This window comes from Sanguibacter sp. Leaf3 (assembly GCF_001425965.1).
GTDB lineage: Bacteria > Actinomycetota > Actinomycetes > Actinomycetales > Cellulomonadaceae > Sanguibacter > Sanguibacter inulinus.
Genome location: NZ_LMRH01000002.1, coordinates 224,012 through 339,354, shown reverse-complemented (window position 1 = coordinate 339,354; position 115,343 = coordinate 224,012). Strand labels below are relative to the sequence as shown.

95 protein-coding genes and 1 pseudogene (2 of these 96 running past the window's edge) are annotated in these 115,343 nt (G+C 71.0%); 37 read left to right on the top strand and 59 right to left on the bottom strand.

Going from position 1 to position 115,343, the window contains the following annotated elements; translation table 11 throughout:
• A protein-coding gene (locus ASG53_RS08945) for an NUDIX hydrolase (protein WP_082543933.1) crosses the window boundary here: on the top strand, positions 1-265 show its 3' end. 377 nt of this gene lie to the left of the window's left edge; the window shows 265 of its 642 coding nt (coding positions 378-642); its start codon lies beyond the left edge, outside the window; its stop codon occupies positions 263-265.
• A gap of 134 nt (positions 266-399) precedes the next feature.
• On the opposite strand, the gene ASG53_RS08940 is transcribed toward ASG53_RS08945, so the two are convergent.
• The 4 genes from ASG53_RS08940 to ASG53_RS20590 form a co-directional block, all read right to left on the bottom strand.
• Positions 400-1,692 (bottom strand): deoxyguanosinetriphosphate triphosphohydrolase, encoded by a 1,293-nt coding sequence (locus ASG53_RS08940; protein WP_056131707.1) that lies wholly within the window; start codon positions 1,690-1,692, stop codon positions 400-402.
• Positions 1,693-1,755: 63 nt separating this feature from the next.
• Positions 1,756-3,579 carry a glycoside hydrolase family 13 protein gene (locus tag ASG53_RS08935; RefSeq protein ID WP_056131703.1) on the bottom strand — a complete coding sequence of 608 codons (1,824 nt, stop codon included), beginning with the start codon at positions 3,577-3,579 and terminating at the stop codon, positions 1,756-1,758.
• Entirely contained in the window at positions 3,576-4,475 is a 900-nt protein-coding gene (locus ASG53_RS08930; protein ID WP_056131700.1) for a sugar ABC transporter permease, read from the bottom strand. The genes ASG53_RS08935 and ASG53_RS08930 overlap by 4 nt, the downstream gene beginning before the upstream one ends.
• Position 4,476: 1 nt before the next feature.
• Entirely contained in the window at positions 4,477-7,416 is a 2,940-nt protein-coding gene (locus ASG53_RS20590; protein ID WP_327286724.1) for an extracellular solute-binding protein, read from the bottom strand.
• Between the two features lie 316 nt (positions 7,417-7,732).
• Between ASG53_RS20590 and ASG53_RS08915 the strand changes: the two genes are divergently transcribed.
• The 3 genes from ASG53_RS08915 to ASG53_RS08905 all read left to right on the top strand — a co-directional run bounded on the left by ASG53_RS08915 (position 7,733) and on the right by ASG53_RS08905 (position 11,757).
• Positions 7,733-8,806, top strand: coding sequence for a LacI family DNA-binding transcriptional regulator (locus ASG53_RS08915; RefSeq protein ID WP_056131694.1), 1,074 nt, complete (start codon positions 7,733-7,735; stop codon positions 8,804-8,806).
• 55 nt (positions 8,807-8,861) lie between these two features.
• On the top strand, positions 8,862-10,685 hold the full coding sequence (locus ASG53_RS08910) for a glycoside hydrolase family 13 protein (RefSeq protein ID WP_156382726.1): 1,824 nt from the start codon (positions 8,862-8,864) through the stop codon (positions 10,683-10,685).
• A gap of 181 nt (positions 10,686-10,866) precedes the next feature.
• Positions 10,867-11,757 (top strand): carbohydrate kinase family protein, encoded by an 891-nt coding sequence (locus ASG53_RS08905; RefSeq protein ID WP_056131691.1) that lies wholly within the window; start codon positions 10,867-10,869, stop codon positions 11,755-11,757.
• A gap of 57 nt (positions 11,758-11,814) precedes the next feature.
• Here ASG53_RS08905 and dusB read toward each other — a convergent pair whose 3' ends face one another.
• From dusB to ASG53_RS08880, 5 genes are all read right to left on the bottom strand, one after another.
• Complete coding sequence (dusB, locus tag ASG53_RS08900) at positions 11,815-13,035, bottom strand: tRNA dihydrouridine synthase DusB (RefSeq protein WP_056131688.1); 1,221 nt, start codon at positions 13,033-13,035, stop codon at positions 11,815-11,817.
• The gene (locus ASG53_RS08895; RefSeq protein ID WP_056131685.1) at positions 13,032-13,991 is read right to left on the bottom strand and encodes a sucrase ferredoxin; all 960 of its coding nucleotides are present in this window, start codon (positions 13,989-13,991) and stop codon (positions 13,032-13,034) included. The genes dusB and ASG53_RS08895 overlap by 4 nt, the downstream gene beginning before the upstream one ends.
• Before the next feature lie 158 nt (positions 13,992-14,149).
• Positions 14,150-15,586, bottom strand: coding sequence for a glycosyltransferase family 2 protein (locus ASG53_RS08890; protein WP_056131682.1), 1,437 nt, complete (start codon positions 15,584-15,586; stop codon positions 14,150-14,152).
• The gene (locus tag ASG53_RS08885) at positions 15,583-16,569 is read right to left on the bottom strand and encodes a HEAT repeat domain-containing protein (RefSeq protein ID WP_162246143.1); all 987 of its coding nucleotides are present in this window, start codon (positions 16,567-16,569) and stop codon (positions 15,583-15,585) included. Before ASG53_RS08885 ends, ASG53_RS08890 begins: the two co-directional genes overlap by 4 nt.
• 4 nt (positions 16,570-16,573) lie before the next feature.
• Positions 16,574-16,954: a response regulator transcription factor gene (locus ASG53_RS08880; RefSeq protein WP_056131673.1), complete on the bottom strand. Its 381-nt coding sequence runs from the start codon at positions 16,952-16,954 to the stop codon at positions 16,574-16,576.
• 248 nt (positions 16,955-17,202) lie between these two features.
• Here ASG53_RS08880 and ASG53_RS08875 point away from each other — a divergent pair, with 248 nt between their 5' ends.
• On the top strand, positions 17,203-19,377 hold the full coding sequence (locus ASG53_RS08875; protein WP_056133955.1) for a glutamine synthetase III family protein: 2,175 nt from the start codon (positions 17,203-17,205) through the stop codon (positions 19,375-19,377).
• Positions 19,378-19,559: 182 nt separating this feature from the next.
• On the top strand, positions 19,560-20,816 hold the full coding sequence (locus ASG53_RS08870; RefSeq protein ID WP_082543932.1) for an MFS transporter: 1,257 nt from the start codon (positions 19,560-19,562) through the stop codon (positions 20,814-20,816).
• Positions 20,817-20,913: 97 nt separating this feature from the next.
• On the opposite strand, the gene ASG53_RS08865 is transcribed toward ASG53_RS08870, so the two are convergent.
• The gene (locus ASG53_RS08865) at positions 20,914-21,438 is read right to left on the bottom strand and encodes a hypothetical protein (RefSeq protein ID WP_056131670.1); all 525 of its coding nucleotides are present in this window, start codon (positions 21,436-21,438) and stop codon (positions 20,914-20,916) included.
• Positions 21,439-21,590: 152 nt separating this feature from the next.
• The gene (locus ASG53_RS08860; protein WP_056133952.1) at positions 21,591-22,979 is read right to left on the bottom strand and encodes a glycine--tRNA ligase; all 1,389 of its coding nucleotides are present in this window, start codon (positions 22,977-22,979) and stop codon (positions 21,591-21,593) included.
• 280 nt (positions 22,980-23,259) lie between these two features.
• On the opposite strand from ASG53_RS08860, the gene ASG53_RS08855 reads away from it, so the two are divergent.
• The 6 genes from ASG53_RS08855 (at position 23,260) to ASG53_RS08830 (ending at position 28,306) form a co-directional block, all read left to right on the top strand.
• The gene (locus ASG53_RS08855) at positions 23,260-24,549 is read left to right on the top strand and encodes an aminotransferase class I/II-fold pyridoxal phosphate-dependent enzyme (protein WP_056131667.1); all 1,290 of its coding nucleotides are present in this window, start codon (positions 23,260-23,262) and stop codon (positions 24,547-24,549) included.
• A 106-nt stretch (positions 24,550-24,655) separates the two neighbouring features.
• The gene (locus ASG53_RS08850; RefSeq protein WP_082543931.1) at positions 24,656-25,621 is read left to right on the top strand and encodes a metal ABC transporter substrate-binding protein; all 966 of its coding nucleotides are present in this window, start codon (positions 24,656-24,658) and stop codon (positions 25,619-25,621) included.
• Positions 25,618-26,445 (top strand): metal ABC transporter ATP-binding protein, encoded by an 828-nt coding sequence (locus tag ASG53_RS08845; RefSeq protein WP_056131665.1) that lies wholly within the window; start codon positions 25,618-25,620, stop codon positions 26,443-26,445. Before ASG53_RS08850 ends, ASG53_RS08845 begins: the two co-directional genes overlap by 4 nt.
• A complete protein-coding gene (locus tag ASG53_RS08840; protein ID WP_056131662.1) occupies positions 26,442-27,377 on the top strand; it encodes a metal ABC transporter permease in 936 nt (311 codons plus the stop codon). The genes ASG53_RS08845 and ASG53_RS08840 overlap by 4 nt, the downstream gene beginning before the upstream one ends.
• Entirely contained in the window at positions 27,365-27,763 is a 399-nt protein-coding gene (locus tag ASG53_RS08835) for a Fur family transcriptional regulator (protein WP_056131658.1), read from the top strand. Before ASG53_RS08840 ends, ASG53_RS08835 begins: the two co-directional genes overlap by 13 nt.
• Positions 27,764-27,781: 18 nt before the next feature.
• A complete protein-coding gene (locus ASG53_RS08830) occupies positions 27,782-28,306 on the top strand; it encodes a hypothetical protein (protein ID WP_056133945.1) in 525 nt (174 codons plus the stop codon).
• Between the two features lie 157 nt (positions 28,307-28,463).
• Here ASG53_RS08830 and ASG53_RS08825 read toward each other — a convergent pair whose 3' ends face one another.
• The 4 genes from ASG53_RS08825 to ASG53_RS08810 are packed head-to-tail and all read right to left on the bottom strand — an operon-like array spanning position 28,464 to position 32,378.
• Entirely contained in the window at positions 28,464-29,642 is a 1,179-nt protein-coding gene (locus ASG53_RS08825; RefSeq protein ID WP_056131655.1) for an ABC transporter permease, read from the bottom strand.
• The gene (locus tag ASG53_RS08820) at positions 29,639-30,409 is read right to left on the bottom strand and encodes an ABC transporter ATP-binding protein (RefSeq protein ID WP_056131652.1); all 771 of its coding nucleotides are present in this window, start codon (positions 30,407-30,409) and stop codon (positions 29,639-29,641) included. Before ASG53_RS08820 ends, ASG53_RS08825 begins: the two co-directional genes overlap by 4 nt.
• On the bottom strand, positions 30,406-31,707 hold the full coding sequence (locus tag ASG53_RS08815) for a hypothetical protein (RefSeq protein WP_156382725.1): 1,302 nt from the start codon (positions 31,705-31,707) through the stop codon (positions 30,406-30,408). The genes ASG53_RS08820 and ASG53_RS08815 overlap by 4 nt, the downstream gene beginning before the upstream one ends.
• Positions 31,704-32,378 carry a hypothetical protein gene (locus ASG53_RS08810; protein WP_056131646.1) on the bottom strand — a complete coding sequence of 225 codons (675 nt, stop codon included), beginning with the start codon at positions 32,376-32,378 and terminating at the stop codon, positions 31,704-31,706. Before ASG53_RS08810 ends, ASG53_RS08815 begins: the two co-directional genes overlap by 4 nt.
• A gap of 146 nt (positions 32,379-32,524) precedes the next feature.
• Between ASG53_RS08810 and ASG53_RS08805 the strand changes: the two genes are divergently transcribed.
• The 3 genes from ASG53_RS08805 to ASG53_RS08795 all read left to right on the top strand — a co-directional run bounded on the left by ASG53_RS08805 (position 32,525) and on the right by ASG53_RS08795 (position 37,526).
• Entirely contained in the window at positions 32,525-33,232 is a 708-nt protein-coding gene (locus tag ASG53_RS08805) for a response regulator transcription factor (protein ID WP_082543930.1), read from the top strand.
• A complete protein-coding gene (locus tag ASG53_RS08800; protein WP_056131642.1) occupies positions 33,222-35,063 on the top strand; it encodes a sensor histidine kinase in 1,842 nt (613 codons plus the stop codon). Before ASG53_RS08805 ends, ASG53_RS08800 begins: the two co-directional genes overlap by 11 nt.
• Before the next feature lie 87 nt (positions 35,064-35,150).
• Positions 35,151-37,526, top strand: coding sequence for a HelD family protein (locus tag ASG53_RS08795; RefSeq protein WP_056131639.1), 2,376 nt, complete (start codon positions 35,151-35,153; stop codon positions 37,524-37,526).
• Positions 37,527-37,671: 145 nt separating this feature from the next.
• On the opposite strand, the gene ASG53_RS08790 is transcribed toward ASG53_RS08795, so the two are convergent.
• The 13 genes and pseudogenes from ASG53_RS08790 to hrcA form a co-directional block, all read right to left on the bottom strand.
• Positions 37,672-38,496, bottom strand: coding sequence for an isoprenyl transferase (locus ASG53_RS08790; RefSeq protein ID WP_056131636.1), 825 nt, complete (start codon positions 38,494-38,496; stop codon positions 37,672-37,674).
• A 130-nt stretch (positions 38,497-38,626) separates the two neighbouring features.
• Positions 38,627-39,355, bottom strand: a pseudogene (gene recO / locus ASG53_RS08785) (DNA repair protein RecO); the annotation flags it as partial.
• 268 nt (positions 39,356-39,623) lie between these two features.
• Positions 39,624-41,420 (bottom strand): 2-isopropylmalate synthase, encoded by a 1,797-nt coding sequence (leuA, locus tag ASG53_RS08780; protein WP_056131629.1) that lies wholly within the window; start codon positions 41,418-41,420, stop codon positions 39,624-39,626.
• Positions 41,421-41,692: 272 nt separating this feature from the next.
• The gene (locus tag ASG53_RS08775; RefSeq protein WP_156382724.1) at positions 41,693-43,576 is read right to left on the bottom strand and encodes a variant leucine-rich repeat-containing protein; all 1,884 of its coding nucleotides are present in this window, start codon (positions 43,574-43,576) and stop codon (positions 41,693-41,695) included.
• Between the two features lie 136 nt (positions 43,577-43,712).
• The gene (locus ASG53_RS20110) at positions 43,713-45,938 is read right to left on the bottom strand and encodes a DUF7937 domain-containing protein (protein WP_200945482.1); all 2,226 of its coding nucleotides are present in this window, start codon (positions 45,936-45,938) and stop codon (positions 43,713-43,715) included.
• Between the two features lie 243 nt (positions 45,939-46,181).
• Entirely contained in the window at positions 46,182-47,126 is a 945-nt protein-coding gene (gene era, locus ASG53_RS08765; RefSeq protein WP_056131621.1) for a GTPase Era, read from the bottom strand.
• Positions 47,123-48,469, bottom strand: a complete 1,347-nt coding sequence (locus ASG53_RS08760) for a hemolysin family protein (protein ID WP_056131618.1) — start codon at positions 48,467-48,469, stop codon at positions 47,123-47,125. Before ASG53_RS08760 ends, era begins: the two co-directional genes overlap by 4 nt.
• Complete coding sequence (gene ybeY, locus ASG53_RS08755; RefSeq protein WP_056131615.1) at positions 48,466-48,927, bottom strand: rRNA maturation RNase YbeY; 462 nt, start codon at positions 48,925-48,927, stop codon at positions 48,466-48,468. The genes ASG53_RS08760 and ybeY overlap by 4 nt, the downstream gene beginning before the upstream one ends.
• The gene (locus tag ASG53_RS08750) at positions 48,924-49,985 is read right to left on the bottom strand and encodes a PhoH family protein (RefSeq protein WP_056131612.1); all 1,062 of its coding nucleotides are present in this window, start codon (positions 49,983-49,985) and stop codon (positions 48,924-48,926) included. The genes ybeY and ASG53_RS08750 overlap by 4 nt, the downstream gene beginning before the upstream one ends.
• A 94-nt stretch (positions 49,986-50,079) precedes the next feature.
• A complete protein-coding gene (locus ASG53_RS08745) occupies positions 50,080-50,436 on the bottom strand; it encodes an HIT domain-containing protein (protein ID WP_056131609.1) in 357 nt (118 codons plus the stop codon).
• Positions 50,437-50,497: 61 nt separating this feature from the next.
• Complete coding sequence (locus tag ASG53_RS08740; protein WP_056131606.1) at positions 50,498-51,331, bottom strand: 16S rRNA (uracil(1498)-N(3))-methyltransferase; 834 nt, start codon at positions 51,329-51,331, stop codon at positions 50,498-50,500.
• Positions 51,331-52,449, bottom strand: coding sequence for a molecular chaperone DnaJ (dnaJ, locus tag ASG53_RS08735; protein WP_056131602.1), 1,119 nt, complete (start codon positions 52,447-52,449; stop codon positions 51,331-51,333). The genes ASG53_RS08740 and dnaJ overlap by 1 nt, the downstream gene beginning before the upstream one ends.
• Positions 52,450-52,608: 159 nt before the next feature.
• Positions 52,609-53,634 carry a heat-inducible transcriptional repressor HrcA gene (hrcA, locus tag ASG53_RS08730; protein ID WP_056133941.1) on the bottom strand — a complete coding sequence of 342 codons (1,026 nt, stop codon included), beginning with the start codon at positions 53,632-53,634 and terminating at the stop codon, positions 52,609-52,611.
• A 263-nt stretch (positions 53,635-53,897) separates the two neighbouring features.
• Between hrcA and ASG53_RS08725 the strand changes: the two genes are divergently transcribed.
• The 4 genes from ASG53_RS08725 to ASG53_RS08710 all read left to right on the top strand — a co-directional run bounded on the left by ASG53_RS08725 (position 53,898) and on the right by ASG53_RS08710 (position 58,349).
• Complete coding sequence (locus tag ASG53_RS08725; protein ID WP_056131599.1) at positions 53,898-55,280, top strand: GAF domain-containing protein; 1,383 nt, start codon at positions 53,898-53,900, stop codon at positions 55,278-55,280.
• A gap of 152 nt (positions 55,281-55,432) precedes the next feature.
• Positions 55,433-56,956 carry an acetaldehyde dehydrogenase ExaC gene (exaC, locus tag ASG53_RS08720; RefSeq protein WP_056131597.1) on the top strand — a complete coding sequence of 508 codons (1,524 nt, stop codon included), beginning with the start codon at positions 55,433-55,435 and terminating at the stop codon, positions 56,954-56,956.
• Between the two features lie 41 nt (positions 56,957-56,997).
• Positions 56,998-57,414 carry a DUF779 domain-containing protein gene (locus ASG53_RS08715; protein ID WP_056131594.1) on the top strand — a complete coding sequence of 139 codons (417 nt, stop codon included), beginning with the start codon at positions 56,998-57,000 and terminating at the stop codon, positions 57,412-57,414.
• A gap of 74 nt (positions 57,415-57,488) precedes the next feature.
• Positions 57,489-58,349: a DUF3097 domain-containing protein gene (locus ASG53_RS08710; protein ID WP_056131591.1), complete on the top strand. Its 861-nt coding sequence runs from the start codon at positions 57,489-57,491 to the stop codon at positions 58,347-58,349.
• 181 nt (positions 58,350-58,530) lie between these two features.
• Here the strand turns inward: ASG53_RS08710 and ASG53_RS20515 are convergent, their stop codons facing one another.
• The 6 genes from ASG53_RS20515 to ASG53_RS08680 all read right to left on the bottom strand — a co-directional run bounded on the left by ASG53_RS20515 (position 58,531) and on the right by ASG53_RS08680 (position 67,253).
• Positions 58,531-59,538, bottom strand: coding sequence for a hypothetical protein (locus tag ASG53_RS20515; RefSeq protein ID WP_056131588.1), 1,008 nt, complete (start codon positions 59,536-59,538; stop codon positions 58,531-58,533).
• Between the two features lie 206 nt (positions 59,539-59,744).
• A complete protein-coding gene (locus tag ASG53_RS08700; RefSeq protein WP_056131585.1) occupies positions 59,745-61,862 on the bottom strand; it encodes an acyltransferase family protein in 2,118 nt (705 codons plus the stop codon).
• A gap of 2 nt (positions 61,863-61,864) precedes the next feature.
• Positions 61,865-63,121: a radical SAM family heme chaperone HemW gene (hemW, locus tag ASG53_RS08695; protein ID WP_056131582.1), complete on the bottom strand. Its 1,257-nt coding sequence runs from the start codon at positions 63,119-63,121 to the stop codon at positions 61,865-61,867.
• A 7-nt stretch (positions 63,122-63,128) separates the two neighbouring features.
• On the bottom strand, positions 63,129-65,012 hold the full coding sequence (gene lepA / locus ASG53_RS08690) for a translation elongation factor 4 (RefSeq protein ID WP_056131578.1): 1,884 nt from the start codon (positions 65,010-65,012) through the stop codon (positions 63,129-63,131).
• A 124-nt stretch (positions 65,013-65,136) separates the two neighbouring features.
• Positions 65,137-66,861 carry a solute symporter family protein gene (locus ASG53_RS08685; RefSeq protein WP_235533885.1) on the bottom strand — a complete coding sequence of 575 codons (1,725 nt, stop codon included), beginning with the start codon at positions 66,859-66,861 and terminating at the stop codon, positions 65,137-65,139.
• Entirely contained in the window at positions 66,858-67,253 is a 396-nt protein-coding gene (locus ASG53_RS08680) for a DUF485 domain-containing protein (RefSeq protein WP_200945481.1), read from the bottom strand. The genes ASG53_RS08685 and ASG53_RS08680 overlap by 4 nt, the downstream gene beginning before the upstream one ends.
• A gap of 129 nt (positions 67,254-67,382) precedes the next feature.
• Between ASG53_RS08680 and ASG53_RS08675 the strand changes: the two genes are divergently transcribed.
• From ASG53_RS08675 to ASG53_RS08665, 3 genes are all read left to right on the top strand, one after another.
• A complete protein-coding gene (locus ASG53_RS08675) occupies positions 67,383-68,003 on the top strand; it encodes a type II toxin-antitoxin system PemK/MazF family toxin (protein WP_056131575.1) in 621 nt (206 codons plus the stop codon).
• 246 nt (positions 68,004-68,249) lie between these two features.
• Positions 68,250-68,510, top strand: coding sequence for a 30S ribosomal protein S20 (gene rpsT, locus ASG53_RS08670; RefSeq protein ID WP_056131572.1), 261 nt, complete (start codon positions 68,250-68,252; stop codon positions 68,508-68,510).
• Positions 68,511-68,671: 161 nt separating this feature from the next.
• The gene (locus tag ASG53_RS08665; protein WP_056131568.1) at positions 68,672-70,201 is read left to right on the top strand and encodes a UDP-N-acetylglucosamine 1-carboxyvinyltransferase; all 1,530 of its coding nucleotides are present in this window, start codon (positions 68,672-68,674) and stop codon (positions 70,199-70,201) included.
• Between the two features lie 21 nt (positions 70,202-70,222).
• Here the strand turns inward: ASG53_RS08665 and holA are convergent, their stop codons facing one another.
• The 13 genes from holA to ASG53_RS08600 form a co-directional block, all read right to left on the bottom strand.
• Complete coding sequence (holA, locus tag ASG53_RS08660; RefSeq protein ID WP_056131564.1) at positions 70,223-71,227, bottom strand: DNA polymerase III subunit delta; 1,005 nt, start codon at positions 71,225-71,227, stop codon at positions 70,223-70,225.
• Positions 71,228-71,239: 12 nt separating this feature from the next.
• Positions 71,240-73,864: a ComEC/Rec2 family competence protein gene (locus ASG53_RS08655; RefSeq protein WP_056131562.1), complete on the bottom strand. Its 2,625-nt coding sequence runs from the start codon at positions 73,862-73,864 to the stop codon at positions 71,240-71,242.
• Positions 73,861-74,772, bottom strand: coding sequence for a ComEA family DNA-binding protein (locus ASG53_RS08650; protein WP_056131559.1), 912 nt, complete (start codon positions 74,770-74,772; stop codon positions 73,861-73,863). Before ASG53_RS08650 ends, ASG53_RS08655 begins: the two co-directional genes overlap by 4 nt.
• A 265-nt stretch (positions 74,773-75,037) precedes the next feature.
• Entirely contained in the window at positions 75,038-75,961 is a 924-nt protein-coding gene (locus ASG53_RS08645; protein WP_235533884.1) for a DegV family protein, read from the bottom strand.
• Between the two features lie 14 nt (positions 75,962-75,975).
• Positions 75,976-78,912: a leucine--tRNA ligase gene (gene leuS, locus ASG53_RS08640; protein WP_056131555.1), complete on the bottom strand. Its 2,937-nt coding sequence runs from the start codon at positions 78,910-78,912 to the stop codon at positions 75,976-75,978.
• 103 nt (positions 78,913-79,015) lie between these two features.
• Entirely contained in the window at positions 79,016-79,765 is a 750-nt protein-coding gene (locus tag ASG53_RS08635) for a vitamin K epoxide reductase family protein (protein ID WP_056131553.1), read from the bottom strand.
• A 131-nt stretch (positions 79,766-79,896) separates the two neighbouring features.
• Entirely contained in the window at positions 79,897-81,132 is a 1,236-nt protein-coding gene (locus ASG53_RS08630; RefSeq protein WP_156382794.1) for an MFS transporter, read from the bottom strand.
• Positions 81,133-81,155: 23 nt separating this feature from the next.
• The gene (locus ASG53_RS08625) at positions 81,156-81,848 is read right to left on the bottom strand and encodes a metal-dependent transcriptional regulator (protein WP_056131550.1); all 693 of its coding nucleotides are present in this window, start codon (positions 81,846-81,848) and stop codon (positions 81,156-81,158) included.
• A 212-nt stretch (positions 81,849-82,060) separates the two neighbouring features.
• Positions 82,061-82,891 (bottom strand): metal ABC transporter permease, encoded by an 831-nt coding sequence (locus ASG53_RS08620; RefSeq protein WP_056131549.1) that lies wholly within the window; start codon positions 82,889-82,891, stop codon positions 82,061-82,063.
• Complete coding sequence (locus tag ASG53_RS08615; protein ID WP_056131543.1) at positions 82,888-83,676, bottom strand: metal ABC transporter ATP-binding protein; 789 nt, start codon at positions 83,674-83,676, stop codon at positions 82,888-82,890. The genes ASG53_RS08620 and ASG53_RS08615 overlap by 4 nt, the downstream gene beginning before the upstream one ends.
• On the bottom strand, positions 83,673-84,740 hold the full coding sequence (locus tag ASG53_RS08610) for a metal ABC transporter solute-binding protein, Zn/Mn family (RefSeq protein ID WP_235533883.1): 1,068 nt from the start codon (positions 84,738-84,740) through the stop codon (positions 83,673-83,675). The genes ASG53_RS08615 and ASG53_RS08610 overlap by 4 nt, the downstream gene beginning before the upstream one ends.
• Positions 84,741-84,782: 42 nt before the next feature.
• Positions 84,783-86,747 (bottom strand): metallophosphoesterase family protein, encoded by a 1,965-nt coding sequence (locus ASG53_RS08605; protein ID WP_056131537.1) that lies wholly within the window; start codon positions 86,745-86,747, stop codon positions 84,783-84,785.
• On the bottom strand, positions 86,747-87,076 hold the full coding sequence (locus ASG53_RS08600; protein WP_056131534.1) for a histone-like nucleoid-structuring protein Lsr2: 330 nt from the start codon (positions 87,074-87,076) through the stop codon (positions 86,747-86,749). Before ASG53_RS08600 ends, ASG53_RS08605 begins: the two co-directional genes overlap by 1 nt.
• 151 nt (positions 87,077-87,227) lie before the next feature.
• Here ASG53_RS08600 and ASG53_RS08595 point away from each other — a divergent pair, with 151 nt between their 5' ends.
• The 3 genes from ASG53_RS08595 to ASG53_RS08585 all read left to right on the top strand — a co-directional run bounded on the left by ASG53_RS08595 (position 87,228) and on the right by ASG53_RS08585 (position 91,943).
• Positions 87,228-87,689: a PPOX class F420-dependent oxidoreductase gene (locus ASG53_RS08595; protein WP_056131531.1), complete on the top strand. Its 462-nt coding sequence runs from the start codon at positions 87,228-87,230 to the stop codon at positions 87,687-87,689.
• Positions 87,686-89,482, top strand: coding sequence for a glycoside hydrolase family 35 protein (locus ASG53_RS08590; RefSeq protein WP_235533882.1), 1,797 nt, complete (start codon positions 87,686-87,688; stop codon positions 89,480-89,482). Before ASG53_RS08595 ends, ASG53_RS08590 begins: the two co-directional genes overlap by 4 nt.
• A gap of 187 nt (positions 89,483-89,669) precedes the next feature.
• Positions 89,670-91,943, top strand: a complete 2,274-nt coding sequence (locus ASG53_RS08585) for a SpoIIE family protein phosphatase (RefSeq protein WP_056131528.1) — start codon at positions 89,670-89,672, stop codon at positions 91,941-91,943.
• A 49-nt stretch (positions 91,944-91,992) separates the two neighbouring features.
• Here ASG53_RS08585 and ASG53_RS08580 read toward each other — a convergent pair whose 3' ends face one another.
• Positions 91,993-92,358, bottom strand: coding sequence for an STAS domain-containing protein (locus ASG53_RS08580; RefSeq protein ID WP_056131525.1), 366 nt, complete (start codon positions 92,356-92,358; stop codon positions 91,993-91,995).
• 288 nt (positions 92,359-92,646) lie between these two features.
• Between ASG53_RS08580 and ASG53_RS08575 the strand changes: the two genes are divergently transcribed.
• Positions 92,647-93,126 carry an ATP-binding protein gene (locus ASG53_RS08575; RefSeq protein ID WP_056131524.1) on the top strand — a complete coding sequence of 160 codons (480 nt, stop codon included), beginning with the start codon at positions 92,647-92,649 and terminating at the stop codon, positions 93,124-93,126.
• Between the two features lie 83 nt (positions 93,127-93,209).
• Here ASG53_RS08575 and ASG53_RS08570 read toward each other — a convergent pair whose 3' ends face one another.
• Positions 93,210-93,491 carry a CDGSH iron-sulfur domain-containing protein gene (locus tag ASG53_RS08570; RefSeq protein WP_082543929.1) on the bottom strand — a complete coding sequence of 94 codons (282 nt, stop codon included), beginning with the start codon at positions 93,489-93,491 and terminating at the stop codon, positions 93,210-93,212.
• On the bottom strand, positions 93,488-94,582 hold the full coding sequence (locus ASG53_RS08565) for an iron-containing redox enzyme family protein (protein ID WP_056131521.1): 1,095 nt from the start codon (positions 94,580-94,582) through the stop codon (positions 93,488-93,490). The genes ASG53_RS08570 and ASG53_RS08565 overlap by 4 nt, the downstream gene beginning before the upstream one ends.
• Positions 94,583-94,751: 169 nt before the next feature.
• Between ASG53_RS08565 and ASG53_RS08560 the strand changes: the two genes are divergently transcribed.
• Positions 94,752-96,530 (top strand): PP2C family protein-serine/threonine phosphatase, encoded by a 1,779-nt coding sequence (locus ASG53_RS08560; RefSeq protein ID WP_156382723.1) that lies wholly within the window; start codon positions 94,752-94,754, stop codon positions 96,528-96,530.
• A gap of 129 nt (positions 96,531-96,659) precedes the next feature.
• Here the strand turns inward: ASG53_RS08560 and ku are convergent, their stop codons facing one another.
• On the bottom strand, positions 96,660-97,736 hold the full coding sequence (ku, locus tag ASG53_RS08555; RefSeq protein WP_056133919.1) for a non-homologous end joining protein Ku: 1,077 nt from the start codon (positions 97,734-97,736) through the stop codon (positions 96,660-96,662).
• A 150-nt stretch (positions 97,737-97,886) separates the two neighbouring features.
• Between ku and ASG53_RS08550 the strand changes: the two genes are divergently transcribed.
• A complete protein-coding gene (locus ASG53_RS08550) occupies positions 97,887-100,475 on the top strand; it encodes an ATP-dependent DNA ligase (protein ID WP_056131517.1) in 2,589 nt (862 codons plus the stop codon).
• 34 nt (positions 100,476-100,509) lie between these two features.
• Here the strand turns inward: ASG53_RS08550 and ASG53_RS08545 are convergent, their stop codons facing one another.
• Positions 100,510-101,391, bottom strand: coding sequence for a polyphosphate polymerase domain-containing protein (locus ASG53_RS08545; protein ID WP_235533881.1), 882 nt, complete (start codon positions 101,389-101,391; stop codon positions 100,510-100,512).
• Positions 101,388-102,137, bottom strand: a complete 750-nt coding sequence (locus ASG53_RS08540; RefSeq protein WP_082543928.1) for a DUF4956 domain-containing protein — start codon at positions 102,135-102,137, stop codon at positions 101,388-101,390. The genes ASG53_RS08545 and ASG53_RS08540 overlap by 4 nt, the downstream gene beginning before the upstream one ends.
• A gap of 331 nt (positions 102,138-102,468) precedes the next feature.
• Here ASG53_RS08540 and ASG53_RS08535 point away from each other — a divergent pair, with 331 nt between their 5' ends.
• The 4 genes from ASG53_RS08535 to ASG53_RS08520 all read left to right on the top strand — a co-directional run bounded on the left by ASG53_RS08535 (position 102,469) and on the right by ASG53_RS08520 (position 107,706).
• Positions 102,469-102,906 carry an Hsp20/alpha crystallin family protein gene (locus tag ASG53_RS08535; RefSeq protein ID WP_056131511.1) on the top strand — a complete coding sequence of 146 codons (438 nt, stop codon included), beginning with the start codon at positions 102,469-102,471 and terminating at the stop codon, positions 102,904-102,906.
• A 148-nt stretch (positions 102,907-103,054) separates the two neighbouring features.
• Entirely contained in the window at positions 103,055-104,491 is a 1,437-nt protein-coding gene (locus ASG53_RS08530) for a CotH kinase family protein (protein ID WP_056133918.1), read from the top strand.
• Between the two features lie 93 nt (positions 104,492-104,584).
• Positions 104,585-106,093, top strand: coding sequence for a malate:quinone oxidoreductase (locus tag ASG53_RS08525; RefSeq protein WP_268793428.1), 1,509 nt, complete (start codon positions 104,585-104,587; stop codon positions 106,091-106,093).
• A gap of 254 nt (positions 106,094-106,347) precedes the next feature.
• Entirely contained in the window at positions 106,348-107,706 is a 1,359-nt protein-coding gene (locus ASG53_RS08520) for an MFS transporter (protein ID WP_235533880.1), read from the top strand.
• 6 nt (positions 107,707-107,712) lie between these two features.
• Here the strand turns inward: ASG53_RS08520 and ASG53_RS08515 are convergent, their stop codons facing one another.
• Positions 107,713-108,132 (bottom strand): GNAT family N-acetyltransferase, encoded by a 420-nt coding sequence (locus tag ASG53_RS08515; protein WP_056131505.1) that lies wholly within the window; start codon positions 108,130-108,132, stop codon positions 107,713-107,715.
• Positions 108,133-108,278: 146 nt separating this feature from the next.
• Here ASG53_RS08515 and ASG53_RS08510 point away from each other — a divergent pair, with 146 nt between their 5' ends.
• From ASG53_RS08510 to ASG53_RS08495, 4 genes are all read left to right on the top strand, one after another.
• On the top strand, positions 108,279-108,710 hold the full coding sequence (locus ASG53_RS08510) for a PadR family transcriptional regulator (RefSeq protein ID WP_082543927.1): 432 nt from the start codon (positions 108,279-108,281) through the stop codon (positions 108,708-108,710).
• Entirely contained in the window at positions 108,707-109,744 is a 1,038-nt protein-coding gene (locus tag ASG53_RS08505) for a hypothetical protein (protein WP_056131502.1), read from the top strand. The genes ASG53_RS08510 and ASG53_RS08505 overlap by 4 nt, the downstream gene beginning before the upstream one ends.
• A 121-nt stretch (positions 109,745-109,865) precedes the next feature.
• On the top strand, positions 109,866-110,858 hold the full coding sequence (locus ASG53_RS08500) for an aldo/keto reductase (RefSeq protein WP_056131499.1): 993 nt from the start codon (positions 109,866-109,868) through the stop codon (positions 110,856-110,858).
• Positions 110,859-110,948: 90 nt separating this feature from the next.
• Positions 110,949-111,179: a hypothetical protein gene (locus ASG53_RS08495; RefSeq protein ID WP_056131496.1), complete on the top strand. Its 231-nt coding sequence runs from the start codon at positions 110,949-110,951 to the stop codon at positions 111,177-111,179.
• 41 nt (positions 111,180-111,220) lie between these two features.
• Here the strand turns inward: ASG53_RS08495 and ASG53_RS08490 are convergent, their stop codons facing one another.
• Entirely contained in the window at positions 111,221-111,568 is a 348-nt protein-coding gene (locus ASG53_RS08490) for a DUF2277 domain-containing protein (protein ID WP_056131493.1), read from the bottom strand.
• Positions 111,569-111,731: 163 nt separating this feature from the next.
• Positions 111,732-112,340, bottom strand: coding sequence for a thymidine kinase (locus ASG53_RS08485; protein ID WP_056131489.1), 609 nt, complete (start codon positions 112,338-112,340; stop codon positions 111,732-111,734).
• Positions 112,341-112,576: 236 nt separating this feature from the next.
• Here ASG53_RS08485 and ASG53_RS08480 point away from each other — a divergent pair, with 236 nt between their 5' ends.
• On the top strand, positions 112,577-112,897 hold the full coding sequence (locus tag ASG53_RS08480) for a hypothetical protein (protein WP_056131486.1): 321 nt from the start codon (positions 112,577-112,579) through the stop codon (positions 112,895-112,897).
• Between the two features lie 70 nt (positions 112,898-112,967).
• On the opposite strand, the gene ASG53_RS08475 is transcribed toward ASG53_RS08480, so the two are convergent.
• The 3 genes from ASG53_RS08475 to ASG53_RS08465 all read right to left on the bottom strand — a co-directional run.
• Complete coding sequence (locus ASG53_RS08475) at positions 112,968-113,825, bottom strand: M23 family metallopeptidase (RefSeq protein ID WP_235533879.1); 858 nt, start codon at positions 113,823-113,825, stop codon at positions 112,968-112,970.
• Positions 113,826-113,836: 11 nt separating this feature from the next.
• Positions 113,837-114,406 (bottom strand): ArsR/SmtB family transcription factor, encoded by a 570-nt coding sequence (locus tag ASG53_RS08470; protein ID WP_056131476.1) that lies wholly within the window; start codon positions 114,404-114,406, stop codon positions 113,837-113,839.
• Positions 114,407-114,483: 77 nt separating this feature from the next.
• Positions 114,484-115,343: the 3' portion of an ABC transporter ATP-binding protein gene (locus ASG53_RS08465; RefSeq protein ID WP_056131473.1), read on the bottom strand. It continues 181 nt past the right edge of the window; 860 of the gene's 1,041 nt are visible here — the last part of the coding sequence; its start codon lies off the right edge, out of view; its stop codon occupies positions 114,484-114,486.

Sequence of the window (115,343 nt, the reverse complement as noted above, 5' to 3'; positions counted from 1 at the left end):
GGAGAGCGGTCTGACAGGTCTCGAGCTCACGGGCCTCGTCCCGGTCGACCTGGACCGGCACAGTCTCGGCGACGGCTTCGGCCGCTGCGCCGTTCACTGGGACGTCGGCTACGTGGCGTTCGCGCCCGCGGACAGCGTCCCGGTGGTCAGCGACGAGAGCGACGACGTCGCCTGGTGGCCCGTCGACGCTCTGCCTGTCGAGGTGCCAGAACAGTTCGTCGGGCGTCTGACCCGCGTCCTCGCAGAGCTCAGCATCGGTCTCTGAGCCGTCAGTCGTCCGTCTCACGCCGCCAGCAGCGAGACTCCCGGCAGCTGCGGCCTGTGGTCGGTCACCCGTCAGTCGTCGGACGCCAGTCCACCGCGGTCCGCTGTCAGTCGTAAGTCCTCAGTCGTCAGTCGTCAGTCGTCGAGCTTCCCAGGCTGGACGAGGCGAGCGTGCCACTGGGCTGCCGAGACGTCGGTGAGCGACGCCACCTGGTCCACGACGACGCGCAACCGTGCGGCGTCGTCGTCGGCCTCTTTCCAGTCGATCGCGAAGGCCGGCTCGAGGGCGATGGGGGCCCGGTCGCTCAGCACCTCGACGAGATCGGCGATGAGCTCGCGCTGGTGGATGTACAGCGGCTCGCCCTCGCGCGGCGCCATGATGTACGCGACGGCCAGCCCCTTGAGCACGAGGATCTCGGCGAGGGTCTCCTCAGGCACGATCAGCATGGCCGCATAGCGGGTGAGCGGACCGTCGCCGTACTGCGCCCGGGTCGCACGCTCGGCAGCCTTCGCGAAGCGCCCGATGAGCTGGCTCGTGGTGTCCTTGAGCGTCGCGAGCGCCCGGCGCGACCCGTCGAAGCCCTGCACCAGCAGACCGGCAGCGTCGAGGCGGTCGATCGCGTCGCGCAGGCCCTCGGGCGAGACGAGGTGCCCGTACCAGGTCTGCACGGCGTCGATGACGCGAGCCCGCTCTTCGTCGCCCTCGAGGATCTTGAGGTCGAAGCGGCCGCCGACGATCCCGTCCTCGACGTCGTGCACGGAGTACGAGATGTCGTCGGCGAGGTCCATGACCTGCGCCTCGAGGCACTTGACGCCCTCAGGCGCCCCCTCGCGCAGCCACTCGAAGACCGGCATGTCGTCCGCATACACGCCGAACTTGTGGGTCGGTCGCCCGTCGAGGCGCAGGGGCCCCTGCTTGTAGGCCCACGGGTACTTGACCGAGGCGTCCAGGCTGGCGCGCGTGAGGTTGAGACCGACGGCCCGGCCGTCGTCGGCGAAGACCTTGCCCTCGAGCCGGGTGAGGAGCCGCAGGGTCTGGGCGTTGCCCTCGAAGCCACCGATGTCCTTGGCGATCTCGGCCAGGGCCCGCTCGCCGTTGTGCCCGAAGGGCGGGTGACCGAGGTCGTGCGCTAGGCATGCTGTGTCGACGACGTCAGGGTCGCACCCGAGGGCCTTGCCGAGCTCTCGCCCGACCTGCGCGACCTCGAGGGTGTGCGTCAGGCGGGTCCGGATGAAGTCGTCCGAGGCAGGGCCGAGCACCTGCGTCTTAGCACCGAGCCGTCGCAGCGCTGACGAGTGCACGAGCCGCGCACGGTCCCGCTCGAAGGGGGTCCGCGCCTTGCTCTTGGGCGCCTCGTCGACCCAGCGCAGACGGTCGGCCTGCGTGTAGCCGGACTCGGCAGTCTCACGTTCGGTGGTGTGGGGCACGAGACAAGCCTAACGACGCGAGGCGCGCACGGGCGACGCCCGCGCACGCCCCGTGATCGTCGGCTAGCGCAACCGCCACACGTGCACACCAGGACCGTCGCCGGGAAGCCTGTACCCGTCGCCATCCCCGACCAGCTGCACGTCACCGTAGACGGTCACGGGCAGTGCATCGGGAGCGACGGCCTCAGGCAGCACCGCCCCGCCCCACGGCGCACGGGCCACGAGCACGAGCACGGTCTCCTCAGGCGACTCGCGCAGGAACGCGACGGCGTCGTCCTCGACGAGGACCCAGCGCAGACCACCGGTCTGCAGCGCGACGCTGGACCTGCGCAGAGCGACGAGGCGGCGGTACACGTCGAGGGTGTCGCCGTCCCAGCGCTCGGGCTCGTCCCACGGCATGGTGACGCGCGCGTGCTCGCCGTTGACCCCTTCGGCCCCGATCTCGTCACCGGCGAAGACCACCGGCGTCCCCGGGTAGGTGAACAGCAGCCCTGCCGCGACCTCGACCATCTCGAGGCTCCCGACGAGGGAGCGAAGCCGCGGGGTGTCGTGCGAGCCGAGCATGTTCCACTGCGAGGCGACGACCTTCCACGGGACGACCGAGTCGAAGTCGCGCATGGCGGCCACCATGTCGTGGCCGGACCGGCGCGGCAGCGTGCTGGGGAGCCCGAGCGCGGGCACCTCGCTGTCCTCGGCGACCACCCAGGACCACACAGGTCGGGTGAAGGCCGAGTAGTTCATGTTGGCGTGCCAGCCGTCGCCCATCATGTCGAGGCCGGAGTCGTGGAAGTGCTCGGAGACGAGCACGGCGTCCGGGTTGATGGCCTGCATCGTGCGCCGCACGGTCCGGGCGACCTCGTGGGTCATGTCCTGGTCGGCGTAGCGGCCGGTCATGTTGGCCACGTCCACCCGCCAGCCGTCGAGGGCGAAGGGCTGGGCGACCCACCGACCGATGACGGAGTCGGGACCCTCGATCATCCGGCGCGCGAGCTCCTCCGAGGTGTAGTCGAGCTTGGGCAGCGAGGCGTGCTCGAGCCAGCCGACGTAGCCGGGCTCGGCGTCCTGCCAGTAGTAGAAGGACGCCTCGGGGCTGGACCTGTCGGCCTGCGCACGGACGAACCACTCGTGCCCGTCGCCCGTGTGGTTCGTGGTGATGTCGCCCATGATCCGCATGCCACGCTCGTGCACGGCTGCCGAGAGCGACACGAGCGCCTCGTCGCCGCCGAGCAGCGGGTCGACGTGGTCGAAGCTGCTCGCGTCGTACCGGTGGTTGGACCGCCCCGGGAACACGGGTGTGAGGTAGAGCGTGCCGACGCCGAGGTCGACGAGGTGGTCGAGGTGCTGCTCGATGCCGGGCAGGTCACCTCCGTACAGCTGGGTCCCGACGCCCGGGCCCGAGCCGATCGGCTCGTCGCCCCAGTCGGCGTCCTGCGCCCACGCAGGCGTCGGCTTCTCGGCGATGCCCCGTGCGAAGCGGTCCGGGAACACCTGGTAGACGAGCGACCCGGTCATCCACGACGGCGCCGGGTCGTAGACGGTCAGCCTGAAGTCCGAGACGTCGGGCACCTCGCGCGCGAAGAGCCCCTTGCCGTTGAGCCAGCGGTAACCACCGGGCTCGTCGACGAAGAACCTGTAGCTCGTCACGGGGTTGTGCACCAGCACCTGGGCCTCGTACCACCGGTCTGTCGCCGTGGTCTCCACGAGCGCGGCGGCCGACATGCGCGGCTCGCCGTCCCGCACGACACGCAGGTGGATGCCGCGCTCGGTGCAGGCGAGCGGGACACGCACCCGCACGGTGACCGTCTCCCCCAGGCTCGGCGTCTGGTTCGAGACGTAGAGCGCCGAGCCGTCGTGGTGCGGGTGGTCGAGGAGGTGCGGCACGGTCATCCCTTGACGGAGCCGGCCGTCAGGCCGGAGACGATGTACTTCTGCAGGAAGATGAAGAGAGCGACGACGGGGATCGCGCTGATCACGGCGCCAGCCGCGAACAGACCCCAGTTGGCCGAGAGCTGGTCCGAGACCCACTGGTACAGACCGACCGCGAGAGTCCAGTTCTTCTCGGACTGCAAGATCAGCTTGGCCAGCAGGAAGTCGGAGAAGGTCCCGACGAAGGACAGCAGCGCGACGACAGCGAGGATCGGTGCAACCAGGCGCAGGATGATCGTCCAGAAGATCTGGGCGTGGGTCGCACCGTCGATCTTCGCGGCCTCGTCGAGCTCACCCGGGATCGTGTTGAAGAACCCGTACATGAGGAAGGTGTTCACGCCGAGCGCCCCACCCAGGTACACCATGATGAGTGCGACCCGGGAGTTGAGGCCCAGCAGCGGGACGACCTCGCCGAGGCTGATGAGCAGCAGGAACACGGCCACGAAGGCCAGCACCTGCGGGAACATCTGGATGACCAGCAGGCTGGTCAGGCCCAGACGTCGGCCCTTGAAGCGGAAGCGCGAGAAGGAGTACGCGGCGGCCGCGCCCATGAGCACCGTCGCGATCGCCGTGACTGTGCCGATGACCAGGGTGTTGACGGCCCAGGTCCAGAACCGGGTGTCCCCGAGCGCGGTGAAGTTGTCGGTCGAGAAGGTGCTGAACAGCGTGGTCGAGCCTGTCAGCGTGCCACCGTCGGAGACGGAGGCCGAGATGATGTAGAGGATCGGGAAGCCGGCGTAGGCGATCGCGAGCACGCCCACGATGTAGCGCCACCCGACCTCGCGCCACCAGCGGCGGCGGGAGGAGCGGACGCGGTCCGGGGCGAGGGCAGTCTGAGACGCTGTGGTGGTCGACATGTCAGTTGATCTCCTCGAGGGTCCGCGACTTCTTGAAGCTGATCACCGAGATCGTCGCCACGATGACGAAGATGATGATCGAGAGGGCGCTGGCGAGGCCGTAGTTCTTCGGCGCTCCTCCGTCCAGCCCGGAGATGGAGTAGACCATCGTGATGAGGATGTCGGTCGAGCCGATCGGCACCGAGGCATCCGAGAACATCGGACCACCTGCTGTCAGCATCTCGATGATGTTGAAGTTGTTGAAGTTGAACGAGAACGACGCGATGAGCAGCGGTGTCACGGCGATGAGGAGCAGCGGCATCGTCACCGAGCGCCAGATGCGCAGCGCGCCGGCGCCGTCGATCTTGGCCGCCTCGATGGTCTCCCCCGGGATCGACTGCAGAGCGCCCGTCGCGATGAGGAACATGTAGGGGAAGCCGACCCACATCTGCACGCCGAGGACTGCCAGCCGCGCTAGCGTCGGGTCGCCGAGCCAGTTGATGTCCATACCGCCGAAGAACGTCTCGTTGATGAAGCCGTACTTCGTGTTGAGCATCCCTCGCCAGAGCAAGAAGGACATGAAGGCCGGGAAGGCGTACGGCAGGATCAGCAGCGAGCGCATGATGCGCCGGTACTTCAGGCGCGGGTCGTTGAGGACGATCGCGAAGAAGAGACCGATGAGGAAGGTCCCGACGACCGAGGTGATCGCGAAGACGAAGGTCCAGATCAGCACCTTGACGAAGGGCACGGAGTAGCGCTCGTCGCCGAAGGCCGTCTTGATGTTGTCGAGCCCTGTGAACACGCGCCAGCCGACGTTGAGAGTCTCGCCGTCGGGCGAGGCGAACTGGCCCGAGTCGTTCTCGGAGTAGACCACTCCGGTCTCGGTGTTCGTCATGGTGTCGGCGGCCTCGTCGTACTCGAGGATCGACTCGTAGATGTAGCCGTTACGGCCGTCCTGAGTGCGGATCGAGCCGTCGTTCGGGTCGTCGGAGAAGGCCACCCGCAGCGATGCGACGGCCTTCTGCTCGGCGAGCACACCCTGACGGTCGAGGATGTCGAAGCCGGAGATCGAGGTGATCGCACCGTCGGAGACCTCGGCATCGACCTCGGCGAGGGGCTCCTCGGCCGTGCCCGCGCGGACCTCGTCGCCGTCGATGATCGCGAAGCCGAGCTCGTCGCCGTCGCGCACCACGACGAGCGGGTAGGCGTCGGTGCCCTCGACCCGCTTCTCGTTCTGCGCGAGGAGAGCCTCGATGGCCTGCGGCTTGGTGCCGTTGTGGCCGTCACCGTAGTTGGTGAACGCGATGTAGCCCGTATAGGCGATCGTGAACACCTGGTAGACGAAGAGGAAGGCGAGCCCTGGCAGCAGATACTTCATCGGCAGCGCGCGCTTGGTGAAGTACACGACATTCGCCACGAGGAGGAGCACGATCATGCTCCAGGCGATGATCGTCGACCCGACCGTGAAGGCGGTGATGACGACGTAGACGCCGAGGGCGTCGATGACGGCCATGACCGCCAGCTTGACGAGGAATCCTGGACGGAAGTCTCGCGCGTGCGAGAGCAGGGACGAGGGCGTCCGCCGAGGGCCGTCCACCTGCGCCTCGGGCTTCTGCTGGGTCGAGCTCATAGGCCGTCGTTGGCGATGAGCGTCTTGCCGGACTGGAAGCGCTGCTTCGCGTCGCCGCTCTGGTCGGCGACGGTGAGGACCGGGGCGATGTGTGGCGTCGATCGCGCCCTGGATGTCGCTGACCATCTTGTCCCAGGCCTCGGCCGGGGCGGCCTTGCCGGAGATGATCGCAGCCTCCGTGTTGCCCCAGAAGGTCCAGACCGATGCCATCTCGGGGATGGACGGTGCCGGGACGGCGTCGGCGGCAGCGTCACGGAAGCCCGCGACGATCGGGTCCTTGGCGGCGACCTCGTCGGCAGCAGCGGTCAGCGCCGGGAGACGGTTGCCGGCTTCGTAGAGGGCGACCTGGGCCTCGGTGGTCGACATGTAGTCGACGAGGAACTCGTTGGCGAGCAGCTGGTTCTCGCTCTGCGCGTTGACGAAGAACCCGGGAGCACCCATGAACGGCTGCGACGGCTGGCCGCCGGCCGAGGGGATCGGGTCGATCGCGAGCTCGAGGCCCTCGAAGGAGTCGACCATCCACGGTCCACCGATGATGAACGGCGAGTTCCCGTTCTTGAACTCCTCGACGACGATGTCGTACGTGGTGTCGATGTCGAGGATCCCGGCAGCACCCTGCTCGGCGAGCCATGCGGCGTAGGCCTGGCCCTCTTCACCGGCGAGCGTGAGCTCGGAGGTGTAGCGACCGTCGGCGTCCTGGGCGAAGACCTTCGAGCCGAAGGACGTCTGGAGCGGGTAGTGCGTGTACGGGTCGCCGGCCTCGCCGTTGCTCTGGATGAGCACGGGGAACTTGGTCCCGGCGGCCTGGCCTGCGGCGACCATCTCGTCCCAGGTGGCGGGAGCCTCCGGGGCGAGCGCGGTGTTGCGGATCAGCGCGAGGTTCTCGACACCGTAGGGAAGGCCGTAGAGCTGGCCCTCGAGCGTGTAGACCTGGAGCGCGACCTCGTCGAACTCCGAGGCCTTCTCGCCGATCTCGATCGGGGCGACCACGCCGTTGTTGACGAACTCGCCGAGCCAGTCGTGCGCACCGACGGTGATGTCGGGGCCTTCGCCGGTCGGGACCTGGGCGAGGAAGTCGGGGCGGACGTCGTCGAAGTTCTTCTGGACGAGCTCGACGTCGACGCCGGTCTCCTCCGTGAAGGACGCAGCGGCAGCGGCGACCGCGTCCTCGCGGGTGTCGTCCACCCAGATCGTGAGCGAACCGGCGCCGCCGGCGGCAGCCGTCGTCGCGTCGCCCGAGGCCGTGTCGTCGTTGCTGTCGTCGCTCGACCCGCAGGCCGCGAGGGTGAGGCTGGTGACCAGCGCACCGGCGAGAAGGATGCTCCGTCGCATCGTTGTGCTCCCAAAGATGAGTGATGAACCCGGCCTCCTCCGGCGAGATCCACCGTCCTTGGCCCTGATGGACCAGACCGTAGCCCGTCCCGGCGTCCCCTTGCAAGCCGTTGCAGTAACTTTCAGGCAACGATGCGAGAGTCCTTGCAGGCCAGAGGGTGAGATCGCCCAGTTCTTCACTGATCACGCGGATCTGTCGTAGCATGAGGCGCCGGTCGTCGCTCTGCAACGTCTTGCAACATGCCTCGGGGGCCACCCTCCGTGGCCACGCCCATCAGCGCTACGACAGCCCTGACGCACGACAAGGAGGTCTGGTGTGTCTCTCATCCCGCCCGAAGGCTCAGGTGCCGGCAAGACCCGCCTGACCGACCTCGCCCAGCAGGCCGGGGTCAGCACCGCGACGGTCTCGCGCGTCCTCAACGGCAAGGTCGGCGTCGCGTCCGAGACGCGTCAGGCCGTGCTCGCGGCCCTCGACGTGCTCGGCTACGAGCGCCCCGAGAAGCTGCGCAACCGGTCCGCGGGTCTCGTCGGGCTGATCGTCCCGGAGCTCACCAACCCCGTGTTCCCGGCTTTCGCGCAGACGATCGAGAGCATGCTGTCCCAGCGCGGCTACACCCCGCTGCTGTGCACCCAGTCCCCCGGCGGTACGACCGAGGACGAGTACATCGAGATGCTGCTCGACCACTCGATCGACGGCATCATCTTCGTCTCCGGGCTGCACGCGGACACCCAGGCCAGCCGCGAGCGCTACGACAGGCTGCTGGCCCGGGGCATCCCGCTCGTCTTCATCAACGGCTTCGCCTCCGACATCGAGGCTCCGTTCGTCTCGGCCGACGACACCGCCGCCATGGAGCTGTCCGTGCGCCACCTCGTCTCGCTCGGGCACCAGAAGATCGGTCTGGCCACAGGCCCGGACCGCTTCATCACGGCCCGCCGCAAGCTCGAGGGCTTCCAGGACGCCGTGCAGCGCCACCTCGGCATCGAGGACGCGAGCCCGCACGTCGCGACGTCGCTGTTCACCGTCGAGGGCGGCCAGGCCGCCGGCGGCGACCTCATCGACTCCGGGCACACCGCGATCGTCTGCGGCTCCGACCTCATGGCCCTCGGCGTCGTGCGTGCCGCCCACCAGCGCCGGTTGACCGTCCCGCACGACCTGTCGGTCGTCGGCTACGACGACTCGCCGCTCATCGCCTTCACCGACCCGCCCCTGACCACGGTGCGCCAGCCCGTCTCGGCCATGTGCCACGCGGCCATCAGCGCTCTCGTCGCCCTCCTCAACGGGGGCAGCGCACCGAGGTCCGAGCTGCTGTTCCACCCCGAGCTCATCGTCCGCAACTCCACGGGCGCCTCGCCCGACATGCGGATCCACGCCGCCCAGCGCCCGAGCTGAGCCCCCACGCCACCCCCCCGATCCACCGTCTCCGACCACGAAGGACCTCTCCGCCGTGACCAACCTCGACTCGACCTCAGCTGCCGCCCCGGCCGCCGACGCCCTCGAGCTGACCAGCACCAGCCCCACAGTCTCCGTGATCCACGCGGCGAGCGACGCAGCCCGTGAGTGGTGGCGCACCGCCGTGATCTACCAGGTGTACCCGCGCTCCTTCGCCGACGCCGACGGCGACGGCATCGGTGACATCCCCGGCATCACCTCGAAGCTCGACCACTTCGTCGACCTCGGCGTCGACGCGATCTGGCTCTCGCCGTTCTACCGCTCCCCGCAGGCCGACGCCGGCTACGACGTCGCCGACTACCGCGAGGTCGACCCGCTGTTCGGCACGAACGACGACTTCGAGGCTCTCCTGGCCGGCGCGCACGAGCGTGGCCTCAAGGTGATCGCCGACCTCGTCCCGAACCACACCTCGGACGAGCACGCCTGGTTCCAGGCCGCTCTCGCCGCCGGCCCCGGCAGCCCCGAGCGTGCCCGCTACCTGTTCCGCGAGGGCCAGGGTGAGCACGGTGAGCTCCCGCCGAACAACTGGAGGTCGATCTTCGGCGGACCGGCCTGGACGCGCGTCAGCGAGCGCGCCGCAGCCGCGACCGACGGCATCACCGACGGCCAGTGGTACCTGCACATATTCGACACGCGCCAGCCCGACCTCGACTGGAACCACCCCGAGGTGCGCAGCGAGTTCGAGGACATCTTGCGGTTCTGGCTCGACCGCGGGGTCGACGGCTTCCGCATCGACGTCGCCCACGGCATGGTCAAGGCCCCGGGTCTGCCCGACTGGGACGGCGAGGTCGCGATGGTCGAGGGCTCCTCCGAGGCCCCCGGCCCCGAGGAAACCCACGAGGCCGCCGACGACGGCTCGACGGGTGCCGGCAACTCCGGCCCGATGTTCGACCAGGAGGGTGTCCACGACATCTACCGCGCCTGGCACAAGGTCCTCGCACCCTACGAGGGCGACCGTGCCCTCGTCGCCGAGGCGTGGGTCGAGCCGCTGAGCCGCCTCGCACGCTACGTGCGCAGCGACGAGATGCACCAGGCCTTCAACTTCTCGTACCTGACGACGGCCTGGGACGCCGCCGCGCTGCGCGGCGTCGTCACCGCGTCGCTCGAGGCCTCGGACGCCGTCGGCGCGCCGACCACCTGGGTGCTGTCGAACCACGACGTGGTCCGTCACGCCTCCCGCATGGGCCTCACCGGTGCTGCGGTGCGCCCGAACGGGATCGGCAAGACCGACCCGCAGCCCGACGCCGAGCTCGGTCTGCGCCGCGCCCGCGCCGCGACCCTCCAGATGCTCGGCCTCCCCGGCTCGGCGTACGTGTACCAGGGTGAAGAGCTCGGGCTGCCCGAGCACACCGACCTCGACGACGACCTCCGTCAGGACCCGGCCTGGTGGCGCTCCGGCTACACCGAGGCCGGCCGCGACGGCTGCCGCGTGCCGCTCCCCTGGGTCGCCGACGCGCCCGGCTACGGCTTCGGCCCGACCGGCAAGACCTGGCTGCCCCAGCCCGACACCTACAAGGAGTGCGCGGCCGACGTGCAGCGCACGACCGAGGGCTCGACGTACTCCATGTACAAGGCGGCTCTCGCCACGCGTCGTGCGAAGGACCTCGGTCTCGGGTCGCTCGGCTGGGTCGAGGACTTCGCAGGGTCGGCCTCGGTGCTCGCCTTCGTCAACAACGACGTGCTCGTGCTGACGAACTTCGGCGAGTCGCCGGTCGCCCTGCCCGCTGGCGCCCAGGTGCTCATCACGAGCGGTCCGCTGACCACGGTCGGCGAGCAGACTGCCGTGCCGCAGGACACCACGGTGTGGGTCCAGGCCTGACGGTCTCTCGGTCGCTCGACCTCTAGGACGCCCGCAGGGGGCGGTCCCGTCTGGGGCCGCCCCCTGCGGCGCGTCTGGCCGGTATCTCCTGCGGCGGGTCGGGCGGACCGCCTCCTGACCACGGGTGGTCACCGCACGGCGGCGTACCGGGCGTATGCCTCGGCGACCGTAGGCTCGAGCCATGAGCCACGTGTTCGTCAACGGTCCGGCGTCCTGGAACACCCTCGTCGAGGTGGAGTCGCTCCCGGGACCGGTCAGCCAGACCATCTTCGCCTCCGGGTACCGCGACGGTCTGGGTGGTACCTCGGCGGGGAAGGCCGTCTCGCTCGCCGCGCTGGGCGTCGACGTCGTCCTGCGGACGATCCTGGGAGACGACGAGCCGGGCGCCCTGGTCCGCGCCGCCCTCACGCACGAGCGCATCAGGCTCGAGACCGCTGAGGCTGACGGTGGGAGGTCTGAGCGCCACCTGAACCTCATGGCGGCCGACGGAGGTCGGCTCTCGATCTACCTCGAGCTGCCGCACGCTCTGGGCGCGCCCGACGCAGGTGCCTCCCTGCACGGAGCTGCCGTAGCCGTGCTGGACCTCGCCGTCAGCAGCATCCCGTTGATCGCGCAGGCCCGGGCCCTCGGGGTGCCGGTGTGGTGCGACGTGCACGACGACGACGGGCAGCAGGACTTCCAGCGCCCCTTCGCCGACGGGGCCGACGTCGTGGTCGTCAGCGAGTCGCGCTTGGACGACCCCAGCGCCTACCTGCGCGACCGCGTCTCGCGCGGAGCCAGGCTCGCGGTGTGCACTCGTGGCTCCCGCGGCGCGCTGGCCCTCGACGAGCACGGCTTCATCGAGGTCCAGGCCGCTCCTGTCGACGTCGTGGTCGACACCAACGGCGCTGGCGACGGCTTCGTCGCGGGCATGATCGCCGGGCACCTGGGCGGCGGGACAACCCTCGAGTTGCTCGCGCTCGGCTCGGCGACAGGCGCGATCGCCGTGACGACCACTGACCTCGGCGCGAGGACCGCGACACCCGAGGGCGCGGCAGCGCTGGCTCGCCGGGTCGAGGTCCGCCGGGTCTGACAAAAGCCTGCTGCGCGGAGACGGTCGACCCCACCGAGGCATGAGACGCCTGGCGGGTCAGCCGCCCGAGACGCTCAGCTCGGCCTCGAGGAGCTTGGCGCGGTGCTCGTCGCTCAGCTCGCGGGACGAGAGCCAGCCGTCGGGGACGTGCGGCTTCTTCGGGCTGCCCTGGCGTCCGCGCTGACCCTCCGCGTCCTTGCCGGGGTACGGCTGGTCGTGGTCGAGGGTGTCGAGGTGCGTGCGCAGCTCGGCGAGGGTCGAGACCATCGCAAGGGCGCGGCGCGCGTCGCCGCCGACGGCGTAGCCCTTGAGGTACCAGGCCATGTGCTTGCGGAGGTCGCGGGTGCCCTTGTCCTCGTCCTGGAAGAACTCGGCCATGAGCTCGCCGTGCCTGTAGATCGTCTCGGCGACGTACCCGAGCCCGGGCGTGACCCGCTCGTCGGAGCCGTTGAAGGCGGCCATGAGGTCGGCGAAGAGCCACGGCCGCCCCTGGCAACCACGTCCGACGACCACGCCGTCGCAGCCGGTCTGGCGGACCATCTCGAGGGCGTCCTCGGCCGACCAGATGTCACCGTTGCCGAGCACGGGGATGCTCGTGACGGTCTCCTTGAGCTGACGGATCGCGGACCAGTCGGCCGTCCCCGAGTAGTACTCGGCAGCGGTCCGGGCGTGCAGCGCGACGGCTGCGACACCGGCCTGCTCGGCGATCAACCCCGCCTCGAGGTACGTGAGGTGCTCGTCGTCGATCCCTTTGCGCATCTTGATGGTCACCGGGACGTCGTGCCGCGCGCCGGCCTCGACCGCGGCGTCGACGATGCGGGTGAAGAGCTCGCGCTTCCACGGCAGGACCGCGCCACCGCCCTTGCGGGTGACCTTGGGGACCGGGCAGCCGAAGTTGAGGTCGACGTGGTCGGCACGTCCCTCCCCCGCGATGATCTCGACGGCCGCGCCGACGGTCGCCGGGTCGACGCCGTACACCTGCGCGGAGCGGGGTGACTCACCGTCTTCGAAGGTCACGATGCGCAGTGCCTGCTCGTTGCGCTCGACGATCGCACGCGACGTGACCATCTCGGCGACGTACAGCCCACCCGGTCCGTGCTCGCGGCAGAGCTTGCGGAAGGCGGTGTTCGTCACGCCCGCCATGGGTGCCAGGACCACCGGCGACGGAACCGTGTGCTGACCGATGCGCAACGGCGGGAGGAACGGCGTGGCCTGCGCAGACGCGTCCGACCCGTCCGTGGGCGTGCCGGTCGCTTCGAGGGTGGTCGCGGAAGTCATTGCTCCAGTATCCCACCACCGGCGTCAGCCTCGTCGAGCTGCTCGACGCTGGTCGCACGCCACGAGCTCCACCGGGCGGGCTCGACACCCCGCACGCAGGCGTGGGTGTCCGGTGCGCCCGGGGTCGGTTTCCTCTCGGCGCAGACCACGAAGGTCGTGGACCGGTGACGGATCTCGACGCGTGCGCTCGTGCCGTCGTCGCTCACCTGCTCGGCGAGGATCGTGAAGCCGTCGACCTCGGTGATGCCTGTGCGTCGCCGCACGGCGTGCTCGGCCACCTGGGCGGGTTGGCTGAAGGCCGAGCGGCCGCGCAGGTGCTCGGAGACCACCCGACCGTCGACGTAGGCGTCGAGCACCTCGGCGGCGCTCTGGTCGACGAGGCGGCTGTAGTGCAGCCCGTGCGGCAGCAGCACGACGTTGGCCGCGAAGCGGTCTCCTCCCACGTGGGTGCACTCCCACACGTCGACGTCGTCGCGTGCGGCCATGCCGGGGAGCAACGGCCGACCGAGCTCGGCGCAGCACACGTCGCGGCGCCCGTGGGTGCACACGAGGACGAGAGGGAGGTCGTGCGGCTCCCCCGCTGCGGGTCGGTCTCCAGCGACGGCTGTCGCAACGTCGACGGTCAGCAGGTCGTCGTAGGTCTCGATCTCGAACCGGCGGACCCAAGGGCTGTCGGGGTGCGTCGACGCGACGAAGCAGACGGGACGGGTGACGGTCCGCGAGCGCGGGCGGCGGATCAGCACCACCCGGACGCCGGGCTGCTCGAGGTGCGCGAGCACAGCGCCGGGCAGGATGCCCTGCGGAGCCTCCGAAGGCCACGGGCCCGGGTGCTCGACGAGCACCCACGCGTCCGACCGGCCGGCGGCCCCGGCCATCGGCTCGTCGAGGTCGCGGGAGATCCGGGCGCAGCCGACGCGGGGCGGCCGGCGAGATGCGCCGTCGATGGTGCTGCTCACCGACGGCAGCGGAGCACGTCTGTGGTGCCCACAGCGACAGTGTGCGCATCTGGTACTGAGGAGGAGAACATCGCGGCAAGGCTACCCTTACCGGCGCCGCGGACGCGAGCGACCAGAACACGCTCCAGCCGGCACCCCAGGCGAGGCTGCGACGGCCGTCAGCTGCTGCCGAAGCCGGCCCGTGTCATGGTCCCCCAGACGGCCTTCTTCTTGCGCAGGCTGGCCCACCAGCCCTGCAGGCGCCACAGCGCGGTGAGCTGCCTGTAGCCGATGTTCTCGGCGACGGAGGCGAGGACGATCGCGCCGAGGTCGCGCCACCGGGCGTACCTGTGGAACGAGATCTCCTCGACGAGCAGCGCTGCGCAGGTGACGAAGAAGGCGTACACGTAGGCCACGAGGAGGAAGGCCACGGCGAACGGGACGTTGACCACCCCGAGGAGCAGCCCGAGCGGCACGACGATCACGCCGACGACCTCGAGGAGCGGGGCGAAGAGCTCGAAGAACCAGTAGTACGGGAGCGCCACCATGCCGATGCGCCCGTAGCGCGGGTTGAAGGTCATGCGCCTGTAGCCCCAGAGGACCTCCCACAGACCACGGTGCCAGCGTCGGCGCTGGCGCCCGAGGACCGCGAGGGTGTCGGGGACCTCGGTCCAGCTCACGGGTTCGGCGACGAACACGACCCTGTAGTCGCGCTTCGAGTCCTTCATCATCTTGTGGATACGCATGACGAGCTCGAAGTCTTCGCCGATCGAGTCGGCGTCGAGCCCGCCGGCCTCGAGGAGGATGTCCCGGCGGAACATGCCGAAGGCCCCCGAGATGAGGATGAGCGCGTCGGCCTGCGACCACCCGGCACGGCCGAGCAGGAACGACCGGAGGTACTCGACCACCTGGATGCGTGCCACGACCGAGCGTGGCATCCGCACGTCGACCACACGTCCGCCGACCACGCGGCAGCCGTTCGCCGCGCGGATGACCCCACCCGTCGCGACCACGTTCTGCGGGTCGTCGGCGAAGGGCTTGGACACGACGAGGAGTGCGTCAGGGTCGAGGACGGAGTCTGCGTCGACCATGACGACCAGGTCGCGCGAGGCGACGTTGATCCCCATGTTGAGGCTGTCCGAGCGCCCGGAGTTCTCCTTGTCGACGACCACCAGCGGGATGCTCTCGTCGGCAGGGACCCACACGTCGCGCACAGCCCCGCGGACCTCGATCCGCCCCGCCACGTCCCGCCCGCTGCGGACGAGGCCGAAGGTCTCGACGAGCCTCTCGAGGGTCGCGTCGGTGCTGCCGTCGTTGATGACGACGACCTCGTGGTCCGGGTACCGCAGGTCGAGGACCGAGCGCACGGAGTCGAGGATGACGTTCGCCTCGTTGTACGCGGGCAGCAGGACGGAGACACCGGGGGTCAGTGGAGACCTCGCAGCGCTCGTCGTGCCGGAGAACTGCGTGCGCCGCAGGTGCCTGCCGAAGTTCACGCTCGCCAGGATGATGAGCACGAGGTACGAGGTGTTGATGAGGAAGAAGTAGAGCAGGAGCCACGGGCCTGAGACGTCGAAGAACGTCAGGAGGGCGTCCCGCACCGGGTCGAGCGTCATCGGTCGCCTCCTGCGGTCTCGCGGGACGGTGTCGCAGCGGTGGCGAGCCGGCGGACGTCGGGGTCGTGGTCGTCTCGGAGCAGGGCGAGGTGCGCCCTGGCCGGCGGGAAGGGCATCTCGGCCAGGGTGCGCGTCGCCGCGACCCTGACGACAGACGCCTCGGTCGGGACGGTCGCGGCCGCGAGTGCCGGGACGGCCCAGGCACCGCCGAGCCGCGCGAGCGCTCGGGCAGCCTGGACCCGGACCGTCACCGACGGGTCGGTCAGCCCGCGGTCTGCGACGGCTCGGGCTGTCGCGAGGACGAGCAGCTCCGCCGACACGGCGATGGCTGTGAGCCGGACGACCTCGTCGTCGGCGGCGAGACCGGCCTCGAGGGCGGCCGTGTCGGTCTCGCCCGACCCGAGGAGCGCCGTCCCCACGACGCTCGGCGGGACGTCGGATCCCGGGCGCAGGGAGTCGAGGAGGATCGACGTGAGGTGCGGGTCGCCGATCTGCCCGAGAGCACGGGCGGCGACGGTGCGGACCTCGATGTTCGGGTCGGACAGCAGGCGGACGAGAGCTCGTCGTCCGGAGACGTGCCCGACGATCCCGATCACCTCGGCGGCCCGAGCCCGCCTGACGGCGCTGCGGGACTGGGTGGCGGCCAGGGCGCGGTCGAGCGTGCCCCGCGCGATGAGGACCTGGACGAGGGCGTCACGGACCTCGCCGCGCACAGAGTCGAAGGCGGCCAGGACGAAGGTCTCAGCGGTCGGCCACAGCGTGTCAGGGAGCGCTGCGACGGCCTCGCAGGCCGGCGCGACCTCCTCGTCCTCGGCCGTGAGCACCTCGAGGACGAGGGGCTTCACCTGGGCGGTGCGCTCGTCGTGGCGCCGTGCCCGGCGTGCGCGAGAGAGCCTCACGGCGACTGTCGCGACCAGCAGCGCCGTGCAGCACACGACGAGCACCACCAGCGTGCCGATCAGCACGGACCAGGAGAGCGTCACCACGTCAGGACTGACTGCGTGCGAGCATCGCCTTGACGCGCACGAGCAGCTCCCGGGGGCTGAAGGGCTTGGTCATGTACTCCCCGGCGCCTGCTCCGAAGCCCGACTCGACGTCGCGCTCCTGGGTCTTCGCGGTGAGCAGCAGCACCGGGGTGGTCGCGGTCTGCTCGGCGTCACGGAGCCTGCGGAGCACGTCGATGCCGGACATGCCCGGCATCATGACGTCGAGCACCACGAGGTCGAAGGACCCGTTCAGCCCGAGCTCGAGACCGGTGATCCCGTCGTTCGCCTGGGTGACGTCGAAGCCCGCGTTCGTGAGCTTGAGCGCGAGCAGGTCGCAGATGTCGTGGTTGTCGTCGACGACGAGCACCTTGCCCAGTGTCATGTGCCTTCAGCCCCCTGGAAGATCATGCCGACCACCCTAGGCCACGTCGTCGCACCTGGCACGGGGAGGACGACATGTGTCGGTGGCTCGACGTGGCCTGACGTGGCCGTCCGCCAGCTCTGCACAGAGGGACCGAGGCGGGCTCTCGCGAAGCGGTCACGAAACATGCCTGAAACACTGGGGCCCTTCCATGAAACACACGGGCCTTAGCGTGCCCAGAGCGAATGTCACCGATGGAGAGCTGGATCATGACTGCCAACCACGTCCGAAGCCAGGCGATCACCGAGGTCCTCAACCGCCCCGCCGTGCAGACGGCCGAGACGCAGCCGCTGAGCGAGACCTGGGCGACCGACGTCTTCAACCTCGCGAAGATGGAGGAGGCGCTCTCCAAGACCGCCTTCAAGGCCGTCAAGAAGACCGTCAAGACCGGCGAGCCGCTCGACCCGGCCACGGCTGACATCGTCGCCGCCGCGATGAAGACCTGGGCGATGAGCAAGGGCGCGAAGTTCTTCTCGCACGTGTTCTACCCGCTCACCAACATCACGGCCGAGAAGCACGACGGGTTCATCGTCACCAACTCCGACGGTCACGCGATCACCGAGTTCACGGGCAGCCTGCTCATCAAGGGCGAGCCCGACGGCTCGTCCTTCCCCAACGGCTCGCTGCGCATGACGAACGCTGCGCGCGGCTACACAGCCTGGGACCCCACGAGCCCCGCGTACATCATGTGGACCGCCAACGGCGCGACCCTGATGATCCCCTCGGTCTTCATGTCGTGGACCGGAGAGTCCCTCGACAAGAAGATCCCCCTGCTCCGCTCGATCTCCGCGATGGACGCCTCGGCGCGCCGCGTGCTGACCCTCATGGGCGAGACCGACATCGCACCGCTCGACGCGAGCTGCGGCCCTGAGCAGGAGTACTTCCTCGTCGACCAGCACTTCGCCGCCGCCCGCCCGGACCTGCTGCTCTCGGGCCGCACGCTCTTCGGCGCCCCGCCCGCCAAGGGCCAGGAGTTCGACGACCACTACTTCGGGGCGATCCCCGAGCGCGTCCAGGTCTTCATGCAGGCCTTCGAGGAGAAGCTCTACCGCCTGGGCATCCCGGCCAAGACCCACCACAACGAGGTCGCCCCGGGGCAGTTCGAGATCGCGCCGTACCACGAGTCCGCCAACGTCGCCGCGGACCACCAGCAGCTGCTCATGACCGTCATGAAGGCGACCGCGGCCGAGCACGGGTTCCTCTGCCTGCTGCACGAGAAGCCCTTCGCCGGCCTCAACGGCTCGGGCAAGCACGTCAACTGGTCGGTCGGGAACTCGACCCAGGGCAACCTGCTGGACCCGGGGACCTCGCCCGAGCACAACCTCAACTTCCTGCTCTTCTGCGGTGCGGTCATCCGCGGCGTGCACAAGTACGGCCCGCTCCTGCGCGCCGTCATCGCGTCGGCGTCCAACGACCACCGCCTCGGAGCCAACGAAGCTCCCCCGGCGATCCTCTCGGTCTACCTCGGCGACCAGCTCGAGGGTGTCTACAACGACATCAAGGCCGGCAAGATCTCGGTCTCGACCGACGGCGGCATGATGGACCTCGGTCTGTCGCAGATCCTCAACTTCCAGCGTGACCCGGGCGACCGTAACCGCACCTCGCCCTTCGCCTTCACGGGCAACCGCTTCGAGTTCCGCGCTGTCGGGTCCTCGCAGTCGATCTCCGGGCCGCTCACAGCCCTCAACACCATGCTGGCCGACTCCCTCACCTGGGTCGCCGACCAGCTCGAGAAGCAGCTCGACGCCGGGCTGACGCGCCCCGAGGCCGTCGCTGTCGTCGTCAAGGAGCTCATGGAGCTGCACGGCGACGCGGTCTTCGGCGGCGACGGCTACTCCTCCGACTGGCACGAGGCTGCCGTGTCGGAGCGAGGGCTGCGCAACCTGCCGACGAGCGCCGAGGCGCTCCCGGTCTACACCGAGCCTGATGTCATCGCGCTCTTCGAGCGGACCGGCGTGCTCTCCGCTGTCGAGCTCAACGCCCGGTACGAGGTGTACTCCGAGCAGTACATCAACTCGATCGCCGTCGAAGCCCGCCTCGTGATCGACATGGCACGGACGGTCATCTACCCCACCGCCCTCAAGTACGCCGCAGACCTGGCGACCACGTACTCGGTCGCCAACGAGGTCGGGGTGTCCTTCGACACCACGCAGGTCAAGGTCATCGCCGAGAACGCGAACCTGCTGCTCTCGACCGTGACGGAGCTGGAGTCCGCGCTCGCGCAGCACGACTTCGCGGACACCAAGGCCCACATGGAGCACTCGGCGTCCTCGGTCCGGACCCTCATGGAGACGGCCCGCAGCTATGCGGACGCCCTCGAGGCCCAGGTCGACGACGCCGTCTGGCCGCTGCCGAAGTACCGCGAGATGCTCTTCATCAAGTAGTGGCTGCGGTCCCTGGAGCAGGCTGAAGACGCCTCCCAGGGACGAGCCGATCAAGCCTGGCCCGGCGCGCCGAGATGTGCGCCGGGCCACGCTTGCTCTCTGAGCAGAGGCATGGGAGGGCTCCTCGTGGCACGCTCACCGGACGACCACGGCTCGGTCGCCCTCACCTCTCAGGTGGACCGATGCCCCTAGGCCGCCTGTTCTCCGTGCTCTGGAGTGCGAACGCGCTGTCCAACCTGGCTGACGGGATCGCCTTCGTCTCGATGCCGCTCCTTGCGGCGTCCCTGACTGACGACCCTCGTCTCGTGGCGGGGCTCGCGACGCTCTACGCCCTCGTCCGCCTCCTGGTGGCGCTGCCCGTCGGCGTGTGGGTCGACCGGGCAGACCGCCGCACGCTCATGGTGACCGCCAACCTGCTGCGGGGTGGGTTGCTCGTGGCCCTGGCGCTCACGGTCCACCTCGGCGTCTCGTCGCTGGTCCTCCTCTACGCGACGATGGCCGTCGTCGGGACGTTGGAGAGCATGGTCGACAGCGCGGCCCTGACCATGGTGCCCTCGCTCGTCGGCCGCGACCGTCTCGACACCGCCAACAGCCGGATCGCTGCGGGTCAGCTCATCGCCGACGAGCTCGCCGGTCCACCGCTCGGTGGGTTCCTCTTCGCGCTCGCGGCGGCTGCCCCCGTCCTCGCGATGGGAGGGCTGTGGGCGCTTGCGGGCCTCGTCGCCCTCGCTCTGCCAGTGCGTCGCCCGTCGAGGGCATCTGCGGACGCCGTCGTGCCCCGCCCGTCGGTCTCCGCAGAGGCTCGTGCCGGCATCGTCTGGCTCGCGCACCACAGGGTCGTGGGCAGCCTCGCGCTGGTCGGGGCGCTGGCCAGCGTCGGGTACATGCTGCCGTTCTCGATCCTCGTCCTGGTCGCCGAGGAGCGGCTCGGGCTGGACGGCACCGGATACGGCCTGCTGCTCGCCTTCTCTGCGCTCGGTGGGCTCCTCGGGTCTGCCCTCGCGCCTCGGCTGCGGCGTCGCCTGGGCTACAGGTGGACGATCGTCGCCAGCCTCGCCCTCGCCGCGGTGACGCTCACAGGGCTCTCCCTGACGAGGGACCCGCTGGTCGCAGGCGTGCTGCTCGCGCTGTACATCCTGCACGCGGTCATCTGGAGCATCTGTGCCCTCTCGCTGCGCCAGCGTCTGGTCCCGGACGAGCTGCTCGGACGCGTCGGGGCCACCGCGCGCGTGCTCGGGCTCCTGGGGCTGGCGGTCGGGTCGGCCCTGGGCGGCGTGCTGGCAGCGGTCGACCTGGTGATCCCTGTCGTGGCCGGTGCCGTCGTCTTCGCGGGGTGCTGCGTGCTCGCGGCGGTCACGCTGCGCGGCGACCTGACGGCGGACTCGTCACGCCACTCGGACGGCCACCCGGTCGCCAACACGCCCGTCGAGGGGCACTGACACCTGCTCTGCGCCCTGCCCTGCCCTGCCCTGCCCTGCCCTGCCCTGCCCTGCCCTGCCCTGCCCTGCCCGTGCAGCAGACCACCGGTCCGGCAGGTCAGCGCCGGCGCGTCCCATCCCGCAGCAGGGTCGCGAGGGCTGCGGCGCCGAGGAGCGCGGACAGGGCACCGAGCGCGCCGACGGGTCCGTCGCCCGCAGTCCCCACGAGGAGCACGATCCCGACGACGAGCGCTGCGCCACCCAGAGCCGCACGCCACCGTGCCGCGCGCCGCGGGTCGGGGCGAGCCTCAGGCATCGGCCACGGCACCCGGCGACCGTTGCGGGGCCAGCCCGGGTGGTCGAGGGGACCAGGACCGTCAACCACGCGACCGGCGGCGTCGACCCACGCTCCCGTGCCGACCTCGGGGCAGCTGTGGTGCACGGTCCGCGACACCGTCTCGAAGTCTGCTGGGGACCGTCGGTACATGACGGTGAGCCGCACGTCGGTCTCGACGTGGCCGTCGTGGTGCAGCGCGTCGTAGCGGCACATGCGCAACTGTCGACCGCGCCACCGCGAGGTGCGCACGGAGGCGACGGCGCGGACGGCGAGCGGGAGGTCGTCGAGGTGGGCGTCGGAGGGCACCCGACGATGGTCACACGACGACACCCGCCGGGCACGGTCTGCCACACCTCTCCCCCGGACGACGAGCGCCCGCGCCACGACCCGTGGAGGGCCGAGACGCGGGCGTCAGACGTGCAGCACCGGGCGATGCGTGGTGCGGCGCCCAGCAGGCGTCAGGCTCCGAGGAGCCTGGCGCCGAGGTACGCGGTGACCTGGTCGAGGGCGACGCGCTCCTGCGACATGTCGTCGCGGTGGCGGATCGTCACGGCCTGGTCCTCGAGGGTGTCGAAGTCGACGGTGATGCAGAACGGCGTGCCGATCTCGTCCTGGCGGCGGTAGCGGCGCCCGATCGCACCGGCGTCGTCGAAGTCGACGTTCCAGTGCTTGCGGAGCTCGGCCGCGAGGTCGCGCGCCTTGGGCGAGAGCTGCTCGTTGCGCGACAGCGGCAGGACTGCGGCCTTGACCGGCGACAGGCGCGGGTCGAGCTTGAGCACGGTGCGGGTGTCGACGCCACCCTTCGCGTTGGGGGCCTCGTCCTCGGTGTACGCCTCGGCGAGGAACGCCATGAGCGAGCGGGTCAGACCGGCCGCGGGCTCGATGACGTACGGGACCCAGCGCTCGTTCTTGCCCTGGTCGAAGTAGCTGAGGTCCTTGCCGGAGTGCTCCGAGTGCGTCTTGAGGTCGAAGTCGGTCCGGTTCGCGATGCCCTCGAGCTCGCCCCACTCGCTCCCTGTGAAGCCGAAGCGGTACTCGATGTCGACGGTGCGCGTGGAGTAGTGCGACAGCTTCTCCTGCGGGTGCTCGTACAGGCGCAGGTTGTCACGGCTGATGCCGAGGTCCACGTACCAGGCCGTGCGCAGGTCGATCCAGTACTGGTGCCACTCGGCGTCCGTGCCGGGCTCGACGAAGAACTCCATCTCCATCTGCTCGAACTCGCGCGTGCGGAAGATGAAGTTCCCGGGCGTGATCTCGTTGCGGAAGGACTTGCCGATCTGGCCGATGCCGAAGGGCGGCTTCTTGCGGCTCGCACCGACGACGTTGGCGAAGTTCACGAAGATGCCCTGCGCGGTCTCGGGGCGCAGGTAGTGCAGCCCGGACTCGTCCTCGACGGGGCCGAGGTAGGTCTTGAGCATCATGTTGAAGTCGCGCGGCTCGGTCCACTGCCCACGGGTCCCGCAGTTGGGGCAGGCGATCTCGGCGAGGCCACCCTCGGGGGCGCGGCCCTTCTTCTCCTCGAACTCCTCGAGCATCTGGTCTTCGCGGAAGCGCTTGTGGCACGAGAGGCACTCGGTCAGCGGGTCGGTGAACACACCGACGTGGCCGGAGGCCTCCCAGATCTTGCGCGGCAGGATGACTGCCGAGTCGAGGCCCACGACGTCGTCGCGGCTGGTGACCATCGTCCGCCACCACTGGCGCTTGATGTTCTCCTTGAGCTCGACACCGAGGGGCCCGTAGTCCCAGGCGGAGCGCGAACCTCCGTAGATCTCGCCGGACTGGAAGACGAAGCCACGACGCTTCGCGAGGGAGATGGCGGCATCGAGACGGGAGGGCGCTTGGGCCACAGTGATCACTCCAAGAACATCGGTGCCCGCACGTGGCTCGTGGGGCAGAGGTGGTCGACGCACGTCGTGCGCCGGCTCCCAGGTTACTCGCCGGCGCGTGCCCGACCTGCGTGGGGCTCGCCCGCGACGGCCCGGCCGTCCACACCGAGGCCACACCGGCTGCCCGTCCACATCCTGCGCGGACGAGCACCCGCGCCCCCGGCTCACCTCGCTAGCCTGGCCAGGACAGATCGAGGACGACCGAGAACCTGACCCACCAGCGACCAGCACCTGGAGCACCATGACGACACCACGACCGGCAGGCGCCTGGCACCGCACCGCCCGGGCCGCAGGGTTGCTCGCACCCGACGGGTCCGTGGCACCGACGATCTTCGCCGAGATGTCAGCGCTGGCGGCCTCGACCGGGGCGATCAACCTCGGGCAAGGGTTCCCCGAGGACGACGGGCCGGAGTTCGTCCGTGAGGCTGCGGTCAGCGCGATCCGTGCCGGGGTCAACCAGTACCCGCCAGGACCGGGCACGCCCGAGCTGCTGCGCGCTGTCGCCCAGCACCAAGAGCGCCGCTACGGGCTGCACGTCGACCCGACCTCCGAGGTCCTCGTCACGGCCGGAGCGACCGAGGCGATCACCGCGACGCTGCTCGCGCTCTGCGAGCCCGGGGACGAGGTCGTGACCCTCGAACCCTTCTACGACTCCCACGCGGCGGCGATCGCGCTCGCCGGGGCCGTCCACCGGACGGTGCCGCTGCGACGGGCTGCCGTCTCGACGAGCACCGACGTCCGAGAGCACAGCGCAGGTCGAGAGCACGCCGAGCCGCCCGCCCGCTTCGCGCTCGACGTCGACGCTCTGCGGGCGGCCGTCGGACCGCAGACCCGGATCATCCTCGTCAACACCCCGCACAACCCCACCGGGACGGTCCTGACGCGGGAGGAGCTCGAGGAGATCGCGGCCGTCGCGCGGCGCCACGACGTGATCGTCGTGACCGACGAGGTGTACGAGCACCTGACCTTCGACGGCGCAGAGCACGTCCCCGTGGCGACCCTGCCAGGGATGGCAGACCGGACCGTGACGATCTCCTCGGCTGGCAAGACCTTCTCGCTCACGGGATGGAAGATCGGCTGGCTGCACGCGCGCGCCGACCTGGTCACCGCGATCCGCACCGTGAAGCAGTACCTCACCTACGTCAACGGTGCGCCGTTCCAGCCGGCCGTCGCACTCGCGCTCACCGACCCTCGCGGAGAGGAGGCGGTCCAGGCGCTCGCGTCGTCCCTCGCACGGCGCCGGGACCTGCTGTGCGACGGGCTGGTGACGGCCGGCTTCGACGTCGTCGTGCCGCAGGGCACGTACTTCGTCGTGGCCGACGGCGCTCCCCTCGGCTACGACGACGGGGTCGACCTCGCGCGGCGGCTGCCAGAGCTCGCCGGGGTGGTCGGCGTTCCCGTCAGCGCGTTCTGCCGCGCCGGCTCGGAGACTGCAGCACTGTTCAGGTCGAGCATCCGCTTCACCTTCGTCAAGACCGAGGCGAGCATCGAGCGTGCGACGCGGCAGCTCGCCGCGATGGGCGGCCGGTGACACCAGCACGGCGTTGACGCCAGCAGGCTGGTCGGCGACGACGCTCGCCGCCCGTGACTCACGAGACAGCGCAGGGGTTTGACACCCCTCCCCCGCACAATTGAGAATGATGCTCATGAACATGTCCCGGTCTCGTGTCCCAGCTGCCCTCGCGGTGAGCGCCCTCGGCGCTGCGCTCGCCCTCACCGGCTGCAGCAGCTCGGACACCCCGGACGACGGACGCCTCCAGGTGCTCGCCTCGTTCTACCCGCTCCAGTTCATCACCCAGGAGATCGGCGGCGACCTGGTCGACGTCAGCTCGCTCACGCCGTCGGGTGCCGAGCCGCACGACCTCGAGCTCTCCCCTGCCGCTGCACGCGGCGTCGGCGAGGCGGACCTCGTCGTCTACCTCTCCGACTTCCAGCCGGCCGTGGACGACGCGATCGCCCAGCGCGAGCCCGCCCACGTCGTCGACGCCGCCGACTCCGCGAACCTCGAGGCGCACGAGCTCCAGGGTGAAGAGGGCGACGAGCACGAGGGCGAAGAGCACTCGGCCGACGACGGGCACGACCACGGCGCGCTCGACCCGCACTTCTGGCTCGACCCCGAGCGCCTCGCGGCCGTGAGCGCCGACGTCGTCGCCGAGCTGTCAGCGATCGACCCCGACAACGCCGACACCTACGCGCAGCGCGGCGACGAGCTCGCAGCCTCGCTGACCGAGCTCGACACGACCTTCACCGAGGGCCTCGCCCAGTGCGACTCTCAGCTGCTCGTCACCTCGCACGAGGCCTTCGGCTACCTCGCCGAGCGCTACGGGCTCGAGCAGGTCGGGATCTCGGGCATCGACCCCGAGGCCGAGCCGTCGCCCGCGCGCCTCAAGGAGGTCTCCTCGATCATCAAGGACCGCGGCGTGACGACCATCTACTTCGAGACGCTCGTCAGCCCGAAGGTCACCGAGACCCTCGCCTCCGACCTCGGCATCACCAGCGCCGTCCTCGACCCGATCGAGAGCCTGTCCGACCCCGACGGGGACTACCGTTCTGTCATGCTGACCAACCTCGAGGCGCTCCAGGCAGGCCTGGGCTGCGCATGAGCCAGACCATCACCTCCGACGAGACCAGCGCGAGCGACGGCCCCGGCTCGTCGGCAGCCCCAGCGATCGAGGCGCACGGCATCCACGTGTCGATCGACGGCAGCCACATCCTGCGCGGGATCGACCTCACGGTCCGCTCGGGCGAGGTCGTGGCGCTCCTCGGCGCCAACGGCTCGGGCAAGTCCACGCTCGTCCGCTCGCTCGTCGGCATCTTGCCGACCACGCACGGCACCGTCGCCATCCACGGCACCCCGCTCGGCCGCGACGTCCCCTGGCAGCGCATCGGCTACGTCCCGCAGCGTGTGAGCGCCTCGACCGGTGTTCCCTCGACGGCTCTCGAGGTCGTCTCCTCGGGGCTCCTCTACGGGCGACGCATCCGGCTGCCGCGCTCGGCACGCGCCGACGCCCTCGACGCCCTCGAGCGCGTCGGTCTCGCCGACCGGGCCGACCGGGCCGTCGGCGAGCTGTCCGGCGGGCAGCAGCAGCGCGTGCTCATCGCACGGGCGCTCGCGCGCAAGCCCGACCTGCTCGTCCTCGACGAGCCCGTCGCCGGCGTGGACCACCCGAGCCAGGAAGCCTTCGCGGCGACCCTCACCGACCTCGTCGAGCGGGGCACGACCATCCTCGTGGTCCTCCACGAGCTCGGGACCTTCGCACCGCTGATCTCCCGCACCGTCGTGCTCCAGCACGGCACCAAGGTGCACGACGGAGCGCCTCTGGTCCCGCTCGGCGACCACGGCGCCCCCGGCCACGACCACGTGCACCCGCACCACGACGAAGAGCCCGGCTCGTCGCTCATCCAGGACACAGGATTCCCCTCATGACGACCTTCTTCGCCGAGCTCAGCGGCATGCTCACCGACCCCTTCATGCGCCGCTCGCTCACCGCTGCGATCATCGTCGGCCTCACAGCGCCGGTCATGGGGACCTACCTCGTCCAGCGCAAGCTCTCGCTGCTGGGCGACGGGATCGGGCACATCGCGCTCACAGGTGTCGCCGTCGGCTGGCTCGTCGGCTCGACGATGGGCCTCGTCAAGAGCGACGCCCTCGCGATCCCCGGCGCCGTCGTCGCCGCAGTCCTCGGCTCGGTCGCGATCGAGCTGGTCCGCGAGCGCGGACGCACGAGCGGAGACGTGGCACTCGCGCTGATGTTCTACGGCGGCATCGCCGGCGGTGTGCTGATCATCGGGATCGCTGGCGGGACCAACGCGAACCTCATGTCGTACCTCTTCGGGTCCATCTCGACGGTGACCATCACCGATCTGTGGTTGACGATCGGCCTGGGCGCGATCATCCTGCTCGTCGGGGTGGGGCTCAGCTCGGCGCTGTTCAGCGTCTCCCACGACGAGGACTTCGCACGTGCCTCAGGTCTGCCGGTCCGCGGGCTCAACATCGCGATCGCGATCATCGCGGCACTGACCGTCACGGTGTCGATGCGCGTGGTCGGTCTGCTGCTCGTCAGCGCGCTGATGATCATCCCTGTCGCCGTGGCGCAGCTGGTCACCACGTCGTTCCGCCGGACGATGATGGTGGCTGTCGGGATCGGTGTCGCCGTGTGCGTCGTCGGGCTGTCCATCACGTACTGGCTGCCGCAGTCTCCCGGCGCGATGATCGTCGTCCTGGCGATCGCCCTGTACGCCGTCGTGGCGGCCCTGCGGCCGCTCGTGGTGAGGCGCCGCACAGAGTCGCGCGACCCCCACCCCGATATACTCGACGACGTCACACTCGACCAGGGAGCCCCCAGATGCAGCGCATGACCCGGCAGCGGACCGCGATCGCGGACCTGCTCGAGTCCGTGGAGGACTTCCGCAGCGCGCAGCAGCTCCACGAGATCCTGCGGGCCCGCGGCGACAGCACAGGCCTCGCGACGGTGTACAGGACCCTCCAGGGACTGGCCGACGCCAAGCAGGTCGACGTCTTGCGGACCGCTGAGGGCGAGAGCCTCTACCGTCGGTGCGAGCGCTCCGAGCACCACCACCACCTGGTCTGCCGCAGCTGCGGTGCGACGGTCGAGATCGACGGCCCGACCGTCGAGTCCTGGGCGACCCTCGTCGGCTCGACCCACGGCTTCACCGAGATCGAGCACACCATCGAGCTGTTCGGCACTTGCTCCGACTGCGCCGCCGCCGCAGCCACGTCCTGATCCGAGGGCGTGCGCACCATGCCTGATCAGCTGGAGAGCGCACCGTTCGCCGGCATCTTCGGGTTCTTCTTCGCTGTGGCCTTCGTCCGGACGCTGGTCACCTACGGGGTCGCGCGCGCCGTCGCCGGCACGACCCTCGACGGCGCCCGACCCGACAACCGGGTCCTGGCACGGGTCCACGCCTGGTCGCTGACGCCCGGAGCGCAGCGGGCCACGACCTTCGTCCACCGCTGGGGTGTGCTCGCCGTGCCGATGAGCTTCTGCGCTGTCGGCACCAAGACCGTGGTCAACGCCGCCGCGGGTCTGAGCCGCATGCCCTTCGCGACGCGGTACCTGCCCGCGCTCGTGGTGGGCTGCCTCGTCCACGCGACGATCTACGCGACCGTCGGGTGGGCGGCGTGGACCGCGGCGCTCGCCGGCGCGACCGGGTCGGGGTGGGTCGCCGTGGCTCTCGGAGGGTTCGTCCTGCTCGTCGTGCTCGTGGTGCTCCGCGCACGGCGCGTGCGCCGGAGCCGGACGACGTCCGAGACGTCAGGGTCGTGAGCAGCCAGCCCCCCAGGTCAGGACGGCGCTAGGCCGCAGGGCAGCGCGCAGCAGTCCCCAGCTGCGCGCAGCAGTCCCCAGCAGGGCTCGCGCAGGTCCCGTCGCTGTCCTCCCCCTCCCCGACGACGGGTCCTCGCACCGCCTCGGTCGCACGGTCCTACTCGGCCGAGAGCGCGAGGGTGGGTGCGAGCCGCGCGGCCCTCACGGAGGGGGCGATCCCCGCGAGCACCCCCGTGACCAGCGCAGCCGCGATCCCGACGCAGACCACGCCGAGGGGGATGACGACAGGCCACCCGCGGGAGGTGGCCCAGACCACCGTCACGACTGCCCCGCCTGCGCTGCCGAGCGCACCGCCGGCCAGGCACAGGCAGAGCGCCTCGGTCATGAACTGCGTCCGGATGGACGCACGCTGGGCGCCGAGCGCGCGTCGCAGCCCGATCTCGCGCCTGCGCTCCAGCACGGAGGCGAAGAGCGTGTTCGCGATCCCGACGCCTCCGACCAGCAGGGCGACGCCGGCGAGCCCGACGGACATGCCCGCGAAGGTTGCACCGCTCGCCTGCTTCGCTGCGATGACGTCCGACGGGCGGCTGACGAGCACCCGTCCAGGAGACTCGGGCGACAGCGTCGAGGCCAGGACTGGACGCAGCTCACCGATGGTCTCGACGGGTGCGGCGACGTAGGCGACGGTCGGGCGGACGTCCGGGTCGAGCCAGGCCTCGGCGTCCTCCCAGTCCATGAGGACGGCCGACTGGAGGTCGACCGCGAGCGGGCTCGGTGCCAGGACGCCGACCACAGTGAAGGCGACCCCACCGATGTCGATCGTCACCGGTGCTGACGGCAGACGGTCGAGCCCGAGGCGCTCGGCTGCGTCGGAGCCGAGCACGACGGTCGGTTCGACGTCTCCGTCGAGCGCCCGACCGTCGGCCACCCTGAGCCGCAGCAGCTCGTCGAGCGAGCCGCTCACAGCGAGCGCCGTGATGGCCCCGTCACCCTGCGAGCGCAGAGCGCTGCTGCGGACCTGGGCGTGCGTGTTGGCGACCACCGCCGCACCGGTGACCGGGCCGACGCGTTCGAGCATGGCCTGGCTCTCGGTCGGCAGGGTGCGGACCTCGTCCCCGGACTGCACGGGGTCGGCCCGCAGGAGGTCCGCTCCGAGCGCCGACAGACGACGGTCGAGGTCCGCCTGCGACGAGGCCGGGATGCTCGTGACCAGGACGACCGTGGCGATGCCGATCGCGATGCCGAGAGCGGCCAGCACGGACCGCAGGCGGCGGGCGCGCAGCCCGACGGTCCCGACCGCGAGGGTGTCGAGCACGGACAGGCGCGCGCGGATCATCGCTGCTCCTCGCTGAGGCTCGCTGCACCCGCACCCGGGTCGCCACCACGGGCAGCAGCCACAGGACGGGCAGGGTCGCCAGGCCCGGCGACGTCGGCAGCACGGTCAGCGCCGACGATCACGCCGTCGTGGAGCGCGACCCTCCGCGGCGACCGGGCGGCGACCGTCGCGTCGTGGGTGATGACGGCGATCGTGGCACCCTCCGAGCTGAGCTGTTCGAGCAGGCCCATGACCAGCTCGCCGTTGCGGCTGTCGAGCGCACCGGTCGGTTCGTCGGCCAGGACGATCGTGGGGTCCTTGGCGATGGCGCGGGCGATCGCGACCCGTTGCCGCTCACCGCCCGAGAGCTGGGGCGGTCGGTGCAGCAGCCGGTGGTCGAGCCCGACCCTGTCGAGCGCCTCGGCTGCGAGCCCTCGACGCCGCCGTCGCGGCACACCGGCGTAGAGCAGACCTGTCATGACGTTCTCTGTGGCGGTCTGGCCGTCGTCGAGGTGGAAGCTCTGGAACACGAAGCCGATGGACCGCGCCCGCAGCTCGGTGGTCTCTCGGTCTGTCAGGCCGCTGGTGTCCTGGCCGTCGACGCGGACGGTGCCAGAGGTCGGTGCGTCGAGGGTGCCCATGATGTTCATGAGCGTCGACTTGCCCGAGCCGGAGCGTCCGACGATCGTGAAGAGCTCGCCGCGCTCGACCCGGAGCGACACCCTGTCGAGCGCCACGACGTCGGGCCCGTAGGTCTTGGTCACGTCCTCGAGCTCGAGGACGCTCACGAGGCGGTCACGACCTTCAGGCCCTCGTGCACGCCGTCACCCGAGACCTCGACCCGCGTGTCGGTGAACATGCCGGTCTCGACCGGCACCAGGGTGCCGTCCTCGAGCTGGAGCGCGTGCCCGCCCTCGCGCAGGGCGAGCAGCGCGGCCGGAGGTACGGCGAGCACCTGGTCGTGGCGCTCGGTCGTGACGCGCACGGTGACGGGCCCGCTGTCCACCCCGGTCAGCGTCTCCTGGTCCGCGACATCGACGAGCACCGACGTCGTGGCGTCGCCGGCCTCGCTGGTCGTGCCGACCTCGGTGACGGTCCCAGGGACCTCGGCACCGCCGGGCAGCAGGACGGTCACCTCGCCCCCCTGCTGCACGGCAGCGCTGGGGACGTCGTCGCCCTGGAGCCGGATCACCTTGTGCGTGCTCGTGACCCGCAGGACGGCGGCCCCCTCCGCAGCGTCTCCAGGCTGAGCCAGGACCGCCGAGACGCGCACGTCCTCGGGGAGCACGACCACCTCGCCGGTCTGGACCGAGGTCGTGCTCGTCGTGCGGACAGGCGGGGGCTCGACGGCGCCGGCGTCAGCCGCGGCTGAGGGCTCACCGCCCTGATCGTCGGTCGGCACGACGGGCTCCTGGCTCTCACCGTCGGTCGAGGCCGTACCCTCGGCCCCGGCCCCTCCCTGGTCGCCGTCCACGGCACCGGGCAGCGCCGGAGCCCCGGTCGGCTCGTGGTCGGTCTGCGAGCCCGTGGGCCCCGCACCGTCGGGCGAGGCGGTCTCGACGGGACGGAGCCCGTTGGCCGTCCGCCACCGGCTGACGGCGGCGGCGAACCGTGGGCCGGTCACGTCGCCGGGCGGGAATGCGGCGAGATGCCCGAGAGCCACGAGGTTCTGCGCGACCACGTCGACGTCAGACCCACGCATCCCCGAGCCGTCCAGGGTCCTGTAGAGCGGGGTCTCCCCGAGGAAGAGGACGACGGGCTGGTCGTCGGTCCGCAGCACCGTGGACCCTCGGGTCAGCACGGTGCCGACGTCCGGCAGCCAGGTGATGGTGCCCGGTCGTGAGCTCTTGATCTCCCGGGAGCCGGAGAACTCGACCACCCCCTGCGCCTCCTGCGTGACGACGAGGTCTTCACGCGTCACCTCGACCGTCGCCCGCGCCGGTCGCTCGACCGCAGTCGGGCTCGCCCCACCGTCGGAGGAGCCGCTCGGCCAGGCGGTCGTCACCAGGGCGCCGACCGCGACGAGAGAGGCGGCGGCGACACCTGCGGCCACGACCGCCCGGCGGCCGGGGCGGGCTGTCCTCACTGCCACGACCCGGCGTCGACGACGCTCGTCTCGCACTGGTCGTAGAGCTCCATGCCGAGGCTGATCGACCGCGAGTCGTTGGACGGCCCTCCGAAGGCGACCCCGATCGTCCCGAGGTCCTGGACGACCTCGACGTAGGTGACCCCGCGGTCGTGCAGGCAGTCCACGACAGCCTGCACGAAGTTCAGCGCGTCGGGGTTCTGAGGGTCGTGCTCCCACGGCGGGAGCGCGGCGAGGGGTGCGCAGACCTCGCTGGCGGCCGCGTCGGCGGCAGCCTGCTCGGGCGAGGCGGGGCCGACGCCCCCCTCGATGCTGCCGCCTGTCGAATCTGCTCCCGAGGGGATGCCGGTGCGGTCGGTCATGCAGCGGTCGTACCCGGCCTGCGCCTCGATCTCCTCAGCCTCGGTCATGTCGAGGCGCAGCCGGACCGGTTCGCCGTAGGTGGCCACCAGGTCGTCGGCGGACGGGCCCGCCTGCGTCGGGTCACCGGACCCGGTCTCGGGCGGCGCCGCGGGCTCGGCGGGCGCAGCAGTCGTCGGGATGCTCGCGATCTCGCCCGCGCCGGTCTCGGCCGCGCCGCCCTGCGCTCCAGAGCAGGCGCTCAGGGCGATGACGAGAGCGAGCAGCGGGACGGCTGCCCGTGCGTGGGTGGTACGGAGGTGGACGTGCATGGTCGCTCCAGGGGTCGCAGGTGCTGGGAGGTGCGCGACGAGACGCTAGCGAGCGAATGTGAGGAACCTGTCTGGTGCTGTTGAGGTGCTCGTGAGCCGTGCTCCCAGGCGCTCTCCCAGCGGTCCTGCGCCCCTAGGATGGCGGCGTGACGACGATCGTGATCGCAGAGGACGACGAGCTCCAGGCAGAGCTCGCGCGGCGCTACCTGACCCGCGAGGGCTTCGAGACGACGGTCGTCGGCGACGGGCGCTCCGCCCTCGAGGCGGTCCGCAGCTCGGTCGTCGACCTGCTGGTCCTCGACGTCATGCTGCCCCAGATGGACGGCTTCGCCGTGTGCCGGGCGCTGCGCGCCGCAGGCGACGAGACGCCGATCCTCATGCTCACCGCCCGCTCCGAGGAGGACGACCTGCTCGTGGGGCTCGAGCTCGGGGCCGACGACTACCTGTCGAAGCCGTACTCTCCCCGTGAGATGGTGGCCCGGGCGCGAGCCCTGCTCCGCCGCCGCCGCACGGTCGACGACGGGCCCGTCACGGTCGGTCCGCTCGTCGTGGACCCCCGACGCCACGAGGCGTCCGTCGGCGGCGCCCCGATCGACCTCACCCGGGCGGAGATGCAGCTCCTGACCCTCCTGGCGGAGCACGCGGGCCTGGTCCTCAGCCGACCACAGCTCTTGCGGCACCTGCACGGCTCCGACGAGTACACGACGGAGCGCACGATCGACACCCACATGAAGAACCTGCGGGCCAAGGTCGACGCGGTGTTCGACGGGCCCGAGCTCCTGCGCACCGTCTACGGGGTGGGCTACAAGCTGGTCGACCCGACCGCGACGGAGCCCGGGGCCGATGCGACGTAGCCTCGTCGCGCGGCTGCTCATCGCCGTCGTCGCGGTCGCCCTGGTCGCGGTCCTCGGGACCGTCTGGCTCACCCATACCACGCAGCCCAGCTACAGCATCGAGCAGGCGGGCACCAACCTCGAGGCGGACGTCGCGATCGTCGACGAGCTGCTCGACTGGGGCGGGTCGCACGCGACCTGGGACGACGTCGGCCCCCTCGTCCACAGGCTCGCGCGCGAGCACGGGCGCCGCATCGCGGTCGTCGAGCAGGGCCGCACCGTGGTCGACACCCGCCCAGGGCTCCCCCACCCCGACCACGCCCGCACGGAGGTCGACCCGTGGCAGGACCTCGTCGACCAGGTCCTGGCACCTGGCGGTTCTCCGGGGGCCGGGGGCGACGACCTCGCCCCGCTCCCCGACCACCTCAGCGGTGCGCTCGCGCTCGACGACGAGCAGCGTGCAGAGAGTCTGCGCAGGGTGTCGGCGGTCGTCGAGTGCCTGGGGCTGGCCCCGGAGACGTCGATCGGATTCTGGCCGACCGGCCGGGCCGTGCTCGACGTCACGCCACAGCCGGAGGGCTGCGACGCTCCGGGCCTGGCGCAGCCGATCGGCCCGGAGCAGCGCGTCCTCGACCAGCTCACGGACCTGACCAACCCCTGCCTCATCGACGCTGGGCTGCCGCCTGTGGACCGTGTGGTGCTCCGGCCTGTCCGCGCCGACCCGGCGGGCATCGTGCTGGGGCTCGAGACGGGCGCAGCCCCGGTCCGTCGGCCCGCGGCCGGAGACGAGCTGCGCTGTGTCGCGGCAGCCTTCACGACGGCCTCGGCCGGGTCGGTCGCCCCGTCCGTCGAGGTGTTCCTCACGGACGAGCGCGGAGACCAGCGTGGTGCGCTGGACCTCAGTCCCGGGTCGCAGGCACGCATCGCCCTCGTCTCGGCGGTGGTCGTGACGCTCGTGCTCGCCACGGCGGGACTCGTGGGTGTGCCGGCGGTCCGCCGGGTCCGCTCCGTGACACGCGCGGCACGCGAGCTCGCAGCGGGCGACCTCTCCGTGGTCGTGCCGGTGCGCGGGGGCGACGAGGTGTCCGATCTCGCCCGGGCCTTCAACACCATGGCTGCCGAGCTCGCGCGTGCGCGGGAGCAGCAGCAGCAGATGGTCGCCGACGTCTCGCACGAGCTCCGCACCCCGCTGACCACGCTGCGCGGCTGGCTCGAGGGCGCGCAAGAGGGCGTGGTCCCGACCGACGCGCGCCTCGTCGACCTGCTCCACGGCGAGACGATGCACCTGCAGCAGATCACCGCGGACCTGCACACCCTCACCCGTGCCGACTCCGGGCACCTCGTGGTGCGCCCCGAGCCGACGGACGTCGCCGCCCTCCTGCTCGACGTGCGCCGCGCGTCGAGCGGCAGGGCCGCCGTCGACGGCGTCGAGATCGTGGTCGACGCACCCGACGGACTGGTCGCCGACGTCGACCCGGGGCGCGTGCGGCAGGTCGTCGACAACCTCGTCGCCAACGCCCTGCAGCACTCGAAGGGCACTCGGGTCGATCTGCACGCCTCGCAGGTCGACGGGGCTCTCGTGCTGGAGGTCGCCGACGACGGGGTCGGGATCAGCGCGGACGACCTCCCCAGCCTGTTCGACAGGTTCTGGCGTGCGGACGACTCGAGGACCAAGGGCTCGGGCGGCTCTGGCCTGGGTCTGGCGATCAGCCGCACGCTCGTCGAGCTGCACCGCGGGACGCTGACCGCGGCCAGCGGGCTGGGCGGCGGCACCGTCTTCACCGCCACGTTCCCGGGGTCGGTGCCCCCTGGCGGACCGGACGCACAGCGTCCTGCCTCTCTCAAGGTATAGCCGGGCCGGGGGCTTGCTGCAAGGCCCCCTGCGCGGTGGAGGATCGTCGCCCGAGACACTCGACACCTCGGGCAGAGGAGCAGCACCGTGCACACCACCACCAGCGTCTTCGACCTCCCAGAGCACCTCTCTGCGAAGGCAGACCCCCGGCTCGTCGAGCTCGACGAGCAGCACTTCGCAGCCCTGAGCAGGTCGCTCGAGCAGACCGTCACCAGCCTCACTGCGCGCCTGGCCGCCGTGCGGCGCTCCCCCGCGGGCAGCGGCCAGACCGCCGTGGAGCGTGACGCGGAGATCCACCGCCTCGTCGCCCGGCTGCGGGGACTGCGCAGCTACGGGCCGGACCTCTGCCTCGGTCGCACCGTCTCCGACGACGCGGCCGACCACCACGTCTACGTGGGACGGCAGGGCCTCGTCGACGCTGCAGGCGACCCGCTCCTCGTCGACTGGCGCTCCCCCGCCGCCGAGGCGTTCTTCGCCGCGACCCCGGCGCACCCGATGAGCCTGGCCAGCCGCCGTCGCTACAGGTGGCACCTCGGCCGGGTGCGCGACTACTGGGACGAGCCGCTCACCGCCGCCGTGGTCGACGGCGCTGCGGTCGACGGCGCCGCGGAGGACGGGCACGGCACGCTGCCCGACGCGCGGTCGGCCTTCGTCGCCAGCCTCGGCGGGAGCCGGACCGGTCGCATGCGCGACGTGCTCGGCACCATCCAGGGCGACCAGGACGCGATCATCCGTGCCGGCTCGCGCGGCACGCTCGTCGTCGACGGCGGGCCGGGGACCGGCAAGACCGTCGTCGCGCTGCACCGCTGCGCCTATCTCCTCTACACCGACCCGTCGCTCGGGCACCGGCGCGGCGGGATGCTGGTGGTCGGACCGCACGAGCCCTACCTCGACTACGTCGCCGACGTGCTGCCCGACCTCGGCGAGGACGGCGTCCTCACCTGCACCCTCGCCGACCTCGTCCCCGAGGGTGCGGACGCGGTACCGGAGGCCAGCCCAGAGGTCGCGCGGCTCAAGGGGACCACGCGGATGGTCGAGGCTGTCGACGCCGCAGTCCGGTTCTTCGAGCAGCCACCAGCCGAAGGCCTCCTCGTCCAGCCCGCCTGGGCCGAGGTCTGGCTCAGCCCGGGTGACTGGACCCGGGCCTTCGGCTCCCCCGACCCCGGCACCCCGCACGACGAGGCGCTCGACAGCATCTGGGAGGAGATCCTCGACATCCTCGTGGGCAAGCACCAGGACGAGGTCGCGCGAGACGACGACGTGGAGGGCTCGCACAGGCTCGGTCGTCTCGACGGTGTCGACGAGTTCGACGTCGTAGACGACGTCGTGGACGACGGTCTCGACGTCGACGACGGCAGGTACGACGGCAGAGGGCACGGCGACAGCTCCTGGCCCGACGATGGCGCGGGTGGCGCGAGCGGCGCAGGCGGCGTCCCGACCGAGGTGCTCCGCGCGGCACTCCGCCGCGACCCTGAGCTCGTCGCAGCAGTCGACCGAGCCTGGCCGATGCTCGACGCCGCCGAGGTCGTCGCCGACCTCTGGTCGGTCCCGGCGTACCTGCGGCTGTGCGCACCGTGGCTGAGCCCGGACGAGCGCGAGGCGTTGCGGCGCCCGGCGGGCAGCCCGTGGACGGACGCAGACCTCCCCCTCCTCGACGCGGCACGCCACCGCGTCGGCGACCCGACAGTCGCGGCTCGCCGGGTCCGCCACGACGCGACCGTCGCGAGCGAGCGCGAGTACAGGTCGCACGTCGTCGACTCCCTCGTCGAGGCGGACGACGACCCGGAGGGCACCTCCGTGATGCTCCGCAGCAGCGACCTCGCCGACGCGCTGGCCGGTGCCTTCGACACCGTCGACCGGCGGCACGACGCCCTCGCCGGGCCCTTCGCGCACGTCGTGGTCGACGAGGCGCAGGAGCTCACGGACGCCGAGTGGCAGATGGTGCTGCGGCGCTGCCCGTCACGCAGCCTGACCGTCGTCGGCGACCGCGCGCAGGCACGCCGCGGCTTCCGCGAGCCCTGGGGAGAGCGGCTCCAGCGGGTCGGGATCGACGAGGTCACGGTCGCCCCGCTCACGTACAGCTACCGCACCCCGGCCCCGATCATGGCCGCGGCCGAGGCGGTGGTGCGCGCCGAGATACCGGATGCGAACGTGCCGGTCTCCGTGCGGACGGGCGGGCTGCCCGTGCTCTACGGTCGCCTCGCAGACCTCCATGCCATCGTCGACGACTGGCTCGACAAGCACCCCGACGGCACAGCCTGCGTGGTCGGCGCACCGGACTTCACCACGACGGAGCGCGTCCGCTCGCTGCCTCCGCAGCTGACCAAGGGTCTCGAGTTCGACCTCGTCGTGCTCGTCGACCCAGCCGCGCTCGGCACCGGCCTCCAGGGAGCCGTTGACCGTTACGTCACCATGACCCGCGCGACCGAGCAGCTGGTGCTGCTCACGCCCGACCCGACCTAGCCGCGACGAGCATCCCCAGCGCAACCTGTCCCGCCGTGGCCGAGCAGTCTCCGTCGACCCCGGCCGTGGAGCCGGTCGGTCCCTGAGAACACCGCCACGGACGAGGGTCAGTCCTGGTCGGTCTCCTGGACGTGACGCAAGGTGGTCACCCAGCCGGCGCTTCGCTCGCCCTGTCGACCGCTCCCCCGTACCGGCGGTCCCGCTGGGCGAACTCCTCGACGGCGCGCCACAGCGTGCGGCGGTCAACGTCGGGCCACAGCTGGTCCATGAACACGAGCTCGGCGTAGGCCGACTGCCAGATCATGAAGTTCGAGATGCGCTGCTCGCCGGAGGACCGCAGGAAGAGGTCGACGTCGGGCAGGTCGGGTTCGTCGAGGTACTTCGCGACGGTCTTCTCGGTGATCTTGCTCGGGTCGAGGCGCCCGGCGGCGACCTCCCGGCCGATGGCCTGGGCGGCGTCGGCGATCTCGGCGCGTCCCCCGTAGTTGACGCACATGGTGAGGGTGCAGACCGCGTTGTCCTTGGTCACCTCCTCCGCCGTCTCGAGCTCGGCGATCACCGAGCGCCACAGACGTGGCCGTCTGCCAGCCCACCGCACCCGGACGCCCCAGGAGTTCATGGTGTCGCGCTGGCGGCGCAGCACGTCGCGGTTGAAGCCCATGAGGAAGCGGACCTCCTCGGGCGACCGCTTCCAGTTCTCGGTAGAGAAGGCATAGGCCGAGATGTGCTGCACACCGATCTCGATCGCCCCGGCGACCACGTCGAGCAGCGCTGCCTCGCCAGCCTCGTGGCCCGCGGTGCGCGGCAACCCACGGGCGTTCGCCCACCGCCCGTTGCCGTCCATGACGACGGCGACGTGCTTCGGCACGAACTCGAGCGGGATCGCTGGCGCCGTGGCACCCGACGGGTGCGGGTCGGGACGGACCGGCGGACGCCGGTCGGCGGGCTCAGGGGTTCGGGTGCGAGCCATAGAGAGCTCCTTCTGTCGCCGAGATGGAGGAGGGGGCCGCTGGGGCCGTCGCTGACGGTGGAGCCGGGCTGTCCCCGTCGGGCCGCGCCGCGGTGGGATCGGTGAGGGCTGACGCGGGAGCGGCTGGACTCGTCCTGTCGACCATCCGCAACGACCGCAGCGCGCGCTCGAGGTGGTACTGCGAGTAGGCGGCGACGATCCCGTTGGCCTCACGGCGGCACCGGTCGTCGGTCGCGTCGGCGACGGCCCAGTCGCCGCTGAGCAGCGCGGCCAGCAGGTCGACGGTCTCCTGGGCTGGCGCTGTGGACCCCGGTGGGCGGCAGCGCGGGCAGACGGTCCCACCCTGGGCGACGGAGAACGCCCGGTGCGGGCCGGGCTCGCCGCAGCGGGCACAGTCGGAGAAGGTCGGTGCCCAACCGGCGACGGCGAGCGCGCGCAGCAGGTACGAGTCCAGGACGAGCCCTGGGGCGTGCGCGTGCTCAGACAATGCACGCAGCGCACCGGCGAGGAGCCAGAACTGCTGGACGCTCGGCTCGCGCTCGGCCTCGACGAGACGGTCGGCAGTCTCGAGCATCACGGCACCCGCGGTGTAGAGCCCGTAGTCGGCGAAGATCGCGCGGGCGTAGGGCTGGACGGTCTCGGCCTGGGTGACGATGTCGAGGTTGCGTCCGACGTGCAGCTGGACGTCGACAAACATGAAGGGCTCGAGGCGGGCGCCGAAGCGCGACGACGTCCGCCGCACGCCCTTGGCGACAGCCCGCACCTTGCCGTGCTCGCGCGTCAGGAAGGTGATGATGCGGTCTGCCTCACCCAGCTTGTGCGTGCGCAGGACGAGCGCTTCGTCTCGGTAGAGGACCACAGGCACCATTCTCCGTCATCCCACCGACAAGCGGAGCCGTCGCCGCGCGCCGTCACACGACGTCCACAGCACGAGCAAGCACAGCGAGGCGACACCGGCACGCGAAACGGGACCGGACCGACAGACGAGCAAGAGACAGCGGAGCGACACCGGCAGGCCAGCGCGCCGGTGCGAGACCGGCAGGAAGGCACAGCGGGGCCGGACCAGCTCCGGACCCTCAGGTCCGTCTGCCAGGTCCGGCCCCGCTGGCTGCGTGTCCGCTCGTGCGTCAGGCCGTGCGGCCCTGCCGGTTCACTGCCGAGATGATCGCCTTGAGCGAGGCGGTCGTGATCGACGGGTCGATGCCGACGCCCCACAGGACCTCGTCACCCACGGCGCACTCGACGTACGCAGCCGCCGTCGCGTCTCCACCCTCGGAGAGTGCGTGCTCGGCGTAGTCGAGGACCCGCACGTCGACGCCCACCTTGCTGACGGCGTCGACGAAGGCCGCGATCGGACCGTTGCCGCTGCCCTCGAGCGTCACCGGCGTGCCAGCGTCGACGAGGTCGACCGACAGCGTGTCGAGGCCACCTTCGACGCTCGACGCGCGGGTGCCACGCAGCGACAGGCGCCCCCACGGCTCGAGCGGACCGCCGGCCGGGGCCGGGAGGTACTCATCCGCGAAGATCTGCCAGATGTCCTCGCCCGTGACCTCGCGGCCACCAGAGTCGGTGACCGACTGCACGACGCGGGAGAACTCGATCTGCAGGCGACGCGGCAGGTCGAGGTGACGCTCGGTCTTGAGCAGGTACGAGATGCCGCCCTTGCCAGACTGCGAGTTGACCCGGATGACAGCCTCGTAGGAGCGTCCCAGGTCGCGCGGGTCGATCGGCAGGTACGGGACGCCCCAGACGAGGTCGTCGACCGTGACGCCCTTCGACTCGGCCTCGGCCGCCATCGCGTCCAGGCCCTTCTTGATGGCGTCCTGGTGCGAGCCGGAGAAGGCCGTGAAGACGAGGTCGCCTGCGTAGGGGTGACGCTCGTGGACGCCCAGCTGGTTGCAGTGCTCGACGGTCCGGCGGATGTGGTCGATGCCGCCACCGACCGTGAAGTCGATCTCGGGGTCGACACCCTGGCTGAAGAGGTTCATGCCGAGGGTCACCAGGTCGACGTTGCCTGTGCGCTCGCCGTTGCCGAAGAGGCAGCCTTCGATGCGGTCGGCGCCGGCCTGGTAGCCGAGCTCCGCGGCGGCCACGGCGGTCCCGCGGTCGTTGTGCGGGTGCAGCGACAGCACGACGTTCTCGCGGTGCACCAGGTGGCGGTTCATCCACTCGATCGAGTCGGCGTAGACGTTGGGCGTCGCCATCTCGACCGTCGCGGGCAGGTTGATGATCACCTTGCGGTCCGGGGTCGGCTCGAAGATCTCGATGACCTCGTTGCAGATCCGCGCGGCGAACTCGAGCTCGGTCCCGGTGTAGGACTCGGGCGAGTACTCGTAGAAGACCTGGGTCTCGGGGATCGTCTGCTCGAACTTGCGGCACAGGCGCGCACCCTCGAGGGCGATGTCGACGATCCCGTCCATGTCCGTGCGGAACACGACGTCGCGCTGGAGCGTGGACGTCGAGTTGTACAGGTGCACGATGGCCTGCTTGGCGCCAGCGATCGCCTCGTAGGTCCGGGCGATGAGGTGCTCGCGAGACTGGGTCAGCACCTGGATGACGACGTCGTCGGGGATCAGGCCGTCGTCGATGAGCATGCGGACGAAGTCGAAGTCTGTCTGCGAGGCCGACGGAAAACCGACCTCGATCTCCTTGTAGCCCATCGAGACGAGCAGCTCGAACATGCGCAGCTTGCGCTCGGGGTTCATCGGCTCGATGAGCGCCTGGTTGCCGTCGCGCAGGTCGACCGCGCACCAGCGCGGTGCCTTCGTGATGACCTTGTCAGGCCACGTGCGGTTGGGGACCTCGACGCGGAACTGCTCGGAGTACGGCACGTACTTGCCGAAGGGCATCGGCGAGGGCCGCTGGGCGGAGGCTGAGCGGATGCTCGTCGCGCTCGTGCTGCTGGCTGAAGACTGGGGGTTCATGGCGGTGGTTCCTTCGTCGTCCTGTGCTCGAGTGGGTGTCGTTCGTGTAAGCCGGCACACCAACCACCGCGACGAGGAGACGGCCTACGAGGCCTCGTCGCGGCACAGAAGGAGGAGCTCAACCCGCTGGACGCCAATCACGTCGTCCACTGTACTCCTCGGTGCGCGTCGCGCCAGGGCGTCTCACGGTCGCCCGTCCGACAGGTCGGTGACGCAGGACGCCCGCCCCGCGCAGGCGCGAGACGGGCGTCGTGGTCCGGCTGGTCTGGGCCTCAGAACATGTCAGCGAGGTCGCCGAGGCTGTCTTCGAGCCACTGCGGGTCGTCGAGCTTGCCCTCGTCCTTGAGACGCAGGACGTTCGACAGGATCAGACCTGACGAGTCGCCCCACGTGGCCGCACCGCTCATGTACCAGGAGCCGTCTTCCTCGACCGCGACGAGCGAGAGGTCGGTGACACCGAGCTCTTCGAGCAGCGGCACCTGGTCGGCGCAGCCCTCGACGGTCTCGCCGTCGGCCTCGGCCTCGATGCACTCGGCGTCGAGGGTCACCGAGAAGTCCGTGCCCTCGACCGAGCCAGAGACCTCGAGCGACTCGAGCCTGAGCCACGCCACGCCGTCCTTCTCGTCGCGCACCGAGAAGGACGCGTCGACGTCGACGTCCTTGAGGTCCTCCTGGAAGTCCTGGAAGAACTGGTCGTCGATGCTGCTCAGGTCGCCGTAGAGCGTGAGGGCCCGACGGTCGGCGAGAGGCAGCGCCTTGGCGAGCTCAGACGTCGTCCCCGTCTCGAGGTAGTCCTTGATGCCGACGACCAGTCCCTCCCCCGCAGCCTCGGGGGAGTCGAAGGCCCCTGCGAGGTCGTCGCCGGGCATCTCGCCCCGCTCGACACCCGCAGCGAGCGAGGAGTACTCGGCGAGGGTGAGGTACGGGCTGACGTACCAGTCGCCGCCCTCCTCGACCACGACGAGGAAGGGCGCGATCGGGTCGTCGCCCAGGTCGAGACCGAGGTCTCCCCCGAGGTCCGCAGGGTCGAGCATGAGGTCGTCGGCGGTGACGGTCGTGGGCAGGGACTCGGCGATCGCCTCGTCGATCGACGTCCGGATCTCGTCGTCGCTCGGGATCTCCGCACCCTGCTCTTGGAGCGTGGCCCACAGCGAGGAACCCTCGATCTCGTCGAAGAGGTCGATCGTGGCGTCGGCGAGCCTGTCGGCGTCGGCGTCGACCGTGAGCGAGCCGCTCGTGATGCTCACCTTCGCGAGTCCGTCACCCAGGTCTTCGCTGCTCACCTCGAGGTCCTCGAGGGTGAGGTCGAGGGCATCGAGGTAGTCCTTGTAGGACTCGGTGAGGTCGCCGACGTCGTCGCCGTCCGGCATGCGCGCGTCGAAGAGGTCAGCAGCCGTCGTCAGCTGGGAGATCTCCGTCGGAGACGTGACGCCGTACACGGAGACGAGGTCCTTCGAGGCGATCCCCTCGATCATCTGCGTGGCGGCCTCTTCGGGGGTGGCAGCGCCGCCCACCTTGGAGAACCAGAAGTGGTTCGCGGCGAAGGCGCCTGCTCCGACGAGGACGAGGACACCCGCACCGACAGCGATCCACAGGCCCTTGCGGGACTTCTTGGGGCTGGTGCCCGCAGGCGGCTGGCCCCACGCGGCGTCCTGCGGTGGCTGCTGGCCCCACCCGGCGTCCTGCGGGTTCTGCTGGCCGTAGCCCTGGGGCTGGCCCGTCTGCTGCTGCCAGGCGGACTGGGCCGGGTAGCCCTGCTGCGGCTGCTCACCCTGCTGGGCGGGCGAGCCCTGCCACAGCTGCTGGGTCTGGTCCTGCTGACCGGGCTGACCGCCCTTCTGCCAGACCGGCTGGGTGTGCTGAGCGTCCCCGCCCTGCTGCGCGTCGGGGGTCGGCTGCCAGTCGGGGACGGGCGGGGTAGGCGGTGCGGGCGGCAGCGCAGCCGTTCCCTGCTGCGCGCCCCGCGCGTCGATCGCCGCCGCCACTGCTGGGTCGCCCTGGGCACGCAACCACGCGAGCAGCTCGGGGTAGGCCACAGGGTTCGCTGCGACAGCCGCACGGAGGTCCGGGCGCTGGGTCGCGATGTCCGCGAGGACGGCGGGCGGGGTCGATGGGTCGGCCGCGGTCGCCGCGGTGAACTCGCTCGGGGTGGTCATGGTGAACCTGTTCTGGTCGGTCGTCAGCAGGGAGGGCGGTGGTGGACCGGCGGGCGGCGCGGTCCTCAGACGGGAAGAGCCCACCCGCCTCGAGGGCGGCTGGGCTCTTCCCGCACGTCGTCGGTGACCTGGGAGGTCAGCTCTGACGGTTGCGGAGCGCCGCGTCGACGGCCGGGTCGCCGAGCTGGCCGAGCCAGTCGAGGAGCGCCGGGTAGGTCGTCGGGTTGGCCGCGACCTGCGGACGCAGCTCGGGGGCCTCCTGGACGATCTGCGACAGGACCAGACCCGTGGTCGACGGGTCGAGGGCCTGCTGTGCCGTGTAGCCGTGCGACGGGGCGGCGGCCGGGGCCGGGGCGTGCTCGGGCTCGGAGGCCTTGGGCTCACCCGGCTGCGGAGCGTGCTGCTCGTCGTGCGACGCACCGTGCTGCGGAGCGGCCGCGGCGGACACGCCCGGGGCGTGGCCCGCGAGGTGGGTGTCCTGGTCGATCTCGCTCTCGGGCGTGGTCGACGGTGCCTGCCACGCAGACTGACCAGCCGGGTTCTGCGCGACCGGCGCCGAGCCGTAGCCGCCCTCGGAGGCGGCCGGGGTGCCGTAGGACGGCTGGACCGCCGGGGTGCCGTAGGCACCCGTCGGCGCGCCGTACTGACCCTGCTGCGGGGCACCGTACTGACCCTGCGGTGCACCGTACTGACCCTGGGGAGCGCCGTACTGTCCCTGCGGTGCCTGACCGCCCTGCGGCTGGCTCCACTGGTAGGCAGCGTCACCCGCAGCGCGAGGTGCGGGACGGTTCTGCGCGAAGTACGTGCGGATCTCCTTGGGCACCGTCAGCGCGATGACGACGATGGCCGGGAGGGCGAAGGCGAGGAGCAGGTGCCCCTCGGAGACGATCTTGTACTCGGCGTACCCGGTGCCCACGGTCGGGGAGATCACGAGGATCACGATGCCCAGCACGAAGGCGAGACCAGCGGCCGCGAAGGCGACGTTGCGCCCGTTCGCCGGACGGGACGCGAGCGAGAGGCGAGCGAAGACCGCGGCAGCGGCGACGACGAGGCCGAGGATGATCGACGTGATGAGACCGCCGAGGCCGACGTCGAGGCTCTCGCGCTGCGGGAAGCCGATCCACAGTGCAGAGAGCACCACGGTCGAGCCCGCGACGAGCGCGAGGTAGTCGAGGGCGTGGACAGCAGCGCCGATCCAGGTCGCGCTCGGCTCCTCGGTGCGCACGGTGCGGCGGAAGGCGGGAGAGGAGACCGCAGCGGCGAGCCCCGGGAGGAAGATCGCGCCGAGGCCGGCCTGGAGCGACAGGCTCGTGGCGGGGGCGAAGGGGAACAGCGCGTGCACGGACTGCGCCTGGATGAAGGAGCTGCTGTCGCCGGCGCCGAACAGGAAGATCACGGCGAGCGCGGCGCCGAGCGCCACGAGGAACAGCCGCCAGGAGGCCGAGCGCTGGACGAGGACGCCGTAGACGGCCCAGCCGAAGAACCCGACGAGGAACAGCCAGGAGACGATGCCGATGGTCACGATGATCGCGCTGTCGTAGTCGCCGGCGTCGACGAGGAACATGATGAGCGAGAGGACCATCGTCACGGCCGCGAGGCCGGCGATCGACAGGGTGACCAGGCGCCACGTCTTGGGGGCGGCGAGGTCGAGGTGCTCGGGGCCCATCTCGGTCTCGCGCGGCTGCGCGGCGAGCAGGGCGCCGGCGAGCCCGAGACCGAAGGCGGTCCCGACGCCGTAGCTGTCGCCGACCTTGAAGATGTCGAGGACGACGTAGACCACGACGGTGATCACGTACGGGGCGTTGGCCAGCTGGCGGGCCAGGCGCGTCTTGTGGACCGTCCAGGATGCGGGGAAGATCCCGCCGCGAGCGAGGTACGGGATCGCGAGGGACAGCACCGAGATCACCGTGACGATGATGACGACGAAGTTGAAGCTGTCGCCGACCTTCGCGCCGGGCGTCACCCAGAGGGCGAGCGAGACGAGGAGCAGCAGCGCTGCGACCCCGTCACGGACGAAGTCGGACACGGGGATGCCCGTGAAGGGGTTGGGGCGAGGGGCCTTAGGAGCCTGGGGCGCGTAGCCACCCTGCTGACCGGGGGCGTAGCCACCCGGCTGGCCCGGCGCGTAGCCGCCCTGCGGGTACCCGTTCGGGCCCTGCTGGCCGGGCTGCGGCGCGTACTGGCCCTGCTGCGGGGCGTACTGCCCCGGCTGGCCCTGCTGGCCGGGCTGCGGTGCGTACTGGCCCTGCTGTCCGGGCTGCGGGGCGTACTGGCCGGGCTGGGGGGCCGAGGCCTGAGGGTTCTGCGGCGGCCCCTGGTGCGGGTACCCGCCCGGCGTAGGCGCCTGGCCTTCGTGGCTCATGTTCTCCCTTTCGTCGTTGCCGTCCGTGCGCGAGCCGGGCGCCGGGCGCGCCCACCCTCGCGGGGGGCGCGGCCCTGCGGCGACCGCGTCGGTGACGGGCGGCTGCCGTGCCTGGCCGACGCGCTCGTGACCGGCACTGATGTGCGTGCACGACACGTCTCACGGACGAGCATGGACCAGATCCGGGCTGCGTGCACCGTCTGACCCCCGGTAGAACTCCCCATGCGGGCCCCGACGGGCCCGTCAGAATCCGAGGCGGCGCATCTGCTTGGGGTCGCGCTGCCAGTCCTTGGCCACCTTGACGTGCAGGTCGAGGTAGACGCGGTTGCCCAGCAGCGCCTCGATGCCGCGGCGTGACTCGGTGCCGATGTGGCGCAGGCGGGATCCTCCACGGCCGATGATGATGGCCTTCTGGCTGTCGCGCTCGACGAAGATGTTCACCCGCACGTCGAGGAGCGGGTTGGACCCGTTGCTGCCCTCACGCGGCAGGATCTCGTCGACGACGACCGCGAGGGAGTGCGGGAGCTCGTCGCGCACACCCTCGAGGGCTGCCTCACGGACCAGCTCGGCGACCATGACGGCCTCCGGCTCGTCGGTCAGCTCACCGTCCGGGTAGAGCTCGACGCCCTCGGGCAGGTGCGTGACGAGGACGTCGGCGAGGGTGCTCACCTGGTAGCCGCCCTTGGCGGAGACGGGGACGATGTCAGCCCACTCCCCCAGCTGGTCGACGGCCAGCAGGTGCATCGCGAGCTCTTCGTGGCTCACGAGGTCGGCCTTGGTGACGACAGCGATGACGGGTGTGCTGCGGCGACCGCCCTTGAGCTCGGCGAGCTGGTTCGCGATGTACCTGTCGCCGGGTCCGATCTTCTGGTCGGCGGGGAGGCAGAAGGCGATGACGTCGACCTCGGACAGCGTGTCGCGGACGAGGTCGTTGAGGCGCTCACCGAGGAGGGTGCGCGGCCTGTGCAGCCCGGGGGTGTCGACGAGGATCAGCTGGGCGTCCGGGCGGTTGACGATGCCGCGGATCGTGTGACGGGTCGTCTGGGGGCGGTCCGAGGTGATGGCGACCTTCTGCCCGACGAGCGCGTTGGTGAGCGTCGACTTGCCGGCGTTGGGGCGGCCGACGAAGCAGGCGAACCCCGACCTGTGCACTGTGCCCTCGGGCGCGTCGGTGGGTGTGCGGGTCATGAGGCGTTCTCCTGCTGGTTGCGGTGCGTGCGGAGGTCGTCGCGCGCACGGTGGTCGTCGATCACTCGTCGTTCCTGGGTCGTGACCGGGTCTCCGGCCTCGCTCCTGGAGACGAGAAGGGTGGCGAGCTGGCGCCTGCGTCCGTCGACGCGCTCGGCCACGAGGTGGACCCCGTGGACGTCGGCGGTCGCACCGGTGAGCGGCACCTTGCCGAGGGCCTTCGCGAGGAGGCCACCGGCGGTGTCGACGTCGTCGTCGTCGATCTCGAGGTCGAAGAGCTCACCGAGCTCGTCGACGGGCATGCGGGAGGAGACCCTGTAGGTCCCCGGTGAGGTCTCCTCGACCTCGGGGGCTGCGGCGTCGTGCTCGTCGGTGAGCTCGCCGACGATCTCCTCGATCGCGTCCTCGATCGTCACCAGGCCGGCGATCCCGCCGTACTCGTCGACGACGAGCGCGATGTGCGACGAAGCACCCTGGAGCTCGCGCAGCAGGTCGTCGACAGGCTTGGACTCGGGCACGAAGGTCGCCTGGCGCATCACCTTGGCGACGGTCCGCGAGGCACCGTCCTCGGCGTCGTTGAGCACTCTGACGACGTCCTTGAAGTACACGACGCCGAGGAGCTCGTCGACGGAGTCGCCGACCACCGGGACGCGGGAGAACCCTGACCGCAGGAACAGCGAGAGCGCCTTGGGCAGCGGGGTGTACGCGGCGCAGGTGACCATGTCGGTGCGCGGGACCATGACCTCGCGGGTCAGGGTCGACCGCAGGCCGAAGACGGAGCGCAGCATGGTGCGCTCGTCGTCCTCGATCGCGTCGGAGTCGTTGACCCTGTCGACCATGTCGCGCAGCTCGTGCTCTTCCTCGGCCTCGGCCGTGGCGCGCGCCGAGGACGTCAGCGCGGTGACGCGGCCCGCGAGGGCGAGGGTGACCGACAGCAGCCCGCTGAGCCGCACGAGGGTCTGCGCCGGCCGGTGCCGCCCGATGGTGCGCGGGCTGATGCGGACCAGCACGAGCGCCACGAGGGCGCTGCTGAGCACCGCCAGGATCAGCACCAGCCACCACTCGTCGACGAAGGCGGCGAAGCACACCGTGATGCACGCCGTCGAGAGCATCTCGGCGAACACCCGCAAGAACGCCGCCGAGGCGGCGGTCTGGCCAGGTTCTGCGACGAGGCGCTGCACGCGCGACGCGAGGTCTGAGCGGTTGTCGACGATCTCCGCGACGGCCGACCGGCTGATCCGGGTGACTGCTGCCTCCCCGGCGCTGAGCAGCGCCGCGAGCAGGATGCCGACGACGGCCAGCACGACGAGCAGGCCGACCGGTGCGTCGTCGAGGATGTTCATCTGGTCGGACGCCCCGCGAGGAACGTGAGCAGGAGCCGGCGCTGCAGGCCGAACATCTCCTTCTCCTCCTCGGGCTCGGCGTGGTCGTAGCCGAGCAGGTGCAAGATCCCGTGCGTGGTGAGCAGGAGCATCTCCTCGACGGTCGAGTGCCCGGCCACGGCGGCCTGGGCGGCGGCGACCTCGGGGCACACGACGACGTCTCCGAGCAGGCCGGCCGGGGTGACCTCGCCCTCGCGCCCGGGACGGAGCTCGTCCATCGGGAAGGAGAGGACGTCGGTCGGGCCGGGCTCGTCCATCCACTGGATGTGCAGCTCGGTCATCACCTCGGTGCCCACGAAGAGGATCGACAGCTCGGTCTGCGAGTGCACGTGCATCTCGTCGAGGACGAACCGTCCGAGGGCGGCGAACTCGGCCTCGTCGACCTCGTAGCCGGACTCGTTGTTGACTTCGATGCTCACCTGCGGTGGCCTTTCTCGGTGGTCCGGTCGGTCGACCGGGCGTCGTGACGGGTGGAGTGACGGTCGGTGGTGAGGTCCCACCGGGAGTAGGCCTCGATGATGTCGCCGACCAGCCTGTGGCGGACCACGTCGGTCGAGGACAGCCTGCAGAACTCGATGTCGTCGACGCCTGTCAGGACGTCTTCGATGACCCGCAGGCCTGACTGGGTCCCGCCCGGGAGGTCCACCTGGGTGACGTCGCCGGTGATGACCATCTTCGACTGGAAGCCCAGGCGGGTCAGGAACATCTTCATCTGCTCGGTCGAGGTGTTCTGCGCCTCGTCGAGGATGATGAACGCGTCGTTGAGGGTCCGGCCGCGCATGTAGGCGAGCGGGGCGACCTCGATGGTCCCGGCCTCGATGAGCTTGGGGATCGACTGCGGGTCGAGCATGTCGTGCAGCGCGTCGTAGAGCGGACGCAGGTACGGGTCGATCTTGTCCGAGAGCGTGCCGGGCAAGAACCCGAGCCGCTCCCCGGCCTCGACGGCCGGGCGGGTCAGCACGATCCTGTGGACCTGGCGGGCCTGGAGCGCCTGGACGGCCTTGGCCATCGCCAGGTACGTCTTGCCGGTACCGGCCGGACCGATGCCGAAGGTCACGGTGCTCGCGTCGATCGCGTCGACGTAGTGCTTCTGCCCGGCGGTCTTGGGGCGGATGCTCTTCCCGCGGCTCGACAAGATGTCGAGGGAGAAGACCTCGGCCGGGCGCGACGTGCTCGACGCCGTGAGCATCGCGATGGACCGGGCGACCACGTCGGCGGTCAGCGGTGCACCCGACTGGGCGACCTCGACGAGCTCGTCGACGAGGCGCGCGGCGAGCGCGACGTCTCCGACAGGGCCCCGCAGCACGATCTCGTTCTCCCGGACCCTGACGTCGACCGTCGTGAAGCCGGCCTCGAGGGCCCGCAGCACCGAGTCGACAGGCCCCAGCAGGCTGGCGATGGACACGTCGGCCGGGACGACGATGCGGTGCTCGACGTCGGTGGGTGACGTCCCACCTGTGCTCTCTGCAGCTGTCATAGGGCGGTGTGCTCGGTCCTTCGGCTCGTGGTGCGGTGATCGTGCGGGTGGGGTGCAGCGGACGGGGGTGGTGCGGGGCCTCAGTCTAGGCGGCTCAGCCGACGAGGGCGCCGAGCTGTGTGCCACCCAGGACGTGGGCGTGGACGTGGAACACGGTCTGCCCGGCGTGCGGTCCCGAGTTGAAGATCAGCCGGAACTGCCCGTCGGCACGTTCGCCGGCGACCTGCTCGGCGACACCGACCAGCTCCGCGAGCACGTCGGGGGCTGCTGCCGCGAGCTGCGACACGTCTCCGTGGTGCATGGTCGGGACGACGAGCACGTGCATCGGCGCGCTCGGGTTGATGTCCTCGAAGGCCACCACGTTCTCGGTCCGCGCGACGATGGTCGCGGGCACCTCCCCCGAGACGATGAGGCAGAACAGGCAGTCGGGCTCAGGTGCGCTCGTGGTCATCCTCCGAGGCTATCCGGTCGACCGGGCGGCGTCAGCCTGAATCGTGTGCGCTGCGAGGCGCTCACGCCCAGCGCCCCAGGCGCTCGGAGAGCAGCGCCACGGCGATCGGTCCGGCGGTCGAGGTGCGCAGCACGTGCGGGCCGAGCCTGACGAGCGTGGCACCAGCCTCGGTGAGCAGCGTGCACTCCCGCTCGCTGATCCCGCCCTCGGGTCCGACGACCACCAAGATCTCACGCGGTGCGTCCGAATCCGTCGCGCTGTCCTCGGGCGTCTGGGCAGCCAGTTCTTGGGCCCCTGCGCCGAGCGCCGGGAGCGCAGGCAGCGCAGCCTGGGCGATGGGCAGCGTCGCCTCTTCGTGCAGGACGAGGACCGTGCCACCTGCGGCGACCACCTGGGCCGTGCGGGCGGCGAGGCCCTTCGCGTCGACGACGTCGCCGACACCCGGCAGCGAGGCACGCCGGGCCTGCTTGGTCGCCGCGCGGACCGTCGCAACCCAGCGGGCCCGAGACTTCGCGGCACGGTCCCCGCGCCACACCACGACAGACCTCTCGGCCTGCCACGGCAGCACGGCGTCCACGCCGGCCTCGGTCGCCGCCTCGATCGCGAGCTCGTCCCGGTCGCCCTTGGCCAGAGCCTGGACGAGCACGAGGGACGCCCCGTCGGACGGCTCGCGCTCGACCGAGACGACCTCGAGGGTCACCTCGGAGGCCTGCACAGCCGTCACCCGACAGGTGAGCCGCAGGCCCGCGCCGTCGACGACGTCGATCCGCTCGCCGACGCCGCGACGCTGGACGACACCTGCGTGCCGCCCCTCGAGACCGTCGAGGAGGTACGTGTCACCCGGGGCCAGAGACCCCAGGTCCCCGGCCTCGGCCAGGAAGACCGGTGCGCTCATCAGCGGCCGGTGAGCTTCTCACGCAGCCGGCTGAACACACCCGGGTGGGCCGCAGCGACGCGCCCCTCGGGACGCTCCTCGCCGCGCAGGACCGCGAGCTGACGCAGCAGCTCTGCCTGCTCCTCGGACAGCGACGTGGGGACCTGGACCTCGACGTGCACGTTGATGTCTCCGCGACCGCCACCGTGCAGGTGACCGACGCCGAGGTTCTTCAGCGTGACGACCTGGTCGGGCTGCGTGCCCGGGCGCAGGTCGACCGACTCGGGACCGTCGAGGGTCTCGAGCTCGATGACGGTGCCGAGGGCGGCAGCGGTCATCGGCACCTCGAGCGTGCAGTGCAGGTCGTCCCCGCGGCGCAGGAAGGTCTCGTGCTTGCGCTCGCGGATCTCGAAGTAGAGGTCACCGGCAGGACCGCCGGCAGGACCGACCTCGCCCTGCGAGGTGAGCTTGATGCGGTTGCCCGTCTCGACGCCCGCAGGCACCTCGACGCTGACCGTGCGGCGGCTGCGGACGCGGCCCTCGCCCGAGCACTCGGCGCAGGGCTCGGGGATCGTCGTGCCGAAGCCCTGGCAGGCTGCGCACGGGGCCGTGGTCATGACCTGGCCGAGGAAGGAGCGGGCCACGCGCTGGACCGTGCCGCGTCCGTTGCAGACGTCGCAGGTGCGCGGGGAGGTGCCGGGGCGGCAGCACGAGCCGGAGCAGGTCCCGCAGACCACCGCGGTGTCGACCTGGATGTCGCGGCGCACGCCGAAGGCTGCCTCGGAGAGGTCGATGTCCAGGCGCACGAGGGCGTCCTGGCCGCGGCGCGAGCGCGGGATCGGGCCGCGCTGGGTCTGGCCGCCGCCGAAGAACGTCTCGAAGATGTCCTGGAAGCCGAAGCCGCCGCCACCGTTCATGCCGCCGCCCGGAGCCGACGGGTCGTGACCCATGTCGTAGGACCGGCGCTTCTCAGGGTTCGAGAGCACCTCGTAGGCGCGACCGACGTCCTTGAACCTGTCCTCGGCGTCCGGACCTGCGACGTCAGGGTGCAGCTCGCGGGCGAGCTTGCGGTACGCCTTCTTGATCTGGTCCTGGCTGGCGTCACGGTCGACGCCGAGCACCTCGTAGTAGTCGCTCACTGGTTGGTCTCTGCCGTTCGTCGAAGGGGGCTGGTGCGGCGTCCTGTCGCGGCACCACGGTGCTCGCTCTGAACTCTGCAACGTCTGGACGGGGGTTCTTGTTTCATCGCGTGCGTCACGTCGTGGCCAGGCCGCCGGGCGACGGGGCCACGACGGGCCTCATGCACCGAGGATCCTGGACAGGTAGCGGGCGACGGCCCGCACCGAGGCGATCGTGGCGGGATAGTCCATGCGGGTCGGGCCGATCGACCCGATAGTCGCGACCGAGTCGCCGTCCGAGCCGTACCCGGTCGTGACGACCGAGGTCTCGAACAACCCTGTCAGCTGGGTCTCGTGACCGATCCGCACGTTGACCCCTGAGGAGTCGTCGCCCATCTCGGTGAGGAGGTTGAGCAGCACGACCTGCTCCTCGAGGGCCTCGAGGACAGGGCGCAGGGCGTGCTCGAACCGCATGCTCGCGTGCGCGAGGTTCGCGGTCCCGGCGAGCACGATGCGCTCTTCGCCCTCCTGGGAGAGCGTGTCGGTGACGACCTCGGCGACCCGCGCGACGAGCGCCTGGTCCTCGGGGTCGAAGGTGGCCGCGAGCGCGTCGAGCGCCGTCCGCAGCTCCGGGAGGCGCCGGCCGGCTGCGGCGGCGTTGAGCCGGGCGCGCAGCGCGACCAGGACGATCTCGTCGGGGGTCGCGTCGAGCTCGAGGGTGCGCTGCTCGACACGGCCCGTGTCGGTGATGATGACCACGAGGAGCCGGCGCTCGCCGAGGACGACGAGCTCGAGGTGGCGCAGGCCGGAACGGCGCAGCGAGGGGTACTGGACGACGGCGACCTGGCCCGTCAGCTGGGCGAGCAGCCGCCCGGCCCGGGTGACGACGTCGTCGAGGTCGACGGCGCCGTTGAGGAAGGTCTCGATCGCGTTCTTCTCGGCCGCGCTGAGCGCCTTCACGCCCGCCAGGCGGTCGACGAACATGCGGTAGCCCTTGTCGGTCGGGACCCGTCCCGCGGAGGTGTGGGGCTGCGCGATGAAGCCGCCCTCCTCGAGGACCGCCATGTCGTTGCGGATCGTCGCGGGCGAGACGCCGAGGCTGTGCCGTTCCGCGAGGACCTTGGAGCCCACGGGCTCGCGGGTGTGGACGTAGTCCTCGACGATCGCGCGCAGGACGTCCAGCCGTCGCTCGTCGCTCGCCGCCACGGACCTCTCCTTCACGTCGTCGCCTGCCTGGGCCTCTGCGCTGCCTGCGCGGTCTGGCCTGTCATCGGCCTGTCTTCGGGCTGTCGTCAGGCCTCCATCAGCACTCGGGAGGCCTGAGTGCTAATTCTACGACAGGGCACCGTCACGGTGCACGCGGCGGTCACGCATCCCCTGGAGACAGCCGTGCGGCCCGGAGCTATCGTGTGAGCAGACCTGGACCGGCACGCGACGGAGCGTGCCGGCGACGACGGGAGGTCCAGCGCATGCACACTCCGTCGGACGCACCGGCGGCGCTGCCGGTCCTGTCCGCCCGCTCTGGTCTGCCCGTCCTCCCCCCGCTGCCTGCACAGCCCGGCGGGGTGCGTGATCTCGTGCAGGCCTCGTGGGTGCGCTCGTCGGCCTCACGTCTCGACCCTGACGCCGTACCCGAGCCGACCCTGCTCGACGACTCTCTCCGGGCCGTCCGAGACGAGCACCCGCTCACGCGCGTCCTCGGCACGATCCAGACGCTCCTCGTGCGGCACACGACCGACACCGGTCTCATGGTGGCCGTCGGAGACCAGGCCGGCCGGCTGCTCTGGGTCGACGGTGACCACGACGTCCGCCGTCGGGCGGAGAGCATGGGTTTTGTGGCCGGGACCGACTGGTCCGAGACCGCCGTGGGCACCAACGCCCCCGGGACGGCGCTCGTGCTCGACCGTGCCGTGCAGATCCGACGGACCGAGCACTTCGCGCGGATCGTGCACCCGTGGAGCTGCACAGCCGTCCCCGTGCACGACCGCGCGACAGGCTCGCTGCTCGGGGTCATCGACATCACCGGGGGTGACGACGCCGTGGCGCCCACGACCCTCGCCCTCGTCGAGGCGACCGCGCTCGCCGTCGAGGCCGAGCTGCACCTGCTCACCCTCGAAGACCGGCTCGCGCGCAGACCGGCGCGGCGGCCGTCGGGCTTCACGCTGAGGCGGCTCGCAGCACCCACCGCGGCGAAGGCCGCACCAGCAGCCGAGACGGCGCAGCCCACGGGGCAGGCTGGCACCACCCGCGGGCACGCCCCGCTGCTGCGGGTCCTCGGGCGGGACGACGCGCTGCTCGAGGTCGACGGAGACAGGCTGGTCCTGAGCGGGCGGCACGCCGAGATCCTCACGCTGCTCGCCTGGCACCCGCGCGGCCTCGGCGCCGAGGAGCTCGCGACCGCCGTCTACGGGCGCGACGACGCCCTCGTCACCCTGCGCGCGGAGATGGTGCGCCTGCGCAGGGCGCTCGAGCCCGCATCGCTCCAGGTCCTCTCGCGTCCCTACAGGGTGGGCACGCCGCTCGACCTCGACGCCTCTCAGGTGCTCGCCTTCCTCGACCGCGGCGCTCACAGGGTCGCCTTCGCGGGGTACGTCGGCCCCGTCCTGCCAGGGTCGGCCTCGCCCGGGGTCGCCGCTGCGCGCAGCGAGGTGAGCCGACGGTTGCGCGAGTCGCTGCTCGCCGACGCCGGGGTCGACACCCTCCTCGCCTTCGCCCGGACCGCCGAGGGCGCCGACGACGTCGAGCTGTGGACAGCGTGCCTGCGGCTGCTGCCCGGTCGCTCGCCCCGCCGGGCTGCTGTCGTCGCGCACCTCGAAGACCTCGAGGTGAGGCTCGGCCGGGCGACGCCCTGACGACCTGGGCGAGAAGTCGCGGCGCGCCCGGCGTTCGACCGCTCGACCGCTCGACCGCTCGTGCAACTCGATGCAACCTCGGCGGACCTAGCGTCGAGGAGAGCCCGGTCACCGCCGGGCGCTCATCAGACAGCGTCGTCGAAGGAGCACACATGACCGTCTACGCAGCCCCCGGCACCCCGGGAGCACTCGTCACCTTCAAGCCCCGCTACGAGCACTGGATCGGCGGCACCTGGGTCCCGCCCGTCAAGGGCCAGTACTTCGAAGACATCTCCCCCGTCAACGGCAAGCCCTTCGCCGAGGTCGCCCGCGGCACGGCCGAGGACATCGAGGCAGCCCTCGACGCCGCGCACAAGGCAGCCCCCTCGTGGGGCAAGACCACAGGCACCGAGCGCGCCGACGTGCTCAACAAGATCGCCGACGTCATCGACGCGAACCTCGAGCTGCTCGCCGTCGCCGAGACCTGGGACAACGGCAAGCCGGTCCGTGAGCCGCTCAACGCCGACCTCCCCCTCGCCGCGGACCACTTCAGGTACTTCGCGTCGGTCATCCGCGCGCAGGAGGGCGAGTTCACCGAGCTCGACAACGACACGGTCGCCTACCACTACGCCGAGCCCCTCGGCGTGGTCGGGCAGATCATCCCGTGGAACTTCCCGATCCTCATGGCGACGTGGAAGCTCGCACCCGCGCTCGCGGGCGGCAACACGATCGTGCTCAAGCCTGCTGAGCAGACACCCGTGTCGATCCTCGTGCTGATCGAGCTCATCGGCGACATCCTCCCGCCGGGCGTGCTCAACGTCGTCAACGGCTTCGGCCTCGAGGCCGGCAAGCCTCTCGCCTCCAGCCCCCGGATCCGCAAGATCGCCTTCACGGGCGAGACGACCACGGGCCGGCTGATCTTGCAGTACGCGAGCGCGAACCTCATCCCCTCGACGGTCGAGCTCGGTGGCAAGAGCCCGAACATCTTCTTCGAGGACGTGGCCGACAAGAACGACTCGTACTACGACAAGGCGCAAGAGGGTTTCGTGCTCTTCGCCTTCAACCAGGGCGAGGTGTGCACCTGCCCGTCGCGGTCGCTGATCCAGAAGCCGATCTACGACACCTTCCTCTCCGACGCCCTCGACCGGACGAAGAAGGCCGTCCAGGGGAACCCTCTCGACACGGACACGCAGGTCGGCGCTCAGGCCTCGAACGACCAGCTCGAGAAGATCCTCAGCTACATCGACATCGGCAAGCAGGAGGGCGCACGGCTGCTGCTCGGCGGGGAACGCGTCGACCTCGGCGGTGATCTCACCGACGGCTACTACGTCGCACCGACGATCTTCGAGGGGCAGAACTCGATGCGGATCTTCCAGGAGGAGATCTTCGGACCGGTGGTCGCGGTGACGAGCTTCGACGACTACGCCGACGCCATCGCGAAGGCGAACGACACGCTCTACGGCCTCGGGGCCGGCGTGTGGTCGCGCAACGGGAACCTCGCCTACCGCGCAGGGCGAGACATCAAGGCGGGACGCGTGTGGGTGAACAACTACCACGCGTACCCGGCCGGGGCGGCCTTCGGCGGGTACAAGAGCTCGGGCATCGGACGGGAGAACAGCAAGCTCGCGCTCGACCACTACCAGCAGACGAAGAACCTGCTGGTGAGCTATTCGGAGTCGGCGCTCGGGTTCTTCTAGGAGCGTGCAGTGAGTCGTCGAGGAGCCATCGAGGAGGATCCATGATCGACGCCGACGTCGTCATCGACGGCGAGACACAGTCGCGGGTCGCCGCGACGGACAGCGCTGTCGAGCTGCTGCGCAGGTTGTGGGAGCAGCACGGGCCGCTGATGTTCCACCAGTCTGGCGGGTGCTGCGACGGCTCGTCGCCCATGTGCTACCCCGCGGGCGAGCTGTTCACCTCGGCGGCCGACGTCCTCCTCGGGCGCTTCGACATCGCCGACCAGGGAGCCGGCGGCGCGCAGTCGCAGACCATCGACTTCTGGATGTCGACCGAGCAGTTCGCGTACTGGCGCCACACGCACCTGACGGTCGACGTGGTCCCAGGGCGCGGTTCGGGCTTCTCGGTCGAGAGCCCCGAGGGGGTGCGCTTCATCATCCGGTCGCGGCTGATGGACGTGGCGGACGCCTTCGCCTGATCGGCGCACGGCCCCGCGTGCGACGGACGGCGAGGCTCCGCTCGTCCGTCGCACGCGGGGGCTAGCCTGCTGCGGTGAGCTCAGACCGCTACTCCCAGGACGTCCTCGCCGCCGGACCGCACCCCTCGGCGCGCCGCCCCACCTCTCGGCCCGTGCCCGCCGACCGCGGGCTCGTCGTCGAAGAGGTCATGACCGGGTGGGTCGGGGCTGTGACCCGTGTCGAGAAGTCCGGCGGCCTGCACGTCGTCGTCCTCGAAGACCGCGCCGGGCGCACCCGCACCTTCCCGCTCGGCCCTGGGTTCTGGGTCGACGGCGCCCCTGTCACGCTCACTCCCCCGGTCACCTCCACGGCCCCCGCGGCACCCACCCGCACGGCGAGCGGCTCACGCGTGGTCGCCGACGCCCGGGCGCGCGTCGCCCGCGGCAGCCGCATCTGGGTCGAGGGACGCCACGACGCCGAGCTCGTCGAGAAGGTCTGGGGCGACGACCTGCGCGTCGAGGGTGTGGTCGTCGAGCTGCTCGAAGGAGTCGACAACCTCGCCGACGCGCTCGCCGACTTCAAGCCGTCGAAGGGCCGACGGGTCGGTGTGCTCGTCGACCACCTCGTCCCGGGGAGCAAGGAGCAGCGCATCACCGACGACGTGCTGCGCGCCTTCCCCGGCGGCAACGTCAAGGTGCTCGGCCACCCCTACGTCGACGTGTGGCAGGCCGTGCGCCCGCAGCGCATCGGGCTCGACGCCTGGCCGGTGATCGACCGTGGCACCGAGTGGAAGTACGGGATCCTCCAGCGCCTCGGCTGGCCCGCCGAGAACCAGACCGACGTCGCCCTCGGCTGGAAGAAGATCCTCGGGACCGTCCGCAGCTACGCGGACCTCGAGCCTTCGCTGCTCGGCAGGGTCGAAGAGCTCATCGACTTCGTGACGGTCACCGACTGACCCGGCCGGTCCAGACACTCCTGCGGTCCTGCGGTCCTGCGGTCCTGCGGTCCTGCGGTCCTGCGGTCCTGCCGGGTGAGGGTCTTGCCGTGCCATCCTCGGAGACAGCGCGTCATCGACGAGAGCCTGCACCCCGGGGGGGGTGCAGGCTCTCGTCGGTCGCGCGTGGAGCTGGAGGTCGTCAGACGGGCTGCTCGTTGATGAGCTTCCTGTAGACGTACGCCGAGGCGATCATCGACACGGGGATCGCCACGAGCAGGCCGACCAGCAGGAGGATCGCGCCGACGGCGTTCGCGAGGTAGACGAAGACGTACAGCAGGATCGCGGTCGACAGGTTGTCGAGGACCAGGCGGATGCTCGCCTTGATCGAGTCGATGACCCCGAGACCCTTGTCGATGATGAAGAACAGCGCGAACTGCCCGAAGAACGCGACGATGATCGACCCGATGAAGGTGAAGCTGACGATCGTCGACACGAGGGAGACGAGCAGCGACGTGAGGATGATCGTGCCGAGGCGCGAGGTCGAGAAGAAGTCGGCGAGCGTCGGGCGGCGGCCCTGGGTGATGACGAGCGCACCGCGGATGATGCCGGCCTGCGCGAGCATCACGAGCACGAACATGATGAGCGTGAAGACGACAGCACCGAAGCCGAGACCAGCGATCCCGGCGGCGCCGACCCCGTCGTCACCTGCGCTGAGGCTGCTCCCGACGAGGATGGCGAAGAAGATGCCCCCGACGACCGCGAAGACCGCGAGGTAGGCGAGCGCGGCCAGCAGGAACACGCCGATGTTCTGCGTGAACTTCTGCCACCCGTAGCGGAAGCCGTCAGGGACCGGAGACTCGGGGGCACCGTACTGGCCCGCGGAGATCGGCGGGGCGCTCGGCGGTGGGTAGGCGGACCCGGGCGGCGGGTAGCCGCCGGTCGAGTACTGGTCCTGAGCGCCGTAGGCAGGCTGCTCCGGGGTGGTCTTCTCCCAGCCCGAGGGCTGACCCGGTGCCGGCTGACCGTAGGCGGGCGGCTGCTGGCCCGCTGCGGGCTGGCCGTAGGCCGGGGGCTGCTGGCCGTACCCGGGCTGCTGACCCTGGGCCGGCTGGCCGTAGACGGGCGGCTGCGCCGGCCCGGGGGGCGGCGGATATCCCGACTGTGCGTAGGGGTCCTGCGTGCCGTCGTCCGGCGTCTTGTCGCTCATGCGATCTCCTCGGTCCTCGGTCCCGGCGGACGACCGCGGGATGCGGTCGGACCACGGCCGGGGGCTGTCTACCTCACCCTAGGGGGGCGGCAAAGGTCCAGGCTAGAGCCCCCGACGACCGTGCGCCTGCGCAGACCACACGCTGGCACGTGGTCTCTGAGCACTCAGAGGACGAGCGCCTGCACTCAGAGGACGAGCGCCTGCACTCAAGGGACGAGCGCCTGCGCTCCGGTGAGGGCGTCCGCCACGGTGCGGGCGTAGAGGTCCTGCCCCGCGGGTGCCGGGTGGACACCGTCCTTGCCGAGGACGTCGGGCTGGGCAGCGACCGCGGCGGCCCAGTCGGCCACGACCACGTTCTCGGGGTGGCGGGCCGCAGCGGCCCGCATCTGGTCGTTCGTCGGGCCGATCCAGCTGCGGTCCGCGGAACCCGTGACGAGCACGAGCACGTGGTCGGGACCGACGGCGGCGACGACGTCCTCCATGACCCGCTCGGTCACCGTGCTGTTGGTCCCCAGGGACACGACCACGTACGTGCGCAGGGTGCCCGCGTCCCGCATCGCCGTGATGATCTCGGGTGCCGTGCTCATCTGGCGCGAGACCTCGGCGTCGACGAAGACCCCAGGCAGCGCCGCCTGGAGGGCCGGCACGCTGATGAGGCTCACCGAGTCGCCGACCAGGGTCACCTGGTCGCCCGGCGGCGGGACCGTCGGGACGGGGGCTGGGGTCGGCTCTGCTGGCGCTGTCGGCTCGGGCGTGGGCTCGACCGTGGGCGCAGGCGCTGGCTGCGCCGCGTTGGCCTCCTGCGCAGCCTGTGCCCCCTCGAGGATCTGCGCCTCGAGCGAGGACGTGGCGGGCTCGCGGACCCCGGCGAGCACGAAGGCGCTCACGAGACCGAGGGCCAGCACCGCAGCCACCGCGAGACGGACCCGGGCGAGGGGCGAGCGGCCCGGTGCTGCCTGCTCGGCGCGCGCAGCGACGACCAGCCGCCGTGCGCGGCCCGCGACCCGCGTCCACAGCGCCCGGATGCCGGCGATCATCACCGGACGCTCGAGGTACTTGTACGACACCCAGGCGGCGACCGCGGTGACCACGGTCGCCACTGCGGCGACCGACCACGACGTCGACCGACCCGGGTTCTCCGCGCCCATGAGGCTCGCGACGAGCACGACGATCGGCCAGTGCCACAGGTAGATCCCGTAGGAGCGCACGCCGACCCAGCGCAGGGGCCTGACCTCGACCCGTCGTGCGAGCGGCTGGCTGCGGATGAGGAAGGCGATGAGCCCGAGGGCGAAGAGCGAGGCGAGCACGAGCCCGCCGCGGTAGGTGAACGCGTCGTCGACGGACATCGTGAGGGTCAGGACCACGAGGCCCACAGCGCTCGTGAGGCCGAGGGCGTGACGCCACCACCGACGGCGCGACGTCGGGAACCAGCGCGCGAAGCGGCTCTGGACGGGCAGCAGAGACTGGCTCGCGAACTCCACGTCAGGCACCTGCGGGGTGTCGCGCGGGGTGCGTGGGGCGAACCAGAGCGCGAAGAACGCCCCGGCCATCAGGCCGAAGAGGTGGGTGTCGGTGCCGAAGTACACCCGCGACGGGTCGCCCGACGGGTCGTACGCGACGGCCATCCACACCGCCGACCCCACGGCGAAGAGCCCCGTGACCACCAGACCGGTCACCCGGGAGCGGCGCACCGAGAAGACGGCCAGCAGCACGAGCGGCCAGAACAGGTAGAACTGCTCCTCGACAGCGAGGGACCAGAAGTTGGCGAAGAGCTGCGGCACGAGGTCGGCCGAGTACGAGGTGCCCTGGGCGATCGCGAACCAGTTGCTCGCGAAGGTCAGCGCCCCCAGGACCTGCAGCTTGATCCCGACGAGGACGTCACCGCCGATCACCCCGGCCGCAGCTGTGCACACCACCACCACGGCCACCATCGCCGGGATGATGCGTCTGACCCGCCTCGTCCAGAAGTGCCGCAGGGACACGCGCCCGGTCTGCACGCGCTCGCGCACGAGCAGGGTGGTGATGAGGAAGCCGGACAGCACGAAGAAGACGTCCACGCCGACGAAGCCGCCCGGGAGCAGCGCCGGCAGGAAGTGGTAGACGAGGACCGCGAGGACGGCGACGGCCCGCAACGAGTCGAGGCCGTAGATGCGCGGCGGCCGCGACGACGAGCGGGGCGCGACAGGCTTGCGGATCGTCCCGAGCGGCACCGCCGGACGGTCCATCCGTTCGAGCCCTTCGGGCAGCGTGACACGGCCGAGCTCGCGGACCGTGGTCGACGGTCCGCGGTCCGAGCGTGGCTGACGGGGAGTCGAGGCAGCCATCGTCAGTCGGTGAGGTCTCTGACGACGGTGTCGGCGAGCAGGCGCCCGCGGCGGGTCAGCACGACACGGCCGGCGATGGCCGCGCGCCCGTCGACGAGCCCGTCGGCCACGTGCTGCGCGACGGCCGTGCGAGCACGGGGCGACAGGTCGGCCGTCGCGAAGCCCTCGCGCAGGCGGACACCGAGCATGACGCGCTCGAGCTGGGCCGAGGCGTCGTCGAGCGTCTCCTGCCCGGCCGACGGGCTCAGGCCCTGACCGAGCCGGTTGGCGTAGCGCACGGGGTGCTTGACGTTCCACCAGCGCAGGCCCCGGGTGCCCGGGACGTCCGAGCCGAGGTAGGAGTGCGCACCAGGACCGACGCCCCACCAGTCGTCGCCCCGCCAGTAGGCGAGGTTGTGGCGGCACGCCCGCTGCACGCCGTCGACCGTGCGCGCCCAGTTGGACACCTCGTACCAGCCGAGGCCAGCCTCGGTCAGCAGGTCGTCGGCGAGCTCGTACTTGGCGGCCTGGTCGTCCTCGTTCGGCAGGGTCAGCTGACCGCGACGGACCTGGGCGGCCATCTTGGTGCCCTGCTCGACCACGAGCGCGTAGGCCGACACGTGGTCGACACCCGTCGCGAGCGCCGACTCGACGCTCGTGCGCCAGTCGTCCAGGGTCTCCCCCGGTGTGCCGTAGATGAGGTCGAGGGAGACGTCGAGACCGAGGTCGGTCGCCCACCGGACCACGTCGGGGATGCGGCGCGGGTCGTGCGTGCGCTCGAGGGTCGCGAGCACGCTCGGGACCGCCGACTGCATGCCGAAGGACACCCGCGTGAACCCGGCGTCGGCGAGGACCTTCAAGGACTCCGGGGTCACCGAGTCCGGGTTCGCCTCGGTCGTCACCTCGACGTCCTCGGCGAGCCCCCACGTGCTGCGGACAGCGCCGAGCATCGTCGCGAGGTCGCGGGCCGGCAGCAGCGTGGGTGTGCCGCCGCCGACGAACACCGTCGACACCTCGCGGCGCGGCAGACCTGCCGCGTCCATGAGGCGCCCGGCCATCTCGATCTCGGAGACGGCCGTCGTCGCGTACGCGGACTGGCTCGCGCCACCGCCGAGCTCGCTCGCGGTGTACGTGTTGAAGTCGCAGTACCCGCACCTCACGGTGCAGAACGGGACGTGCATGTAGACGCCGAACCGGCGGTCAGCCGCACCGGACGCCACCCAGGTGGGCAGCGTGCCGTCGTCGGGAGCCGGGTCGCCGTCGGGGAGAGCCGGGGTCACGACTGCCTCACTTCTTCTTGTCTCGGGACTCCGTCTGCTCGGAGGTCAGGGCGGCGATGAAGGCTTCCTTCGGGACCTCGACAGACCCGATGGTCTTCATGCGCTTCTTGCCCTCCTTCTGCTTCTCGAGGAGCTTGCGCTTGCGGGAGATGTCTCCGCCGTAGCACTTGGCGAGGACGTCCTTGCGGATGGCACGGATGGTCTCGCGCGCGATCACGCGCGCACCGACGGCAGCCTGGATCGGCACCTCGAACTGCTGACGGTTGATGAGGTTCTTCAGCTTGCCGACCATCGACAGGCCGTAGGAGTACGCGTTGTCCTTGTGCACGATCGCGCTGAAGGCGTCCACCTGCTCGCCCTGCAGCAGGATGTCCACCTTGACGAGGTCGGCCGCCTGCTCGCCGATCACGTCGTAGTCGAGCGAGGCGTAGCCGCGGGTACGGGACTTCAGCTGGTCGAAGAAGTCGAAGACGATCTCCGCGAGCGGGAGGATGTAGCGCATCTCCACGCGGTCGGCCGAGAGGTAGTCCATGCCCTGCAGCTCCCCGCGGCGGCCCTGGCACAGCTCCATGACGGCGCCGATGAACTCCGAGGGGGCGATCACCGTGGCCTTGACGATGGGCTCGCGGACCTCGCCGATCTTGCCACCCGGGAACTCGCTCGGGTTGGTCACGGTGACGATGCTCTTGTCCTCCATCGTCACCTCGTAGATGACGTTGGGGGCCGTCGAGATGAGGTCGAGGTTGAACTCGCGCTCGAGGCGCTCGCGGACGATCTCGAGGTGCAGCAGACCGAGGTAGCCCACGCGGAAGCCGAAGCCGAGCGCGACCGAGGTCTCGGGCTCGTAGATGAGCGCTGCGTCGTTGAGCTTGAGGCGGTCGAGGGCGTCGCGCAGGACCGGGTAGTCCGAGCCGTCGACCGGGTACAGGCCGGAGAAGACCATCGGCTTGGGGTCGGAGTAGCCGCCGAGCGCGTCCTCGGCAGGCTTGGCCGCGTTCGTGACGGTGTCACCGACCTTGGACTGGCGCACGTCCTTGACACCGGTGATGAGGTAGCCGACCTCGCCGACGCCCAGTCCCTTGGTCGGGATGGGCTCGGGGGACGAGACGCCGATCTCGAGGAGGTCGTGGGTCGCCCGGGTCGACATCATGATGACGCGCTCGCGCGGGGCGAGGTTGCCGTCGACCACGCGGACGTAGGTGACCACGCCGCGGTACGTGTCGTAGACGGAGTCGAAGATCATCGCGCGCGCCGGGGCGTCGGGGTCGCCGACGGGCGCGGGCGTCTTGAGCACGATGCGGTCGAGCAGCTCGGGGACGCCGACACCCGTCTTGCCCGAGATCTTCAGCACGTCCTCGGGCTCGCAGCCGACGAGGTTCGCGAGCTCTTCCGCGTACTTCTCGGGCTGGGCGGCCGGCAGGTCGATCTTGTTGAGCGCCGGGATGATCGCCATGTCGTTCTCCATGGCGAGGTACAGGTTGGCGAGCGTCTGGGCCTCGATGCCCTGCGCAGCGTCGACCAGCAGCACCGCGGCCTCGCAGGCCGCGAGGGAGCGCGAGACCTCGTAGGTGAAGTCCACGTGGCCCGGGGTGTCGATCATGTTGAGGGCGTAGCCGGTCGGCACGCCGTTCTCGTCGGCGACCTCCCACGGCATGCGCACGGCCTGCGACTTGATGGTGATGCCGCGCTCGCGCTCGATGTCCATGCGGTCGAGGTACTGCGCGCGCATGGCGCGCGGGTCGACGACGCCGGTCATCTGGAGCATGCGGTCGGCCAGGGTCGACTTGCCGTGGTCGATGTGCGCGATGATGCAGAAGTTTCGGAGCAGCTCCGGAGCAGTGGCCGCGGGCTGGATGCGGGCGAGGTTGGCCGCTGAAGGGATGGGAGTCACGTGGTCGATTGTCCCACGGACCCGCCGCGGGGCGGCACCCTCTCGACGCGCCGTCGAGCGGTGCCGCCCCGCGGGGCCCCGGCCAGGTGCCGGGGACCGCCGGGACTCGCGGCTGCGGACGGGGTCAGTGCTCGGTCGCGGCCTTCTCGGAGCCTGCACCCGTGAGCGACCTCACCTCCATCTCGGCGAACTTCGCCTTCACGCCCTTCTCGCGGCTCGTCAGCGTGCCGACCACCCCGAGAAGGAACCCGAGCGGGATGGTGACGATCCCCGGGTTCTCGAGCGGGAACCACGCGAAGTCGATGCTCGCGTCGCGGATCATCGACAGGCTGTTGCCGGCCTCGTCAGTCTTGCCCGAGACCACGGGCGAGAAGGCGATGAGCACGAGGCACGAGCCGAGCCCGCCGTACATGCTCCACAGCGCGCCCCGCGTGTTGAACCTCTTCCAGAACAGCGAGAAGAGGATGGTCGGCAGGTTCGCGCTCGCCGCGACGGCGAAGGCCAGGGCGACGAGGAAGGCGACGTTCTGGCCGTTGGCGAAGACGCCGCCGACGATCGCGAGGAGACCGATGACCACGACGGTCATCCGGGCGACCTTGACCTCGCCGTCGGGGTTCACCTCGCCCTTCTTGATGACTGAGGCGTAGATGTCGTGGGCAAAGCTCGCCGCGGCCGTGATGGTCAGTCCTGCGACAACGGCGAGGATCGTCGCGAAGGCGACGGCCGAGATGAGACCGAGCAGGATCTCCCCGCCGAGGGCGAAGGCCAGCAGCGGGGCCGCCGAGTTCACGCCGCCGGGTGCGGCGTTGATCGTGTCGGCACCGACCAGGGCACCGGCCCCGTAGCCGAGCACCAGCGTGAAGAGGTAGAAGATGCCGATGAGCCAGATGGCCCAGACGACAGACCTGCGGGCCTCTTTGGCTGTCGGGACCGTGTAGAAGCGCATGAGGACGTGCGGCAGGCCGGCGGTGCCGAGCACCAGGGCGAGCGCGAGGGACAAGAAGTTGAGCTTGCTCGTCTCGCTGCCGCCGTACTGCGCACCCGGCTCGGCGAGCCCGGGGATGCCCGAGGTGGTGATCGCCCCCTGGATGACGTCCGAGAGGTTGAAGCCGAACTTCGCGAGGACCCAGACCGTCATGATCCCGGCCCCTGCGATGAGCAGGATCGCCTTGATGATCTGCACCCAGGTGGTGCCCTTCATGCCGCCGATGAGCACGTAGACGATCATCAGCGCGCCGACCACCGCGATGACGAGGCCCTGGCCGGCCCGGCTGTCGATTCCGAGCAGGAGCGCGACGAGACCGCCCGCCCCGGCCATCTGCGCGAGCAGGTAGAAGAACACGACCGCCAGGGTGGTCAGCGCCGCCGCCATGCGGACCGGGCGCTGCTTGAGGCGGAAGGAGAGGACGTCGGCCATCGTGAACTTGCCGGTGTTGCGCAGCAGCTCGGCGACGAGCAGCAGCGCCACGAGCCACGCGACGAGGAAGCCGATCGAGTAGAGGAAGCCGTCGTAGCCGTTGATCGCGATGGCGCCGACGATCCCGAGGAAGCTCGCGGCCGAGAGGTAGTCCCCCGCGATGGCCGTGCCGTTCTGGGGGCCTGTGAAGGACCGGCCGCCCGCGTAGTAGTCCTCGGCGGTCTTGTTCGTGCGGGAGGCCCGGAGCACGATCACGAGGGTGACCGCGACGAAGGCGAGGAAGATGCCGATGTTGACGACAGGATTGCCGATGTCCTCGGAGGCGGCGACGACGTCTGCTGCGTGCGGCTGCCCGGCGAGGTCGAGCGGGAGGCGGCCCGAGAGCTGGGCCGGGACGGCACCGGAGAGGCCCGGCAGGACGACGGCGGTCATACGAGATCACGTCCCTCGATGCGCTGACGGAGCTCGTCCGCCATGGGGTCCTGCTTCTTGTTGGCCCAGCGGGCGTAGATCATCGTGATCGCGAAGGTCGTGACGAACTGGCCGAGCCCCATGAGGAGACCGACGTTGATGGTCCCCCACACCTTCGTGCTCATGAAGTCGTGCGCGTAGTCCGCGAGCAGCACGTAGGTGAGGTACCAGAGGAAGAAGAAGGCCGTCATCGGGAAGACGAAGCGCCTGAAGCGCCGTCGCAGCGCCTGGAACTCCGGGCTGTCCTGCACCTGCTCGTAGTCGAGGAGGTCGCCGGTGCGGTCGTGCGGTCCGGGTGGGCCCGTGGGGGGCCGGCCGTCGGGCGGGTTCGGGGACTGGGTCGAGTCGGTCATCGCGCCTCCTGTGGCTGCCCGGGCGTCGTTGCACGGAGCAGGCTGAGTTGTGTGACCCGGGCCACACTGCCGCAGGTGCGGATGGGTCGCAACCAGGGCTACCGACGCGGCGGCAGCTAGTCTGCGGTCATGGCGAAGACTCCCTGGACCTCGACAGCCGTCCGTCTCGCGCGAGCCGTGATCGGCAGCCTGACGCGAGCCGGGACGGCGGGAGGGCGACCGGCAGCGGGAGCTCCTCGCGGCGGTGGGCCAGGCGCGCGCGACGGTGGGGGCCGAGGCAGCGGCAGCCGTACGGGCGCGTCGGCTGGGGGCACGACGGGCGGGGGCACGACGGGCGGGCCGACCGCAGCAGCTGCGTATCCCGGCGACTTCACAGGCACCCTGCGGCCGCAGTACTCGCCTCAGCTGGACGGCGCCCCCGACCCTGGCGAGATCGTCTGGACCTGGGTCCCCTACGAAGAAGACTTCTCCCGCGGCAAGGACCGGCCAGTGCTGCTCGTCGGGCGGGACGGTGCCTGGTTGCTCGGGCTGATGCTCACGAGCAAGGACCACAGCCGCGACGCCGCCGACGAGGCGCGGTACGGACGCCGGTGGGTCGACGTGGGCTCGGGTCCGTGGGACTCGCAGGGCCGGGACAGCGAGGTGCGGGTCGACCGCGTCGTGCGGGTCGACCCTGGGGCCGTCCGCCGGGAAGGTGCGATCCTGCCCGAGGCCGTGTTCACGAAGGTCGTGACGGCCGCTCGACGCTGAGAGCGTCTCGCTCAGCGCAGGCCCCGATGAGCAGGGGTCTCGGTGAGTGTCGGCTCACACGGTCGCAGGCCGCCAGACCTGTCGTCGGGCGGGGCGATCTGGTAGGTTCGGTCATTGCGTGCTCCGCCCGGGTCGGCGGGCACCATTCCAGTACCTCTCCACGGGTTCCCCACCCCAGTCCCGGTGCTGGAAACGCCTTCTACGACCTGTTCACTCGCTCAGGCGAAATTATCAGAGAGTCCTCACGTGGCTAACATCAAGTCTCAGATCAAGCGCATCGGCACCAACGAGAAGGCTCGCCTTCGCAACAACGCCGTCAAGACCGAGCTCCGCACGCACGTTCGTCGTGTGCGGACCGCGATCAACGCCGGCGACAAGGATGCTGCTGCCGCTGCACTGGTCATCACGTCCAAGAAGCTCGACAAGGCCGTGTCCAAGGGCGTCATCCACGCCAACCAGGCCGCGAACCGCAAGTCGGCTCTTGCAAAGGCCGTCCACGGCCTGTGAGTCTCACTGATCCCTGACACCTCGGTGCCAGAGATCGCGCCCAAGGCGTCGCTTCCCGTGTCGGGGCGGCGCCTTCGTCGTACCCGAGGTCGGCGGGACGGGTGCCGAGGTCACCACATCCCTTCACACGTTTATCTCATCTATGAGATACGGTGGCGAGCATGACGACGATCGATGCCGCGCGGATCGGTACCCTCATCCGCGACGCCCGCAAGCTCCACGGTTGGACCCAGGCGCACCTGGCCGAGAAGATCGGGACCAGCCAGAGCGCTGTCAACCGGATCGAGAAGGGTGGCCAGAACCTCTCGCTCGAGACCGTCCGGCGGATCTCCGAGGCCCTCGACGCCGAGCTCCTCACGCTGGGCCGCAACGACGTCATGCACCTGCGGGTGCATGGTGGCCGTGAGCTCAACGGCGCCGTCGACATCCGTTCGTCGAAGAACGCCGCCGTCGCGCTGCTCTGCGCCTCGCTGCTCAACCGCGGACGGACCACCCTGCGCGGGGTCGCACGGATCGCCGAGGTCGACCGCATCCTCGAGGTGCTGCGCAGCATCGGCGTGAGCGCCGAGTGGACCGAGGACGGCCGCGACCTCGTGCTCCAGCCGCCCGTGACCCTCGCCCTCGACGAGATGGACCAGGAGGCGGCGCGCCGCACCCGCAGTATCCTCATGCTGCTCGGCCCGCTCGTGCACGACCGCCCCGCCTTCCAGCTCCCCTACGCCGGGGGCTGCGACCTCGGGACCCGGACGGTCGAGCCGCACATGCTCGCGCTGCGCCACTTCGGCGTCGAGGTCCGCGCGACCGAGGAGAAGTACCACGTCGAGGTCGACCACGAGCGCCGGGCAGACGGCGCGATCGTGCTCGTCGAGCGCGGCGACACCGTCACCGAGAACGCGATCCTCGCAGCCGCCCGTCACGACGGCGCCACGACGATCCGCAACGCGAGCCCGAACTACATGGTCCAGGACCTCTGCTTCTTCCTCGAAGACCTCGGCGTGAAGATCGAGGGCATCGGGACCACGACGCTCGTGGTGCACGGTGTGCCCGTGATCGACACCGACATCGAGTACGCACCATCGGAGGACCCCGTCGAGGCCATGACCTTCCTCGCGGCTGCTGTCGTCACGAAGTCGTCGATCACGATCCGCCGCGTGCCGATCGAGTTCGTCGAGATCGAGCTCGCGATCCTGCGGACCATGGGCTTCCGCTACGACATGACCGAGGAGTACATGTCGACCAACGGGCGGACCAGGCTGGTCGACCTCACCACGCACGTGAGCGAGCTCAAGGCACCGATCGACAAGATCCACGCCATGCCGTTCCCGGGTGTCAACATCGACAACCTGCCGTTCTTCGCCGTCATCGCGGCGTCGGCCGAGGGCGGGACCCTCATCCACGACTGGACGTACGACAACCGGGCGATCTATCTCACCGAGCTGACGAACCTCGGCGCGAACGTCCGGCTGCTCGACCCGCACCGCGTGCTCGTCGAGGGGCCGACCCGGTGGCGCGGGGCGGAGCTCATGTGCCCGCCCGCGCTGCGCCCGGCCGTCGTGGTGCTGCTCGGCATGCTCGCCGCGCAGGGCACCTCGGTGCTGCGCAACGTGTACATGATCCGGCGTGGGTATGAAGACCTGGCCGACAGGCTCACGGCGCTGGGTGCGCAGATCACGGTGTTCCGGGACGCCTGAGCCGAAGAGCGGGCCGCTTCCTCAGCGGCCCGCGCTGCGGGCGACGGTGAGGACTGCGCGCTCGACGGCGAAGACCGGGTCACGGCCGGCACCCTTGACCTCGGCGTCGGCCTGGGCCGTCGCCGTGATGGCTGTCGCGAGGCCCTCCGGCGTCCAGCTCGCGAGGTCCTTGCGGGCACGGTCGACCTGCCACGGCGCGAGCCCCATGTCAGAGGCGCTGCCGCCCCGGCCGCGCATCCCAGCCACCTTGGCGAGGGTGCGCAGCTTCATCGCGAGGGCGGCGACGACAGGGACGGGGTCAGCCCCGGTGTCGAGCGCGTGGCGGAGCAGGGCGACAGCCTGACCGGCGTCGCCGGCGATGGCAGCATCGGCGACCCTGAAGCCCGTCGCCTCGACCCGTCCGCCGTAATAGCGGGACACGGCGGTCTCGTCGATGGTCTTCTCGGAGTCGGCCATGAGCTGCGAGCAGGACGCCGCGAGCTCGCGCAGGTCGCTGCCGACGGCCTCGACGAGCGCGCGGACCGCACCCGCTGTGGCTCGGCGTCCGCCGCGCTTGAACTCGGCAGCCGCGAAGGCCACCTTCTCGGCATCCTTCTTGATGGGGTCGCAGGTGACCACAGGAGCGCCGCTGGCGCGGATCGCGTCGAGCATCTTCTTGCCGCGCACTCCCCCGCGGTGCTCGAGGACGAGGAAGACGTCGTCGGCCGGCGCGGAGAGATAGGCGATGACGTCGGTCATCAGGGCGTCCGTCGTCGCCTCGACGCTCTCGACCACGACGATCCGCGGCTCGGCGAAGAGCGACGGGCTGGTGAGGACCGAGAGCATGCCGGACTGGTAGAGCGCGGCCTGGACGGTCGTCTTCTCGGTCTCGGGGTCGAGCTCACGGGCCAGCCCGACGAGCCTCTCGACAGCCCTGTCGACGAGCAGCCCCTCGGCCCCGTGGACCAGGACGACAGGTGCGAGCGTCGCCTCGTCCCACGCGAGTCCAGGGGTCTTGCCACGTGCTGAGCTTCGGGGGGCGGCCATGGTCCAAGGGTGTCACGAGCAGCGGTCGGTGACCAAGGTCTGTCCCCCGCGGACGAGGACTCCCGAGGTGCTGCACAGGTCGGTGCGCAGGATGGTCGCGCCGTGGGACTCGTAGAGGTCGAGGGCGTCCTGCGTGGGGTGCCCGTAGGTGTTGTCGGCGCCGACGCCGACGAGCACGACGTCAGGGCTGAGCAGGCGGGCGAGGTCTGGGTCCTGCGCTCGGGAGCCGTGGTGCGCCATCTTGACGACGTCGACAGGGCCGAGGCTCACACCGTCGTCGGTCAGGCTCCGCAGGAGGGCAGCCTGGCCTCGGGCCTCGAGGTCACCGAGGGCCACGACGCTCAGGTCTGGGGTGCGGATCACCATGACGACGCTCCCGTCGTTCGCCGCCCCGTCCTCGGCCGTCCCAGCTGTCGGTCGATCGGCAGCTCGGCCCTCCGCGGCGCTCGCAGCGGGGGCCAGCACCCCCCACGCGACCTGGTCGGGCGCCGGGCCGGCCAGCAGCCCCAGCCCGTCCGGGTCCGCGCTCACCACCTGCCACGGGATGCTCGCGTCGTCGAGCAACCGTGCGACCCCCTCGGCGTGACCGGCGGGCTCCCGGACCGGACTGACGTAGGCCTCCTCGACCACGCGCCCGTCGAGGACCTCGGCGAGCCCGCCGACGTGGTCGTCGTGGAAGTGCGTGAGTACCAGGAGGTCGAGGGTGGTCACTCCGAGCTCGTCGAGGCAGCGAGCCGCTGCGTCACCAGGCGGTCCGACGTCGACCATGACCGCCCGACCCGGCCCGGTCTGCACCACCAGGGCGTCACCCTGCCCGACGTCGCACACCACGACCTGCCAGTCGGCGTCCCAAGCCGCTCCCCCACCGCGCAGCACGTCGGCCAGCCACGGCGGCTGCGTCTGCCACACCACGAGGAGCCCGACGAGGGCGCAGGTCAGCAGGCCGGCAGCACGCGCGAGCGGTCGTGCGGCCGCGTGCACGGCCCCGGTCCCGCGTGACGCTCCGGTCCCCAGCCTGGCGAAGAACGTCGTGGCCCGGCCCGAGCGCGGTGCGCTCGGCGGTGCCCCGATCCCGGCGACGAACATCCCGGTCCGTGCCGTCCACACGATGCTGCTCCACCGCCAGACGAGGACGACCGCTGCTGCTGATACGACCGCGAGCAAGACCGCCCCCGGCGCCCCGGCCGCCCACGGGATGCTCGCGAGGGGTGCTCCTGCGAGGCGTTCGGCGACCTCGGCGATCCACCAGGTGGCCCAGCCTGCGACCTGCGCGAACAACCCTGCCGCACCCGGCCACCACGGCGCGAGGAGCGCTCCGACGACGCCGAGGACCGTGGCCGGGACGAGCGCCGGGGCGGCCAGCACGTTGGCCGGGACAGCGTAGGTCGCCACGACAGGGTCGAGCAGGACGATCACCGGAGCGCAGGCGAGCTGGGCGGCGAGCGGCACCGCGACAGCCAGCGCCATCCACCGCGGCAGTGCGCGTCCGAGCCAGGTGGCGATCGGCCGGGTCCCGACGACCAGCCCCGCGGTCCCCAGAGCGGAGAGCACGAAGCCGTACGAGCGCACGAGGAACGGGTCCACCGCGAGCAGCACGAGGACCGCCGCGCACAGCGCCGAGAGCGCCTGACCAGGACGCCCGAGCAGCACGGCGACCAGGGCGACGGCGGACATCGCGGCAGCCCGGACGACGCTCGGCTCCGGGTGCACGAGCAGCACGAACCCGGCCATCGCGAGCCCTGCGACCACGACCCTCATGCGCCGAGGCAGCCGGACGAGCGTGCACAGCCCGGAGACCGTCGCGAAGATGATCGCGAAGTGCGAGCCCGAGACGGCCGTGACGTGGGTGAGCGAGGTCGTCTTCATCGCGGCGTCGAGACGAGGCGAGAGCATCGACGTGTCCCCCACGGCGACACCCGGCACGAGGCCGCGCGCCTGCTCGGGCAGGGTGGACGAGACGTCGACGAAGGAGGACCGCACCGTACCGACTGCCCGCAGGAGCGGACCTGGTGGCTCGAGGACCCGCAGCGCAGGGGACGAGGGTGTCGCCTCCCGTAGCGCGAGCATCGCTGTCGTCGCGCTCCCCGGGTCGACCGCGAGCAGCCTCCCGTCGACCTCCACGGTCGAGCCGTAGTCGACGTCAGCCAGGGCCGTGCCTCCGAGCACGACCACGTCCCCGTGAGCAGGGCCGGTCGACAGCACGCCGCCGGACCAGCCGGTCACCGTCGTCAGGGCGATCGTCCGCACGACCCGCGGCTCGCCACCGAAGCCCGCGGAGGTGGTCCGCGGCTCCGACACGACCGACCCGCGGACCGTCCCGCTCGCCCCCGACCCGACAAGACCGGGCAGGAGACCCGTGCTCCCGGCCTTCAGCTGCGCTGCGACCACAAGACTCAGCACCATCACGACAGCACCGACGAGCACGAGCTGACCGAGACTGGCACGCAGCACCGGCGGCGGGGCGGACAGCCGCCGGAGCAGCACGGCACGGACCACGACGAGCAGGAGGATCGTGACACCCGCAGCCGCTGCGACCACGACGACAGGCCGGACCTCGGAGGCGACCGACCACCAGGTCACCGACGAGCCAGCCAGAGTCGCCGGGACCAGCCGGAGGTCCCGCGGGATGCCGCTCATACCGTGACCAGGGCGCGGAGGCCCTCGAAGACGACAGGGCCGATCCCCGAGACGTCCTGGAGCTGGTCGATCGACCCGAAGGTGCCGTTCGACTCCCGCCAGTCGAGGATGCGCTGCGCGAGCGCCGGCCCCACCCCGGGAAGAGTCTGGAGCTCCTCCGAACCCGCGCTGTTGAGGTTTACCGATGCCGCACCTGGAGTCCCGCTCGTGTCACCTCCGCCCGGTCCACTCGCCGGAGCTGGCCCGGCCCCGGGCACCGGGGCCACCTCCCCGGGCGCGGGCACGTAGACCTGCTCGCCGTCGACGGCCTGCCGGGCGAGATTCACCGCTGCGGTGTCGGCCTCCGCGGTCGCGCCGCCCGCCGCGGCGATGGCGTCGACCACCCGTGAGCCCGTCGGGATCTCGACGACACCGGGCGCGTTGACCTGCCCGACGACGTGGACCAGTACCGTCTCGCCGCTCGCCCCCGCATCAGACGAGACGCCGTCGCCGGCAGCAGACGACCCGTCTCCCTTCTCGCCGGAGGTCGTCTGCTTGGCATCGCCCTGGTTCTCTCCGCCGTCCTGACTGTCTCCGGTCGTCTGAGCCTGCGCACCACCCACCTCAGCAGCCGCGCCGTCACCCTCGCTGACGGCGACAGGCTCGACCGACATGGTCCTCAGGTCACGCACCACCACGACACCTCCGACGAAGAGCAGCGCCACGGCGGCTGCGAAGGCCGCCCGCAGCCCGAGCGCCCAGCGTCGGCGTCCTGTCTCGCGGTCCACGAGCGTGTCGTGCTCGGCCGGGTGGCCGTGGGCTGCGGTGTAGGCGGCAGCGACCGACCGGACGAGCGCGCTGCCCGGGGCCTCGGGTGTGTCCCGCGCGTCGGACACCGCCGACAGGTCGTCAGCCCAGTCGTCAGCCAAGCCGCCGGGCCGCTCGTACCCTTGGACATGATCCCGCTCGCGCGAGTCCCCGTCGTCCTCCCACAGGCGGCCGCGGGACCTGGTCGGAGGTCCACCGGGGAGCCCGTGCTCGTCTGGTCCGTCAAGAGATCGAGGTGCAGTCACCCGCCAGACGCTAGATCTGGGCGCGTGCCTCGGCACTCGCCCTCGCGCCGTCTGTGGAAGCCCCGGCTACCCGAAGGCCTGTGGACACAGAGCAAGCCTGTCGAGGCCCCAGGGGCTCGGCCTACTGCTCCCCAACCCCGACGTCGACAGCTCCCGGGTCGTCGACCGCCACGAGCGCGAGCAATCCCGGTCCGACGTGCGCACCGAGGACAGCGCTCACCGGCGACACGAGGACCGACCGACCCGTCACGTCCTCGACCCGCCGCGCGCACGCCCTCGCCGCCGCGTCGTCGCCCAGGTGGTGCACGGCGAAGCGCACGTGCGGGCTCGCCGCCAGAGCATCCTCAGCCGCAGCGACCAGCCTGTCGGCACCGGCCCCGCGGGACCGGACCTTCTGGACCACCTCGATCCGCCCGTCGCGCACGCCGAGCACGGGCCGCAGCCCGAGGGCGGTGCCGATAGCCGCAGCAGCGGCACTCAGGCGTCCGCCCCGTCGCAGGTGGTCGAGGGAGTCGACCACGAACAGCGCGCGGGTCGACGCTGCCACCCGCTCGGCGACGCGCACCACCTCGTCGGTGGGCGCGCCGGCCGCGGCGGACCGGGCGGCGGCGAGGGCGGCGAAGCCCAGGCCTGTCGCGACGGTCCGCGAGTCGACCACCTCGACGGGGACAGGGCTGTCGGCCGCGGCGAGGGCGGCTGCCCGGACGGTCCCTGAGAGCTCACCCGAGAGGTGGACCGAGACGATCCGCTCGGCTCCGGCAGCCGCGGCCGCCCTGTAGACCTCGAGGAAGGCACCCACCGAGGGCTGCGACGTCGTGACGACGGCATGCCGGTCGAGCGCCGCGACCAGGGCAGCCGAGTCGAGATCGAGACCCTCGTGGAAGGTCTCACCGTCGATCCCCACCTGGAGCGGGACCACCCCGACCCCGTGCTCGGCCGCGAGGCCGGCAGGCAGCGAGGCCGTCGAGTCCGTCACGACCAGGACACGGCTCAGGGCCGTGCCGGCTGCTGCCGGCACGGCCCCGTCGGTGCGGTCTCCCGCCACGTCTGCTCGAGCCGCTACTTCGCCGGGACGATGTTGACCAGCTTGGGCGCGCGCGTGATGACCTTCATGACCGCACGGCCGTCGAGCGCACGCTGCACCCCGGGGTCGGCGAGGGCGAGAGCCTCGAGGTCCGCCTCGGAGATCGCCGGCGGCACGTCGGCGCGGCCGCGCACCTTCCCCTGCACCTGGAACACGCAGGTCACCGAGTCCTGGACGAGGTACTGCTCGTCCGCGACAGGGAAGGGCTCGTAGGTGAGCGACTCGTCGTGGCCGAGGCGCTCCCACAGCTCTTCCGCGATGTGCGGGGCGACCGGTGCGGTCATCAGCACGATCGCCTCGGCAGCCTCGCGCGGCACGGCCTCGAGCGTGGTCAGGTGGTTGTTGAGCGTGATGAGCTTCGCGATCGCCGTGTTGGTGCGCATGTTCTCCATCTCGACGCGCACGTCGGCGATGGCACGGTGCACGTGGCGCAGCGTCTCGTCCGAGGCTGGCTCGTCGGTGACGGTGAGCTCGCCGGTCTCCTCCGAGACGACGTTGCGCCACAGTCGCTGCAAGAACCTCTGCGAGCCGACGACGGCGCGCGTGTCCCACGGGCGGGACACGTCGAGCGGGCCCATCGACATCTCGTAGACCCGGAAGGTGTCCGCACCGTAGGCCTCGTACATGTCGTCGGGCGTGACGACGTTCTTGAGCGACTTGCCCATCTTCCCGTACTCACGGGTGACGGACTCGCCGTTCCACACGTACATGCTCGAACCGTCGCCCGCAGTGATCTCCTCGACCTCGTCGGCCGGGACGTAGGCGCCGCGGGCGTCTACGAAGGCGTAGGCCTGGACGTAGCCCTGGTTGAAGAGCTTGTGGAAGGGCTCGACGCTCGACACATAGCCGAGGTCGAAGAGCACCTTGTGCCAGAAGCGCGCGTACAGCAGGTGCAGCACAGCGTGCTCGACGCCACCGACGTAGAGGTCCACGCCCCCGGCAGCACCGGCCGTCGCGTTGTGGTTCGGGCCCATCCAGTAGGAGTCCAGGCTCGGGTCGACGGGCACAGTCGCCGACGGTCCGTCGTTCTGCGGGTCGAGGTAGCGCAGGTAGTACCAGCACGACCCGGCCCAGTTGGGCATGGTGTTGGTCTCGCGGCGGTACTCGCGCGGACCGTCGCCCAGGTCGAGAGTGACGGTCACCCAGTCGTCGTTGCGGCCCAGCGGCGGCTCGGGCGAGGAGTCGGCGTCGTCGGGCGCGTAGGTGCGCGGCGAGTAGTCCGGGACGTCCGGAAGGTCGACCGGGAGCATCGCCTCGGTGAGGGCGATGGGCTGGTCGTCGTCGCCGTAGACGATCGGGAAGGGCTCGCCCCAGTAGCGCTGGCGGCTGAAGAGCCAGTCGCGCAGGCGGTAGGTGATGGTGCCCGAGCCGTAGCCCTTGGACTCGAGCCACTCGATCATGCGGCTCTTCGCCTCGGTGACCGAGAGCCCGTCGAGGGAGACCTCGTCGTTGGCGGAGCCGACGATCGCGCCGTCACCCGTCCAAGCACCACCCTCGAAGCCCTCGGGCGTCGCGACCGTGTAGACGACGGGCAGGCCGAAGGCTTCCGCGAAGGCGAAGTCGCGCTCGTCGCCGCCGGGCACGGCCATGATCGCACCGGTGCCGTAGCCCATGAGGACGTAGTCCGCCGTGAAGACGGGCAGCAGCTGGCCGTTGGCAGGGTTGGTGGCGAGGTGACCCGTGAACACTCCGGTCTTCTTGCCGGCGTCGGCCTGACGCTCGACCGCAGTCTTGGCGGCGGCCATCGCGCGGTAGGCGGCGACAGCGTCCGCGGGGGTCGCGTGCTCACCCGTCCAGACGTCCGCCGTGCCGTCAGGCCACTCGGCCGGGACCTCGTCGAGCAGCGGGTGCTCGGGCGAGACAACCATGAAGGTGGCGCCGAAGAGCGTGTCCGGGCGCGTGGTGAAGACCGTGACAGGCTCGCGCCCGCCGACCACGTCGAAGACCACGTGCGCACCCTCGGAGCGGCCGATCCAGTTGCGCTGCATCGCCTTGACCTTGTCCGGCCAGTCGATGTCCTCGAGGTCGTCGACCAGGCGGTCGGCGTAGGCGGTGATGCGCATGTTCCACTGGCGCAGGTTGCGCTGGAACACCGGGAAGTTGCCGCGCTCGGAGCGGCCGTCGGAGGTGACCTCTTCGTTCGCGAGCACGGTGCCCAGGCCGGGGCACCAGTTGACCGGGGCGTTCGAGACGTAGGCGAGACGCTGGTCGTTGATGACCTCGCGCTGCTCGGCGCTCGTCAGCTCGGCCCACGCGCGGCCGTCAGAGGCCGTCCGCGTCCCGGCCGCGTACTCCGCCTCGAGCTCGCTGATCGGGCGCGCGCGGCCGGTCCCGCCGTCGGGACGCACGGCGTCGACGTCGTACCAGGAGTTGAACATCTTGAGGAAGATCCACTGCGTCCAGCGCACGAACTCTGAGTCGGTCGTCGCGAAGGAGCGGCGGTCGTCGTGGGCGAGACCCAGACGGCGGAGCTGCCGGCTCATGTTGGCGATGTTCGCCTCGGTCGTGATGCGCGGGTGCTGACCCGTCTGGACCGCGAACTGCTCGGCCGGCAGGCCGAAGGCGTCGTAGCCGAGAGCGTGCAGCACGTTGTCACCGGACATGCGCCGGAAGCGGCCGACGACATCGGTCGCGATGTAGCCGAGCGGGTGGCCGACGTGCAGGCCTGCGCCCGAGGGGTACGGGAACATGTCCATGACGAAGAAGCTGGGGCTCGACGGGTCGGCGTTGCGGCCCTTGCCGTCGGTCAGCGGTCCTGTCGGGTTGGCGGCGTGGAAGGTCCCGCGCTCGGCCCAGCGCTCCTGCCACCGGAGCTCGATCTCGCCCGCGAGGGCAGCGGTGTAGCGCTGCGAGGGCTCTCCCGGTCCTGTCGAGGAGGGAGTCTGGGCGTGGGTGGCATCCTGCGTGGTCACCCGGACAACTTTACCGCCAGGCTCCGACGCCTCGGACCCGCGTCCGTCGGGGAGCGGGCTCCGTCCGCCCGGCAGCGCGTGGACGGTCCGGAGTCCTCCGCGGTCAGGAGTAGCGCAGGTGGTCCGCGATCGCCGGGGCCAGCGCGATGACGACCCACGCCGTGACGACCAGGTACAGCGCGACGAGCAGCACGAAGCGGTTGCGGACGATCACGCTGCGGATCTTCTCCGACGCCGGGACCATGCGCTCCTGGACCGAGTAGACGAGCGAGTACCAGAACAGCGGGATCACCGCGAACCACACGACCATGCAGTAGGGGCAGAGCTTGCCGAGCTCGGCGACCGACGTGTAGACGAGGAAGACGACGAGCCCGAGGGCCGCGACGGTCCCCCCGAGCAGCGAGCGCCAGTACCAGGCCGGCAGCCGCGCCCCGGCCAGCAGCACGACGCCCGAGGTCACGACGACGGGGAAGGCGGCGACACCGATGAACGGGTTGGGGAAACCGAGCAGGCTGCCCTGCCACGAGCCCATCGCAGCCGAGCAGTCGAGGAAGAGGTTGAAGCTGCAGCTCGCGACGTGGTCCGGGTCCTGGAGCTTGAGCACCTTCTCGATCGACAGCGCGAGAGACGCCGCGAAGCCGATCAGACCGAAGACCAGCAGCACCCAGCCGTAGCGGCGGTCGCCGAGAGTCCTGCTCCGGGCCTGCGGGAGGGCCATCTCGGCGGCGAGCAGCTCGTCGTCGGTGAGGTCGGCGTCGGGGTCGACGACGTCGGCGTCCGCGCCGGCCGCGCGTCCCTCAGCGCCGGACCGCCCGGACGAGCCGGGAGCGGTGTGCTCGTTCCTGGTAGCCACACGGTCTCCTAGGTCAGCGGTCGGACGGGGCGGTTCACCGTAGCCAGCGACGCTGGGGGTTTCCTGAGACTGCCACGACAGGATCTGTCACGCACGGCGGCGCACCGCAGCACGCTGCCGGTGCGCACGTCTCAGTGCGCGAGGAGCTCGGCCGGGACCCGGGTGATCTTCTGCCGCCCGAAGAGCACGATGACCGCGAGCCCGACGATCGTCAGCGCGGCCCCTGCCCAGGCGAGCGAGAGGTAGCCCCAGCCTGCGGCGATGACCAGCCCACCGAGGAAGGCGCCGTTCGCGTTGGCCGCGTTGAGCGAGGAGTGGCACAGCGCCGCCCCGAGGGACGGGGCAGCCGGCGAGAGGTCCATGAGCCGGGCCTGGAGCGCGATCCCGAGGATCTGCGACGTCACCCCGATCGCGAAGAGCGCGACGACCGCGGGCACCGGCGAGGCACCGACCAGACCGAAGGCCACGAGCGCGAGGGCCGTGCTCACGAAGCCGAGGTAGACGGTCCGCATGACGTCCCGGTCGACCAGCCTGCCCCCAATGAGCACCCCGAGCGTCATACCGATCCCGAAGAGCGCGAGGATGCCCGGGACTGCGCCGACCGACAGACCGGTGACGTCGATGAGGGTCGGCTTGACGTAGGAGTAGACGGCGAACATGCCGCCGAAGCCGATCGCGCAGCCCGCGAAGGCCACCCACAGCGGCCCGTTGCGCAGCGCGCCGAGCTCAGTACGGGGGGTCGCACCGGCGGCGGCCGGGGTCCGCGGCAGCAGCGCGAGCAGCCCGACGACGGTCACCAGCCCGAGGCCTCCGATGATGACGAAGGCGACCCGCCATCCCAGGTGGTCCCCCACCCACGAGGACAACGGCACCCCGACGATGTTCGCGACCGTCAGACCGGCCATCATCATCGCGACGGCGTGCCCGCGACGCGCGCGGCCCACGACGGCTGTGCCGACGATCGCGCCCGTCCCGAAGAACACGCCGTGCGGCAGCCCGGTGACAAATCGCCCGAGGAGCAGCAGCTCGAGGTTCGGGGCCGCAGCCGAGACGAGGTTGCCGATCGCGTAGGCGATCATCAGCCAGACGACGAGGGTCTTGCGCTCGACCTTGGCCGCCAGCACGGTGATGAGGGGCGCACCGAGGACGACACCGAGCGCGTAGGCCGTGATCGTGTGACCGGCGGCCGGGATGGACGCCTGGAGGTCGTCGGCGATGTTGGTCAGCAGCCCCATCGTCGCGAACTCGGTCGTGCCGATGGTGAAGCCACCGAGGGCGAGGGCGAGGAGCGCGAGGCCGGGGCGGCTGCCGCGAGCCGGGCCGCTGGTCGTCTGCGGGTCTGCTGCCGTCGGAGCGTCCTTGGCCAGCGACACCGAGGGGTCGGGGGTCGTCACCGCGTCACGACCCACACGGCGTCAGCGGCACGCAGGCCGAGGTCGACCGTCGTCGTGCTCTCGGGAGCGTCGCTCGGGGCCCACTCGATGCAGAGCACACCCGCGAAGTCGCGACGCTCGACGACGGTGAGCTGCACGTCGAGACCGAAGCCGATCTCCGCGAAGTACCGCAGCACCTCGGCGTCCGCGTCGGAGATGCGGGCGACCACGGCCTGCGTGCCGGCCTGGAGGGCCGCGAGCGTGACAGCCGGGGGCGTCGGGACCGTGCCGTCGGGCGCCGGGATCGGGTCGCCGTGAGGGTCCCGGGTCGGGTGTCCGAGACGCTGGTCGATCCTGTCGACCATGAGGTCGGAGACGGCGTGCTCGAGGACCTCGGCCTCGTCGTGCACCTCGTCCCAGGTGTAGCCGAGCTCGGACACGAGGAAGGTCTCGATGAGCCTGTGCCGGCGGACGATCTGCACGGCGTGCCTGCGGCCGACCTCGGTCAGCTCGACCGAGCCGTAGCGCGGGTGCTCCAGCAGGCCCTGGGCCGTCAGGCGGCGCACGGTCTCCGAGACTGTCGACGCACCGACGCCGATCCGCTCGGCGAGGAGCTTGGTGGTGACGGGTTCGTCCGACCACTCCTGGGCTCCCCAGACCACCTTGAGATAGTCCTGGGCCACAGCGGTCAGCTCGAGTTCATCTGTCACCGGTCAAGCGTAGGGCACCCTGACCGGCCTCCAGCGTGATGTCCGGCACGGGAGGCGGGCCAGCACCTGCGTTCGTCCGAACGCCCCTCAGCCCAGGGCAGACGAGCACCGGCCGCGGTCAGACTCGCACCCATGGTCGACGGACGAGCACCCGCGTGGCCACCAGCCGCGCAGCTGGCGGCCGCGGTCAGGTACCCACGTGGCGGCCGCGCTCAGGCGCGCACGCGACGGGTCCGCCAGGTCGCCGCGTAGGCCACCCCGAAGGCGATCCCCTGCATGAGCACGATCATCCCGGCGCTCGACGCGTCGAGGTAGTAGCTCGCGTACATCCCGGCCACGGCGCAGAGCGCCGCCACGGCCGGGGCGATCACCAGCATGCGCGAGATGCGGTCGGTGAGGAGGAAGGCCGTCGCACCCGGGGTGATGACCATCGCGACCACGAGGATCACCCCGACGGCCTGGAGCGCGACGACGACGGTGATCGCCAGCGCCGCGAGCAGCAGCGCCCGCAGCCTTCGCGGCGAGAGGCCGATCGCGTGCGCGTGGACGGGGTCGAAGGCGAGCAGCGTGAGGTCTCGGCGCTTGACGACGAGGACCGCCGTGGTGAGCGCACCGAGGACGACCACCTGCCAGATGTCCGCGTCGGTCACACCGAGCAGGTTGCCGAAGAGGATGTGCGACAGGTCGATGTGGCTCGGGGTGACCGAGACCAGCACGAGCCCGATCGCGAAGAGGGTCGTGAAGACCACCCCGATCACCGCGTCTTCCTTGAGCCGCGTCGTGTCGCGCACCGCACCGATGAGCGCGACGGCACCGAAGCCGAAGACGAGCGCACCTGCTGCGAAGGGGATGCCGACGATGTACGAGAGCACCACGCCCGGAAGCACGGCGTGCGAGACCGCGTCACCGAGCAGGGACCAGCCGATGAGGACGAGCCAGCAGCTGAGCAGCGCGCAGACGATGCTGGCGACGACGGTGACCAGCAGCGACCGCTGCATGAACTCGTAGGTGAAGGGGTCGGTCAACCAGGTGAGCGCTGTCATCGCAGGTCCTCTCCGCCGAAGGCGCGGGCCAGGTTCTCCGGGGTCAGCACGGCGTCCGGCGTGCCGGAGGCCAGGACCGAGTGGTGGACGAGGACGACGTGGTCAGCGAGGGACGGGAGCGCGACGAGGTCGTGGGTCGAGAGCAGCACCGCGCCGCCCCGGGCGACGAGGTCACGCAGGACCGCGACCACGAGGGCCTCGGAGCCGCGGTCGACCCCTGCGAAGGGCTCGTCGAGCAGCAGCACCTGCGCCTCCTGGCACAGGCTCCGGGCGACGAACACCCGGCGCCGCTGCCCACCGGAGAGCCGTCCGATCTGGCGGTCCGCGAGGTCGGCGAGCCTGACCTGCTCGAGCGCTGCGTCGACGGCGAGCCTGTCCGCGCGCCCGAGGCGACGGGTGGTCCCGAGCCGTCCGTAGCGACCTGTCGAGACGACGTCGCGGACCGTCAGCGGGAAGGTGTCGTCGATGGCCTCGGCCTGCGGCACGTAGCCCACGAGACCGGCACGCCGCGCGGCCTGGGGCGCCTGGCCGAGGATGCTCAGGTGCCCGGTGTCGGGCTCGATCATCCCCATGAGCGCCTTGAACAGCGTGGACTTGCCGGCGCCGTTGACCCCGACCAGCCCGGTGATCGACCCCGTGCGGACGGTGAGCGAGGCCCTGTCGAGGGCGGGTCGGGCAGCCCTGCCCCGGCCAGAGGACGAGGGATAGGTGTAGCTGAGGTCGTCGACAGTCACAGCGTCGGCGGCGGTCGACCAGGTGACCGTCGCGCGGTCCGCGCGGCTCATCGTCCCGCCCCGGCGGACGCGGGCTGCGTCGCGCTGCTGTTCACGAGCTCAGCACCGGTCGTGCCGGTCAGCCCCGCGATGATGACCTCGACGTCGTGGGTGAGCAGGTCCTTGTAGGTAGGGACGGGCCCGTCGGGCTCGGAGAGCGAGTCGACGTACAGCACCCCTGCGAAGGTCGAGCCGGACTCGCGGGCCACCTGCTCCTGGGAGTCCGAGGAGACCGTCGACTCGCAGAACACCGCCGGCACCTGACGGTCCCGGACCGTGGAGATCGCGGCCTCCATGCGGCGCGGGCTCGACTGTCCCTCGGAGTTCACGGGCCACAGGTACACCTCGTCGAGTCCCGCGTCCCGGGCCAGGTAGGAGAAGGCACCCTCGCAGGTGACGAGCACCCGGGACTCGGCGGGGATCTCGGCGAGCGCCGCGGTGAGCGTCTCCCCCACGGCGAGCAGCTCGCCGGCGTAGCGCTCGGCGTTCGCCCTGTAGGCCTCCGCGTGCTCGGGGTCCTGCGCGGCGAAGGCCTCGGCGGCGGCGTGCGCGTAGTGGGCACCGACAGCCGGGGACATCCATGCGTGCGGGTTCGGAGCGCCCAGGTCGTCGCTGGGCGGCGCCTCGCCCTCGACGCCGACGGACTCGACGACGGGGAGCGCCTCGATGCCGTCCGACAGCGTGACAGTCGGGACGTCGAGGCCGGCGACGAACCTGTCGAACCACGCCTCGAGGCCCAGGCCGTTCTCGAGGACGAGGTCCGCGTCCGAGGCCCTCCTCAGGTCCGAGGGGGTCGGTTCGTAGCCGTGGATCTCTGCCCCGACCGCGGTGACCGACTCGACGTGGACGTGGTCGCCCCCGACCTCGCGGGCGATGTCGGCGATCACCGTGAAGGTCGTCAGGACGAGCAGCCTGTCACCGGCCTCGTCCCGCACCGAGGCCGTCGGGGCGCAGGCAGAGACGGCCAGGGCGAGCGTCGTGGCGGCTACGACCACGAGAGGCCTTCGGCGTGGGCGGCGCACCACAGAGTCGACGGGTCTGCGGATCGAGAAGTTCGGCATACCGAACTTTCTCATCCGCGCACCCGGATGTCGAGTCGTCCCCTGTGGACGACGGCGTCAGCCCGACGTGTCGACCTCCCCCGGGGTCTCCTCGCCAGGGTCGGCAGCAGGGGCAGTCGGCGTGTCGCCCGGGGCGAGCGTCGAGACGTCGGTCGGTGCGTCCGTGGGCGCGTCGGACGAGCCGTCGCCCGCGGTGCCACCCGACCCGCTCGAGGCGCCGCCGGGGATCGGCGGGAAGGTCATGCGCTCTCCGACCTGGACCGAGCGGTCGGGCTGGACGGCGATCACCTGGTAGTCGAGCATGACGCGACGCTCGCGGTCGAAGCGGAAGACCGTCATCTCCGCGGTGCCGTTGAGCGGGCCGATGGTCGGCTGACCGGAGGCCGCGCCGGCCGTCGTCGAGCTGACGTACCGCACGCCCTTGCCGAACTGGAGCGGACCGGACCTGTGGTGGATGTGCCCGGACAGCTGGATCGGGACGCATCCCGAGGCCATGACGGGCTCGCCTACGCCCGGGGTGTGGATGAGCAGGATGTCGGCCGGGTCGTCCTCGGAGCAGGCGACGTCGCGCAGACGGTTCCCGGCCTCCTCGTAGCTCTCGCCCGCGACCGACGTCGACCCCTGCCCGATGCGGGTCTCCTTGGGGTCGGAGTCCCCGAGGAACCTCACACCGTCGATGTCGACGACCGAGCCGTCGAGCACGGTCGCCCCGGCCGAGCGCGCCTGGTCGGAGGTGATCGAGCTGTCGTGGTTGCCGTCGGCCTGGACCCAGTCGACACCGTCGGGCGCGGCCCCGATGAAGGAGTCGACGCAGAACCTCTCGACCGCCGTGCCGTTGATGGTCGAGTCACCGCCGTTGATGATGACCGACGCCTCGGACAGGATCGCAGCCGTGGTGATGAGCGGGCTCATGCCGGTGTTGCAGTGCAGGTCGGAGACCATGAGCATCGTGACGACGTCGTCGGGGTCGCTCGTCGACGGGGTCTGCGTGGGCTCGTCGCCGGGTTCGTCCGTCCCGTCGCCCTCGGCAGGGCTCGAGGCGTCTGCCGACGCGTCCGACGCGGCGTCCGAGGACGCTCCGTCGGAGGGCGTGCCGTCGGAAGGTGTCACCGAGGCGTCGGCCTCGCCCGCGTCGTCACCCGCAGGACCGGCGAGCAGCTCGGCGCGCCCCGAGACGCCGTTGTCCCAGAGCAGGGACGTGCGCTGCTCGTCGAGGGCCTGGCGGTCCGCCCACGCGGTCTCGAGGTTGCGGTCGGCCGTCTCGTAGAAGGACTCGTTCGACCTGTACACGTTGACCAGCTGGCCGCCGTAGGTGTCGATGACCCCGGAGAGCCGCCCGGTGATGCGCGCCCCCTCGAGAGCCGTCCCGTCGAAGACCGGGGACGCCTGGGCGTCGACCCTGTCGAGCGCTGTGCTCGCACGGTCGGTGACCACGAGCGTCGTCGCGACGAGGGCGACAGCCACACCGCCGGCGACGACCACCGACGCGCGGGCGAGGGGCTCGCCGAGCTCGCGCCGCCGGGTCGCACCGAGCGCGAGATACCCCGCGCAACCCACCACGAGGATCGCCGCGAGCGCCCCGGCGGCCCGCCAGGCGGCGTCGGTCAGCAGCGTGCGGGTGACGTAGGAGATGGTCGCGTCAGGGCCTGAGAAGAACTGGAGATACCCGTCGACGTCGCCCGCGAGCGCGTTGAGCGTGGTCGCAGAGTCGACCGCCGTGAGGTCGGCGGGGATCTCCTCGATCGTGACGCGCACGCCGAGCATGAGAGGCAGGGGCGACTCGAGCTGGACGGTGCCGAGGGGACCGAGGTCGACGGTCACGAGGGAGGAGGTGGTGACCTCGTAGCGGGCGTTGTGGGGTCCGAGGCTCGCCTCGGTCGACGCCGTGGTGATCCCGAACCAGAGGCAGGAGATCACGGCGAGCAGGCTGACGAGGGTGTACCGGACCCAGCGCGGGGGCACCGGGAGCCTGTCGGAGAAGCTGGAGATCTTGCGTCGGACGGTGTCGCGCTGAGCGGTCATCAGTTCCCCGCAGCGCGGTACTGCGCGACGACGTCGTCGGGGATCTTCTTGCCACGGGCGGGCAGCGCGATGCCGCGGGCGTCGGCCCAGGCGCGCAGGGCAGCCGGGTCGTGGCCGGTGACCACGCGCGTGAAGCCGCGGGTCGAGCCGAGCGAGGAGGCCTTGCGGCCGTGGCCGACGTGCTGGGCGAGGGCGTCGCGCAGCGCGCGGGCGTTCTGGGCGGAGAGGTCGATCTCGTACTCGCTGCCGTCGAGCCCGAAGCGGACGGTCTCGGTCGCCGGTCCGCCGTCGACGTCGTCTGTCAGGACGACCTTGGTGTGCTGTGCCACGAGCGTTCTCCCGACGTGTCCGTGCTGCTCCCCGGTCTGGTGAACCCGACGATCCTAACGTGACGGGCGGGGGCCCGCGCGGGGCTCGGACTTGTCCACAGCCAGCGGTAACGGGTTGCCGCAGCCCAGCGCACCGGGCAGGCTCGTGGGCATGGCCAGAACTGTCGCACGCGCCGAGCGTGCCACCCGCGAGCAGCTGCTCGACTTCGTCCGTCCGCGCCACCGCGCGGTCCTCACGACCTACAAGCGTGACGGGTCTCTGCAGACCTCCCCCGTCGCCTGCGGCCTCGACGCCGAGGGCCGGGTCGTCGTGTCGACGTACCCCGAGCGCGCGAAGGCGGCCAACGCCCGCCGTGACCCGCGCGTCATGCTCTGCATCCTGTCCGACGACTGGGACGGTCCCTACGTCCAGGTCGACGGGACCGCCGAGGTGCTCGACATGCCGGAGGCGCTCGAGCCGCTGGTCGAGTACTTCCGGGTGATCGCCGGGGAGCACCCGGACTGGGACGAGTACCGCGAGGCGATGCGCGCGCAGGACAAGTCGCTGATCCGGGTGACCATCACGTCGTGGGGCCCGCTCGCCTCGGGCGGCTTCCCGGCGCGGCTCGCATGAGCGGCGCGAGCACGCAGGTGCCGGACAGCAGGATGGTGATCGGCGAGACCGACTTCCTGCTCGACGGGAAGCCTCTGCGGATCCTCTCCGGGGCGCTCCACTACTTCCGTGTGCACCCTGACCTCTGGGCCGACCGCATCCACAAGGCCCGGCTCATGGGGCTCAACACGATCGAGACGTACGTGCCCTGGAACGCGCACGCACCCCGCCGCGGCGAGTTCCGGACCGACGGCGGTCTGGACCTCGAGAGGTTCTTGCGGCTGGTCGAGGCCGAGGGCATGCACGCGATCGTGCGCCCCGGACCCTACATCTGCGCGGAGTGGGACAACGGCGGTCTGCCGGGCTGGCTGTTCCGTGACCCTGCCGTGGGTGTGCGCCGCGACGAGCCGCTATACATGGAGGCTGTCTCGGAGTACCTCGGCACCGTCCTCGACCTCGTCGCACCCTTCCAGGTGGACCGGGGCGGGCCGGTGGTCCTCGTGCAGGTCGAGAACGAGTACGGCGCCTACGGCTCCGACCACGTGTACCTCGACAAGCTGGTCGCGCTGACCCGGTCGCACGGCATCACCGTGCCGCTGACGAGCATCGACCAGCCGAGCGGGACGATGCTCGCCGACGGGTCGGTCGACGCGCTGCACAGCACGGGCTCCTTCGGCTCGCGCAGCGCCGAGCGCCTCGCCACCCTGCGCGAGCACCAGCCGACGGGTCCGCTCATGTGCGCAGAGTTCTGGGACGGCTGGTTCGACCACTGGGGCGCGCACCACCACACGACCTCGGCCGAGGACGCCGCGCGCGAGCTCGACGAGCTGCTCGCCGCGGGTGCGTCGGTCAACATCTACATGTTCCACGGCGGGACGAACTTCGGCTTCACGAGCGGCGCCAACGACAAGGGCGTCTACCAGCCGACCACGACGTCCTACGACTACGACGCCCCGCTCGCCGAGGACGGCAGCCCGACGGCGAAGTTCTTCGCCTTCCGCGACGTCATCGCCCGCTACGCGCCGGTCCGCGACGAGGCTCTGCCCGAGCGGGTCCCTGCGCCGACCCCCGCGGTCGACCTGGAGTTCTCGCTCTCGGTCCTCGACGCTGCCGAGGGTCTCGGCTCGTGGACGGCGTCGGAGCACGTGCCGACCACCGACGAGGTCGACAGCTATACGGGCTTCGCGCTCTACCGCACGACGCTGGCCGCCGCGCAGCAGCGCGTGCTGTCTGTCGGTGAGGTGCGCGACAGGGCCCAGGCCATGCTCGACGGGTCAGCCGTCGGCACCCTCGACAGGTCGCGCCACGAGCGGACGCTCTCGCTCCCCGGTGGCCCAGAGGGTGTGCTGACCTTCCTCGTCGAAGACCAGGGCCGGGTCAACTACGGACCGCGCCTCGGCGAGCACAAGGGGATCATCGGGCCGGTGACTGTCGGCGGCACCGAGGTGACGGGGTGGGAGGTCCTGCCCCTCGACCTCGACGACGTCGGGCCGCTCACCGAGGACGTGCGCGCCCACGGCGGACCCGTGGTCAAGGGCGGCGCCGTGCTCGGGCCGTCCTTCGTCGCGGGGAGCTTCGAGGTCGACGAGCCCGCCGACCTCTTCCTCGACGCCGCGCGGCTCGGCAAGGGTGTCGTCTGGGTCAACGGCTTCAACCTCGGGCGGTACTGGAGCGCGGGACCGCAGCAGACGCTCTACGTCCCGGCACCTGTCGTCGTGGCCGGGCGCAACACCGTGCTGGTGCTGACCCTCGACGGTCTCGACGAGGCACCTGCCTTCGTCCCGGGTCTCGACCTCGGGCACGAGGAGCAGTAGCCCGCCGCGGTCCTGCGACGCCTCCGGGCCGTGACCACGAGCGGCAGTCGGCCGCGGGTGGTCGCGGCACGCGGGACGTCGTGTCGGACCCCGAGCCTGCGAGCACAGAGCGGCACCGCTGCCGCCCTGTGCCCGCGGGTGGGTATCGTTCTCCCATGCACCCCGGCACCGACGTCGCCCCTCGCTCGTGACGGCCCTCCCCCCGCGCCAGACGCTGCTGACCCCCGACACCCCTGTCGACCTCGACAACTGCGCGCGCGAGCCCATCCACATCCCGGGCCGGGTGCAGCCCCGCGGGTGCCTGCTGGTCGTCCGCTCGAGCGACCTCACCGTCGTCCAGTGCTCCGTCAACGTCGCCGAGCTGCTCGGCCGCCCCAGCGAGACCCTGCTCGGCTCGACGCTGCGCGAGGGGCTCGGCACGTACTTCGAGGGCGTGGTGCGCCGTCACCTGGCTGCAGGTCCGCGCCTGCACGACCGCAACCCGCTGCTCGTCGCCGTCGAGGTCGACGGCCAGCTCCGCGAGATGGACGCGATCCTGCACAGGATCCCGCTGCCCGACGACCTCGACGACTCGCTCCTGGTCATCGAGCTCGAGCCTGCCGAGGGCCTGCGCCCCTTCACCTTCGCCAACACGTACCAGGCCGTCCGCGACGCCGTGAACGACCTCAACCGCGTCTCGAGCCTCGCGGAGGTCTTCGACATCGCGGCCCGTCACGTCCGGGACCTCACGGGCTTCGACCGCGTGATGATCTACGCCTTCGACGAGGACTACAACGGCGAGGTCGTCGCGGAGGTGCACAGGGAAGGTCTCAACTCCTTCCTCGGTCTGCACTACCCGGCGACAGACATCCCCGCCCAGGCCCGTGCGCTCTACGAGAAGAACTGGATCCGGCTCATCTCGGACGTCGACTACGTCCCGTCCGAGATCGTCCCCACGGCCAACCCGATCACCGGCGCCCCCCTCGACCTCACCCACGCGACCCTGCGCAGCGTCTCGCCGATCCACCTCGAGTACCTCGGCAACATGGGCGTGCGGGCCTCGATGTCGATCTCGCTGCTGCGCGACGGCAAGCTCTGGGGCCTCATCGCCTGCCACCACTACTCCGGCCCGCACGAGCCGCCCTTCGGCGTGCGCGCCGCCGCAGAGTTCCTCGGGTCCACGCTCTCCCTGCGGCTCGTCGCGCAGGTCGAGGAAGACCGCCTGGCAGCCTCGCAGCGTGCCGCGGGGATGCTGGCCGACCTCGTCGCCCGCAGCCGCGACGAGGAGCTCCCGCTCGGGCAGGCCCTCACGGGTTCCGACCTGCTGCTCGACCTCGTGCAGGCCGACGGCGTGGTCGTCTTCGCCGACGACCAGATCTCGACCCGGGGTGAGACCCCCGACGCGCAGAAGAGCCGTGAGCTCGCCGAGTGGGTCCTGGAGCAGGACGACGACCTCGTGCGGACCGACAGCATCGTCGCCTCGGTACCCGAGCTCGCGGGGACCGACGACGCTGCGGGCCTCCTCGGGATCACGCTCCCCGACGGTCAGGCCGTCGTCTGGCTGCGGCACGAGGCCACCCGTGACGTCGACTGGGGCGGCGACCCGCACAACAAGACCATCGAGCGCCTCGAGGACGACTCTGTCCGTCTGAGCCCGCGCAAGTCCTTCGAACGGTGGCGCGAGGTCGTCCGCGACCACAGCATCCCGTGGCAGGACGATGTCGTCGTGTCAGCCACCTCGTTGCGCGCCCACCTCGTGGAGGCCTTGTACCTGCGCGGGCAGCGCGACCTGCGCTCGGCCCAGGCCATGCAGCGGTCCATGCTGCCGTCCTCGCTCCCCCAGCCGACAGGGTGGCAGGTGACCGCGCGGTACGAGCCCGCCGACGGTGGACGGGTCGGCGGTGACTGGTACGACGCTCTCGTCCTCCCGAGCGGACGGCTCGCTGCGGTCGTGGGCGACGTCGCTGGCCACGGGCTGCCCGCCGCAGCCTCGATGGGTCAGCTGCGCAACGCGCTCCGCGCGATCCTCGTCGGCTCAGAGTCGCCTGCCCGGTCGATCGCCGAGCTCGACCGCGTCGCGCGCTGGACCCTCCCGGACCAGTACGCCACGGTCCTGGTCGCCGTGCTCGACCTCGCGACGGGCGAGGTCGAGTACTCCTGCGCGGGCCACCTCCCGCCGCTCCTGCTCGCCCCGGACAGTTCGTCGACGTGGGACCGTTCGCTCGGCACACCGCCGCTCGGGATCCTCGACAGCGAGCCCGCGACGCGGCGCGTCACGGTCCCCAAGGGTGGCGGGATCGCGCTGTTCAGCGACGGTCTCGTCGAGCGACGCACGGAGTCGATCGTGGTGGGCGTCGAGAGGCTCCAGTCCGCGCTGGCCGGCGGTGCGGGGGTCGACGGCGCCATGGAGCTGTCCCACGCGGCCGACTCCAACGACGACGCGACCTTGCTGCTGCTCTGCCGCGACGAGGACTGTGCCTGACGGCAGGAGACGTCGGACCGCGTGACGGGTCGCGGCTGCGTGCCGAGCGCTAGCCCAGGTCCGCGAGGGGCAGGTCGTCGTCAGACGGCGACGTCGACGTCCGGAAGTCGAAGCGCGAGGTGAGGCCTGTCACGTCGATGATCCACTGGGCGCGCTCAGGCACGTCCACCAAGACCGGGCGCTGGCCCTCCGGGGTCACCTTGAGCGCCTCGTACAGGATCCGCAGACCGCTCGAGTCGATGAAGGTGACGTCCCCCATGTGGACCTCGACAGGCTCGAGGGAGCGACGGTCCGCGGGCCACACCTCACGGAACCGCGCGTTGACCACGACGTCGACCTCGCCGCTGAGCACCCACAGGTGCGGTGACGCGTCGTCGAGCGAGAAGCGCCCGCTCGTGGTCTTGCGGTTGTCCATGAAGTCTCCCCAGGTACGGCTGCGAGCACGTCGGTGCTCGGCACACAACTATCTCAGACCCTCGCTACCTCGACCACACGAGACCGTGCACATCAGCGCCGCCCAGGGAGTCGTCTCAGCGGGGGCGTCCGCGGGCCGGGTGAACCGTGACCAGGACGGTCGAGCCACGTCCCGCGTTGAGCGCGCACTCGGCGCGGACCGGTGGCAAGATGGCCGTTCACCGCAGACACCAGCGCGGCGACGGCGTCCCCGAGCGTCGACCGCCCGAGACCACGAAGGGCCTTCCTTGTGAGCGAGATCAGGTCAGCACGGCCCCCAGCCGACTTCACCGAGGTGCGCCACTGGATCCTCGACTCTGTCGACGGGCTTGCGAAGCTGCGCGGCTCGCTGTTCCGCGAGCTCACGGGCACCCCGTACCTCGGCAGCTCGTCGCTCGACGAGATCCCCGAGAAGATGGTCCTGGTGACGAGCGAGCTCGCGACGAACGCGCTGCGCCACGGGAAGCCGCCGACGATCGTCACCCTCATGGTCAACGGAGACGAGCACCTCCTCGACGTCGCCGACCACGACACGTCGAGCGTCCCTGCGCTCGCCGAGGAGCGGGAGCCAGGCGAGGGTGGCTTCGGCCTCATGCTGGCCCAGCAGCTCGCGCTCGACGTCGGCTGGTACGTCTCGGAGACCACCAAGCACATCTGGGCGCGATTCTCCCCGGCCCACGCCACGCCCGAGGGTCGGCCCGGCGCCTCGGCCGAGATCCCTCAGTCCTGACGACGGTCCGCCCCTGGGCTCAGCTCTTGGTGGCCTCGGTCGCGCCCCGCAGCACACTTCGGCCGCCTGGTCCGACCTGCCCCTCAGGCGTCGTCAGACCTGAAGCCGTTGACCTTGTGCGTGCCGTCGCACAAGGGCTTGATGGCTGAGCCACCGCACCTGCACAGCGCGACGACGTTGCGCGACCGCGGCAGCGGCTGACCGTCGGGGCCGAGGAGCGTGGCCGGTCCACGCAGGAGCAGCGGCCCGTCCGGGCACAGGGTCACCGTGACGTCGCCCTCGAGAGGCGCGACGGCGGCCAGCGGCGCACCCGTCTGACCTGCGTGGAGATCCGGCGCTGCACCCGACCCCGCGGCCCAGGTCATGCCACGGACCGCAGCGCGAGGGATCCGCGTTCCCACGAGGCGAGGAGCGCGGCAGCCGCCCACCCGTCGACCGCGAGGCAGGCCGCGGCCCCGAAGACGATGTCGGGCAGCAGTGACGGGTCGTCCTCGGCGAGGCGCCCGGCCAGGTCGCGCCCGGCGATCTGCTCGTGGACGGCGTCAGCCTCGACGTGCTCGTCGAAGTACCGCGTCGTCGCGGCGTCGTGCCCGGTGCGCCTGAAGCCGTTGCCGTAGAGGCGGTTGGGGATCGACGAGGTCATCTCGAAGGCCGCGAGGTGCCCCACGATGGCCCCGCGCAGCCGGCGGTGCAGCCCGAAGAAGGACATGAGGTTGACCGAGGCGAGGGTCGCGGCGTCGACGTGGTCGACGTACGCGCCGTAGGAGTCGTCGAGGCCCATGCCACGCATGGTCTGGGCGAAGAGTGCTGCGTGCATGAGCGCGGGGTCGCCGCCGCCGTACTCGTCGGTCTGGATCTCGACGAGCGCACCCTTCGGCGCTCCCCCGAGCCGGGGGATTGCCCAGGTGTGCGGGTCGGCCTCCTTGAGCTGGTAGACGGACCTGTGCACGAGGAGGTCGCGGAGCTGCTCCTCGGTCGCCTTCTTGGCGACGAAGTGCGACAGCCCAGGGCCGGAGTCCTGCGAGGTGAGGTCGAAGAGGGCCTCAGCAACCGAGGCGCGGTCCGGCGCGGGCAGCTCAGGCATCTCGACACGGCTGCGGAGCTCTGCCTCGAAGGCGCGCTCGATCACCGCACGGGCGGCCAGGAGGGACGGGTCCCACTCCCAGTCGTCGCTGACGTCCTCGATGCCGCGGTAGTGGAGCTCGTAGAGGCAGAACAGCGCGAGCTGGACATCGTGGTCCTGCGTCAGGAGGACGTCAGGGTCGACGACGGCCGGTGCGGACCGGACGGCCTCGTCGAAGGTGTCGCGGGCGGACTGCGGGGCGTCGACAGGGTCGAGGACGAGCAGCGCGAGCAGCGCCTCGCTCACCGGACCTCGGGGGGTCGGCAGCGGGAGGGTGCGCGCACCGTCGCGGGCAGTCGTGGACACAGGGGGCTCCCGTACGTCGGAGGACATGGAGAAAGGACAGTCGACCTGACCGTAGGTGCGACCTCCCCCTCTCGCGACCCGGCGCCTGTGGACAACTCCGGGTGCACACGACCCGGTACCGGGACGACGCCGCAGGTCACAGCTGGGCACCGGCCAGGTGGTCGCTGGTGTCAGGCGGCTCCACTACTGTGTCGACGTGGATTCACTGTGGTTCGCCGAGGCGACGAAGAACAGCGTGATGGGCATGGCGGCCAAAGAGCTCGCCTGGGACCAGACGCCGCTGGGTCGTCCCTCGACCTGGCACCCTGCCCTGCGGCAGGCCGTGCAGCTGTGCTTCTCGACGACCTTCCCGGTGATGATCGCCTGGGGCCCCGAGTACACGATGATCTACAACGACGGCTACCGGGACATGCTCGGGACCGACAAGCGCCTCAACGCCATGGGCCGTCCGTCCAAAGAGGTCTGGGCGGAGATCTGGGACTACGTCGGCGGGCTCTTCGAGGAGGTCGAGCAGACCGGGCGCTCCGTGGGCGAGGTCGACCAGCTGCTCGTCATGAACAGGTCAGGATTCGACGAGGAGACCCACTTCACGTTCTCCTACAGCCCGATCACCGACGAGACCGGCGCCGTCCTCGGGATCCTCAACATCACCTCCGAGACCACGGCCTCGGTCGTGGACCGCCGCCGTCTCAAGACCATCGACCAGCTGCACGCCACCATGACCGAGCACCGCAGCAGCATCACGGGGCTGTCGGCGGCTGTGCTCGACGTGCTGCGCGACAGCGACGACATCGCACGGGCCGAGCTGCACCTGGCCGAGGGCGGCGACCTGGTGCTGGCCGGGGCGACAGACCTCGTGCACAGCGAGCTGGTCGACGCAGAGGTGGTCCGCAAGGCGTGGACGACCCGGCTGCCCGTCTCGCTGAGCCCGACGCTCGTCGCCCCGCTCTCGCGCGCCGACGAGCAGGCCGCGCACGGTGTCCTCGTCCTCAAGGGGAGCGTGCGCAGGCCCTACGACGCAGCCCAGCGTGCCTTCCTCATGCTCGTCGCGTCCACGGTGAGCGCCGCTCTCGGAGCAGCGACCGACCTGCGCCGAGAGATCGACCTGCTCAACGCCTACGCCGAGCTCGCCGCCCGCGAGGCAGAGCGCACCCGCGAGTCCTCTGTCGCGCTCCAGCACTCGTTGCTGACCTCTCCCCCCGAGCCCGACCACCTGCACATCGTGGTCCGCTACCACCCGGCCTCCGACGACCTCGAGATCGGCGGCGACTGGTACGACTCCTTCCTCACCGACGACGGCTCGACGGTCCTCGTGATCGGCGACGTCACCGGGCACGACCACCACGCGGCGGCCGCGATGGGGCAGATCCGCGGCATCATCCGCTCGATCGCCTACGACCGCGGCGAGGTGCCCTCGCAGGTGCTCATGCGATCCGACAACGCGATCCACGGGCTCAACCTCGGGCAGACCGCGACAGCGAGCGCGATCGTCGCGCGGATCGAGCAGGACCGTGCCGACCTGCGGTCACGGGTCCGCACCATCCGCTGGTCGAACGCCGGTCACCCGCCGCCCGTGATCCTGCGCGCCGACGGGTCCGTCGAGGTGCTGCGGCGTCAGAACGACCTGATCCTCGGGATCATCCCCGACCACCAGCGTCACGACTTCACGATCACCCTCGCCGACAACGACACGTTGATCTTCTACACGGACGGGCTGATCGAGCGCCGCAACCGGACGATGACCGCGAGCGTCGAGGCGCTGGTCCGCACGCTCGAGAACCGTCAGGACGACGACCTCGACGAGCTGTGCGACCACGTGCTCACGACGCTGGTGCCAGGTCGCGCCGACGACGACATCGCGATCGTCGCCGTGCGGGCCTACCCGCAGGACGAGCCGCGGCCGCCCGAGGCTGGCCCGAACGAGAACCTCCCGCCCGAGCTCGACGACGGGGACGTCGGTACCACGTCGGTCTGAGCGAGGCACTCCCGGATAGCGGGGCCCTCCCCCTGAGCACGGGCCCCGTGGTGGGCCGGGGAGCGCCTCCCCATCGCGGCTCTCCCCACGGACCTGCGCCCGGGCCGACCGCCGACGAGGCCGGGACTCTCAGCCCGTCTTCTTCGCCGGGGTCTTCTTCGCGGAGCCTGACGTCGCCTTCGTCGCGGTCGCCCGCGCGGTGGTCTTCTTGACCGGGGCCTTCGAGGCCGAGCCGGAGTCCTTGGTGCCTGAGGCACCAGAGCCTGCTGGCTTCTTCGCAGCGCTCGTCTTCGCAGTGCTCGTCTTCGCCGGTGTCTTCTCGGCCGGGCTGCGTCTGGAGCTCGAGCTCTTCTCAGCACCGTCACCCGAGGAGTCGTCCGAGCTGCCGTCGCCCGACGTGCCCGACGACCCTGACCCGCGCGAGCGCTCGACGCTGCGGCGCAGGACCTCCATGAGGTCGATGACCTCGGCCCCGTCCTCCTTCTCCTCGTCGGGTTCTTCGCCGAAGGTCGCGGCCGTGTCGACGGCGTCGCCGTGCTCGAGCTTGGCGTCGATCAGGGTGCGCAGCTGCACCTGGTACTCGTCGGTGAACTTCTCGGGCTCGAAGTCGCTCTCGAAGCTCGCGACGAGCGCCGAGGCCATCTCGAGCTCTTTCGCGGTGATGCGCGGCGTCTCGTCGAGGGAGGGGAACTCCGGCTCGCGGACCTCGTCGTCCCAGCGCAGGACCTGGAGCAGCAGCACGTCGCCCCGCACGCGCAGCGCCGCGAGCCGGGTGCGCTGACGCAGGGAGAAGGACACGACGGCGACGCGGTCGCTCTCCTCGAGGGTCCGCACGAGCAGCCTGTACGACTTGACCGACTTGGAGTCGGGCTCGAGGTAGTAGGCGTGCTCGTACATGATCGGGTCGATCTGGTCGCGCGGCACGAACTCGACCACGTCGATCTCGCGGCTGCGCTCGACGGGCAGCGCGTCGAGGTCGTCCGGGGTGAGGACGACCGTGCGCTCCCCGTCGTCGTAGGCCTTGGCGATGTGCCCGTAGTCGACGACCTTGCCGCACACCTCGCACCGGCGCTGGTAGCGGATCCTGCCACCGTCGGTGTCGTGCACCTGGTGCAGGCCGACGTCGTGGTCCTCGGTCGCGCTGTACAGCTTGACGGGCACGTTGACGAGCCCGAACGTGACGGCACCCTTCCAGATCGCTCGCATCACCCCATGATGCTCCCGGATGCCGAGGGTCGCACCCGTGGCCATGATGGGTCTGTCAGCAACGGTCCGCCGCACGACGCGGGCGGACCCACCCGGGCGGCACGGCTGCCGAGAGACGGTCCACGTACCCGACACCCGACGGAGGTCCCTGTGCCCGACGACGACAGCACCGGCGGCTCGCGGCGCGAGACCGTGACCATCGACGGGCACAAGGTCACGCTGACCAACCTGTCCAAGGTGATCTACCCGGAGACGGGGACCACCAAGGCCGACGTGCTCGCCTACCTGGCTGCGGTCGCCCAGCCCTTCGTCGCCCACGCGACGGGGCGTCCGGCGACCCGCAAGCGGTGGGTGCACGGCACGGGCGGGCCGGTGTTCTTCCAGAAGAACCTCGACGACTCTGCTCCCGACTGGGTGCACAGGCGCGACATCCAGCACTCCGACCACGTCAACACCTACCCCCTCGTCGACGACCTCGCGACGCTCACGTGGCTGGGTCAGGTCGCCGCCCTCGAGATCCACGTGCCGCAGTGGAGGTTCGGCCGGACCGGGGTCGAGCACAGGCCCGACAGGCTGGTCCTCGATCTCGACCCTGGCCCGGGGACCGGCCTGGACGAGTGCGTGCAGGTCGCGCTGTGGGCGCGGGAGATCCTCACGGGGATGGACCTCGAGCCCTTCCCCGTGACGAGCGGGTCCAAGGGGATCCACCTCTACGCGGCGCTCGACGGGGCCCACGACTCCGACGCCGTCAGCGCCGTCGCGCACGAGCTCGCCCGGGCGCTCCAGGCCGACCACCCCGACATGGTGGTCTCAGACATGAAGAAGTCGTTGCGCGAGGGCAAGGTGCTCGTCGACTGGTCGCAGAACAACCGCAACAAGACGACGATCAGCCCGTACTCGCTGCGTGGCCGGGACAAGCCCTACGTCGCCGCGCCCCGCACGTGGGCCGAGCTCGAGGCAGGAGGCCTCGAGCACCTCCTCGCCGACGAGGTGGTCGCCAGGCTCGAGCGCGACGGCGACCTGCTCGCGCCGCTGCTCACCGGCGGGCACGCGGCGCTCGAGCCGACGGCCGAGCGCATGGCCGGCTTCGAGCGGACCGACCGGCTCGAGGTGTACAGGTCGAAGCGCGACGCGTCGAAGACACCTGAGCCGGTCCCCGAGGCTCCGTCCGGGGGACCTGCTGCGACGTCCGACGGCGAGGAGGCTGCCGCGCCGACCTTCGTCATCCAGGAGCACCACGCGCGGGCGCTGCACTACGACTTCAGGCTCGAGCACGACGGTGTGCTCGTCAGCTGGGCGCTGCCCAAGGGTGAGCCCGTCGACACGACCCACAACAGGCTCGGTGTGCAGACCGAAGACCACCCGCTCGAGTACGGCAGCTTCGAGGGCACCATCCCGAAGGGCGAGTACGGCGCCGGCACAGTGTCGATCTGGGACCGCGGCACCTACGACCTGCACAAGTGGCGCGAGGGCGAAGAGGTCATCGTCACCCTGCACAGCGACGGCTCGGGCGGGACCGACCGTGGGTCGCGACGCCTCGCGCTGATCCACACGGCGCACACCGGGGGTGGTAACTCGTGGCTCGTGCACAAGATGGCCGACGAGGGTGCAGGCTCCCACGGCGCCCGGCGTCGCGCGGGCGGTGGCACGGGTGGCTCCTCGGACGGGTCTGGAGAGGGCACGGGCGACGGGGCGGCCGAGGACACCGCGACGGAGGTGCGCGACGGTGCGAGCGGCAGTGGCGGCAGCAGCAGCGGTTCTGCCAAGCCGATCACGCCCATGCTCGCGACCCCCGGGTCGGTCGAGGACCTCGACGAGGACGACTGGGCCTTCGAGATGAAGTGGGACGGGATCCGCGCGATCGCGACAGTGGTCGCGGACCGTGAGGGGTCCCCAGGGTCGGTACGCCTGACGAGCCGCAACGGCAACGACCTCACGGCCTCGTACCCCGAGCTCGAGGTGCTGTCGTCGTGCGTGACGGAAGACGTGGTGCTCGACGGCGAGATCGTCGCCCTGGACCGCGGGGGCCGACCTGACTTCGGCCGGCTGCAGACGCGCATGAACCTCACGGCCCGCCGGGACGTCGCCGCGGCGCAGAAGGCCCAGCAGGTCGACTACATGGCCTTCGACCTCGTCGAGCGTGCTGGTCGCCGGCTGACGCGGGTCGGGTACGACGGGCGACGCGCAGCGCTCGAGGAGGTCGTCACCGAGTCCGGACCCGTGCACGTGCCGCCTGCTTTCACCTCGGACGCCGCGACCGCGCTGGCAGCGAGCAAGGAGCTGGGTCTCGAGGGGATCGTCGCCAAGCGCAGGTCGAGCACGTACAGGCCGGGGCGACCGGCCCACACCTGGGTCAAGGTCAAGCACGTGCAGACGCAGGAGGTGGTGGTCGTCGGGTGGCGCACCGGAAACGGCGCACGTGCCGAGACCCTCGGCTCCCTGCTGGTCGCCGTGCCCGACGACTCCGGGACGCTCCGGTACGCGGGCCGGGTCGGCACAGGCTTCACCGAGGCGACGCTCGGACGGCTGGCCGAAGAGCTGGCCCGCCACCCGCGTGCCACGCCACCGGTCGACGACGTCCCCGCGGCCGACGCGCGCGACGCGCACTGGGTCCGTGCGGACAGGGTCGGTGAGGTCGCCGTGAGCGGCTGGACCGCCCAGGGACGACTCCGCCACCCTGTGTGGCGCGGGTGGCGGACGGACAAGTCGCCGTCTGACGTGGTGCGGGAGAACGCCTGAGCCGTGAGCGCGGAGCAGGTCGGTCGCCGGTGCATCAGACCACGTGCCGTCGCAGCGTGCGGCTCCACCGGTTCGAGGGCAGCGCGGCGTCGAGGGCAGCCAGACCGACGCAGTACTTGCTGAGGCTCACCGGGCGGTGACCGCGTGCCCACAGCCACCGGTCGACGGCAGTGGCGGTCCCGGGCGACTTGCTCTCGAGCACCACCTGGTCGCCCAGGCCTGCGTGACCCGCCGTGCTGTACCCGCCCTCCGCCGCCAGCTCCGACCGGTCCTGCGGCGCAGGCGTGCACAGCAACGCCGCGTCGCAGGTCAGTCGTGTCCCGGCGACAGGGTCGACGAAGGTCGTGCGGTCGTAGGTGGTGACGAGCGTCGGCGCGAGGGCTGCCACGACGCGTCGCGCGTCGGGGAGCGCCTGCTGCAGCACCGTCGCTGCGAAGGCGCGTGCCTGCGGGTCGATCGACGCGGCCGAGGCACGGTCGTAGGCGAGCCGCTCTTTGACCGTCTCGCCGCGTCCACCCTTGACCTTGACCTCGAAGACGCACTCCCCCGAGTCTGCGTAGGTCCGGGTCCGCACCTTGAAGCGGCGACGGCGCCCGTGGGCAGCGCTCCGGTACGACTGGAGGGCGGGGGTGTCGAAGTACACCGACTCGTAGCCGAACCTGCGCCGCCCGTCGATCTCGAGGACTCGCAGACCCTGGTGGTCCGCGAGCAGGTCGGCGAGCACGCTCGTCGGGACGACGTACTTGCGGTCGACCCGCGTCTGCAGGTCGGCAAGCTCCTGGACCTCGGTGAGGTCGACGGCCCCGAAGCCCGAGACGAGATCGGTGAGCCTGAGGTCAGCGGCCGACGATGCCGAGGGCGCCAACGGTGCCGAGGGTGCCGTGGGTGTTGTAGGCACGACGTCGGGCGTCGTCACGAGCGCACCGCCGCGTCGGTCGCGCGGTCTGCCGCGAGCAGGGCGTCGGACGAGGCCCCGCCTGTGTGCCCCGCGCGGCGGGCCGCAGGGCGCAGCGACTCGGGGACGTCGGAGGCGAAGGCCCCGGCGCCGAGGGACGGGGCGTCAGCGGTGCTACGGGCCGGCAGGGTCGAGGCCAGCAGCGGGGAGCGTGTCGTCACCGTGGGCCGGACGACGTAGCGGACGTCGACGCGCTGCAGGTCTCGCACCAGGTCTGTCTCCTGGACGACGACGCGGCGCACCGTGCCGCCGAGGAGGTCTTCGAGTCGCGCGGTCAGCTGGGGCTCGTCGGGGTAGACCGTGTCGAGGGTGACGACCTGGCGCCTGTAGCCGGCAGTCTTCGGGTTGGAGTCGACGAGGAGCATCACGACGATCAGCGCGGCGCTGAACAGCGGTGCGATCCACCACGGGTCAGGCTGGAGCCCGGCGATGAGCCCCAGGGCGAGGGAGGCGAAGAAGTACGCGACCTCCTCCTGGGCGAGCTCGGAGGACCGCAGCCTGATGATCGACAGCACCCCGAAGAGCCCGAGCCCCAGACCTGCACCCACCGTCGACGTCGCGAGCACGCTCGTCACGGCGAGGACCCCGACGTTGAGCCCGATGTACGCGAGCAGCATCTCGCTGCGGCGGTGACGGCGGAAGTAGACGGCATAGGTGAGGACGAGGATGGCGACGAGGTCGACCGCGACGATCCACAGGTTCGGCATGAGGGCTCCAGGGTTCAGAGGGTGGTGCTGGCGTGATGGGTCATGTCTAGGCAGCAGACCTATGACCCGGCTGTGCAGGCCGTAGGTGCAGCCGAGGAACCCCGGGTGGCACGGAGATGGACGGCAGGTGGACACCCACTGAGGGTGCCGCCAGCACCCACCCCGAGACGGTCCGCCGTCGCGCCGTTGTTCGCTCACAGCGAACGGATCCTGGCTTGGCACTCGCCGATCTCGAGTGCTAAAAAACTGTCTGTAGCCACCTCGGGCGGCAGGCGCCCGAGACCACGACCGGTCCCGAGATCCGGGACCTGTGACGAGGAGGTGATGCGTGATGGCTGCACGGATCGACCCGTTCACGGAGATGGAACGACTCCTGACCTCGGCCCTGCCGACAGCCCGCACCGCGACCAGCATGCCGATGGACCTGCTGCGCGAGGGCGACCACTACGTCATGTCCGTCGACCTGCCGGGAGTCGACCCTGGGACGATCGACGTGTCCGTCGAAGACCGCACCCTGACGGTCCGCGCGGAGAGGTCGGCCCGCTCGTCGTCGGCAGACTGGCTCGTGCGCGAGAGGCCTTCGGGGACCTTCGCCCGTCAGCTGACCGTCGGACGAGGGCTCGCCCTCGACAAGATCTCGGCCTCCTACGCCGACGGTGTCCTCTCCCTGACCATCCCGGTGAGCGAAGACGCCAAGCCGCGCAAGATCGAGGTCTCCCACGCCGGGACGGCCTCGCAGATCTCCCCGGCGCACGCCGTCGAGGCCTGAGCACCCGGTCCCCCGCCCACCCCGAGGGCCCCGCCGACGGCGGGGCCCTCTCGTCTGCACAGCCTGCGCACAGCCCACGCTGACGGTCCGCGAAGGCGCAGGCGGTGAGGTGGTGCCCTTCCCAGACCGCTCCGCAGAAGGGCACCAGATGTCGACCGACCTGTCACGCACGTCCACCCGCAGCCGCAGCCGCAGCCGCACTGTTCGCCGCTTCACGGCGCTCGCCGTAGGGTCCGTCCTGGCCCTCGGGTCTCTCGCCGCGTGCAGCAGCGACGACTCCGCGAGCACCGCCTCGGGCACGGGGACCGAGTCCACGGGGACGTGGGGCGACTCCTCGGTGCGCACGGCGAGCGACGTGGAGGACACGGTCTGGGACTCCACGGCTGTGCACACCATCTCGGTCGAGGTCGACGAGGAGGAGCTCGCGGCGATGATCGCGACCTACTCCGCCGAGGACAGCAAAGAGTGGTTGACCGCCACGGTGACCATCGACGGCCAGACCTTCGAGGACGTCGGCCTGCGCCTCAAGGGCAACTCGTCCCTGCGTGCGGTCAGCACAGACACCCCGGCACAGGACGTCCCGTGGCTCATCCGGCTCGACAAGTTCGTCGACGGGCAGGACCTCGACGGGACGACAGACTTCGTCGTGCGGTCCAGCACGTCCGAGACGTCGCTCAACGAGGCCGTGGCCCTCGAGATGCTCGGCGCTGCGGGGCTCGCGACCGAGGAGGCCATCGCGACGCGCTTCTCGGTGAACGGCTCCGACGAGACCCTGCGCCTGGTGGTCGAAGACCCTGACGACGCGTGGGACGCGGCGTCTTTCGACACCGACGGCATCCTCTACAAGGCGCAGTCTGGCGGCGACTACAGCTACCGCGGCGACGCCCCCGAGTCGTACACGGACGTGTTCAGCCAGAAGAGCCCCTCGGGCGAGGACGACCTCACGCCGCTGATCGACTTCCTCCAGTTCCTCGACGAGTCGGACGACGAGACCTTCGCGGCAGAGCTCAGCGACCACCTCGACGTCGACGCCTTCGCGACGTACCTCGCGATGCAGGACATCGTCGGAAACTCTGACGACATCGACGGTCCGGGCAACAACTCCTTCCTGCGGTACGACTCCGAGACGGGTGCGTTCACCGTGGTGAGCTGGGACCTCAACCTGGCCTTCGGGCAGATGAACGGGATGGGCGGCGGTCAGCCCCGTGCAGACATGCCAGAGGGCTTCACACCTCCCGACGGAGCCGAGCTGCCCGAGGGCTTCACGCCTCCCGACGGCGCGGAGCTGCCTGGAGGCGTGAAGCCGCCGGACGGCGCCGCCGGCGGGCAGCGCCCCGACGGCGGGATGGGTGGCGGGATGGGAGGTGACAACGTCCTCGTGACCCGCTTCCTCGCGGACGAGGACTTCGCAGCGCTCGTCGACCAGGCGACGGCTGAGCTCACGTCGTCCCTGGTCACGGACGGGACGGCCCAGGAGATCCTCGACCGGTGGACCACGCTGCTCACCGACGAGGCCAGCGACCTGGTCGACCAGGCCACCATCACGTCGGAGTCGGAGAGCATCACGAAGGCCCTGACGTCATAGGACTTCCGACCCTTGATCACGGCCCTCGGAGCATCTTGCGAGGGCCGTGATCTTCATCACTCGACCCCTGCTCTCAGCGCGCAGAGTCTTAGCATCGAAGCCGTGGCAGACAGCACAGCAACCCCCAGCACCCCGGTCGACGTCGTCCTCGTGGGTGGCGGAATCATGAGCGCGACGCTCGGTTCCATCATCCGGCTGGTCGAGCCCACCTGGTCCATACGCATCTACGAACGCCTCGACGCCGTGGCGCAAGAGAGCTCCAACGCGTGGAACAACGCCGGCACCGGGCACGCCGCCCTCTGCGAGCTGAACTACACGCCCGAGAAGGCCGACGGCTCGATCGACATCACCAAGGCCGTCGCGATCAACGAGCAGTTCCAGACCTCGCGTGAGTTCTGGCAGCACCTGGTCTCCGCCGACCTGCTGCCCGAGCCCGAGGGCTTCATCGCCTCGACGCCGCACATGACCTTCGTCCGCGGCGCGGCGAACGTCGACTACCTGCGACGCCGGCACGCTGCGCTCGTGGTGCACCCGCTGTTCAGCGACCTCGAGTTCACCGACGACCCGGCTGTCGTCGGCGAGTGGGCGCCGCTGCTCGTCGCCGAGCGGTCGGCCGACGAGCCGATCGCCGCGACCCGCTCGACCTCGGGCACCGACGTGAACTTCGGCGCCCTCACCCGCAAGCTCACCGACTACCTCGAGTCGACGGGTGCAGAGCTGCACCTCCAGCACGAGATCACGTCGCTGCGCCAGCGCAAGGACGGCACCTGGCGCCTCAAGGTCGCCGACCGCACCTGGAACGCCGCCGAGCGCCGCAGCACCGTCGACGCGAAGTTCGTGTTCATCGGCGCCGGCGGAGGCGCGCTGCCGCTGCTCCAGAAGGCCGGCATCCCCGAGGCCAAGGGCTACGGCGGCTTCCCGATCAGCGGGCTCTTCCTGCGCACGACCAACCCCGAGCTCGTGGCCCAGCACCAGGCCAAGGTCTACGGCAAGGCCGACGTCGGCTCCCCGCCCATGTCGGTGCCGCACCTGGACACGCGCGTCGTCGACGGCGAGACCTCGCTGCTCTTCGGCCCGTACGCGGGCTTCAGCACGAAGTTCCTCAAGAAGGGCTCGCTGCTCGACCTCTTCCTGTCGATCCGCCCGAGCAACATCGTCACGATGCTCGCGGTCGCCAAGGACAACATGGACCTCACGAAGTACCTCATCAGCGAGGTGACGAAGTCCCGCTGGAACAAGTTCAAGACGCTGCGCGACTTCATGCCGACGGCCGACCCGAAGGACTGGGAGTTCATCACCGCCGGGCAGCGCGTCCAGGTGATGAAGAGCCACCCCGAGAAGCACGGTGTGCTCGAGTTCGGCACCGAGCTCATCACCGCAGCCGACGGGACCATCGCCGGTCTGCTCGGTGCCTCGCCGGGCGCGTCGACGGCTGTCCCGGCGATGGTCGACCTCCTCGAGCGCTGCTTCCCGCAGCAGTTCCCGGCCTGGCACCGCGAGCTCGCCACCATGATGCCGAGCCTGGCACCCCAGGAGTGGAGCTCCGAAGAGGCCTTCGCCGAGCTCGAGGCCGACGACGCGGACTTCCAGAAGACAGCCTGAGCACCACCTGACCAGAGGGACCGCTGCGCACGAGCAGCGGTCCCTCTGTGCGTGGGGCGCTGCCGCTGCCACGCGGCCGTCGGCCGCACGGTGACAGGTCTCACCCTGCGCCCGCGGGACCTGCGCTGCTATGATCTTCTGCGGTGCGAACGGTCCTCCAGGGGCCGCACCTGAGCCTCACAGGCTCGAGACGTACCGATGTGCAACTACCTGCTGACAGAGCAAGGCGGCACCCAGCTGCCGCGGAGGCTCTCTTGGCACAGCAGACATCACCCCTCACCCTGATCCAGCACACAGGCCGGTGGTACTTCCCGCTCGCCTTCGTCGCCAGGCTCCCTTTCGCCATGATGGTCGTCGGAGTCCTCACGCTCGTCACCGAGGTGCACGGGTCGGTCGCCCTGGGTGGTCTCGCCTCGGCTGCCGTGGGCATCGGCGTGGTGATCGCCGGTCCCTTCATCGGAGACGCCGTCGACAAGTTCGGCCAGCGCAAGGTCCTCGTCCCTGTGGGGCTGGTCAACGGCCTGCTGCTCGCAGCCTTCCCGCTGGTCGTCTTCGCAGGCGCCTCGACGGGCATCGTGCTCGGCCTCGCCGCACTCATCGGGCTGAGCGCCCCGCAGGCCGCCGCGATGAGCCGCAGCCGCGTCATCGCGATCATCCGCGACCGCCTGCTCCCCCAGCAGCGCCAGCGCACCTACTCCCGCGCGATGTCCTACGAGTCGGCAGCCGACGAGACAGCGTTTGTCATCGGGCCGTTCCTCGTCGGGATCTTCGCGTCCTTCCTCGCCCCCTGGGCACCTGTCGCGATCGCCGCTGCCCTGAGCCTCGTCTTCGTCACCGCCTTCGCCCTCCACCCGACGGCGCGTGCCACCAGCTCGGAGGCCGAGGAGGCCGTCGAGCGCGCCCCCTTCACCGCCGTGCTGCGCCCCCGGGTGATGGTCCTGGTCGGCGGGACCTTCGCGATCGGGTTCTTCTTCGGCGCGGTCCTCACCTCGCTCACCGCCGACATGGAGGCGCAGGGCGAGGGCTCGCAGGCAGGGCTGCTCTACGGGATGCTCGGCATCGGCTCCGCAGCCCTCGCCCTGGCCGCTGCCGCCCTGCCGGAGCGCTTCTCGCAGCGGTGGCGCTGGCTCGTCTTCGCCGCGGTGATGACCGCCGGCTCGGTCGCCTACGCGACCGCCGACAGCCGCTCCGCGACCGTCGTCGCGCTGCTCGTCATGGGGCTGGGCGTCGGTCCCGCGCTCGTCACGATCTTCTCCCTCGCCGGGCACCGCAGCCCTGCCGGCCGCTCGACGACCACCATGACGATGCTCGCCTCCGGGCTGACCCTCGCCCAGGCTCTCGCCTCGGCGATCACCGGCGCCGTCGCCGAGCGTGTCTCGGTCGACGTCGCGCTCGTGCTCCCCGTCGCAGCCGCTGTGCTGCTCGTCGTGCTGGGTGGGCTGAACGTCGCGATCGAGCGAGGTGAGCGCAGCTCCGGCGCGGCCTCGGCTGCTGGCTCGGGTCTCGGGCCGGTCCCTGTGGCCGACGACCGGGAGCCTGTCCTGGCCGGGGCCTCGGTCCCGGGTGCGACGACCGCCTCCGACGCACTCACCGACGGTGCTGGACGCTCCTGACTCTCGTCAGCCGATCCGCCGGTGCATGGAGATCGACCCGTTGGTCGGCCTCTCGAAGCCCAGCTGCTCGTAGAGGCGCTGGCCCGGTGGGTCGGCCATGAGGGTCACGTAGGCGCCCGCCGGGGCACGGTCGCTGATCTCGTCGAGCAGGGCGCTGAGGACCGCGCGCCCGAGGCCCTTCTTCTGGTGCTCGGGCAGCGTGGCCATGTCGGCGACGAGGAAGTACCAGCCGCCGTCGCCGACGACCCGCCCCATCGCGACGGTCTGCCCCGACTGCGTCTGCACGGTCCGCCAGGCCCAGCTGTTCGCCAGGGCCGGTCCGGCCTGCTCCGCGCGCTTGGGGGTCAGCCCGGACAGCTGCCGCAGGGCGAGATACTCCTCGAGCGGGGGCGGGGCTGTCGTGAGCGTGTAGGTCGAAGCATCCATCCCTGAATTCTGGCAGGAGCCGTCGACCCCGTGGTCCACCATGTCGAAGGGTCCTGCGCGGGGGCAGCACGCGCTGACGGGACAGCCCCCGTTCCTTGTCTAGTTCACTAGTGGATTTTTCGACTAGTCCGTGTCACGATGAGCGCATGGACGACATCGACCTCACCGGGGAGTGGCTGCGCGGGCTGCTCGGCACCTGCGCCCTCGCCGCCCTGTCGCGTGGCAGCGCCCACGGCTACGCCGTCGTGCAGCAGCTGCAGGCAGCGGGCCTCGGCCCGATCAAGGGCGGCGCGCTGTACCCGGTCCTCAACCGGCTCGAGCGCGACGGGGCCGTGACCGCCCAGTGGCGCGAGGGCGAGGGTGGACCTGGGCGGAAGGTCTTCACACTGACCGACGCCGGGCGCAAGCACCTCGCCTCTCTCCGCGGCGCCTGGGCACCGTTCGCCGAGACCGTCGGGCTCTTGCTCGAGGAGCCTGAAGCACCTGGCGCAGCTGGCGCAGGCAGCGCACCTGCGCCGACGAGCATGGCGACCGTCGTCCCTGCGCCGACCACGACCACCTCAGGAGATCGCTCATGACCTCGACGAGCACCCGCTGGCCCACCGACGACGACCAGGCGTGGGGTGACAGGCTCCTGCTGCGCCTCGGTCTGGACAGCACGGTCCCCGCAGGGGTGGCCGACGAGGCTGTCGCCGACGCGCGTGACGCCTGCCACGAGTCAGGGCGCCCGGCCGCCGAGCTCTTCGGCGACGCCGACGCCTATGCCCGCGAGGTAGCACGCGAGCGCGTGCCGGTCGACGAGCGGGCGAGCGTCGACCTCGACGGCGGGACACCCCGCAGCCGGATGACGCACCTGCTCCTGACGGTCGGTCTGGCCGGCACCTTCCTCTGCCTCACCCTGCTGGTCACCTCCGGGTGGACGGCCGGTGTCAGTCCCGCGCACGTGGTGCTGTTCGCCGGTGTCCTGCTGTCCTGGGTCGCGGTGCTGTGGGGGTTGCTGGACCGCCGGGCCGGCCTCGTGCGCAGCGGTTGGGCCTGGTGGGCCGGGGCCGCCGTCGGGATCGCCGGCTCGGCAGCCGCAGCAGTCTCGCTCAAGGACCACGAGCGGTTGTTCGAGATGCCCCTGCTGGTCCCGCTCGCCGCGTCCGTCGCACTCGTGGTCGCGGCCGTGAACCGGACCCCGCCTCCTCCACCGGCGGACGCCTCGTCGGCACTGACGGCCGACGCGTGGTTCGACCGCCTGGCCGGACTCCTCCGGGGTCGCTACTACCTCCCTCGGGCGGCTGTGCGCCAGCACGTGGCCGACGCACGCGCCCACTGGCAGGACAGCGGGGCGTCGCACCCGCGGGACGAGTTCGGCGCCCCCGAGGTGTACGCCCTCGAGCTGCTCGACGGCTCCCCCGAGCCGCGACGCAACCGCCAGCTCGCGTCGGCCTGGGGCTACACAGCCTTCGCAGGGTTCTGGACCTACAACCTCGTCATGGCGGTGGTCGACGGAGACGGCACGTGGGGAGTCGTGTGGCGGACCGCAGCGCTGCTCCTGACCGCCGGGCTGGCGGCCCAGACCTGGCGGCAGCACCTGGCGGACCGGCCAGACCCAGACCACGGCTGACGCAGAAGACGCGGCACCGGCAGGCCACCACAGGGCTCGTCACCCCGGCCGGCGCGCCTCTGCGGACCCCACCGGGCTGCGGCACCGGGCCGGGGCGCCGCGCAGCCCCTAGGCTGGGGCGATGGACACCCGATCAGCCTCACGCCTCCCGTTCCCTGTCAGCCCCGTCGGCCTCGGCTGCTGGCAGCTCGGGGGTGACTGGGGCGAGGTGACCGAAGGGTCGGCACACGGTGTCCTGGGCGCCGCTGCCCACGCCGGTGTGACGTTCTTCGACACCGCAGACGTCTACGGCGACGGCCGCAGCGAACGGCTCGTCGGGTCCTTCCTCGACGCCCGCGGGGTCGACGACGTCCGCGTCGCGACCAAGATGGGACGCCGTGCCGACCCGCACGACGCCTCCGCCTACACCCTCGACGCCTTCCGCGACTGGACCGACCGCAGCCGCCGCAACCTGGGCGTCGACACCCTCGACCTCGTCCAGCTGCACTGCCCACCGACGGAGGTCTTCTCCTCCGACGCCGTCTACGACGCGCTCGACACCCTCGTCTCCGACGGTGCCATCCGTGCCTACGGCGTCTCTGTCGAGACCTGCGCCGAGGCCCTCACAGCGATCGCCCACCCCAACGTCGCGAGCGTGCAGATCATCCTCAACGCCTTCCGCCGCAAGCCTCTCGAAGAGGTCCTGCCTGCCGCGCGCGAGGCTGGCGTCGCGATCATCGCCCGCGTCCCGCTCGCGAGCGGCCTGCTGTCGGGCAAGTACGACGAGTCCACCACCTTCGCGGCCGACGACCACCGCACCTTCAACCGCTCGGGCGCAGCCTTCGACGTCGGCGAGACCTTCGCCGGGGTGCCCTTCGAGGTCGGTGTCGCAGCCGCTCGCGAGGTTGCGGCGCTGCTGCCCGAGGGTTCGACGGCCAGCACGTCACAGCTCGCTCTCCGGTGGATCCTGGACCAGCCCGGCGTGACGACGGTGATCCCGGGCGCGCGCAACGCCGCACAGGCGGAGTCCAACGCGGCTGCCGCCGACCTCCCGCCGCTGACCGACGAACAGCTCGCACGCTTCGAGGAGATCTACGACGCGTCGATCCGCGCGCACGTGCACGACCGCTGGTGATGCTCGTCAGGTGACGCCCGACCGGGTGAAGGTGCAGGCCACACCGGTCCGGCACTGCCCTGGCGCGCGCCAGACCTGCACACTGGGAAGATGGCCGACGCCGAGGGTTTCGAGTACACCGTGCGGGGTGATGCGCTCGTCGTCATCACCCACCACGGACGCGCTGCGGCGCGCCTTCGCGGCGACGCCGCCCGCGCGTTCCTGAGCGAGCTCGAGACGTCTGAACCTCAGCTGCTCATGGCCAGGGCGACCGGCAGCTACAAGCGGGGCAACGAGCGCGCCGCGAAGATGCACCCGCGCAACCTCCGCAGGTTCATCTGACCTGACCTGTCGCAGGAACGTGGTCGCCGACCCGAGCAGCCTCAGGGCGCGACAGGGCTCCGGTGCTCGTGCTCGTGCTCGTGCTCGTGCTCGTGCTCGTGCTCGTGCTCGTGCTCGTGCTCGTGGAGATGGTCGAGCCGTGCGCGGACCTCGGGTCTGCGCAGGGGCGGGACTGTCGTCGGCGGCTGTCGGCGGGCAGGCAGCTCGTCGAGCAGACGCGCGACGATCGCCGCGATCTCGTCGACCGCCCGGTCGAGAGGTTCCGCGGTCGCCGTGCTCGGCGACTGGACCCCCGTGACCTTGCGGACGAACTGGCGGGCGGCGGCCGCGATCTCCTCGTCGGTCGCCGGTGGCTCGAGACCCCGAAGGGTCGTGATGTTCCGGCACATGGACCCACGGTAAGGCTGTGACGTGGGTCACGCCAAGGTCGGTCGTCGGTGTGCTGGTCAGCGCGTCGGCGCTCCCTCGGACCACCGGGCCGCGGCAGCACGCTGCGGGCTGCGAGCTGCGAGCTGCGGGGGTCGCCAGCCTCTCGGGCCCCTCCCGCTCGGCTCAGCGCGTGAGGTGACCGCCGCTCTCACGGAGATAGCAGGCCGCGCACAGCGACTCGTAGGCGACCTCGACCCCGTCGATGGCGACCTGCGCGCCGTCGAAGATGAACACCCCGTCGACCGAGCGCGCGTTGAAGATCGCCTTGCGACCGCAGCGGCAGATCGTCTTGAGCTCTTCGAGGCTGTGCGCGATCTCGAGGAGGCGGCGGCTGCCGGGGAAGGCAGCCGTCTGGAAGTCTGTGCGGATGCCGTAGCAGATCACCGGGATCGCATCGAGGGTCGCGATGCGCAGCAGGTCGTTGACCTGCCCGGCCGAGAGGAACTGCGACTCGTCGACGAGCAGGCAGCTGACGTCGCGCCCCGACTCGGTCTGCACGTGCGCGCGGTGCTGCTGGAACAGCGCGTAGGCGTCCTGCCCCTCCCCCACCATGAAGTCGACGTCCCTGTCGAAGCCGAGCCGCGACTGGATCGCCCGGCCCGCCTTGGTGTCGATACCGGGCTTCGCGAGGAGGACCTGGTGGCCACGCTCCTCGTAGTTGTACGCAGCCTGCAGCAGAGCCGTGCTCTTGCCGCTGTTCATCGCCCCGTACCTGAAGTACAGCTTTGCCATCGGGTCCCTCTCGTGAAGCGGTCGACGGACATCCCATCACATCGCGCGCCCGGGCGTCGGCGCGGCGGCCGATCGTGGGCGCGCTCCCGCCCGGGACGGGCTCTCTCGCAGGTCCCGCGCGACACGACCTGGAGACTTCGGTAACGTCGACGGCTCACGACCACTCGGGTGTGAGGACCGCTGCACCCGTCGCCTCTGACATCGCAGCGCACACGGATCCACGGGGGACCACGTCCATGAGAGCCACGGCGGCACCGAGAGCACGCTGCGCCCGGCTCTCACCGCGAGCACGGCTGCAGGTCGGTGCCTCGCTGCTCACCGCGGGCGTCGTCGTCGCTGCCCTGCACCTGATCGTGGACGGACCGTTCGTCGTCGCCGTGCTGGGGCTGCTCTGTGTCGCGTCCGGGAGCTCGATGATCGGGACGCAGCTCCAGCGCCGCAGCGTGGAGCGGGACCGCCTGGCACGAGAACGGCGGATCGCGGTGCAGCGCCGCCCGTGGCCCGGCACCGACGGAGGATCGGGCGAGGACCAAGGACCGCGCGACGACCAGGGCTGAGACCTCAGGCCGCGAGCACGAGGGTGCCCCTGAGCGCACCTCGCACGGCCACCCCAGGTGGGGCGCACGGTCAGCGGTCGGGGGACGGCGCCTGCTGCGCGACCGTCATGCGCTCTCCGTCCGCCGGGAGACCGACACCCGGGTCTCCTTCCTCGACCGCCACATCGGCGAAGGCGAGGGGGACGCCCTGGCCTGTCCAGGCCGACCGGCGGTCCATGAGCTGCGCGTGGACGTGCGGCTCGCTGCTGTTGCCCGAGTTGCCGCAGGAGCCGACACGCTGCCCGGCGCGGACCCGGTCGCCCTCGCGCACGGTCACGGACCCGCGCTGGAGGTGGGCGACGAGCGCGAAGACGCCGTCGTCGCTGCGGACCACCACGTGGTTGCCGACGATGAACCTGGGCCCGCCGAGCTCGCGCAGCATGCCCTCGACCATCATGTAGACCACCGCTGCTGTGGACGAGCGTGCGCGGTGGTCGCGCTGACGATCGTGCACGGTGACGACGACACCGTCGACCATGGCCCGGACGTCCTGCCCGAAGGCTGGGTACTCCGTGGCGTCGCGCATCGCGGCACCAGCACCGAACTCGGGACGGGCGCCGTCGTCAGGCTCGTGGACCAAGTCGATCGCGTAGGCCTGGCCGTAGGCGCGCACGCCGTGGCTCGGCACCTTGGTCGCCGGGCTGTTGAGCGCCGCCCAGCGTCCCACGACAGGGCTGCGCACGACGACCGGCTCCCCCACCTGGAGGTGACGCGACGCTGGCAGCGCGACCAGGAACGCAGCCAGCATCCCCACGAGACCCACCAGTGGCAGCAGGGCGACCACCGAGGCCACAGCCCCCGAGGGCAGGACGAGCGACAGGAGGGTCCCGGCGAGGATGGTCACCGCCGACCCGAGCAGCAGGGGTGTCCGGACCCGATACAGCGCCATCACGGCCACGCTCATCGCTCGACCGCCACGAGGCAGACCAGGAGGGGCACGACGCGCGACGGCGGGACCTCGTAGGAACCACGGCCGCTCTGCCGCAGCCACCCGGCGGTGAGCAGCTGCCGCAGGTGGTGGTGCAGCTGGCCTGTCGTGCCGAGGGAGTCGATCGCGGCGAGGTCGGCCGTGGCCCTGGTCCCGGACAGCACGTGGCGCAGCAGCTCGACGCGGACGGGGTGGCCGAGCGCCGCGAACGCGGCAGCCCTGTCGGTCCAGTCGACCTCGAGGAGGCCAGCGCTGCCTGCGCCCTGCTGCCACTCGACGGGTGTGCCGTCGGGCAGTGTCACCGATCCGGAGAGCATCACGGCGCCGTCCTCGGTCGACGGGTGCTCGGGCCGCCGAGCACGCAGGCCGTCGAGTGCCCAGAACGTGTCGTGTGATGCTGACGACCCCGCGCCGCTGGCAGGCGGCACACCCTCTCCGGGCCTCCCGTCGTCGTGCCTCTGCCGGGCCTCGGCCTCGAGGGCGGCGACCCTGTCGTCCAGCACCTGGATCGACCGCAGCAGTGCGTCCATGTCATGTCCCATACCCGTACGCTACGTCAGAACGTTCCTACGATCTAGTGGAGCATCGCTTCGCACAGCTGCCGCCCGGTCATCCCCGGTCACTGCGACAGGTACAGCCTCCGCACCACGTCCTCGATGTCCGGCTCTTCGATCGCGACGTCGCGAACGGTCGCGCGCGCCGCGACTGCCGCGATGACCTCGGCGGCCGTCGTCAGCCCTGGCGTGAAGGCGAGCCGCTGACGCAGGCCGTTCGCCTCGACCGCCACGAGCGCGGTCCCTGGGATCCCGTGCAAGTCAGGCACCCCGGCAGCTCGGGCTCCAGCCTGCCCCGCACCGCCGGCACCACCACCGACCTCGGCTCCTGCTCCATGAGCACCACCGAGCAGGTCCACCACCACGACCCGCTGCGCACCGACCCTGTCCACGAGACCGGCGAGCGTCCCGTCGAAAGCCATCTTCCCGTGGTCCACGACGAGGATCCGCTCGGTGAGTCGCTGCACGTCGTCCATGTCGTGGGTGGTGAGCAGCAGCGACGTGCCGTGCGCGGCACGCTCTTCGACGAGGAACCCGCGCAGGCGCTCCTTGGACAGCACGTCGAGACCGATCGTCGGCTCGTCGAGGACCAGCAGCCGCGGCGAGTGCAGGAGCGCGGCCGCGATCTCTCCGCGGATGCGTTGCCCGAGCGAGAGCTGACGGACGGGAGTGTCGAGGAACTCACCGAGGTCGAGCCTGTCGACGAGCTCGACCTGCCGCTGCGCCGCGCGGTCTGACGGCAGCCTGTGGATGGCGGCCAGCGCGCGGAAGGACTCGTGCAGGGGCAGGTCCCACCACAGCTGGGTGCGCTGACCGAAGACGACGCCGATCTCGCGGGCGAGCTCACGGCGCTGCCGGTGCGGTTCCTTGCCGCAGGTCCGCGCGGTTCCCGCCGTCGGGACGAGGATGCCTGTGAGCATCTTGA

Bases quoted from the DNA above. Each gene is read 5' to 3' on its own strand.
- ASG53_RS20590 (WP_327286724.1), bottom strand. From the start codon at position 7,416: ATGCGACGGAGCATCCTTCTCGCCGGTGCGCTGGTCACCAGCCTCACC.
- ASG53_RS08800 (WP_056131642.1), top strand. From the start codon at position 33,222: ATGCGACGTAGCCTCGTCGCGCGGCTGCTCATCGCCGTCGTCGCGGTC.
- ASG53_RS08540 (WP_082543928.1), bottom strand. From the start codon at position 102,137: ATGCCGAACCTGTGGATCGTCGCGGTCGACCTCGTCGCCATCCTCGTC.
- ASG53_RS08505 (WP_056131502.1), top strand. From the start codon at position 108,707: ATGACCTCGACGAGCACCCGCTGGCCCACCGACGACGACCAGGCGTGG.
- ASG53_RS08480 (WP_056131486.1), top strand. From the start codon at position 112,577: ATGAGAGCCACGGCGGCACCGAGAGCACGCTGCGCCCGGCTCTCACCG.
- ASG53_RS08595 (WP_056131531.1), top strand. From the start codon at position 87,228: ATGGCCAGAACTGTCGCACGCGCCGAGCGTGCCACCCGCGAGCAGCTG.
- ASG53_RS08565 (WP_056131521.1), bottom strand. From the start codon at position 94,582: ATGTCCTCCGACGTACGGGAGCCCCCTGTGTCCACGACTGCCCGCGAC.
- ASG53_RS08510 (WP_082543927.1), top strand. From the start codon at position 108,279: ATGGACGACATCGACCTCACCGGGGAGTGGCTGCGCGGGCTGCTCGGC.
- dusB (WP_056131688.1), bottom strand. From the start codon at position 13,035: ATGACTTCCGCGACCACCCTCGAAGCGACCGGCACGCCCACGGACGGG.
- exaC (WP_056131597.1), top strand. From the start codon at position 55,433: ATGACCGTCTACGCAGCCCCCGGCACCCCGGGAGCACTCGTCACCTTC.
- ASG53_RS08930 (WP_056131700.1), bottom strand. From the start codon at position 4,475: ATGTCGACCACCACAGCGTCTCAGACTGCCCTCGCCCCGGACCGCGTC.
- leuA (WP_056131629.1), bottom strand. From the start codon at position 41,420: ATGAACCCCCAGTCTTCAGCCAGCAGCACGAGCGCGACGAGCATCCGC.
- ASG53_RS08615 (WP_056131543.1), bottom strand. From the start codon at position 83,676: ATGAGCCGCGCGGACCGCGCGACGGTCACCTGGTCGACCGCCGCCGAC.
- ASG53_RS08665 (WP_056131568.1), top strand. From the start codon at position 68,672: ATGACGACGATCGATGCCGCGCGGATCGGTACCCTCATCCGCGACGCC.
- ASG53_RS08835 (WP_056131658.1), top strand. From the start codon at position 27,365: ATGCAGCGCATGACCCGGCAGCGGACCGCGATCGCGGACCTGCTCGAG.
- ASG53_RS08875 (WP_056133955.1), top strand. From the start codon at position 17,203: ATGACTGCCAACCACGTCCGAAGCCAGGCGATCACCGAGGTCCTCAAC.
- ASG53_RS08715 (WP_056131594.1), top strand. From the start codon at position 56,998: ATGATCGACGCCGACGTCGTCATCGACGGCGAGACACAGTCGCGGGTC.
- ASG53_RS08855 (WP_056131667.1), top strand. From the start codon at position 23,260: ATGACGACACCACGACCGGCAGGCGCCTGGCACCGCACCGCCCGGGCC.
- ASG53_RS08685 (WP_235533885.1), bottom strand. From the start codon at position 66,861: ATGACCGCCGTCGTCCTGCCGGGCCTCTCCGGTGCCGTCCCGGCCCAG.
- ASG53_RS08790 (WP_056131636.1), bottom strand. From the start codon at position 38,496: ATGGCTCGCACCCGAACCCCTGAGCCCGCCGACCGGCGTCCGCCGGTC.
- ASG53_RS08490 (WP_056131493.1), bottom strand. From the start codon at position 111,568: ATGTGCCGGAACATCACGACCCTTCGGGGTCTCGAGCCACCGGCGACC.
- ASG53_RS08935 (WP_056131703.1), bottom strand. From the start codon at position 3,579: ATGACCGTGCCGCACCTCCTCGACCACCCGCACCACGACGGCTCGGCG.
- ASG53_RS08590 (WP_235533882.1), top strand. From the start codon at position 87,686: ATGAGCGGCGCGAGCACGCAGGTGCCGGACAGCAGGATGGTGATCGGC.
- ASG53_RS08655 (WP_056131562.1), bottom strand. From the start codon at position 73,864: ATGAGCGGCATCCCGCGGGACCTCCGGCTGGTCCCGGCGACTCTGGCT.
- ASG53_RS08580 (WP_056131525.1), bottom strand. From the start codon at position 92,358: ATGGACAACCGCAAGACCACGAGCGGGCGCTTCTCGCTCGACGACGCG.
- ASG53_RS08845 (WP_056131665.1), top strand. From the start codon at position 25,618: ATGAGCCAGACCATCACCTCCGACGAGACCAGCGCGAGCGACGGCCCC.
- ASG53_RS08745 (WP_056131609.1), bottom strand. From the start codon at position 50,436: ATGACCACGAGCGCACCTGAGCCCGACTGCCTGTTCTGCCTCATCGTC.
- ASG53_RS08890 (WP_056131682.1), bottom strand. From the start codon at position 15,586: ATGACGCTCGACCCGGTGCGGGACGCCCTCCTGACGTTCTTCGACGTC.
- ASG53_RS08725 (WP_056131599.1), top strand. From the start codon at position 53,898: ATGCACACTCCGTCGGACGCACCGGCGGCGCTGCCGGTCCTGTCCGCC.
- ASG53_RS08775 (WP_156382724.1), bottom strand. From the start codon at position 43,576: ATGACCACCCCGAGCGAGTTCACCGCGGCGACCGCGGCCGACCCATCG.
- ASG53_RS20110 (WP_200945482.1), bottom strand. From the start codon at position 45,938: ATGAGCCACGAAGGCCAGGCGCCTACGCCGGGCGGGTACCCGCACCAG.
- ASG53_RS08840 (WP_056131662.1), top strand. From the start codon at position 26,442: ATGACGACCTTCTTCGCCGAGCTCAGCGGCATGCTCACCGACCCCTTC.
- ASG53_RS08485 (WP_056131489.1), bottom strand. From the start codon at position 112,340: ATGGCAAAGCTGTACTTCAGGTACGGGGCGATGAACAGCGGCAAGAGC.
- ASG53_RS08515 (WP_056131505.1), bottom strand. From the start codon at position 108,132: ATGGATGCTTCGACCTACACGCTCACGACAGCCCCGCCCCCGCTCGAG.
- ASG53_RS08830 (WP_056133945.1), top strand. From the start codon at position 27,782: ATGCCTGATCAGCTGGAGAGCGCACCGTTCGCCGGCATCTTCGGGTTC.
- ASG53_RS08475 (WP_235533879.1), bottom strand. From the start codon at position 113,825: ATGGCGCTGTATCGGGTCCGGACACCCCTGCTGCTCGGGTCGGCGGTG.
- ASG53_RS08700 (WP_056131585.1), bottom strand. From the start codon at position 61,862: ATGGCTGCCTCGACTCCCCGTCAGCCACGCTCGGACCGCGGACCGTCG.
- ASG53_RS08530 (WP_056133918.1), top strand. From the start codon at position 103,055: ATGTCGACCGACCTGTCACGCACGTCCACCCGCAGCCGCAGCCGCAGC.
- ASG53_RS08535 (WP_056131511.1), top strand. From the start codon at position 102,469: ATGGCTGCACGGATCGACCCGTTCACGGAGATGGAACGACTCCTGACC.
- ASG53_RS08905 (WP_056131691.1), top strand. From the start codon at position 10,867: ATGAGCCACGTGTTCGTCAACGGTCCGGCGTCCTGGAACACCCTCGTC.
- ASG53_RS08850 (WP_082543931.1), top strand. From the start codon at position 24,656: ATGATGCTCATGAACATGTCCCGGTCTCGTGTCCCAGCTGCCCTCGCG.
- ASG53_RS08870 (WP_082543932.1), top strand. From the start codon at position 19,560: ATGCCCCTAGGCCGCCTGTTCTCCGTGCTCTGGAGTGCGAACGCGCTG.
- ASG53_RS08675 (WP_056131575.1), top strand. From the start codon at position 67,383: ATGGCGAAGACTCCCTGGACCTCGACAGCCGTCCGTCTCGCGCGAGCC.
- ASG53_RS08680 (WP_200945481.1), bottom strand. From the start codon at position 67,253: ATGACCGACTCGACCCAGTCCCCGAACCCGCCCGACGGCCGGCCCCCC.
- ASG53_RS08605 (WP_056131537.1), bottom strand. From the start codon at position 86,747: ATGACCGCTCAGCGCGACACCGTCCGACGCAAGATCTCCAGCTTCTCC.
- ku (WP_056133919.1), bottom strand. From the start codon at position 97,736: ATGCGAGCGATCTGGAAGGGTGCCGTCACGTTCGGGCTCGTCAACGTG.
- ASG53_RS08470 (WP_056131476.1), bottom strand. From the start codon at position 114,406: ATGGGACATGACATGGACGCACTGCTGCGGTCGATCCAGGTGCTGGAC.
- ASG53_RS08880 (WP_056131673.1), bottom strand. From the start codon at position 16,954: ATGACACTGGGCAAGGTGCTCGTCGTCGACGACAACCACGACATCTGC.
- ASG53_RS08825 (WP_056131655.1), bottom strand. From the start codon at position 29,642: ATGATCCGCGCGCGCCTGTCCGTGCTCGACACCCTCGCGGTCGGGACC.
- ASG53_RS08760 (WP_056131618.1), bottom strand. From the start codon at position 48,469: ATGAACATCCTCGACGACGCACCGGTCGGCCTGCTCGTCGTGCTGGCC.
- ASG53_RS08750 (WP_056131612.1), bottom strand. From the start codon at position 49,985: ATGACAGCTGCAGAGAGCACAGGTGGGACGTCACCCACCGACGTCGAG.
- ASG53_RS08570 (WP_082543929.1), bottom strand. From the start codon at position 93,491: ATGACCTGGGCCGCGGGGTCGGGTGCAGCGCCGGATCTCCACGCAGGT.
- ASG53_RS08500 (WP_056131499.1), top strand. From the start codon at position 109,866: ATGGACACCCGATCAGCCTCACGCCTCCCGTTCCCTGTCAGCCCCGTC.
- ASG53_RS08620 (WP_056131549.1), bottom strand. From the start codon at position 82,891: ATGACAGCGCTCACCTGGTTGACCGACCCCTTCACCTACGAGTTCATG.
- holA (WP_056131564.1), bottom strand. From the start codon at position 71,227: ATGGCCGCCCCCCGAAGCTCAGCACGTGGCAAGACCCCTGGACTCGCG.
- ASG53_RS08810 (WP_056131646.1), bottom strand. From the start codon at position 32,378: ATGCACGTCCACCTCCGTACCACCCACGCACGGGCAGCCGTCCCGCTG.
- ASG53_RS08610 (WP_235533883.1), bottom strand. From the start codon at position 84,740: ATGAGAAAGTTCGGTATGCCGAACTTCTCGATCCGCAGACCCGTCGAC.
- ASG53_RS08495 (WP_056131496.1), top strand. From the start codon at position 110,949: ATGGCCGACGCCGAGGGTTTCGAGTACACCGTGCGGGGTGATGCGCTC.
- ASG53_RS08740 (WP_056131606.1), bottom strand. From the start codon at position 51,331: ATGAGCGCACCGGTCTTCCTGGCCGAGGCCGGGGACCTGGGGTCTCTG.
- ASG53_RS20515 (WP_056131588.1), bottom strand. From the start codon at position 59,538: ATGAGCGACAAGACGCCGGACGACGGCACGCAGGACCCCTACGCACAG.
- era (WP_056131621.1), bottom strand. From the start codon at position 47,126: ATGACCCGCACACCCACCGACGCGCCCGAGGGCACAGTGCACAGGTCG.